The 115,343-nt window shown below is 41.9% G+C and carries 112 protein-coding genes (2 of these 112 running past the window's edge); 51 read left to right on the forward strand and 61 right to left on the reverse strand.

The genetic code is table 11. The annotated features are described in order from the left end of the window. A protein-coding gene (locus MKY93_RS15680; RefSeq protein ID WP_009498446.1) for a nucleotidyltransferase-like protein crosses the window boundary here: on the reverse strand, positions 1-27 show its 5' portion. Its footprint begins 855 nt before the window's first position; the window shows 27 of its 882 coding nt (coding positions 1-27); it begins with the start codon at positions 25-27; its stop codon lies beyond the left edge, outside the window. 149 nt (positions 28-176) lie between these two features. Here MKY93_RS15680 and MKY93_RS15685 point away from each other — a divergent pair, with 149 nt between their 5' ends. Next, positions 177-545 (forward strand): YgzB family protein, encoded by a 369-nt coding sequence (locus MKY93_RS15685; RefSeq protein ID WP_009498447.1) that lies wholly within the window; start codon positions 177-179, stop codon positions 543-545. 32 nt (positions 546-577) lie between these two features. Here the strand turns inward: MKY93_RS15685 and perR are convergent, their stop codons facing one another. The 3 genes from perR to bcp form a co-directional block, all read right to left on the reverse strand. Continuing rightward, on the reverse strand, positions 578-1,021 hold the full coding sequence (gene perR, locus MKY93_RS15690; protein ID WP_009498448.1) for a peroxide-responsive transcriptional repressor PerR: 444 nt from the start codon (positions 1,019-1,021) through the stop codon (positions 578-580). Positions 1,022-1,159: 138 nt separating this feature from the next. Then, complete coding sequence (locus MKY93_RS15695; RefSeq protein ID WP_009498449.1) at positions 1,160-2,104, reverse strand: D-2-hydroxyacid dehydrogenase; 945 nt, start codon at positions 2,102-2,104, stop codon at positions 1,160-1,162. 11 nt (positions 2,105-2,115) lie between these two features. Beyond that, positions 2,116-2,589, reverse strand: a complete 474-nt coding sequence (gene bcp, locus MKY93_RS15700; protein WP_340760074.1) for a thioredoxin-dependent thiol peroxidase — start codon at positions 2,587-2,589, stop codon at positions 2,116-2,118. 175 nt (positions 2,590-2,764) lie between these two features. Here bcp and MKY93_RS15705 point away from each other — a divergent pair, with 175 nt between their 5' ends. Both MKY93_RS15705 and MKY93_RS15710 read left to right on the forward strand, forming a co-directional pair. Then, entirely contained in the window at positions 2,765-4,066 is a 1,302-nt protein-coding gene (locus MKY93_RS15705; RefSeq protein ID WP_009498452.1) for a glutamate-1-semialdehyde 2,1-aminomutase, read from the forward strand. 61 nt (positions 4,067-4,127) lie between these two features. Beyond that, on the forward strand, positions 4,128-5,210 hold the full coding sequence (locus tag MKY93_RS15710) for an FUSC family protein (protein WP_009498453.1): 1,083 nt from the start codon (positions 4,128-4,130) through the stop codon (positions 5,208-5,210). Positions 5,211-5,262: 52 nt separating this feature from the next. Here MKY93_RS15710 and MKY93_RS15715 read toward each other — a convergent pair whose 3' ends face one another. The 4 genes from MKY93_RS15715 to mutY form a co-directional block, all read right to left on the reverse strand. Next, positions 5,263-7,008 (reverse strand): ABC transporter ATP-binding protein, encoded by a 1,746-nt coding sequence (locus MKY93_RS15715; protein ID WP_009498454.1) that lies wholly within the window; start codon positions 7,006-7,008, stop codon positions 5,263-5,265. Between the two features lie 301 nt (positions 7,009-7,309). After that, the gene (ntdP, locus tag MKY93_RS15720) at positions 7,310-7,858 is read right to left on the reverse strand and encodes a nucleoside tri-diphosphate phosphatase (RefSeq protein ID WP_009498455.1); all 549 of its coding nucleotides are present in this window, start codon (positions 7,856-7,858) and stop codon (positions 7,310-7,312) included. A gap of 201 nt (positions 7,859-8,059) precedes the next feature. Next, positions 8,060-8,383: a gamma-type small acid-soluble spore protein gene (locus tag MKY93_RS15725; protein WP_040759802.1), complete on the reverse strand. Its 324-nt coding sequence runs from the start codon at positions 8,381-8,383 to the stop codon at positions 8,060-8,062. Positions 8,384-8,455: 72 nt separating this feature from the next. After that, the gene (gene mutY, locus MKY93_RS15730) at positions 8,456-9,502 is read right to left on the reverse strand and encodes an A/G-specific adenine glycosylase (protein WP_078818385.1); all 1,047 of its coding nucleotides are present in this window, start codon (positions 9,500-9,502) and stop codon (positions 8,456-8,458) included. Between the two features lie 428 nt (positions 9,503-9,930). Between mutY and MKY93_RS15735 the strand changes: the two genes are divergently transcribed. Further along, positions 9,931-10,914 (forward strand): metal-dependent hydrolase, encoded by a 984-nt coding sequence (locus MKY93_RS15735; RefSeq protein WP_340760082.1) that lies wholly within the window; start codon positions 9,931-9,933, stop codon positions 10,912-10,914. A gap of 37 nt (positions 10,915-10,951) precedes the next feature. On the opposite strand, the gene MKY93_RS15740 is transcribed toward MKY93_RS15735, so the two are convergent. Both MKY93_RS15740 and recX read right to left on the reverse strand, forming a co-directional pair. Continuing rightward, positions 10,952-11,284, reverse strand: coding sequence for a YfhH family protein (locus MKY93_RS15740; RefSeq protein WP_040759803.1), 333 nt, complete (start codon positions 11,282-11,284; stop codon positions 10,952-10,954). Next, positions 11,274-12,086, reverse strand: a complete 813-nt coding sequence (recX, locus tag MKY93_RS15745; protein WP_009498461.1) for a recombination regulator RecX — start codon at positions 12,084-12,086, stop codon at positions 11,274-11,276. The genes MKY93_RS15740 and recX overlap by 11 nt, the downstream gene beginning before the upstream one ends. A 93-nt stretch (positions 12,087-12,179) precedes the next feature. On the opposite strand from recX, the gene MKY93_RS15750 reads away from it, so the two are divergent. From MKY93_RS15750 to MKY93_RS15770, 5 genes are all read left to right on the forward strand, one after another. Next, entirely contained in the window at positions 12,180-13,076 is an 897-nt protein-coding gene (locus MKY93_RS15750) for a TIGR01777 family oxidoreductase (RefSeq protein ID WP_340760087.1), read from the forward strand. A 112-nt stretch (positions 13,077-13,188) separates the two neighbouring features. Next, entirely contained in the window at positions 13,189-13,989 is an 801-nt protein-coding gene (pdaA, locus tag MKY93_RS15755) for a delta-lactam-biosynthetic de-N-acetylase (RefSeq protein WP_009498463.1), read from the forward strand. Positions 13,990-14,297: 308 nt separating this feature from the next. After that, positions 14,298-14,537: an SE1561 family protein gene (locus tag MKY93_RS15760; protein ID WP_009498464.1), complete on the forward strand. Its 240-nt coding sequence runs from the start codon at positions 14,298-14,300 to the stop codon at positions 14,535-14,537. 23 nt (positions 14,538-14,560) lie between these two features. Next, complete coding sequence (locus MKY93_RS15765; protein WP_340760090.1) at positions 14,561-16,093, forward strand: fumarate hydratase; 1,533 nt, start codon at positions 14,561-14,563, stop codon at positions 16,091-16,093. Positions 16,094-16,323: 230 nt separating this feature from the next. After that, positions 16,324-18,228, forward strand: coding sequence for a heavy metal translocating P-type ATPase (locus MKY93_RS15770; protein WP_340760092.1), 1,905 nt, complete (start codon positions 16,324-16,326; stop codon positions 18,226-18,228). Between the two features lie 120 nt (positions 18,229-18,348). Here the strand turns inward: MKY93_RS15770 and MKY93_RS15775 are convergent, their stop codons facing one another. Together MKY93_RS15775 and MKY93_RS15780 are read right to left on the reverse strand one after the other, a co-directional pair. After that, on the reverse strand, positions 18,349-19,296 hold the full coding sequence (locus tag MKY93_RS15775) for a YihY/virulence factor BrkB family protein (RefSeq protein ID WP_340760094.1): 948 nt from the start codon (positions 19,294-19,296) through the stop codon (positions 18,349-18,351). A gap of 35 nt (positions 19,297-19,331) precedes the next feature. Then, a complete protein-coding gene (locus MKY93_RS15780; RefSeq protein WP_078818392.1) occupies positions 19,332-19,772 on the reverse strand; it encodes a YtxH domain-containing protein in 441 nt (146 codons plus the stop codon). A 219-nt stretch (positions 19,773-19,991) separates the two neighbouring features. Between MKY93_RS15780 and MKY93_RS15785 the strand changes: the two genes are divergently transcribed. Together MKY93_RS15785 and MKY93_RS15790 are read left to right on the forward strand one after the other, a co-directional pair. Continuing rightward, positions 19,992-21,347, forward strand: coding sequence for an alanine/glycine:cation symporter family protein (locus tag MKY93_RS15785; protein ID WP_340760097.1), 1,356 nt, complete (start codon positions 19,992-19,994; stop codon positions 21,345-21,347). Between the two features lie 83 nt (positions 21,348-21,430). After that, positions 21,431-21,652, forward strand: a complete 222-nt coding sequence (locus MKY93_RS15790) for a DUF1128 domain-containing protein (RefSeq protein ID WP_009498470.1) — start codon at positions 21,431-21,433, stop codon at positions 21,650-21,652. A 28-nt stretch (positions 21,653-21,680) separates the two neighbouring features. On the opposite strand, the gene motB is transcribed toward MKY93_RS15790, so the two are convergent. Both motB and motA read right to left on the reverse strand, forming a co-directional pair. Beyond that, complete coding sequence (gene motB, locus MKY93_RS15795; protein WP_009498471.1) at positions 21,681-22,448, reverse strand: flagellar motor protein MotB; 768 nt, start codon at positions 22,446-22,448, stop codon at positions 21,681-21,683. Then, positions 22,432-23,247 (reverse strand): flagellar motor stator protein MotA, encoded by an 816-nt coding sequence (gene motA, locus MKY93_RS15800; RefSeq protein ID WP_040759806.1) that lies wholly within the window; start codon positions 23,245-23,247, stop codon positions 22,432-22,434. The genes motB and motA overlap by 17 nt, the downstream gene beginning before the upstream one ends. Before the next feature lie 185 nt (positions 23,248-23,432). Between motA and MKY93_RS15805 the strand changes: the two genes are divergently transcribed. The 3 genes from MKY93_RS15805 to MKY93_RS15815 all read left to right on the forward strand — a co-directional run bounded on the left by MKY93_RS15805 (position 23,433) and on the right by MKY93_RS15815 (position 25,596). Next, positions 23,433-24,665 (forward strand): aminopeptidase, encoded by a 1,233-nt coding sequence (locus MKY93_RS15805; RefSeq protein WP_340760104.1) that lies wholly within the window; start codon positions 23,433-23,435, stop codon positions 24,663-24,665. A 116-nt stretch (positions 24,666-24,781) separates the two neighbouring features. Next, positions 24,782-24,913, forward strand: a complete 132-nt coding sequence (locus MKY93_RS15810) for a hypothetical protein (protein ID WP_340760106.1) — start codon at positions 24,782-24,784, stop codon at positions 24,911-24,913. A 107-nt stretch (positions 24,914-25,020) separates the two neighbouring features. Next, complete coding sequence (locus tag MKY93_RS15815) at positions 25,021-25,596, forward strand: beta-class carbonic anhydrase (RefSeq protein WP_009498475.1); 576 nt, start codon at positions 25,021-25,023, stop codon at positions 25,594-25,596. Between the two features lie 648 nt (positions 25,597-26,244). Here the strand turns inward: MKY93_RS15815 and MKY93_RS15820 are convergent. Beyond that, the gene (locus tag MKY93_RS15820; RefSeq protein WP_009498477.1) at positions 26,245-26,790 is read right to left on the reverse strand and encodes a GNAT family N-acetyltransferase; all 546 of its coding nucleotides are present in this window, start codon (positions 26,788-26,790) and stop codon (positions 26,245-26,247) included. Between the two features lie 232 nt (positions 26,791-27,022). Between MKY93_RS15820 and MKY93_RS15825 the strand changes: the two genes are divergently transcribed. The 3 genes from MKY93_RS15825 to map all read left to right on the forward strand — a co-directional run bounded on the left by MKY93_RS15825 (position 27,023) and on the right by map (position 29,061). Continuing rightward, entirely contained in the window at positions 27,023-27,760 is a 738-nt protein-coding gene (locus MKY93_RS15825; RefSeq protein ID WP_340760110.1) for a tryptophan-rich sensory protein, read from the forward strand. A 114-nt stretch (positions 27,761-27,874) separates the two neighbouring features. After that, positions 27,875-28,216, forward strand: a complete 342-nt coding sequence (locus MKY93_RS15830) for a hypothetical protein (RefSeq protein WP_340760112.1) — start codon at positions 27,875-27,877, stop codon at positions 28,214-28,216. Between the two features lie 95 nt (positions 28,217-28,311). Further along, positions 28,312-29,061 carry a type I methionyl aminopeptidase gene (gene map / locus MKY93_RS15835; RefSeq protein ID WP_009498480.1) on the forward strand — a complete coding sequence of 250 codons (750 nt, stop codon included), beginning with the start codon at positions 28,312-28,314 and terminating at the stop codon, positions 29,059-29,061. Positions 29,062-29,141: 80 nt separating this feature from the next. On the opposite strand, the gene MKY93_RS15840 is transcribed toward map, so the two are convergent. Both MKY93_RS15840 and MKY93_RS15845 read right to left on the reverse strand, forming a co-directional pair. After that, complete coding sequence (locus MKY93_RS15840; RefSeq protein ID WP_009498481.1) at positions 29,142-30,326, reverse strand: DEAD/DEAH box helicase; 1,185 nt, start codon at positions 30,324-30,326, stop codon at positions 29,142-29,144. Positions 30,327-30,364: 38 nt separating this feature from the next. Then, entirely contained in the window at positions 30,365-31,408 is a 1,044-nt protein-coding gene (locus MKY93_RS15845; RefSeq protein ID WP_340760115.1) for a lipid II:glycine glycyltransferase FemX, read from the reverse strand. Between the two features lie 296 nt (positions 31,409-31,704). Between MKY93_RS15845 and MKY93_RS15850 the strand changes: the two genes are divergently transcribed. After that, complete coding sequence (locus tag MKY93_RS15850; protein WP_340760117.1) at positions 31,705-33,441, forward strand: methyl-accepting chemotaxis protein; 1,737 nt, start codon at positions 31,705-31,707, stop codon at positions 33,439-33,441. 218 nt (positions 33,442-33,659) lie between these two features. Here the strand turns inward: MKY93_RS15850 and MKY93_RS15855 are convergent, their stop codons facing one another. The 3 genes from MKY93_RS15855 to MKY93_RS15865 all read right to left on the reverse strand — a co-directional run bounded on the left by MKY93_RS15855 (position 33,660) and on the right by MKY93_RS15865 (position 36,115). After that, positions 33,660-34,874, reverse strand: a complete 1,215-nt coding sequence (locus MKY93_RS15855) for a carboxylate--amine ligase (RefSeq protein ID WP_340760119.1) — start codon at positions 34,872-34,874, stop codon at positions 33,660-33,662. Between the two features lie 75 nt (positions 34,875-34,949). Continuing rightward, on the reverse strand, positions 34,950-35,651 hold the full coding sequence (locus tag MKY93_RS15860; RefSeq protein WP_340760121.1) for an RluA family pseudouridine synthase: 702 nt from the start codon (positions 35,649-35,651) through the stop codon (positions 34,950-34,952). After that, a complete protein-coding gene (locus MKY93_RS15865) occupies positions 35,648-36,115 on the reverse strand; it encodes a low molecular weight protein-tyrosine-phosphatase (protein ID WP_340760124.1) in 468 nt (155 codons plus the stop codon). Before MKY93_RS15865 ends, MKY93_RS15860 begins: the two co-directional genes overlap by 4 nt. Before the next feature lie 202 nt (positions 36,116-36,317). Between MKY93_RS15865 and MKY93_RS15870 the strand changes: the two genes are divergently transcribed. After that, the gene (locus MKY93_RS15870; protein ID WP_009498487.1) at positions 36,318-36,692 is read left to right on the forward strand and encodes an SLAP domain-containing protein; all 375 of its coding nucleotides are present in this window, start codon (positions 36,318-36,320) and stop codon (positions 36,690-36,692) included. Positions 36,693-36,749: 57 nt separating this feature from the next. Here the strand turns inward: MKY93_RS15870 and MKY93_RS15875 are convergent, their stop codons facing one another. The 3 genes from MKY93_RS15875 to MKY93_RS15885 all read right to left on the reverse strand — a co-directional run bounded on the left by MKY93_RS15875 (position 36,750) and on the right by MKY93_RS15885 (position 38,852). After that, positions 36,750-37,220: a peptide-methionine (S)-S-oxide reductase gene (locus MKY93_RS15875; protein ID WP_340760127.1), complete on the reverse strand. Its 471-nt coding sequence runs from the start codon at positions 37,218-37,220 to the stop codon at positions 36,750-36,752. Between the two features lie 332 nt (positions 37,221-37,552). Next, on the reverse strand, positions 37,553-37,849 hold the full coding sequence (locus MKY93_RS15880; protein ID WP_340760128.1) for an antibiotic biosynthesis monooxygenase family protein: 297 nt from the start codon (positions 37,847-37,849) through the stop codon (positions 37,553-37,555). 286 nt (positions 37,850-38,135) lie between these two features. Further along, a complete protein-coding gene (locus MKY93_RS15885) occupies positions 38,136-38,852 on the reverse strand; it encodes a YebC/PmpR family DNA-binding transcriptional regulator (protein WP_009498490.1) in 717 nt (238 codons plus the stop codon). A 1,093-nt stretch (positions 38,853-39,945) separates the two neighbouring features. On the opposite strand from MKY93_RS15885, the gene MKY93_RS15890 reads away from it, so the two are divergent. The 6 genes from MKY93_RS15890 (at position 39,946) to MKY93_RS15915 (ending at position 44,671) form a co-directional block, all read left to right on the forward strand. Then, complete coding sequence (locus MKY93_RS15890) at positions 39,946-40,656, forward strand: phosphoadenylyl-sulfate reductase (protein WP_009498491.1); 711 nt, start codon at positions 39,946-39,948, stop codon at positions 40,654-40,656. A gap of 67 nt (positions 40,657-40,723) precedes the next feature. After that, positions 40,724-41,866, forward strand: coding sequence for a sulfate adenylyltransferase (sat, locus tag MKY93_RS15895; RefSeq protein WP_340760131.1), 1,143 nt, complete (start codon positions 40,724-40,726; stop codon positions 41,864-41,866). A 12-nt stretch (positions 41,867-41,878) separates the two neighbouring features. Next, the gene (gene cysC, locus MKY93_RS15900; protein WP_221837077.1) at positions 41,879-42,475 is read left to right on the forward strand and encodes an adenylyl-sulfate kinase; all 597 of its coding nucleotides are present in this window, start codon (positions 41,879-41,881) and stop codon (positions 42,473-42,475) included. A gap of 12 nt (positions 42,476-42,487) precedes the next feature. After that, a complete protein-coding gene (cobA, locus tag MKY93_RS15905; protein ID WP_340760132.1) occupies positions 42,488-43,264 on the forward strand; it encodes a uroporphyrinogen-III C-methyltransferase in 777 nt (258 codons plus the stop codon). Continuing rightward, the gene (locus tag MKY93_RS15910) at positions 43,261-44,022 is read left to right on the forward strand and encodes a sirohydrochlorin chelatase (RefSeq protein ID WP_340760133.1); all 762 of its coding nucleotides are present in this window, start codon (positions 43,261-43,263) and stop codon (positions 44,020-44,022) included. Before cobA ends, MKY93_RS15910 begins: the two co-directional genes overlap by 4 nt. After that, positions 44,015-44,671: a precorrin-2 dehydrogenase/sirohydrochlorin ferrochelatase family protein gene (locus MKY93_RS15915; RefSeq protein ID WP_340760135.1), complete on the forward strand. Its 657-nt coding sequence runs from the start codon at positions 44,015-44,017 to the stop codon at positions 44,669-44,671. Before MKY93_RS15910 ends, MKY93_RS15915 begins: the two co-directional genes overlap by 8 nt. A gap of 260 nt (positions 44,672-44,931) precedes the next feature. Here the strand turns inward: MKY93_RS15915 and cysI are convergent, their stop codons facing one another. Further along, complete coding sequence (gene cysI, locus MKY93_RS15920; RefSeq protein WP_340760138.1) at positions 44,932-46,659, reverse strand: assimilatory sulfite reductase (NADPH) hemoprotein subunit; 1,728 nt, start codon at positions 46,657-46,659, stop codon at positions 44,932-44,934. Between the two features lie 24 nt (positions 46,660-46,683). Next, complete coding sequence (locus MKY93_RS15925; protein WP_040759814.1) at positions 46,684-48,504, reverse strand: assimilatory sulfite reductase (NADPH) flavoprotein subunit; 1,821 nt, start codon at positions 48,502-48,504, stop codon at positions 46,684-46,686. Positions 48,505-48,827: 323 nt separating this feature from the next. On the opposite strand from MKY93_RS15925, the gene MKY93_RS15930 reads away from it, so the two are divergent. From MKY93_RS15930 to MKY93_RS15945, 4 genes are all read left to right on the forward strand, one after another. Then, positions 48,828-49,901 (forward strand): DUF2157 domain-containing protein, encoded by a 1,074-nt coding sequence (locus MKY93_RS15930; RefSeq protein WP_340760141.1) that lies wholly within the window; start codon positions 48,828-48,830, stop codon positions 49,899-49,901. Next, the gene (locus tag MKY93_RS15935; protein ID WP_340760143.1) at positions 49,891-50,430 is read left to right on the forward strand and encodes a GDYXXLXY domain-containing protein; all 540 of its coding nucleotides are present in this window, start codon (positions 49,891-49,893) and stop codon (positions 50,428-50,430) included. The genes MKY93_RS15930 and MKY93_RS15935 overlap by 11 nt, the downstream gene beginning before the upstream one ends. A 305-nt stretch (positions 50,431-50,735) precedes the next feature. After that, positions 50,736-52,469 carry an AAA family ATPase gene (locus tag MKY93_RS15940; protein ID WP_340760145.1) on the forward strand — a complete coding sequence of 578 codons (1,734 nt, stop codon included), beginning with the start codon at positions 50,736-50,738 and terminating at the stop codon, positions 52,467-52,469. Positions 52,470-52,669: 200 nt separating this feature from the next. Beyond that, entirely contained in the window at positions 52,670-52,825 is a 156-nt protein-coding gene (locus tag MKY93_RS15945; protein ID WP_078818406.1) for a DUF1540 domain-containing protein, read from the forward strand. Between the two features lie 68 nt (positions 52,826-52,893). On the opposite strand, the gene MKY93_RS15950 is transcribed toward MKY93_RS15945, so the two are convergent. Beyond that, positions 52,894-53,301 carry a PaaI family thioesterase gene (locus tag MKY93_RS15950; RefSeq protein WP_009498505.1) on the reverse strand — a complete coding sequence of 136 codons (408 nt, stop codon included), beginning with the start codon at positions 53,299-53,301 and terminating at the stop codon, positions 52,894-52,896. 386 nt (positions 53,302-53,687) lie between these two features. On the opposite strand from MKY93_RS15950, the gene speD reads away from it, so the two are divergent. The 6 genes from speD to nspC are packed head-to-tail and all read left to right on the forward strand — an operon-like array spanning position 53,688 to position 60,041. Next, complete coding sequence (gene speD / locus MKY93_RS15955) at positions 53,688-54,512, forward strand: adenosylmethionine decarboxylase (protein WP_078818407.1); 825 nt, start codon at positions 53,688-53,690, stop codon at positions 54,510-54,512. Beyond that, positions 54,493-55,980, forward strand: coding sequence for an aminotransferase class I/II-fold pyridoxal phosphate-dependent enzyme (locus tag MKY93_RS15960; protein WP_340760149.1), 1,488 nt, complete (start codon positions 54,493-54,495; stop codon positions 55,978-55,980). Before speD ends, MKY93_RS15960 begins: the two co-directional genes overlap by 20 nt. After that, positions 55,977-56,828 carry a polyamine aminopropyltransferase gene (gene speE / locus MKY93_RS15965; protein ID WP_340760151.1) on the forward strand — a complete coding sequence of 284 codons (852 nt, stop codon included), beginning with the start codon at positions 55,977-55,979 and terminating at the stop codon, positions 56,826-56,828. The genes MKY93_RS15960 and speE overlap by 4 nt, the downstream gene beginning before the upstream one ends. Beyond that, positions 56,818-57,678 carry an agmatinase gene (gene speB / locus MKY93_RS15970; protein WP_217698595.1) on the forward strand — a complete coding sequence of 287 codons (861 nt, stop codon included), beginning with the start codon at positions 56,818-56,820 and terminating at the stop codon, positions 57,676-57,678. Before speE ends, speB begins: the two co-directional genes overlap by 11 nt. Before the next feature lie 16 nt (positions 57,679-57,694). Then, the gene (locus MKY93_RS15975; protein ID WP_340760154.1) at positions 57,695-58,894 is read left to right on the forward strand and encodes a saccharopine dehydrogenase family protein; all 1,200 of its coding nucleotides are present in this window, start codon (positions 57,695-57,697) and stop codon (positions 58,892-58,894) included. Positions 58,895-58,904: 10 nt separating this feature from the next. After that, on the forward strand, positions 58,905-60,041 hold the full coding sequence (gene nspC / locus MKY93_RS15980; RefSeq protein WP_340760157.1) for a carboxynorspermidine decarboxylase: 1,137 nt from the start codon (positions 58,905-58,907) through the stop codon (positions 60,039-60,041). A gap of 52 nt (positions 60,042-60,093) precedes the next feature. Here the strand turns inward: nspC and cax are convergent, their stop codons facing one another. From cax to MKY93_RS16015, 7 genes are all read right to left on the reverse strand, one after another. Then, complete coding sequence (cax, locus tag MKY93_RS15985; protein WP_340760940.1) at positions 60,094-61,140, reverse strand: calcium/proton exchanger; 1,047 nt, start codon at positions 61,138-61,140, stop codon at positions 60,094-60,096. Between the two features lie 215 nt (positions 61,141-61,355). Continuing rightward, positions 61,356-62,252, reverse strand: coding sequence for a nickel transporter permease (nikC, locus tag MKY93_RS15990; RefSeq protein WP_340760159.1), 897 nt, complete (start codon positions 62,250-62,252; stop codon positions 61,356-61,358). Between the two features lie 17 nt (positions 62,253-62,269). Next, the gene (locus MKY93_RS15995; protein WP_340760161.1) at positions 62,270-63,274 is read right to left on the reverse strand and encodes an ABC transporter permease; all 1,005 of its coding nucleotides are present in this window, start codon (positions 63,272-63,274) and stop codon (positions 62,270-62,272) included. An 88-nt stretch (positions 63,275-63,362) separates the two neighbouring features. Continuing rightward, positions 63,363-64,991: an ABC transporter substrate-binding protein gene (locus MKY93_RS16000; RefSeq protein ID WP_340760163.1), complete on the reverse strand. Its 1,629-nt coding sequence runs from the start codon at positions 64,989-64,991 to the stop codon at positions 63,363-63,365. 14 nt (positions 64,992-65,005) lie between these two features. Continuing rightward, complete coding sequence (locus MKY93_RS16005) at positions 65,006-66,007, reverse strand: ABC transporter ATP-binding protein (RefSeq protein WP_340760166.1); 1,002 nt, start codon at positions 66,005-66,007, stop codon at positions 65,006-65,008. Continuing rightward, positions 65,982-67,007 (reverse strand): ABC transporter ATP-binding protein, encoded by a 1,026-nt coding sequence (locus MKY93_RS16010; protein ID WP_078818416.1) that lies wholly within the window; start codon positions 67,005-67,007, stop codon positions 65,982-65,984. The genes MKY93_RS16005 and MKY93_RS16010 overlap by 26 nt, the downstream gene beginning before the upstream one ends. A 204-nt stretch (positions 67,008-67,211) precedes the next feature. After that, entirely contained in the window at positions 67,212-69,149 is a 1,938-nt protein-coding gene (locus MKY93_RS16015) for an alkaline phosphatase family protein (protein WP_340760169.1), read from the reverse strand. Positions 69,150-69,402: 253 nt separating this feature from the next. Between MKY93_RS16015 and MKY93_RS16020 the strand changes: the two genes are divergently transcribed. Further along, positions 69,403-70,029, forward strand: coding sequence for a superoxide dismutase (locus MKY93_RS16020; RefSeq protein ID WP_340760171.1), 627 nt, complete (start codon positions 69,403-69,405; stop codon positions 70,027-70,029). Between the two features lie 90 nt (positions 70,030-70,119). Here the strand turns inward: MKY93_RS16020 and MKY93_RS16025 are convergent, their stop codons facing one another. The 3 genes from MKY93_RS16025 to MKY93_RS16035 all read right to left on the reverse strand — a co-directional run bounded on the left by MKY93_RS16025 (position 70,120) and on the right by MKY93_RS16035 (position 73,845). Next, complete coding sequence (locus tag MKY93_RS16025; RefSeq protein ID WP_340760173.1) at positions 70,120-70,779, reverse strand: 3D domain-containing protein; 660 nt, start codon at positions 70,777-70,779, stop codon at positions 70,120-70,122. 174 nt (positions 70,780-70,953) lie between these two features. After that, on the reverse strand, positions 70,954-72,312 hold the full coding sequence (locus tag MKY93_RS16030) for a sodium-dependent transporter (protein WP_340760174.1): 1,359 nt from the start codon (positions 72,310-72,312) through the stop codon (positions 70,954-70,956). A gap of 252 nt (positions 72,313-72,564) precedes the next feature. Beyond that, on the reverse strand, positions 72,565-73,845 hold the full coding sequence (locus MKY93_RS16035; protein WP_340760176.1) for a CDP-glycerol glycerophosphotransferase family protein: 1,281 nt from the start codon (positions 73,843-73,845) through the stop codon (positions 72,565-72,567). A gap of 147 nt (positions 73,846-73,992) precedes the next feature. Between MKY93_RS16035 and MKY93_RS16040 the strand changes: the two genes are divergently transcribed. Then, a complete protein-coding gene (locus MKY93_RS16040; RefSeq protein WP_221837045.1) occupies positions 73,993-75,210 on the forward strand; it encodes a glycosyltransferase in 1,218 nt (405 codons plus the stop codon). Next, positions 75,179-75,928: an HAD-IIB family hydrolase gene (locus tag MKY93_RS16045; RefSeq protein WP_340760179.1), complete on the forward strand. Its 750-nt coding sequence runs from the start codon at positions 75,179-75,181 to the stop codon at positions 75,926-75,928. The genes MKY93_RS16040 and MKY93_RS16045 overlap by 32 nt, the downstream gene beginning before the upstream one ends. 27 nt (positions 75,929-75,955) lie before the next feature. On the opposite strand, the gene MKY93_RS16050 is transcribed toward MKY93_RS16045, so the two are convergent. From MKY93_RS16050 to MKY93_RS16060, 3 genes are all read right to left on the reverse strand, one after another. Continuing rightward, the gene (locus tag MKY93_RS16050; RefSeq protein ID WP_340760181.1) at positions 75,956-76,516 is read right to left on the reverse strand and encodes an integrase; all 561 of its coding nucleotides are present in this window, start codon (positions 76,514-76,516) and stop codon (positions 75,956-75,958) included. A gap of 239 nt (positions 76,517-76,755) precedes the next feature. After that, positions 76,756-77,244: a KGG domain-containing protein gene (locus tag MKY93_RS16055; protein WP_340760183.1), complete on the reverse strand. Its 489-nt coding sequence runs from the start codon at positions 77,242-77,244 to the stop codon at positions 76,756-76,758. A 158-nt stretch (positions 77,245-77,402) separates the two neighbouring features. Beyond that, positions 77,403-78,098: a DUF421 domain-containing protein gene (locus MKY93_RS16060; protein WP_340760185.1), complete on the reverse strand. Its 696-nt coding sequence runs from the start codon at positions 78,096-78,098 to the stop codon at positions 77,403-77,405. Between the two features lie 198 nt (positions 78,099-78,296). Between MKY93_RS16060 and MKY93_RS16065 the strand changes: the two genes are divergently transcribed. Beyond that, on the forward strand, positions 78,297-78,476 hold the full coding sequence (locus tag MKY93_RS16065; protein ID WP_340760187.1) for a hypothetical protein: 180 nt from the start codon (positions 78,297-78,299) through the stop codon (positions 78,474-78,476). Between the two features lie 339 nt (positions 78,477-78,815). On the opposite strand, the gene MKY93_RS16070 is transcribed toward MKY93_RS16065, so the two are convergent. Next, on the reverse strand, positions 78,816-79,556 hold the full coding sequence (locus MKY93_RS16070) for a hypothetical protein (RefSeq protein ID WP_340760189.1): 741 nt from the start codon (positions 79,554-79,556) through the stop codon (positions 78,816-78,818). 18 nt (positions 79,557-79,574) lie between these two features. Continuing rightward, positions 79,575-83,411 carry a DEAD/DEAH box helicase gene (locus MKY93_RS16075; protein WP_340760191.1) on the reverse strand — a complete coding sequence of 1,279 codons (3,837 nt, stop codon included), beginning with the start codon at positions 83,409-83,411 and terminating at the stop codon, positions 79,575-79,577. Positions 83,412-84,066: 655 nt separating this feature from the next. Here MKY93_RS16075 and MKY93_RS16080 point away from each other — a divergent pair. Together MKY93_RS16080 and MKY93_RS16085 are read left to right on the forward strand one after the other, a co-directional pair. Continuing rightward, the gene (locus tag MKY93_RS16080) at positions 84,067-84,258 is read left to right on the forward strand and encodes a hypothetical protein (RefSeq protein WP_340760192.1); all 192 of its coding nucleotides are present in this window, start codon (positions 84,067-84,069) and stop codon (positions 84,256-84,258) included. A gap of 34 nt (positions 84,259-84,292) precedes the next feature. Then, entirely contained in the window at positions 84,293-84,529 is a 237-nt protein-coding gene (locus tag MKY93_RS16085) for a hypothetical protein (protein WP_078818431.1), read from the forward strand. A 201-nt stretch (positions 84,530-84,730) separates the two neighbouring features. Here the strand turns inward: MKY93_RS16085 and MKY93_RS16090 are convergent, their stop codons facing one another. Both MKY93_RS16090 and MKY93_RS16095 read right to left on the reverse strand, forming a co-directional pair. After that, positions 84,731-85,426 carry a polysaccharide deacetylase family protein gene (locus tag MKY93_RS16090; RefSeq protein ID WP_340760195.1) on the reverse strand — a complete coding sequence of 232 codons (696 nt, stop codon included), beginning with the start codon at positions 85,424-85,426 and terminating at the stop codon, positions 84,731-84,733. A 281-nt stretch (positions 85,427-85,707) separates the two neighbouring features. Next, positions 85,708-86,010: a YunC family protein gene (locus MKY93_RS16095; RefSeq protein WP_340760197.1), complete on the reverse strand. Its 303-nt coding sequence runs from the start codon at positions 86,008-86,010 to the stop codon at positions 85,708-85,710. A 150-nt stretch (positions 86,011-86,160) separates the two neighbouring features. Here MKY93_RS16095 and MKY93_RS16100 point away from each other — a divergent pair, with 150 nt between their 5' ends. Both MKY93_RS16100 and MKY93_RS16105 read left to right on the forward strand, forming a co-directional pair. Continuing rightward, positions 86,161-87,744: an amidohydrolase gene (locus MKY93_RS16100; RefSeq protein WP_340760199.1), complete on the forward strand. Its 1,584-nt coding sequence runs from the start codon at positions 86,161-86,163 to the stop codon at positions 87,742-87,744. A gap of 51 nt (positions 87,745-87,795) precedes the next feature. Next, positions 87,796-88,293 (forward strand): TspO/MBR family protein, encoded by a 498-nt coding sequence (locus MKY93_RS16105; protein ID WP_340760201.1) that lies wholly within the window; start codon positions 87,796-87,798, stop codon positions 88,291-88,293. 192 nt (positions 88,294-88,485) lie between these two features. Here MKY93_RS16105 and MKY93_RS16110 read toward each other — a convergent pair whose 3' ends face one another. Both MKY93_RS16110 and MKY93_RS16115 read right to left on the reverse strand, forming a co-directional pair. Next, positions 88,486-88,710, reverse strand: coding sequence for a hypothetical protein (locus MKY93_RS16110; protein WP_340760203.1), 225 nt, complete (start codon positions 88,708-88,710; stop codon positions 88,486-88,488). Positions 88,711-88,796: 86 nt separating this feature from the next. After that, on the reverse strand, positions 88,797-89,816 hold the full coding sequence (locus MKY93_RS16115) for a YsnF/AvaK domain-containing protein (protein WP_340760205.1): 1,020 nt from the start codon (positions 89,814-89,816) through the stop codon (positions 88,797-88,799). A 140-nt stretch (positions 89,817-89,956) separates the two neighbouring features. Between MKY93_RS16115 and MKY93_RS16120 the strand changes: the two genes are divergently transcribed. Continuing rightward, positions 89,957-90,364 carry a YugN family protein gene (locus MKY93_RS16120; RefSeq protein ID WP_009498544.1) on the forward strand — a complete coding sequence of 136 codons (408 nt, stop codon included), beginning with the start codon at positions 89,957-89,959 and terminating at the stop codon, positions 90,362-90,364. 75 nt (positions 90,365-90,439) lie between these two features. On the opposite strand, the gene MKY93_RS16125 is transcribed toward MKY93_RS16120, so the two are convergent. Together MKY93_RS16125 and MKY93_RS16130 are read right to left on the reverse strand one after the other, a co-directional pair. Next, on the reverse strand, positions 90,440-90,772 hold the full coding sequence (locus tag MKY93_RS16125) for a hypothetical protein (RefSeq protein ID WP_078818437.1): 333 nt from the start codon (positions 90,770-90,772) through the stop codon (positions 90,440-90,442). Positions 90,773-90,849: 77 nt separating this feature from the next. Beyond that, positions 90,850-93,042 carry a YhgE/Pip domain-containing protein gene (locus MKY93_RS16130; RefSeq protein ID WP_340760208.1) on the reverse strand — a complete coding sequence of 731 codons (2,193 nt, stop codon included), beginning with the start codon at positions 93,040-93,042 and terminating at the stop codon, positions 90,850-90,852. A 126-nt stretch (positions 93,043-93,168) separates the two neighbouring features. Here MKY93_RS16130 and MKY93_RS16135 point away from each other — a divergent pair, with 126 nt between their 5' ends. The 3 genes from MKY93_RS16135 to MKY93_RS16145 all read left to right on the forward strand — a co-directional run bounded on the left by MKY93_RS16135 (position 93,169) and on the right by MKY93_RS16145 (position 95,883). Then, positions 93,169-93,852: a hypothetical protein gene (locus MKY93_RS16135; RefSeq protein WP_340760210.1), complete on the forward strand. Its 684-nt coding sequence runs from the start codon at positions 93,169-93,171 to the stop codon at positions 93,850-93,852. A gap of 117 nt (positions 93,853-93,969) precedes the next feature. Next, positions 93,970-94,995, forward strand: coding sequence for an NAD(P)H-dependent flavin oxidoreductase (locus tag MKY93_RS16140; protein ID WP_340760212.1), 1,026 nt, complete (start codon positions 93,970-93,972; stop codon positions 94,993-94,995). A 69-nt stretch (positions 94,996-95,064) separates the two neighbouring features. Next, the gene (locus tag MKY93_RS16145; RefSeq protein ID WP_078818440.1) at positions 95,065-95,883 is read left to right on the forward strand and encodes an STAS domain-containing protein; all 819 of its coding nucleotides are present in this window, start codon (positions 95,065-95,067) and stop codon (positions 95,881-95,883) included. 34 nt (positions 95,884-95,917) lie between these two features. Here the strand turns inward: MKY93_RS16145 and MKY93_RS16150 are convergent, their stop codons facing one another. The 8 genes from MKY93_RS16150 to MKY93_RS16185 form a co-directional block, all read right to left on the reverse strand. Then, entirely contained in the window at positions 95,918-96,649 is a 732-nt protein-coding gene (locus tag MKY93_RS16150; protein ID WP_340760216.1) for a YqcI/YcgG family protein, read from the reverse strand. A gap of 138 nt (positions 96,650-96,787) precedes the next feature. Continuing rightward, the gene (locus MKY93_RS16155) at positions 96,788-97,594 is read right to left on the reverse strand and encodes a DUF2935 domain-containing protein (protein ID WP_221837020.1); all 807 of its coding nucleotides are present in this window, start codon (positions 97,592-97,594) and stop codon (positions 96,788-96,790) included. A gap of 188 nt (positions 97,595-97,782) precedes the next feature. Then, the gene (locus tag MKY93_RS16160; RefSeq protein WP_221837019.1) at positions 97,783-98,811 is read right to left on the reverse strand and encodes a hypothetical protein; all 1,029 of its coding nucleotides are present in this window, start codon (positions 98,809-98,811) and stop codon (positions 97,783-97,785) included. Positions 98,812-98,826: 15 nt separating this feature from the next. Continuing rightward, on the reverse strand, positions 98,827-99,693 hold the full coding sequence (locus MKY93_RS16165) for a permease prefix domain 1-containing protein (protein ID WP_340760220.1): 867 nt from the start codon (positions 99,691-99,693) through the stop codon (positions 98,827-98,829). Next, positions 99,690-100,013: a PadR family transcriptional regulator gene (locus tag MKY93_RS16170; protein WP_221837016.1), complete on the reverse strand. Its 324-nt coding sequence runs from the start codon at positions 100,011-100,013 to the stop codon at positions 99,690-99,692. Before MKY93_RS16170 ends, MKY93_RS16165 begins: the two co-directional genes overlap by 4 nt. Before the next feature lie 138 nt (positions 100,014-100,151). After that, entirely contained in the window at positions 100,152-101,174 is a 1,023-nt protein-coding gene (namA, locus tag MKY93_RS16175) for an NADPH dehydrogenase NamA (RefSeq protein WP_340760223.1), read from the reverse strand. Between the two features lie 110 nt (positions 101,175-101,284). Next, a complete protein-coding gene (locus MKY93_RS16180) occupies positions 101,285-103,597 on the reverse strand; it encodes a penicillin acylase family protein (protein WP_340760225.1) in 2,313 nt (770 codons plus the stop codon). A 245-nt stretch (positions 103,598-103,842) separates the two neighbouring features. Continuing rightward, a complete protein-coding gene (locus MKY93_RS16185) occupies positions 103,843-104,397 on the reverse strand; it encodes a DJ-1/PfpI family protein (protein WP_078818448.1) in 555 nt (184 codons plus the stop codon). 151 nt (positions 104,398-104,548) lie between these two features. On the opposite strand from MKY93_RS16185, the gene MKY93_RS16190 reads away from it, so the two are divergent. The 3 genes from MKY93_RS16190 (at position 104,549) to tnpB (ending at position 106,249) form a co-directional block, all read left to right on the forward strand. After that, positions 104,549-104,725, forward strand: coding sequence for a hypothetical protein (locus MKY93_RS16190; RefSeq protein ID WP_340760227.1), 177 nt, complete (start codon positions 104,549-104,551; stop codon positions 104,723-104,725). A gap of 1 nt (position 104,726) precedes the next feature. Next, on the forward strand, positions 104,727-104,882 hold the full coding sequence (locus MKY93_RS16195) for a hypothetical protein (protein WP_340760229.1): 156 nt from the start codon (positions 104,727-104,729) through the stop codon (positions 104,880-104,882). 209 nt (positions 104,883-105,091) lie between these two features. Next, positions 105,092-106,249, forward strand: coding sequence for an IS200/IS605 family element RNA-guided endonuclease TnpB (tnpB, locus tag MKY93_RS16200; RefSeq protein WP_340760231.1), 1,158 nt, complete (start codon positions 105,092-105,094; stop codon positions 106,247-106,249). Between the two features lie 71 nt (positions 106,250-106,320). Here the strand turns inward: tnpB and MKY93_RS16205 are convergent, their stop codons facing one another. The 5 genes from MKY93_RS16205 to MKY93_RS16225 all read right to left on the reverse strand — a co-directional run bounded on the left by MKY93_RS16205 (position 106,321) and on the right by MKY93_RS16225 (position 112,008). Next, positions 106,321-106,542, reverse strand: a complete 222-nt coding sequence (locus MKY93_RS16205; protein ID WP_340760234.1) for a hypothetical protein — start codon at positions 106,540-106,542, stop codon at positions 106,321-106,323. Between the two features lie 11 nt (positions 106,543-106,553). After that, on the reverse strand, positions 106,554-107,849 hold the full coding sequence (locus MKY93_RS16210; RefSeq protein WP_340760236.1) for a purine/pyrimidine permease: 1,296 nt from the start codon (positions 107,847-107,849) through the stop codon (positions 106,554-106,556). A 137-nt stretch (positions 107,850-107,986) separates the two neighbouring features. Continuing rightward, positions 107,987-110,344, reverse strand: a complete 2,358-nt coding sequence (locus MKY93_RS16215; protein WP_340760238.1) for a penicillin acylase family protein — start codon at positions 110,342-110,344, stop codon at positions 107,987-107,989. A 135-nt stretch (positions 110,345-110,479) separates the two neighbouring features. Further along, positions 110,480-111,274: a VLRF1 family aeRF1-type release factor gene (locus MKY93_RS16220; RefSeq protein ID WP_078818452.1), complete on the reverse strand. Its 795-nt coding sequence runs from the start codon at positions 111,272-111,274 to the stop codon at positions 110,480-110,482. Between the two features lie 101 nt (positions 111,275-111,375). Then, entirely contained in the window at positions 111,376-112,008 is a 633-nt protein-coding gene (locus tag MKY93_RS16225) for an alpha/beta hydrolase (RefSeq protein ID WP_078818453.1), read from the reverse strand. 116 nt (positions 112,009-112,124) lie between these two features. On the opposite strand from MKY93_RS16225, the gene MKY93_RS16230 reads away from it, so the two are divergent. Next, a complete protein-coding gene (locus MKY93_RS16230) occupies positions 112,125-112,337 on the forward strand; it encodes a hypothetical protein (RefSeq protein WP_009498570.1) in 213 nt (70 codons plus the stop codon). 40 nt (positions 112,338-112,377) lie between these two features. Here MKY93_RS16230 and MKY93_RS16235 read toward each other — a convergent pair whose 3' ends face one another. Then, on the reverse strand, positions 112,378-115,343 hold the 3' portion of the coding sequence (locus tag MKY93_RS16235; protein WP_078818454.1) for a hypothetical protein. 238 nt of this gene lie beyond the right edge of the window; only the last 2,966 of its 3,204 coding nucleotides appear in the window; the start codon falls outside the window, past its right edge; it ends in the stop codon at positions 112,378-112,380.

The following is a 115,343-nucleotide window of genomic DNA, read 5'->3' on the forward strand; positions in this document are numbered from 1 at the left end:
GTAAACTGGCCGTAATATCTGTTCCACTTTTCCGCCTCCCAGTTCTTTCTCGAACGTCTCGAATACTCTTCTTCGACGAATTTCACATAAAATCCTTTAATTTAAAGTGAGATTGTACTGCAATTATTTAAGAGTATGATATATTAGGGAAGGATAGTGTTAGGAGGAAACTAGAGATGAAACCTTATAAAAATAAAATAAATCGCATTCGTTCATTCGCCTTGTCGCTCATTTTTATTGGAGTTGTCATTATGTATATCGGGATCTTTTTCCGTTCCAATGAAATTGTGATGCTAATCTTCATGTTCCTCGGGGTACTCGCTATTATCGCAAGTACTGTTGTATATGCATGGATTGGTACGTTGTCGACACGAGCCGTTAGAATAAAATGTCCAAATTGTGGGAAACACACAAAAATGCTCGGTCGTGTAGATATGTGCGGACATTGCCGTGAACCATTAACACTTGATCCTGAATTAGAAGGTAAAGAGTTTGACGTGGCGTATAATAAATCTAAGATGTCCCACGAAGAGTCATCAAAATAAAAAGAGTGTAGCCCAATTGGGTTACACTCTTTTTATTTTGCTTCATTTTGAGCTTCCGCGCAGTCAGGACAAGTGCCATACACTTCTAAACGATGTGAATTCACTTTGAAACCTGTTACGTGGGCAGCTAGGCGCTCCACTTCTTCAAGCCCTGGATGATGGAAATCCACTATTTTTCCGCACTCGTCGCAAATAATATGATAATGGTCGTGGGTCACAAAATCAAAACGACTCGATGCATCTCCGTATGTCAACTCTTTCACAAGTCCGGCATTTTGGAATACACGTAAGTTATTATAGACTGTTGCTACGCTCATATTTGGAAAGTCTGATTCAAGGGCTTTATAAATCTCATCAGCGGTCGGGTGTGTATGAGAAGTGATTAAATACTCCAGAATTGCATGTCGCTGCGGAGTAATTCTTACACCACTTTCTTTCAACGTCACAAGCGCATCTTTCAAGAAAACTCCCGGCATCGTAATGCACCTCACTTCATAAAGATTACTTCTTTATAATCATTATAATTAGTTTACTCAATGAAGGGGCATACTGTCAACTTTTCTGCTGAAAACCTTGATTTCAGACCATATTTTTTTCACTATTTCTTGAAAGTATCAATACCCTTTTTTCACATCTACCTGATTGATGAGTTCTTTATCACCCGTCAACCATTTATCCAAGTTCGTCTCCATGATGCCGAGTGAACGTATGAGGTATTGATCGGATATGCTGGACATATGCGGTGAAACCGTGCAATTGGGCAGTTTCCATAGCGGACTGTCCACAGATAAAGGCTCTGTTTCAAATACATCTAAAACCGCATGACGGATTTCTTGATTTTCCAATGCATCGACGACAATCTGTTCTTTGACAGCGTCTCCTCTTCCCACGTTCATGAAAATTGCGGAATTTTTCATCGCTTGAAAGTGCTCAGCCTGATAAATCCACCTTGTTGCCGGTGTACTTGGCAAAATTGAAATGACATAGTCCGCTTCCGGCAACTTCATCATGATTTCAGAAAATGAAATGGTTTCATTCATCGACGGGCTGTCGTGTCCTGACCGATTGCAACCGATTGTGTGTACATGAAATGCCTGCAACAACCTGCCGATTTCCCCGCCGATTGCTCCAGTCCCCACGATCAGAGCTGTCGAGCTATTCACTTCACCAGGTATTTTATCCAACTCCCAGCGCATTTCGGTCTGTCTTGCATAAATTCCGGGCAAACCTCTTTCGAGCGACAATAAATGTGCCAGCACTGATTCAGCCAGCGGCATCTTATGGACACCATGCGAATTCGTGACGATAATGCCTTTCTTCTGCAATGCATTCAACGGGAGTTCGTCCACCCCAACTGCCGCCACCATGACCCATTTCAACGCAGAAGCACGCTCGATAATCTCTTCCGTAAGATCGACTCCTTCAGTCGCAATCACTTCGACGCCTTCTAACGAAACATCTTCAATAGAAGCTGTATAGATGAATTCGACATTCGGATAGTCCTTGCTTAGTTGTTCTTTAAATGCCGTTTTCACCTTAAACGTGAATAATACCTTCATAATCGAACCCCCTATTTTGTCAATTGTTGAAGTGTAGCCAGTGCATCTTCCACATGCCCTTTCACTCGCACTTTCCGCCACTCTCTTACTACTGTACCTGTCGGGTCGATTAGGAATGTAGATCGCTCAATCCCCATATACTCTTTACCGAAATTCTTTTTCAGCTTCCATACACCGTACTGCTCGGCAACCGCATGATCCTCGTCTACTAGAAGTGAGAAAGGCAACCCATGCTTTTCAATGAATTTTTGGTGAGAAGCCTCATGATCGGGACTTACACCTAAAATTACTGCATTTAATTCTTCAAATTCATTGACCGCATCGCGAAAATCACAAGCCTCTGTCGTACAGCCAGGTGTTGCATCTTTCGGATAAAAATACAGCACCACATACTTTTCCCCTTTAAATTGTTCCAATGAAACGATATCTCCATTTTCGTTTCGCAACGAGAATACAGGAGCCTGCAGTCCTTCTAACTTGTCCATTCAAAAAAACCTCCTCTGTGTGATGAAAACGTTCATTATTCTGAAATTACCCATACTTATCGTAGCCGAAATGAACGGGCTTTTCAATTTACTGCAACGCGACGCTGAAGGTGGAGACTTACTGGTGATTAATGCTAAAATGGGTAACGTATAATTGATTTGGAGGAATTCACTGATGAACCGAAAAAATTCAGAAGCAATCTACGCAGAAGCATGTGAACATATTGTAGGTGGAGTAAACAGTCCGTCCCGCGGGTATAAAGCGGTTGGCGGCGGGGCTCCCACTGTCATGGAACGTGCGGAAGGCGCTTATTTTTATGACGTGGACGGTAATCGATATATTGATTATCTAGGCGCATACGGACCAATCATTACTGGGCACGCACACCCTCATATTACAAAAGCCATTACGAAAGCAGCGGAAACAGGCGTCTTATATGGAACGCCTACCCGCCATGAAGTGAAATTTGCCAAAATGCTGAAGGATGCCATTCCCGGAATGGATAAAGTCCGCTTCGTCAACTCTGGCACGGAAGCCGTCATGACAACAATCCGCGTCGCACGAGCATATACTGGACGTACGAAGATCATGAAGTTCGCAGGTTGTTATCATGGACATTCTGACCTTGTCCTTGTCGCAGCAGGCTCCGGACCCGCAACACTTGGCACCCCTGATTCCGCAGGTGTTCCATCTTCCATTGCAAAAGAAGTTATTACAATTCCATTTAATGATCCAAAGAGCTACAAAGAAGCGATGGATAAATGGGGAGACGAGTTAGCTTGTATTTTAATTGAACCGATTGTAGGAAACTTCGGTATTGTCGAACCGAATGAAGGTTTCTTGGAACTCGTTCATGAACTTGCTGCCGATAAAGGAGTACTTACGGTGTATGATGAAGTCATCACAGCATTCCGTTTCCATTATGGAGCTGCACAAACACTGCTCGGTCTCCAGCCGGACTTAACGGCTTTTGGCAAGATTATCGGCGGCGGACTTCCGATTGGTGCTTATGGCGGTAAAAAAGAAATCATGGAACAAGTTGCTCCGCTCGGTCCCGCCTATCAAGCAGGTACTATGGCAGGAAACCCAGCATCCATGCTTTCTGGTATCGCTTGCCTCGAAGTCTTGCAAGAACCGGGTGTCTATGACGAAATGGATCGCCTCGGCGGTTTATTAGAAGTCGGGATTTTGGAATTAGCGAACAAGCACGGCATCCAGATGACCATCAACCGATTAGGTGGAGCACTCACATTGTTCTTTACAGATGTCACTGTGGAAAATTATGAGCAAGCCGAAGCGACAGACGGAGAAATTTTCGGGCGTTTCTTCAAAGAAATGCTGAAAAACGGTGTGAATCTTGCGCCTTCTAAGTATGAAGCTTGGTTCTTGACTACTGCCCATACAGAAGATGATGTAAAGGAAACTTTAAAAGCGGTAGATCGTTCATTTAAAACATTAGCCGAATCAATGGATTGACCGTTTCTCGGCTATATTGTAAAGTAGCAAAAAAGAGCTTATTCAGGAAAGGAATTACCCAATGAAACTTGGTGCCCGCGTCTTTAAAACGGGTATTGCGATTGTATTTGCCCTATTTCTCGCTCAATTACTTGAGTTGCCAACTGCGGTGTTTGCAGGGATAGCAGCGATTTTCGCAATCCAGCCATCTATTTACAGATCGTACTTAACGATCATCGAACAATTGCAAGGCAATCTGATCGGCGCTGCTGTAGCAGTGTCATTCACACTTATCTTTGGTCCGCAACTAGTCGTTGTAGGATTAGCTGCAGTGATTGTTATGATCATCATGTTGAAGCTTGGTCTCGAGAAATCTATTTCTCTTGCGCTCGTCACAATGATTGCCGTTATGGAGGTAAAAGACGATAACTTCCTGACCTTCGCCTTACTCCGGGTATCCACTATTCTCGTCGGTGTACTCGCAGCTTTCATCGTGAACATGGTCTTTATGCCACCGAAGTATGAAACGAAACTGTTTCAGGCAATCCATCAAGCTCAGGATGAAATCATTCGTTGGACCCGTCTCGCAGGTCGTCAGGCTTCTGAGCATTCTGCCACAAAAAAGTCTTTGGGCAAACTGAAAGAACGACTCGTTCAAATCGACCAGCTCTACTTGCTATTCAAGGAAGAACGCAGCTACATTAAAAAAACCACTGCTTCCAAAGCCCGAAAACTTGTTGTCTATCGGCAGATGGTTGCAACAACTCGCAGCAGTTACGATGTGCTTAAGAGATTGCATAAATTCGAAAACGAACTTATCAATCTTCCTGATCACTTCCGTATGATGGTGCAAGAACGACTCGAAGCATTGCTCGTCTACCATGAGCAGCTTCACTTGAAATTCATCGGGAGGTTAAAGGCAGAACGCGATGAGGATGGAGTGCATAATGAATTCATTCAGCGACAAGAGGTAATGGATATTTTTGCGAAGGAAATTGCTATCACCAAAGAAGACGAGGAATTCTCTGCCTACCATTTACTCCATATTCTCTCTTCCATGTTGAACTATGAAGAACAGCTGGAGCATTTGGATATGTTGATCACTTCTTATCAATCAAGATTTGAAGATGAAGATAATGCTGCTTTAGAAGATGAATTTTATTAATTAAAGATAAAAGCTGCGATAGACTGTTTCTTAGTCCATCGCAGCTTTTTCATTACCCTCCCAATTCCTGTCGATTGTAGAGCCCGGCATATACGCCTTCGCGTCTCATCAATTCTTGGTGAGTTCCTGATTCTTTTAATTCTCCATGATCAATTACATAGATACAGTCCGCGTGTGTAATAGTCGACAAACGATGCGCTACAATCAGAGTAGTCCGTTCATGCGCCAGTCGTTCGAGCGAGTCTTGGATCAAGGCTTCACTTTCCAAGTCGAGCGCAGATGTTGCTTCATCCAAAATAAGCAGCGCCGGGTTTTTCAAAAATACACGCGCGATCGAGATTCGTTGCTTTTGACCGCCAGATAATTTTACACCACGTTCCCCGACTCGTGTATCATACCCTTCAGGCAACGTCTCAATGAAGTCATGTGCGTTCGCAGCTTTAGCCGCAGCCACAACTTCTTCGTCCGTCGCATCGGGCTTGCCCATCAGAATATTGCTTTTAACCGAATCGCTGAACAAAATGGAGTCTTGGAGCACCATACCAATTTGATCACGCAGGGATTTGACTTTGACATCTCTGATATCATATCCATCGACACGGATCGCTCCCGAATTGACATCATAGAAGCGAGGAATCAAACTGATGACCGTTGACTTCCCGCCTCCACTCATACCAACTAACGCAGCGGTCTCACCCGGACGGATCGTCAAGCTGATGTTTTTCAACACCTCTTCTTCCTCATAAGCAAAACTCACATTCTCGAATTGAATTTCTCCGTTAATTGGCGGCAGTACCTTTGCATCTTCTTTATCCACCACATCATACTTCTCATTCATCAAATCAAGCACCCGATCCATCGAAGCAAATGACTGAGTCAGCGATGTCGAAGAGTTAACCAACCGTCTCAAAGGAGAATACAGACGCTCGATGAACGCAATAAATGCGACCATCGTACCGACTGACAGCGAGCCGTTGATCACTTGATACCCCGCAAAACCGATAACGAGTAACGGTGCGACGTCAGTGATTGTATTGACCACGGCAAATGCCTTCGCATTCCATCTTGTATGTTCGATTGCACGATCTAAAAAGGCATTGTTCACTTCATCAAAACGTTCTTGCTCTTTGTCTTCGATGGCAAAACTTTTAATAATGCTGACTCCAGCTATCCGTTCATGCAGATAACTTTGTACATCCGCCAAAGCTTGTGACCTTTTTCTTGTCAATTCACGCAACTTCCCGAAGAAATGCTTGACGCTAAACGCATAAAAAGGAAAAGCAAGCAATGTGACCAGAGTTAACTGCACGTCCAGCGTCAGCATGATGGCAATCGCAATAATAATTGTCGCCAAATCCAGCCAGACGTTCATTAAGCCGATCATCACAAAATTTTTCGTTTGTTCCACGTCATTGATGACCCTGGAAATCACTTCACCTGCACGTGTATTCGAATAAAAACGCAAACCCAGCTTTTGCAGATGGCTATATAGCGATCGCCGTATATCAAACAAAATTTTATTGCTGACATACTGCGCATAATATTGGCGATAATATTCAACAGGAGGTCGAATCAGAAAGAACAAAATAATCGTGCCGCCTAGCCAATAAAACAAATACTTCGTTTTCTCGGCATCGGACATAGCAGGTGCACCTATGATGTCGTCAATGACAATTTTGATCAGCAACGGTAAAAATAACGGAATGGCAAACTTAATGACCCCGATAAGAACAGTAAAGAGAATCTGCCAATTATACGGTTTTACGAATTGTAGATAACGTTTGATACTTTCACCCATTCTGTTCCTCCTAATCAATTACGCCTCGGCGTAATTGCGTCCAGATTTTGAATTGTGCCTGCACAATTAATTCCTCTCAAAATCTGTGACATCCGCCGGAGGCTTAGGCCTACAGGATGTAGGTCATGCAGGCATTGCCACGTGACGTGGCGCTCTTGGCCTGCGTTCTTCTATTGTTCAGCGAACATTTGAACACCCACAAAACTAGAAATAGAACCGGATTCATGTCACATTACTTACAGTGGGGAAGGCTTCGTCTGAATAAAGATAAAAAAACCGACCCACACAAGTGCAGGCAGGTCTAACGTTTTTCATCCTGAAGTTGCTTATAGAACTCAAACCTGGAGGTCCATACATTAATAAAGTCAGGAGCAAACGGTCCTTTTCTTTGCTTGATCCAACCCAGCAATTGGGTTAAATTATCTTGCAGGATTTGATCGATCACTTCTGGATATTTCATTTGACGTTTATGTTCGGCATATTCATCCTCATCTAAAATCAAATAACTCATATCCGGAAAAACTTTCACGTCTAGGTCGTAATCAATATACTTCAATGACTTTTCGTCAAAGACAAACGGTGAACTCATATTAACGTAATAATAGACGCCGTCTTCACGCAGCATGCAAATGATATTGAACCAATTTTCCGCATGAAAGTAGCAGATGGACGGCTCGCGTGTCAGCCATGTTCGTCCGTCTGATTCAGTCACGAGCGTACGTTCATTTCCTCCAATGACAATATTTCGGGTTCCTTTTAATACGAGCGTTTCTTGCCAGACACGATGGATCTTGCCATTATGTTTGTAACTGTGGATCTGTATCGTTTCTCCTTCTTTTGGAATTGCCAATTTTCTCTACCACCTTTGAGCCTCATGCCACCGCTCTTGCTATCTGTTCATTATACCAACTGACTTCCCAAAATTAAAACGTTTCAACCATCTATTTTGTAATTGCCTGAATTTTGCGGGGTGCTTGCTTCGTTTTGTCCATAAAAAAACCGGTAGAAATGGCATATAATAGCCATTTCTACCGGTAGGTGGTGTCCATACTTACTTGGAACCTTTAAATTGGTTCGCACGTGCACCCGAAGCTTGTTGCTTGTTTGCTTCTGCTTGACGGTTTTGCTCTTTTACCTCGTTCACATCAGTCTCAGATGCAAATTCTTCATTCATAGATGATTGCATGTTGGAAGATGCTGATTGCATGTTCGCAGCAGACTGTGCATTTTGCTGACGGACTTGGTTCACATCAGTTTCTGATGCGTACTCTTCGTTCATCGTTTGCTGATTAGCAGACTGTGCATTCTGCTTACGCACTTGATTCGCATCTGTTTGTGATGCAGATTGAGCATTACGATTTGGTTGCTTAGGCATGGATTTATTCACCTCCGTGCCCCTTATGATGTCCAGCGTCCTCATATTTATTCAGAACCGGCAAAGAAGTTTTTACCAATCAATACTTTCTATAATTTTCATCACAGGCTTTGATTTCGGCAAGGCTTCAATTTGTTCTTTTGTATAAAAGTTCAGCGGCTCTTTAGAAGTAACATCCTCCAATTGAGCACGATACGCATGAATGTCCCATGTGATGTGCGAGAACAGATGGGAGAATCGCGTGAGCTCTGTTACTTTTTTCAACTTGAGCCCGGTGTCTTTTTCAAACGTCTCCACTGCATCCAACTCTTGAAGTTCTACCATCGGAAACTCCCAAAGTCCTGCAAGTAAACCTGTGCCTGGTCTCTTTTGCAATAACCATTTTCCTTCTTCATTTTGAATTGCGAATGCAGCAAGTGAGACATACTTTTTCTTTTGCTTTTTCAATTTTATCGGCAATTGCTGTTGTTTACCTTCCTCAAATGCGATACAAAAATCACGAACCGGACATAATAAGCAACGTGGATTCGGTGTACAGATGACCGCACCCAATTCCATCAAGGCCTGATTGAATGAAGAGGCATCTTCTTCGGAAATCAATTCCATAACCGCCTGTTCGAATATTTTTCGATTTCGGGGTAAAGCAATATCCTCTTCGATCAGCAATATGCGAGATAAGACTCTCATGACATTTCCATCAACTGCATGCTCCGGTACACCATAAGCTATACTAAGGATCGCCCCCGCTGTATATGGGCCGACTCCTTTGAGCGCCGAAATTTTCTCTCTAGTATTCGGCACTTCCCCACCGTAGGTTTCCACAACTTCTCTTACACCTGATTGAAGATTGCGGACACGTGAATAATAACCGAGACCTTCCCACATTTTCAGGATTTCTTCTTCTTTCGCTTCTGACAAATCTTGCATCGTCGGAAATTTTTCGATAAATCGTTCATAATACGGTATGACTGTATCTACTCGCGTCTGTTGCAGCATTACTTCTGAAATCCAAATATAATATGGATTATTCGTTCTTCTCCAAGGTAAATCTCTTTTTTCAGCTTCATACCAGGACAATAAAGCCTGTTGGAACGCCTTTTTTTGTTCAATTATTTGCATAATGCCCTCGCTTCTTTATTCAAATACTTTTAGTTCTCGTGAAATAGGGTATATAATTAATACAGACTTAGACATTTTACGACTCTTTCCTCTATCAATTATGCCTCGGCGTAATTGCGTCCAGATTTTGAATTGTGCTTAGGTCTGCGTGACGCAGATCAGTTAGCCTTTGCCGCAGGACGCGGCGAGTTTTGGCTAACTCCATCTTTTAAAACTCCTCTCAAAATCTGTGACATCCGCCGGAGGCTTAGGTCAACAGGATGTTGATCATGCAGGCGTTGTCACAGGATGTGGCGATCTTAGCCTGCGTACTTCTCTTGTTCAGCTGGCGTTTGAATGCCCGCTGAACAGGAAGTAAATTCGAATTCATCTCAGCACCTATAGAGGTGTGAGCCTTCTGCTGAATAAAGATAAAAAGGAGTGATGATTTGGATACAGGTACACATATAGCCATGGGAGTGGCGATTAGCGGTCTAGCACTGGCCGATTCTGCCGTAGCGAATGACCCTTCTACTATGGGAGCGGTATTTGCCGGTATTATGGTCGGCTCGCTGATTCCGGATGTTGATACCGTGTTAAAGCTGCGAAATAATGCCGTTTATTTGCGCAATCACCGTGGGATTACACATTCCGTTCCAGCCGTCATGTTATGGCCGCTCTTGATCTCGATTCTTTTGACACTCATTGTTCCAGGAGCGGAGTTTCTACATGTATGGGCATGGACTTTTCTAGCTGTGTTTATCCACGTCTTTGTAGATATTTTTAATTCATACGGCACACAAGCACTGCGGCCCTTTTCACAAAAATGGGTAGCGATCGGGGTCATCAATACATTTGATCCAATTTTTTTCGGCCTGCACGTCATTGCGATTCTCGCATGGTTTCTCGGTACAGATCCTTTAGCCACAATGTCCACTTTATATATCGTGATATTTTTCTATTATTTACTGCGGTTCGCCGTCAAAAGCGCAGTAAAAAGATCTGTCAAAAAGACAGTGCCCGGTGCTACTGAGATTTTCATCGCCCCAACTATGAAATTTTTTCAATGGCGTGTGGCAGCGACCACTGAAGTCGATCATTATGTCGGACGCGCATACGGACGGTCGATTACATTATACGACCGTTTTAAACGCGAACCAATGCCAGCTTCTCCACAAGTCTCGGCAGCTCTAGAAGATCCGAATTTAAAGGCCTTTGTGTCCTTTTCTCCTCTGTATCGCTGGTCGGTTTCACATGTTGGCGATCTTTATGAAGTCCGTCTCATCGATTTGCGCTACCGAAGTAAAGGATATTATCCATTTGTCGCAGTAGCTCATGTCAATCAAGATTTGGAGGTAGTGAATTCCTATACCGGATGGATCTTCTCTGAAGACAAACTTCGCAAGAAATTAAAATTTGCTCCTAACAATTAAAGAACGTCCATGCATTATGCATGAGCGTTCTTTTTGTTTACTTCCCGCTTTTCACGTCTTTCAACATGGCGATCGGCAATGCTTCTATTGCTTTCTCTCCACCTAAACGATGGCCCCATGCAAATAACCCTTTCAAGTAATCTACTTGAAAGAACATACCGTCGTCTCCTTCAATACGATACATTTCACCTGGCTTGATACTTTCCGGATCAACCAAATAGGATTGTACCATGACGGCTTTGCGTTGGTGTACAGCATACTCACTGATCATACCCATCTGTTCCGCTTTGCGTGCTTTTTCCATGAGGGAAGCGACTTCACTCCGCAGTTCATTTTCATTCATTTCGCTATAATGTTTTTCAGTCTCCATCTTCTTCATTCCTTTTCTGTTCAATAAAAAGATCAATCTGCGCAAGCGGAATGCCCTTTTGATACATCGATTGCTTCACTCTCTGTCTCAAATCAGCGCCGGAATACTTACTCTGATAGCGTCTCCACGCCTTTTCGCCAAAGTTCTGAGTGATTTCCGTCCATTCATCTTCATCTCGTTCAATGCTCACGCTATTAAGCACTTGTTTAATTTGTTCAAATGAAAATCCTTTTCTTGCTAATGTATTTTGGATTTTCTGTTTTACTTGTGCCGGCGGCTGTTGGCTGTTGGAGCGTATTGTCTTTTCAGCGAGCTTCAGTGCATTGTCCATTTGATCTTCCATCGTGTACTCCTCCAATGCTTGAGTTTGAAGTTCCTTGGGTATACCTTTCTTATAAAGGGATTGCTGAATCGCTCTCGGTCCTTTTAAAGAACTGTTCTTTTCAGTCCGGACCAGCGCTTCAGAGAATGCCTCATCATTTAGGAATCCAAGTCGTTTCAATTTCACGATCGCCTCAAGGACGATCGCTTCTCCATAATCTTTCTCAAGAAGCTTCTTTTTCACTTCCATTTCACTGCGCATACGGAAAGACAAAAAATGTAATGCACGGTTAAATGCTTTTTCAATTTGGTCTGCATAGACAATTTCGTCCGTCTCCCAATCGTCCAGCGTCATACCCTTAGTGAGCTCAAATTTCACCAGTACAGATTCATGGACGCTAAAAGCATATTGTTCATCAATAAAAATATTATAACGTTCGCTATCTCGTTTTTGTTGTGATATTTTGGTAATTAGCGGCATTTCTCCATCACCTACTTAGTATTAGTATACCGCTTCTTTCAGTGATGGTCAGCAATAGTGTATTAATTTTGCAGAGTTTGGAGGGGAATTAGTATGAGAGTCGTTATTACAGGAGGAACTGGATTTATCGGCAGCATATTAACTGCAAAGCTTCGAGAAAGTGGTCATGATGTGATCATATTGACACGCAAACCGTCTTTCGAACAGAATGGTGTCCAGTACGTTCAGTGGCTAACAGACAACGCTTCACCTGAAAATGAGCTTGGTCAAGTCGACGCTGTTGTGAATCTGGCAGGTGTTTCAATTAATGATGGCCGGTGGACAATAGAGCGCAAAAAACAAATCCACGATAGCCGAATCACAGCTACTCAAGAGGTGCTGCGTATTCTGCGGTCACTGCCTGAAAAGCCAAGTGTATTAGTAAATGGAAGCGCAATTGGAATCTATCCTCCATCGCTCACTGAAGAGTACACAGAATCATCCATAGTGGTCGGCGATAATTTTCTCGCTAAAACAGTTTATGATTGGGAGCGCCTTGCCAGCCATGCAAACGATTTAGGTGTTCGAACAGTGTTCACTCGATTTGGTATTGTCCTTGGCAAAGATGGAGGCGCATTGCCTCTCATGAAGCTGCCTTATCTATTATACTCCGGCGGCAAAATCGGCTCAGGCAATCAATGGTTTTCTTGGGTACATGTTGAAGACGTTGCGAACGCCATCATCTATTCATTGGAAAATAATGCGATTGAAGGTCCTGTCAATGTTGTAGCACCGAGCCCGATGCATATGAATGCTTTCGGAAAAACAGTAGCAAAAGTGCTCCATCGACCACATTGGTTTCCCGTCCCAAGTTTCGTTATGGAGTTAACTTTGGGTGAGAAAAGCATGATCATCTTACAAGGCCAGCATGTTTTGCCAGATAAGCTCCTTAAAAATGGATTTACTTTTCAATATCCATCTTTAAAGCCCGCTTTAGAAGATCTGTTGTGAAATGAAATGTTTGTTGGGATGTTGACAACACCCTGACAAACATTTTCCGAATTTTGCATAGTACATATTTAAAGCCAAACCGCACATGCTCTATTAAAAGGAGTGATGTTGTATGGCTCGCCACGTTTCAGGTATTTTATTGGCTTCATGCTTATTGGTTGTCGGTATTTTAGTCAACCCTTTTGCTGTAAAGGCAGAAGAATTCCATTGGGGATTCAAGAAAGCCACAGATGGAGTGCCTCCTTCGGCTGGAGCGGAATTGGATAAATTGCTCGATGATTATGGAGCACTCTATAAAGGGAAAGGCGATAAGAAAGTTGTGTATCTAACATTCGACAATGGGTACGAAAACGGCTACACAGAGAGCATTTTGGACACTTTGAAGAAGGAAAAAGCCCCCGCTACATTTTTCTTGACCGGCCATTATGTAAAAAGCGCAAGTGATTTAGTGAAACGAATGGTTAAGGACGGACATGGAATCGGCAATCATTCCTATGATCACCCGAATATGGCCAACTTATCCGAACAGCAAATGGAAGAAGAATGGAGTAAGCTTGATGAGATCCTATACGAGACTACAGGACAAAAGCGCACCATTTATACACGACCGCCAGAAGGTGTCTTTAATGCGAAATTACTGCAGAAGGGTAATGACCTTGGATACCGGCATATTTTCTGGTCCGTCGCATTCATTGATTGGCATAAGGATCAACCAAAAGGAAAAGATTATGCATATAATGAATTAATGAAGCAGTTACACCCTGGCGCAGTCATCCTCATGCATACTGTCTCTCCAGATAATGCCCAAGCCTTGCCTGATTTCATTCGCGATGCAAAGAAACAAGGCTATAAGTTCCACTCTCTTGACCAACTGGTCGAAGAGTATGAAAAGGAAAATTCTGTGACCCAATAAAAAGAGACCTTGTCTGTTTAACTTCACCAACAGACAAGGTCCCTACCTATTCGGTCCTTCTTCAATTTGCATTTTACATTCGTAGTTATCCAATGTATTTACTTTATTGGACTGTTACGGATCCCCTCCTTCGTTATTACGTACCTAGGATTCGATTCGCTTCTATAACTACGACCTCCTTTTCATTTGATTATTCTGACTATACCACCTATTCAGACACTTGTAAACTATTTTATTCGAATTTAATAAATCTTTCTTAAGAAATACTAAAAATCTGCATGATGGATGTGCGCTATGCATGTAATTGAATGAGAAAAATCAGATTGAAAAAGATGGCGTTTTCATATACGATATCAATGATGGAAAGAGGTGGACATATGGACACATCACAAAACAAAGACCAAGTTGTAGAACTGAAAAATCGGTTCAATCAATTCCTTGAAACATTAGAAGCGATCGAACCAGAAAAGACGGGTCTCCAAGAGATCGATCGGCTGATCATGTTACTTGATGAGCTGGAAGAACAAATGGATAGTTATAAAAAATAACATAAATAACGGGGGATTTTGAGATGTACATAGAATCAATCGAGAAAAGTATGTATGATCTAATTTGCGAAACATCTACGAACTTACCAAAGGATGTTCGCCGTGCGATTCTTTCCGCAAAAGAAAAAGAAAACAAAGGTACGAGCTCCGCTATGAGTCTCGATACTATCGCTAAGAACATTAATATGGCAGATGAAAAACTTTCACCTATTTGCCAAGATACCGGTCTGCCAACATTCAAGATCAAAACTCCCGTCGGTATTAACCAATTGGAGATCAAAGCTGCAATTAACCGCGCTATCGAACTCGCTACTGAACATGGAAAACTTCGTCCGAACGCAGTTGATTCTTTGACTGGCGATAACAGTGGAAACAACTTAGGGATCGGCTTGCCTGTTGTGAAGTTTGAACAATGGGAACAAGACCATATCGAAGTGAAATTGATCCTAAAAGGCGGCGGCTGCGAAAACAAGAATATCCAATACAGCTTGCCAACTGAATTAGAAGGGCTTGGACGCGCTGGACGTGATTTAGATGGTATTCGTAAATGTATCTTACATTCCGTTTATCAAGCACAAGGACAAGGGTGTTCAGCAGGATTCATCGGTGTAGGTATCGGCGGCGACCGTTCATCCGGATACGATTTGGCAAAAGAGCAACTCTTCCGGGATGTAACCGACGTCAATCCAATTCCTGAACTTGCACAGTTGGAAGACTATGTACTGGAAAAAGCAAATCATCTAGGAATTGGTACAATGGGCTTCGGCGGTGAAGCAACGCTGCTTGGCTGTAAAATTGGTGTTATGCACCGGATTCCTGCGAGCTTCTATGTTTCAGTAGCATATAATTGCTGGGCTTATCGCCGCATGGCAGTAGACATCAATGCGGAGACTGGAGAAATTACAGACTGGCATTACAATGAAGGCGAAAAAATTGCATTTGAACAACCTGCTGAAGAAACAAAGTCCACAGCACGTGTAGTGAAATTGCAAGCACCTATTACAGAAGAAGAAATTAGAGACTTGCGTGTTGGTGACGTCGTGAAAATCTCCGGCCGCATGTATACGGGCCGCGATGCTATTCATAAGCATTTAATGGACAATGACGCACCAGTTGATTTGAATGGCCAAGTCATTTACCACTGCGGTCCGGTCGTTCTGAAGAATGAAGAAGGCAAATATGAAATTAAAGCAGCAGGTCCTACGACTTCAATTCGTGAAGAGCCGTATCAAGGAGATATCATGAAAAAGTTTGGTATTCGGGCAGTCATCGGAAAAGGCGGCATGGGGCCTAAAACTTTAGCGGCGCTCCAGGAACACGGCGGCGTGTACTTGAACGGGATTGGCGGAGCAGCCCAATATTACGCTGACTGCATTAAGGAAGTAGAAGGCGTTGATTTGCTTGAGTTCGGGATACCAGAAGCACTCTGGCACCTGCGTGTTGAAGACTTCACCGCAGTCGTAACAATGGACTCCCACGGAAATAGTCTACATGCCGATATTGACAAATCTTCATTAGAAAAGCTCTCACAATTTAAAGAGAAAGTATTTAACTAATCAACCAGCAGCGAATGATTTCATTCGCTGCTTTTTTGTGTTTACAAAAAGATTGATCATTTTAGTAACATTTTTTCAGAGCAGGTGCTATACTATAGTTAATAACTATTATAATTTCAGAATCATTCTAGTTTGTGATTTAAAAGTCGATTCTACTCCGGTAGAGTCGACTTTACTGCTTTAATTAGACATTTGAAATTGAAATTCATTATCAATTAGGAGGTATTCAAATGACAACATCAGCAAAAGAACAATTCGATGAAAAAGTAGATTGGACCGCGAGATTTGAATTGATCGCTGCCATATTATCCGGACTTTTTATCTTGGCAGCATGGCTCTTGAGTAAAAATGGCACAGAGGCTTTCTCTATCACGCTGTATATCCTGGCATTTTTGATTGGAGGATATGCAAAAGCCAAGGAAGGTATTGAAGAAACGATAAAAAATAAAGAGCTGAATGTCGAGATGCTGATGGTTTTCGCAGCAATCGGCTCTGGCATTATCGGCTACTGGGCGGAAGGCGCCATACTGATTTTCATTTTTGCAATCAGTGGTGCACTTGAAACGTATACTTTAAATAAAAGCCATAAGGAAATCTCTTCTCTAATGGAAATGCAACCTGAGGAAGCGTGGCTCATCACAGAGGATGGCAGTGAACAAAAAGTACCTACTGCATCTTTATCCCTCGGCGCAGTCCTGCTCGTCAAGCCAGGCGAACGCATTCCAGTGGATGGTCAAGTACTCAGCGGCATTACTTCCGTAGATATGTCTGCAATCAATGGAGAGTCCATTCCTGTGACGAAGCAAGAAAATGATGAATTGTTTGCGGGAACAGTGAATATTAGCGGGGCAATTCGAATGACCATGACAAAGCCTAGCTCTGAGACTTTATTCCAAAAAATTATTGCTATGGTTCAGAACGCCCAAAGTGAGAAATCCCCTTCTCAACAATTTATTGAACGATTCGAGGGTACTTATGTAAAAATTGTCTTGGCGGCAGTCGTGATTATGATGTTTCTTCCGCATTTTTTACTCAATTGGGATTGGACGACTACCTTTTACCGCGCCATCGTACTATTGGTTGTCGCTTCCCCCTGTGCGTTGATGGCAGCCATTATGCCTGCAACCTTGGCCGCGGTCTCAAATGGTGCTAAAAGAGGCGTTTTATTTAAAGGCGGGGTTCACTTAGAGCACTTAAGCTCTTTGAATGCTTTTGCTTTTGATAAAACCGGTACATTGACCACTGGCAAGCCTGTTGTAATGGATTTTATCGTCCGAAAAGATACCAACCCAAAAGAAGCGCTCGCTTTATTTGCAGGTGTTGAATCATTGTCCAACCACCCGTTAGCCAAGGCAATCATTCAGTATGCCAACGAGCAAGAGGTCATACCTGAACGGAATCTCCATATTGAGGACGTGCCTGGTTACGGAATTAAAGCTGAAACAGATAATGGTATGATCCGAATCGGCAATCCAAGATTTGTCGGTATAGATTTAGTGGAATCATTTGAGGATGGAATTGCCGAAACACTCGCCAATGAAGGAAAAACTGTTATTTTCATGAGAGATGAACACGGTATTGTAGCATTGGCTGCACTGAAGGATACGTTGAGAAAAGAGGCTGTGACTTCCATCAAAGAACTGAAAGCCCTTGGAATCCGTACCGTGATGCTTACGGGAGACAACGAAAAAACGGCACATGCGATCGCTGAAGAAGTCGGAGTGGATTCATACGTTGCTGAATGTTTGCCTGAAGAGAAAGTCGTTCATCTGAAGAAATTGCTGAAGAATTATGAAACGGTTGGAATGGTTGGCGACGGTATCAATGATGCTCCTGCACTCGCTACTGCCACATCCGGTATTGCAATGGGCGAAGGCACAGATGTCGCTTTAGAGACCGCGGACGTAGTGCTAATGCAAAACGATTTGAATCGCCTTTCCTATGCAATCAAACTCTCAAGAAAAATGCAACGGATCGTTAAGCAAAACGTTTTCTTCTCCATCGCTGTCATTGCGATTCTGATCATATCCAACTTCATGCAAGTAGTCGATCTCCCTCTTGGTGTGATCGGGCATGAAGGAAGCACCATCCTCGTCATCCTTAACGGTTTGCGCATGTTGAACAAAATAGAATGACCAATCAAAACAGGCTGTCACTGGGGATGGAATCATCCTTAAGTGACAGCCTGTTCTCATAACTAAAAAAAGCCGACCGAGACGTCAGATGACAATGACTTCTCGGCCAGCCCTGCTTTTTTACGATGCCATTTGACGCTTACGTTCATAGCGCTCTGTCATCACTGCATTTATCAACCCGCCAATCATCAGAATGATAGCTGATAGATAGAGCCACATGATGAGCACGATAATTCCACCAATACTGCCATAAGTATTCGCATAATTTCCAAAGTTACTAATATAGAAAGAGAAACCTAATGATGTAACAATCCAGCCCACGGTCGCAAAAAAAGCACCTGGCACGATACTTTTATAGGACAATTTGATAGCTGGAATGAGCCAATATAACAATGAAAAAACAGCGAAGATAAGGAATGGCGGAATAAGGAAACGGATCTTCGTCCACATGGATAAAAATGAATCTTCCAATCCCATGAATGAGAACAGGAGCTTCCCGATTGGCTGACCGAAAACCGGCAACACTAGAGCGATGATGACGGTACCAATCAACATGATCGTAAACACAATCGACAATCCTCTAGAAATAAAAAAGTTTCGGTCGTCTTCTACATCATATGCCCGATTTAACCCCTTCGTTATAGCCCCCATACCTTTAGAGGCCGACCAAATCGTTGCAAGGATACCAATCGATAATAAGCCGCCATTGCGATTTTCCAGCACTTCTGACAACGTGGACTCAATCAAGCTTGAGACACTTTCTGGAGCATATTCACGTATAAACATGAAGATCTGGCTTTGATCTAAATGCAAGTAAGGCAATAACGTAAAAAGAAAGATTAGTAGAGGGAATAATGACAACAGAAAAAAGAAAGCTAATTGCGAACCGGCAGCTGATATATCCAATTCTTTTATACGAATAATGAGCTGCTTAAAAAACCCGCTCGTCGTAGCTGGATTAAAGTCATCTTCATCCCCGTCTTTTATATCCTTAATAAAATCTTTTACTTTTTCGGTCTTAGACGTACCCTCTGAATTCGAAGAAGGGGCACTTTCATGATTTTTCATTTCATGTGTCCCCCTTTCGTTAAGTGATTCGATATTTAGTGATTCTCTACCGGTACTGCGTTTTTTTTTTGCACCATCGGCGGTAAGCTTGTGTCTTCCTGAGCAGAAGAGGCAGATGCCGCAGTTGATTCATCTTGAATGATTTGCTCATACTCAGATTTGGAATCAGTGAATGCTTCCTTCGTATCTGTGAACATTTCTTTCACTTGAGGTGTCAGTGTTTTAATTTCATCCACTTGTGACTTGATATAATCAACATCACCTTTCACCTGTTCATAAAGAGTTTGCACCTGATCTTTCTTTTCTTGAAGTTGGTTTTTCACTACATCTGGATTTTCTTTGTAGTACAGTGCTTTTTCGTATGATGTCCTTAAGGAAGTGACCGTCATTTGTCTTGTTGAACGATCCAACATGCTTACAACCGCTCCAAGCAATGCGCCACCTAAAATAAACTTACCTAGTTTGTTGGAACCCATGAATTTCGCCTCCTATCACGTTAACCTTTCACTTCATTATACCCATATAGCCGATTACCAAACAATGATTGTGGCACTTTATTGAAAAAAAGCTTGACGAACCGTTCTATTTTTCGGATTATTAACAATAACATAGAACTAATAGAATTCCCTAAAGGAAGTTGGTGTGCAACACTTTGAAAATCATAAAAATCTATAGAAACGGATGGAGGGGATGAAATGGAAAAAGTTACAAACTTTTTGACAAGCGCATCAGATCTAATTTGGGGACCCCCGTTGCTTATATTATTGATCGGTACCGGAATATATTTGACGATACGTTTAACCTTTATACAATTGCGATTATTACCTTATTCATTAAAACAAGTATTTTCAAGAAAGCATGATAAGAAAGCAGACGGGGATATCTCACAGTTCCAAGCGTTAATGACGGCAATGGCGGCCACAGTTGGAGTCGGAAACATCGTCGGAGTTGCTTCTGCGGTCGTTGCAGGAGGCCCGGGAGCTATTTTCTGGATGTGGCTGGCTGGTTTTTTCGGAATGGCGACGAAATATAGTGAAGCTATTCTCGCAGTAAAATATCGTGTGAAGGATTCCAATGGCTTAATGGCCGGCGGACCGATGTATTATTTGGAACATGGCCTGAAGCAGAAGTGGCTCGGTGTCCTGTTCGCACTCTTTGGAGCATTGGCCGCTTTTGGTATCGGAAATGGAACACAGTCAAAAGCAGTGGCAGATGTAATGAAAAATACGTTCGATGTGCCACATTATATTACAGGGGCCGCTTTGGTTGCATTTGGTGCACTCGTCATTCTGGGGGGCATCAAGTCGATTGGTCGGGTAACTGCATTTTTCGTGCCTATTATGGCTTTATTCTATTTCATTGCCGGAACGATCGTTATGGTTTTGAATATTGAAGCAGTACCTGCAGCATTCGGTTTGATATTCTCGGATGCGTTTACCGGGCAAGCAGTCGCAGGTGGTGCAATTGGAGCGGTCATACGTTTTGGTGTCGCGAGAGGTCTTTTCTCTAATGAAGCCGGTCTCGGTTCTGCCCCAATTGCGGCAGCGGCAGCACGTACGGACTATCCTGGACGTCAAGCGCTCGTGTCCATGACACAGGTTTTATTCGATACATTGGTTATTTGTTCGATTACAGGTGTTACGATCGTCATGAGTAATAAATGGCAAGACAGTTCCATCGACGCGGGGGCTTTAACAGCTGAAGCTTTTGGTTCCTTTTTAGGAGGAATCGGACCCATCTTAGTATCGATCGGGCTAGTATTCTTCGCCACTTCAACCATTTTAGGATGGAGTTATTATGGGGAAAAGTGTTTCCAATATCTCGTGCCGAATCGCAAAGCCGTCCTCTTCTATCGAGTAATTTTTGTTGGCTTTATCTATGTTGGCGCAACAGCATCGCTTGATGTAGTATGGGTTTTAGCAGATGTATTGAACGGTTTGATGGCGATTCCGAACTTGATCGGGCTTCTTGGTTTGTCTGGAATTGTTGTGATGGAAACAAGACGGTTTAAAAAGAAAATAGACGAAGAACGAGAAGAACTGCGCAAGTAATTACTCAATGTTCAGTTGACAGTATATCGCTTTCGTGAAATGATGGAAATCATAGATTACAAGGAGAGAAAGGCGGTTTCACTATGGACTTATCTACTCAAACACCAGAGAATATTGCGTATATGATTGAAAAAATTAAAGAAAAACTGCGTATGGTTAATGTCGATGCCATGAAAGCAGATAGTTTCAGTACGGAGCAATATGAAGACTTGCACTATATGTACGAGATGGTCATGAAGCGAGAAAATATTACGCCAAATGAAATGCAGGCAATTGCAGCGGAACTTGGTTCTATGCGCAAATAAAAAAGACTCCAATTGGAGTCTTTTTTATTTATTGAGGCGTAACGTTTGTCCCATCTTCTAGTACAAGTGGTTGAATAAGCACTTCGACTCTTCGGTTTTTACTGCGATTTTCTGCCGTATCGTTCGGCACAATTGGTTTATATTCCCCATACCCTTTTGCACTGAAAAGATTCGGGTCCACTTCATTGCTTTCCACGATAATTTTCAAAAATTTGACTGCACGCATAACACTCAGTTCCCAGTTAGATGAATACTGTGCATTGTTGATCGGAATATCATCAGTATGTCCTGTGATGATCACTTGTCGGGGACGATCCAACGTGAGCAACTGTGAAATATCATTTGCCAATCCCATATACTCAGGATTGATTGTTGCTTCGCCAGAATTGAACAATACACTATCGCGAATTGTCAGAAGCAAGCCTTCATTCGTCAGTTCGGTATCAAATTGACTCTCCAATTCATTCACAGCAATATATTCATCTAAATCATCCTGCATCTCACCAAGCGACTGCTGATCTTCCAGATACGATGAGTTCTCATTCTGTTCTCCGACCGAATCATCTGGAACCGGAACGTTCGTTGGAGCCGATTCACTCATGATGCCGCTGCCACTTTCGAATATTTCACTGAAAACTGCGGACATCTGCTGAAAACGTCCTTCATCCATAGAACTACTGGCGAAAAGTACGATGAATAACGCCAGTAATAAAGTCAATAAGTCTGAGTAGGGTAGCAGCCAGGATTCACTCATATGTTCCATTTCACGCTTTTTTTTCTTACGTTTCTTCGACAACCTGACCAGCCCCCTTGCCATCATTGCTGTCTGAAGCTAGCTTCTTTCGATCTTCTACTGATAAATAAGATGCAAGTTTTTGCTCAATTACTCGCGGCGCTTCCCCTTCTAATACAGAAAGGATTCCTTCAATGACCATCGTTTTCTGCCGGACTTCTTCTTTCGACTTCCGTACTAACTTATTAGAGAATGGATGCCATAGTACATACCCAGTGAATATCCCCAATAAAGTAGCGATAAACGCTGCAGAAATCGCATAGCCCAACGCTTCAATATTGTTCATATCGCCTAATGCGGCAATCAGTCCAACAACCGCTCCTAGAACACCGAGTGTCGGCGCATATGTCCCTGCCTGTGAAAAGATGAGCGCACCAACAGAGTGACGATCTTGCATAGCCTCCACTTCTTCGCTCAAAACATCTCGAATATAATCGGCGTTTTGTCCATCAATGGCCAAGCCAAGTCCATTTTTCAAAAATGGGTCGTCAATTTCATCCGTTTTCGCTTCTAGTGCCAATAGACCCTCACGTCTTGCTACGTCTGCCCAAGAAGAAAATAAACGAATTAACTCCGCATCAGAGGCAAGCTTTTGCTGAGTGAAAATGATCTTGAAAAGTTTAGGTACTCTTTTTAACTCGCTCATAGGAAAGGCGATCACGACCGCTGCAACAGTTCCTCCGATGATAATCAGGATGGCCGCCATGTTGAACAGCGCATCAGGTGTTACCCCTTTGAGCGTCATCCCGACAAGCAGTGCGACTAAACCTATTACTAATCCTAATACCGTGGATAAATCCATATTAAAAGCCTCCAAATACTGCATTCTTCTTATTATTTCGGTCAATTATCGATGTTCTTTAGGGTAAATGAACGACAATTCGTGATGATTTTGTGGCGTTTCTCGAACCGTCTATTGCTTTATAATTGCGAAAGGCGATCTGCCCTTGATACTATTGACATACTATGTGAAAAGGAGATGTCATGATGGATCATTTTCAAAACCAACTTTCCAATTACGCTGAATTAGCAGTTAAAGTAGGTGTAAATATTCAGAAGGATCAATATCTATTTATTAGTGCTTCCACTGAGATTACTCAATTCGTCAGGTTGATTGTTGAAAAAGCTTATGAAGCAGGAGCTAGGCAAGTATTCGTTGACTGGGTGGATGACGTAGTCACTCGTCTGCGTTACGAAAAAGCACCAGCAGATTCGTTTTCTGACTTTCCTTCTTGGAAAAGGGTGGAGCGTGAAGAGCTTGCTGACAAAGGCGCAGCTTTCATGTCCATCGTTTCGCAAGATCCAGATTTATTGAATGGCATTGAGCCGAATCGCATTCGTGACAATCAAAAAGCTTCCAGCACTGCACTCAGTAAATTTCGACAAGCGATGCAAGCAGATAAATTCAGTTGGACAGTGATCGCGGCAGCTGCTCCTGCATGGGCCGCTAAAGTTTTTCCTGATCACTCAGCTGAGGATCAAGTCCCCGCTTTGTGGGATGCTATTTTGCGCGCGGTGCGGGCAGATCAACCGAATCCTGTTGAAGCTTGGCAACGACACGATGAAAACTTACATGAAAAAGTAGATTACTTGAATGGAAAACATTATCACAAACTACATTATACAGGCCCCGATACAGATTTAACAATAGAATTGCCGACCAAACATTTATGGTGCGGGGCAGGAAGTATCAATCAACACGGCCATGAATTCATGGCTAATATGCCTACGGAAGAGGTGTTCACCGCTCCTTTGAAAGAGGGTGTAAATGGCTATGTGTCCAGCACGAAGCCACTTAGCTATGCAGGTACAATAATTGACCGTTTTAAAATCACGTTTAAGGATGGTGCAATTACGGATGTTTCTGCTGAACAAGGAGAAGAAATCCTTAAACAGTTAATCGATACCGATGAAGGAGCAAAGTTTCTAGGTGAAGTGGCATTAGTTCCACATGACTCGCCTATTTCCAATTCAAATATTTTATTTTACAATACATTATTTGATGAAAATGCTTCAAACCATTTGGCCATCGGAAGTGCATATGCTTTCTGTTTAGATGGAGGAAAAGAAATGTCTTCCGAACAATTGCAAGCAAACGGTTTGAATCAAAGTTTGACGCATGTGGACTTTATGATTGGTTCTGAAAACATGGATATTGATGGTATTTTGCCGGACGGGACGGTAGAACCCATATTCCGAAAAGGAAACTGGGCTTTCTAAAATTCGTCACATTTTCTTCAAATTTTCATCCAAGCCCTTAAAATCTTGTCTAAAATCGTGTATAATAGGTAAGAGAACAGATCATATATGGAAAGAGGGGCTTACAGATGGGCTTAATGTATACTACAGTTATCGGTTACATGGTTGTTCTTGGATTAGCGTCATTGTTTACAATGCACTTTTTGGCTGGCGCAATGGATTCATCTGACTCAGTGATTATTGATCCAAAACCTGAAACAAAAAACTAATTCGTTCATATCCCGATTCGTTCGGGTCCAGACTTTACATGTCGACTAGAGTTGCCCTACTCGGCAACTCTTTTCTTTTTTATCAAACAGTCCAGGAGGGTTATTAAATGACATCATTATCCGAAATTATGAGTTACAATCAGGCATTCGTAGAAGAGAAGAAATATGAAGAGTTCGCTACCACGAAGTTTCCAAATAAGCGGATCGTCATCTTAACTTGCATGGACACTAGATTAATTGAGCTGCTACCAAAAGCCATGAATCTAAAAAACGGCGATGCCAAAATTATTAAAAGTGCCGGCGCTATCATCACTCATCCATTCGGCGGTCTTATGCGAAGCATTTTAGTCGCAGTTTATGAATTGCAGGCGGATGAAGTATATGTAATCGGCCATCATGATTGCGGCATGAGTTCAATCGATACTTCACATGTCGTGGATAGTATGATCGAACGTGGAATTGATCCCGCCATCTTCAAAACACTGGAGTACTCTGGTATTGATATGGAAGCTTGGCTCCATGGATTCAGCGATGTGACGGAGAGCGTGAAAAAGAGTGTGGATGCCATCAAAAATCATCCATTGATTCCGGAAGACGTCAATGTACACGGTCTCGTTATCGACCCTGCAAATGGCAAGCTCGATGTTATTGAAAACGGCTACGATGTAGTGGAGAAAGCCTAACCCTCCTCTATTTCACCAACACCTAAAGAACCGGCTTCTTCTTTTATAGAAGAGGCCGGTTCTTTTAGGTTACAAACAGAGCAAAAAGTTAGAGAGAGAAGCGAAGAAAACGAATATAGGCTTGCGATCCGGGGATTTGCACTCCAGACGGGGACGCTTTCCGGAGGGCGTGGCTTGAGCCGCTTCCTTCGCTGCGCTCAGTCCAGGGTCTCAAGACTCACGCTGATCCTCCCGGAGTCGCCCCGTCTTCCACGCAAATCCCTAGATAGTGAGCCGTAGCATATTGTGAAATCACTGTATGGAGTACGTGTAGTTGTATACTTAGCCAAAAAATTCCCCATCCTTCAGAGAAGTTAAATCGAGCATTTATCTCTTTATGATTGGTGGGTCAACTCACTAACGCTAGGAAAATACGCTAGTTGATCGGAGTGGAAGGCGGCGACTCCAGCGGGATTAGCGCGACAGGTGAGACCCCACAGGAGCGTAGCGACGAGGAGGCTCACCGCACGCCCCGCGCCGCCTGGAACGTAGATCAACGGTGCCACTCTCCAATTCTTCCACCCTCATACCGAAAGAACCGGCTCCCTTCTATTCGAAGAGCCGGTTCCTTACTTTTGATATCCATTTCCGCCATGCGGTCTTGCCCTTTCAATAATCACTTTCCAAGATCGTGTACATATAGTGATCTTCCCACACTCCGTTTATAAATAAAAGTTGACGCAGCAAGCCTTCGCGTTGATAACCTGCCTTCTCTAATACTTTTACGGAGCCTGTATTGCGTGGAGATACATAGGCTTCGACCCTATGCAAATTCACTTTTTCAAAAGCAAAGTCATTGATTAGGCGGACTGCTTCCGTACCGATTCCCCGGCCCGTCTCCCTTTGATCGATCGAATAGCCAACAAACCCACTTGAAAACGGCAAGCGCTTGATGCTGTACAAAGAAATCTGCCCGATAATCATGCTTGATTTGGAATCAAAAATTCCGAAATTATATTCTCTTCGGTCCCGCATTTGATAAAGAGATTCACGAATTTTGTCTCGCTGCATGGCTACGGTGTAGTACGTATTGTCGTGCCGCGGTTCGAATTCTGTCCAATACTCTTTATTCGCAATGAGCAGCTGGGTGAACTGATAGGCGTCGTCTTCCGTCAGTATCCGTAAATAACACTGCTCTCCTTCCAGTAATATCATATTCCCCTCATCCTTTTTCTACGAATTCTGTTTCAACCGTATATTCTCTTCAGGTTATGAATGAAATGGAGAATCAATGCTGTATACCTGAATTCATTATTAACTATTATAGTATTTTTCTTCCCTACAAGACAATAGAACGCCATCATTTCGCATTTGTAAAGGAAAATTCATACTTTCTGCTTCAATCATCACAAATTCTCTGTATACTATTCTTCAGGAGGATTTTATCATGCTAAGAATAACTTTGATGGCACTTTCGTTGCTCATCATGATTGGAACTCATATCGCCGCAAACTTGATTCCGCTGAACGGGCTTACAACATGGGAAATCGCCAATCGAGTACCTGTTCTGTTCATGCCGGCAGAGTATGTTTTTTCCATCTGGATTGTACTGGATTTATTAATGGTAAGTTGGTTATATTTATTTACTAAAACATCAGCTGGGCAGACTTCGTCGGTTGCCAATCTACGGACTATCTGCTTTAGTGTCAGCTGCTTTTTAAATATAGCATGGTTGTTGTTGTGGCATTATAGCTATTATTATTGGGCAATTATCAGTGTAATTGGTTTATTGATTTGCTTATTGGTTTTCTATTTCAGTTATCCAAAAACAGATGGTATGAACCGCGAACGGTTACCTATCTCCGCCTATACAGGATGGATTTTCATCGCCGTAATCGCCAATACCTACTATGCTTTCAAATTCCATGATTGGTCCGGCTTTGGCTTGAGTGACCCTTTATGGACTGTGTTCTTTTTAAGTCTTGCTACGGCAATTGCATTGCACTTCATGTATCATTATCGTGATTATATGTTTAATCTCATCGTCATTTGGTCTTTTATCGGGATTGCCATCAAGAATGGCACAGATGAATTATTTGTTTCTACAGCAGCCTTATTTCTCTCGGCTGTAATTGCATTCATCTTGATCATGGAGAAACGATTTTCCAAAGCGCAAAATTTGTGACACAGCTGCAAACTCAAACAGCTGTGTTTTTTTGTGTGATGATTTGGCAAAATTGGGTATAGGTTATAGTATGAACTATCATGCTATAGAGGAAAGTATTGGAGGTTACCGCATATGTCAAATACAAAATTACTCTCTTCCCTATGTTACTTCAGCATCTTTTTTGCGCCTCTTTTGCTGCCTGCTATTATATATTTTGTGACAGATGAAGTTGAGGTTCGCAATCACGCGAAAAAGTCATTCATTTCTCATATCATTCCCATGTCTTTATTGATTGCCGCCTTTGTCTTACTGTCGTTTTCCGTCCTTTCATTCAACACTCAATCTGGTGCAATGCTAGATGGCAATGTTCTATTCTGGGGGTTCGCTCCATTGATGTTCATCGTCTTATATAGCCTATTGTTTCTTGTCGTGCTCATTTGGAATGTTTTCCAAGGAATAAAAGTACTGAAATAGACAAGTGATTTTGTGGGCAAATCACTAAAAATTCATGAGTAGAGTATGATATAGTATGGATTGTATAATTTGTACGGAAGAAAGGACTTGTGAACATGATTGTAAAAAACGAAGAACAATTGAATGGGTTGCGCGCGATTGGACGGATCGTGGCGGAGATTCGTGAAGCAGTGAAAGAAGCAACTGTGCCTGGTATGACGACAAAAGAATTGGATGAAATAGCAGGTAAATTATTTGCGGAAAAAGGAGCAGTCTCTGCACCTATCGATCAATACGACTTTCCCGGATATACTTGCATCAGCGTTAATCATGAAGTTGCCCACGGCATTCCGGGCAGCTATGTCATTAAAGACGGTGACCTGGTCAATGTAGACGTTTCCGGATCGCGTGATGGCTATTTTGCGGATACTGGCATTTCTTTTGTAGTCGGTACACCCGATGACGCTAAACAAAAGCTATGTGATGTAGCAAAGTCTTCTTTAGAACGAGCTTTGTTGAAAGTGAAGGCAGGATCAAGTCTGAACCAGATCGGAAAAGCAGTGGAGCGAGAAGCAAAGGATCATGGCTTACATGTTATTAAAAATCTTACAGGACACGGAATCGGGACTTCTCTTCATGAAGAACCCCAACATATCCTGAATTATTATGATCCGTGGGATAAAGAACTGCTGAAAGATGGTATGGTACTCGCTGTAGAGCCGTTCATTTCGCAGAAGGCGGAGCATGTGATTGAGCTGGATGATGGCTGGACGTTTGCTACGCCGGATAAATCATTGGTCGCCCAAATTGAACATACGATTATTGTCACGAAAGATGAGCCAATTATCCTGACTAAGCTTGATTGATATTCGAGAGCATTGTGAAACTGCAATGCTCTTTTTTCATAAAAAAGAGCATGCGCGAAATACCGCGATGCTCAGTTTGATTAGTTCTTTTTTTGTTTAGGTTTCGATTTCTTAGTCTTCGGCGCAGCTTTTTTCATTTCTTCAACCGTTTTGGCGTTACCTTCGACTAGATTTCCGCTGTACCAAACTTTCTGTACAGTCTTGATTCCTTTTGTAACCTTACGATAATCCCGCTCTTCTGCATAAGAGAGCAATGTCAGTACTTCACCATCTGCCCCTGCGCGTCCTGTACGTCCTGAACGGTGCAAATATTGCTCCACAGTATGAGGCACATCGACATGGATTACATGTGTCAATCCTTCGATATCCAAGCCACGAGCTGCTAAGTCCGTTGCGATGAGTACACGAATCTTGCCTTCCCTGAAGTCCTCAAGCGTTTTCTGTCGGTCGAACTTCTTCATATCGGAATACAAAACAGCGATTGGTGCATCATTATACAACAACTTTAACTCTTTCATCCGTAACTGATCCACATTGTTCATGAAGGTCAAGGCACGGACTCCAGATAACGCAGAAATTCCGCGCAGAACATCTGTCTTCTTGCGATCATCTACTTTGATGTAGGAATGAACAACATGTCCGCTCTCCGGGATTTCATCTGCATTGACTTGTAAGCGGATCGGATCTTTCATCATCCGTTTGGCAACAAGTTCGATCTCCTCAGTGATTGTAGCGGAGACGACTGCAAGCTGATGTTCAGGATTTGCTGCTTCAATCAAGCTCTTCACCATCACTCTGTATTCGCGCGAAAGTAACTGATCGCCTTCATCGATAACTACATAATGAACATCGTACATCTTCAACTTTCTTTCTTTTACGAGTTCATTCAATCTTCCAGGTGTCCCTACTACAATCGTTGGTTTCTTTTTCAGTTTTTCTATTTGACGCTGCATATTTGCGCCGCCAATTAGCTGGGTAACTGTTACAGAAGTTCCCTCTACTAAATCACGGATCACATTAACAATTTGCATCGACAATTCCTGCGAAGGCGTTATAATTAGTGCTTGTGTCTTTGGCAAATCTCCATTAACCATTTGGATCAAAGGTAAGACATATGCCAATGTCTTACCTGTTCCTGTCGGCGACTCTGCCACGATATCTTTACCAGCCAACATTTCGGGAATCATGAGCGTCTGGATCGGCATGGGCTGCTTAAATTTCCATTTCGTGCGCAAAGATTCATTCAGCTTATCTAAAAAAGTCATTCGGTTCACTCTTTTCTTTAGTTGAGGGGTTCAACCGGTTATTTTTTTTGAAGCTTCTTTTTCATCTTTTGGATTTTAGGCACCACTTTTACAAACATGTTGTAGATGAATGGTTTATATACTTTATCAATTTCTCCAATAAATTCGGTTACTCCATCTTTTTGGCAAAAACTGTTTTTAAAATTATATAATCCGTCCTGTTCGCTATCGAGAACAAATACTCCTCCGAGGTCATACTGTTCGGCTCCGATTTCGAGCCCCCACTTCATCATTTCATAATTCATGAGATAACTGGGATTTAGGTTACGTTTTGTATTGGAACTACCTGCATACAGATAGTATAGCTTGCCGTTATAGTTTATGGTCACAGCGCCAGCCAAATAGTCGTCTTCATGCTTAGCCAAGTAAATCCGCAAGTCATCGAAGGCTTCACGCATTTTCAGAAAGTATTCATATGAACGGATTGAAATTTGATTTCGAACAGACATTTCTTCGTAAATCTCAAAAAACTTCTTTAGATAATCATCACTTCGGGAGTAAGTAACCTCCACCCCGTTGCGTGCTGAACTACGTATTTTACTTCTTGTACGCCCCCGGAATTTCAACATCAAAGAATCCGGATCTTCGTCTGTCAATTTTACAATCATATTATATCGGGGCTGAATCAAATCCTCTTTCCCTGCCCCTTCGTTGCGCACTATGTAACCAGCATTGCGATAGATCTGATCCAATTCTTCTGTAAAGAGTTGTTCAGGATCCATTTTCAGTGCAAATGCTTTGTATTTCTTAGCAATCACATCGGCTTCTTTCAATAACTCTTCTACTAATTGCTTGTCATGCAGATCACAAATCGGACCTCTCGGAGCATATAACAATGAATATCCGCCTGGCACTTTTTTGATCAGCAGTGACATCGCTGCTACAATCTCACCATCACGTTCAACATATACTTGCTCATTTCCCCAATCATCTTTGACATTCGCCCAATTGGGATCCTGGGTAATTGATCTAAAAGGTGAATTTCTTACAAACGTTTCATATCTTCTAACATCTTCTGCTTTGTTTTTATCCAAAATCGGCACTTCCGGAACACTCCTTACGTTACTGCAGCTCCGTACAATTCAAGTTTCAAGCCTATCCAAAAAAGTGTAGATTTTTGAAAGAATGGTACAGCCACAGCTCTATTAAGTGTAGCTTACTGCATTTTTCAAGTCAAGAAACGGGGCGACGAATGAATTGCGAATTGAAACTCAAGCCGAATTCGTTGAAAATTCACATGTCAAATGTTATATGCTATTCCGTTGTTATCCAAAATAGCCTATACTATGAATAAGGGAGAAAAGTTTCATGTTTTTTGTAAAAAAGGGGGATATACACAATGAAAGGCTCAGTACGCAACAAATTGATAGCGCTTGCAGCTTTAGTTATTTTGATTCCATTAATTGTAGTCGGAATCGTCAACTACTTTGTTGCAAAGTCGGAATTAGAAAAAGTCGGTGAAATGGGGCTCCAAAACGGTACATATGCTGTACTTGATTTAATTGACGAGTTGAATGTACAGGTAGAAAATGGAGCGCTCACTTTGCAAGAAGCACAGGACCGAGCAAAAATAAAAATTATGGGAGCCCCCTTGGATGAAGGCGGAACGCGCTCTTTAGATAATCCAGCAAAATACGGCGAGAACTTCTACTTTTACGTAGTGGATGAAGAAGGTACTTTGCTTGTCCATCCGCAAAAGGAAGGTGAAAGTCTGTATGAATCTAAAACGAAAGACGGCCGGTACTTCATTCGCGAAGTCATTGCTGAAGCAAAAAGCGGAGGCGGGTATGTACAATACGATTGGCCGTTACCTACCAACTTGAATGTTGAAGCACCGAAAATCACATATAGCCTACAGGATCCTCACTGGGGGTGGATTGTGGCGGCTGGTACTTATATAGTGGACTTTAACGCAGGCGCGAAAAATGTTCTTTGGTACACATTAATCTCTGTCGTTATTTCTGTCATCGTCGGTATTGCTTTGTTCTCTATCTTCTCAGGTCGCCTGACATCATACATTAAGAATATCCGCTTAATCACCGCTGAAATAGCAGAAGGTAAGCTGACAGGTTTGGATATTCCTATCCGTTCTCGTGACGAGTTAGGTCATCTGGCTGAAAATGTGAATGAAATGAAAAACAGTTTAAACGAAATGGTCGGTCACACTAGATTATCCTCAGAGCGCATGAAGGAATCTTCCGAAACGCTCAGTGCTATCACCGAGGAAACGACAGCATCTGCAGATGAGATCCACAGCGCGATTAATGAAGTCTCTTCAGGAGCAGTGATGCAAGCGGAAGAAGCGGAAGTCGCCATTACGAAAGTCGATCATTTATCTGCACTTATTTCCAATGCGACTGAACAATACGAACACGTCGTCAAAGAGATGCACAACATTAACAGTTTGCAAAATTCCGGAATGGAAAAGGCAGTAAACTTAGAAGAAAATTCTCAAACCTTCAATGTAGTTATCCATGATCTGCAAGGTAACTTCTCACAACTGATGTCGAGAATGAACGAAATCCAGACGATTGTCCAGACGATTTCTTCCATCTCTGAGCAAACGAATTTACTCGCACTGAACGCCAGTATTGAGGCTGCACGTGCAGGTGAACACGGTAAAGGGTTCGCTGTTGTCGCAAATGAAGTCCGTCAATTATCGGAAGACACAAATGAAGCGACCACAAGAGTTCGTGATTTGTTAGTGCACATCCGAAAAGACACAACATCTGCTGAAAATCAAATGAAATACACACTCGATCTATCGAGTAATCAAACAGACACGATTCAAGAAACCAAAAGTGCGTTTGAACAATTATCGGATTCCATTAATAATATTACGGATTTGCTCCGAACAATGGAAAATGATATGAACAATATGGATGAAAATCGACAAAGCGTTGTACAGGCCATTAACCAAATCGCTTCCGTTGCCGCCGAATCCGCAGCTGCAACAGAAGAAGTCAACGCATCAATCGACGAACAGAAAGCCGCCATCAACACTATCATGCACGCCTCACTCGATCTACACACCGAAGCCGAGAAAATGCATGATCTTGTTGATAGATTTAGCTAATGAAATAAAACATGGCTGTTCTGAAAGTCCAAACGCTTTCAGTAACAGCTTTTTTTCATGATTGGCAAGAAATGCAGAGGTACGCGCCAAAGCACTCTTGGACCGAACCAAACCAGCCAGATACTGCACTTTTCTCTCCCCGCTGATCAGGCCAGTTTTCTCATACAAAAAGCCCTAGAAGTCAGGTGGAATCGACTTCTAGGGCAGATTTTTCTTATTTAATCTTTTGAATTCTTATATTTCTTATAATAATTAATCTGTCTCATCAACAAATACAACTTCCGCTTCATATGCCGATCTTTTTTATAAAACAACGGGTTCCCATACTTCCCTGCTCTGATCAATGAACTGATTTCCTTTTGTATAGAAGGATCATCAACAAACTTGTTCAAAACCGCTTTTGGCACAACAGTAAACAAGAAATGTTCGTCCAAATAAGTCAGCGGCTTTTCAATATCATAAACTAAATCATCCACCAAATACTTCGCCATGTTCTGTCCGCATTGTGTAATATAATAGCTTGAACGTCCTTGACGAATATTCACTTCAAATACTTTAAACTTGCCATCGCGTTCATCATACTTCAAGTCAAAGTTCCCATATCCTACATAGCCGACCGCTTCCAGGAATTTGGCCAGCTTCGTCATCATTTCTTCATGATAGCGTGTGATCAATGCCGTATAGTTTCCAATCGCTGTCATCGCACGCTCTTGCAATACGACTTGAGCAAATGTGATCAGCTGTGGTTTACCATGTTGATCAGCATAATAGACCGCGTCCCACATATACGTATCATCTCCAGGAATGAAATCTTGGATGATCAAGTCTTCCGTATAGCCACTTGCTTTCACCATCTGGATAATGCGGTTGATTTCCTCATATGTATCGACTTTATAAATTTTCTGAAGTCCTTCAAACGGATGGCGGTAATATTGCACTCCATCACTCGGCTTGATAATGACCGGAAACAACACCGACTCCGTAAACGGTTCATCCGATCGACACGAATGGAAATACGTAGAAGGTGTATCGATGCCATGCTCCGCGCATAACTCGTAGAAGTTTTTCTTAATATACACCGCGTTCATAATCTCTTCATCGATGTAATTAAACAAGAAATCCTCTTGTAATGCTTCTCGCTGTTCAATGATTAAACGTACATATAAATCATCCGTACCGACTAGCACAAGCTTTTGATCAGCTGTACGGTACTTCTTTGCCACTTCACGCAAAAATTGGACAAAAACCTTTGGATCGTGCAAACCGGGATGAAGTTCTTGGACATCGGTGATCGTACTATAACTTGTGAAAGGCAAAGGTTCCCTTCCGACAATGACCGATTTAATCTGATATTCTTCATGAAATGAAATTGCCATATTATAGGCGTTGATATTCGTTCCGACAATAATCGGAATAAAAGGATGCTTGCTCATAAATTCCTCCAGCAGACGTTTTTCCATTTAAGTGTAGATGCCCCGAATTCGTAAGTCAAGAAACTGCTGTAACAACTAGCCATAAGTTTGATAAACTTGGTCTCGGTCATTCCAAAGTTCCCACGGATAAAGATTAGGAGGTTTCGAGACAAAACGCAGAGTTTCTTTCGTTGTTGGATGTGCAAATTCCAGCGTATGTGCCCATAACGCAATTTGCTCCCCAGGTTTGTTAACCCTGCTTCCATACTTTTGATCCCCAAACAACGGAAAACCTTCTGTCGCCATTTGGACTCGGATCTGATGGGAACGGCCGGTATGAAGACGGACATTCAATATACTTTTATTCGACTCTTTTCCAAGCAAATGATAATCTAAGCTCGCGGCTTTCGCTTCAGGATAATTTCGATCAACACTGAAGACTTGATTTTTTTGACGATCTTTATAGAGGAAATGACGGAGTGTTGCCTGTTTTTTCTTCGGCACTCCATGAACGACCGCCAAATACTGCCGATCAATCGTTCCTCTGCGTAATTGATCGGATAAACGAGACGCCGCCTTTGATGTCTTCGCAAATACCATCACCCCACCAACTGGGCGATCCAGTCGATGCACCAATCCTAGATAGACATTTCCAGGTTTCTGATACCGCCTTTTGATGTCTTCCTTAAGGGCAGATAGTACGTCTACATCCCCGCTGCGATCTTCTTGCACAGGGATATTGACCGGCTTTTCAACCACTAATAAATGATTGTCTTCATATAAAATTGGTATATTCATTTCAAAAGTTCCTCTTTCTTGATAAGATCCAATAACGCTTGGCAGCCTTCAAGTACCAGGTCATAGGTTTCTTGGAAATCACCTGTGAAATAAGGATCCGGTACATCTTTTTGATGACTTGTTAAATCCAAAAAACGAATGATGCGCTGATGTTCTGTGTCTCCGAATCGATCACGAATGTTCGTTATATTCTCAGTATCCATTCCGATAATATAATCAAAAGCCTCTGCATCTTCTATGGTTAATTGACGACCTGCCATTCCTTCCGCAGATACCTCGTATTCCTTCAACTTTGATAATGTTCCTTTATGCGGCGGCTTTCCGATATGCCAATCACTTGTGCCTGCGGAATCTACTTCAATTTGATCCGCCAGCTGTTCATCGTGCACCATTTTACGAAAAACTCCTTCAGCCATGGGAGAACGACAAATATTCCCCAAACAGACAAATAAAACTCGAATCATGAACCTCTCTCCTTTAGTATTTATGTTAATCAATATGTATCTAGTATACATCATTCACAAAGAGCATTCAGCGCCACACTGCTAGAAGGAACTTAGTCTCAGTTCACTTCGTCTAAAGTAATAGAATTTAGCTCTATACGGTAAATATAGGAATAAAATCTCGATATTCGAGAATAACTATGAAATAAAGGGGGTCTGCACTATGCAGGTGGTATTTGAGGAAACTTGGGAGGACACATTATCCGATCAACAAAAACAAGCATTTATCCATCAATACAAGACAAAGAAACCGGTACACAAAGGGTTTACCGCGAGCCCTATTCTTATGAAACGAAAACGAGACGGCGGTTTCGTCGCAACGGTCTTTTTACAAAATAATCGTTCGAGCCTGCTTTCCATTCGCGAAGTAACAGCCACTGTACTGAATGAACAAGAAGAGGTAATTGCACAGGATAAGTTTGTTCTTACATTGGACGTTCCTCCATACACCGCGACGCCTTGGTCATTTGTGTTTTCGCCTGAAAACGTCCAGAGCGTAGACGAGCCATCTGATTCTTGGCGATTGTTGGTTAAATAAAAAGGACCTGTTGTTTACGGTCCTTTACTATAGCTTGTCATCTTTTCCTGATCCCACTTACTTATATTTACGTAAGATTTTTTCTGGAATATGACAATAATCATTTGGATATCTAGCCAATCTGTCTTGATGTTCTTCTGCACTTCTCACATAATTTATCAGAGATAATACTTCAACAACTATCAGGTCATAATCGTTTCTCTCACTAAGGAATGCCTGCGCCTCCTTTAAGTGTTCAGGCTTTTCACTATATACACCTGTTCTATACTTCTCGCCAACATCCTGCCCTTGTTTATTCAAACTGTATGGATCAATAATCTCGAATAAATAACCCATTAATTCCCTGATTGTTACGATTGTCGGATCAAATCCTGTTTTTACACATTCGGCGTACCCATCGTAGTCACCCTCAAGTGTATGACTTGTTCCATTAACTCTTCCTGCTTCCGTAAACATAACTCCGGGTAAAGTTTTTACAAAAGCCTGTACTCCCCATAAACATCCACCTGCAATATATACTACTTCCATATTGACTCCCCTTTTATTTTTCTAGAAAATTCATTCAAAGTAAATGGTTTATCATAAACAATCGGTTTTTGTTAGTTTGCCTATTGAACAGTTTAGAAACACTTCGGCACGAGGGGATTACTTTACGTTGCGAGCCAATACATATGCCTTATTTTTTTGTGAATTCTCAAAGTCCCTGCAAATCGAAGTCTTCTTCAAAAAGCATTTGTAAGAGTGAAATTCGGCATAATCTATACTAAAATTACAAATAAACCATGTATCATTTTGTATGTCCCCTATCTAGCCTGTTCCACAAAATGGATCGTTTGCGGTGTTAAAATTAAAAACATCTATTACGAAAGATCAACCTTTTGAAAGTGTTCAACTGTTGGGAAAGGATTATAAAAATGATGTAAAAGACTTTTCCACTCTTGGTATTCCGATGATTGTCGGAAACCAATTGTATGGTCCTCTAAACTCTCCCAGTTTACTAACAGCAAATATTTTCCTTTCGCTTCAATACAGCAATTCAATTCGTGAGATATGTAACCTTTCCTTGAAGATATGATATGTGACGCTTTATGGAAAGACGCTTCAAATTCCAATTCCATTCCTTCTCTTACCTGTAGCATTGCGGCTTCTAGAATCATAGTGAACCTCCTAATTTTATTTTTATTGCAATCTGGCTCTTTTGTCAGAATATTGAATTCCTTTATTCACTTTACAAATTATATCAGTTCTATTGAAAAAAAACTTTAAAATATAAATTTCCCGTCAATCCACTCATTAGCTAAGACTTTAAACAAATAAAAATAGCATCGCTAAGCACGATGCTATTTAATATTTAAATCATGTCATAACTTCTATTTAAAACTGTATTACTTCCTTTATGCACGATACAACTGAATAAATTACAACTTGGGGACAGCTTCTTAATTATGCTAAATCCACATTGTGATGAACTTGCTGAACATCTTCCAAATCGTCCAGTGCATCAATCATTTTCTCAAACTGTGCCTGGGCTTCTTCATCCAATGAAATTTCATTTTGCGCAAGCATGGTCAATTCCGCTACGGTGAAGTCCGTAACGCCTGCTTGTTTAAAGGCTTCCTGTACTTCGTGGAACTGTGAAGGTTCTGCATAAACTAGTACTTGATCGTCATGAACTTCAATATCCCGAACATCGACATCTGCTTCAAGTAATAATTCCAATACATCGTCTGCCGTCTTTCCTTCGACCCCAATTATAGCTGACGGATCGAACATGTACGCAACTGAACCGCTGACACCCATATTGCCGCCATTTTTACCAAAGGCAGCCCGCACTTCTGAAGCTGTCCGGTTAACGTTGTTTGTCAACGCATCGACGATAACCATCGAGCCATTGACCCCAAAGCCTTCGTAGCGAAGTTCGTCAAAGTTTTCATCGCCGCCGCCTTTCGCTTTTTCAATTGCACGGTCTATAATCGCTTTCGGGACACTATATGTTTTGGCGCGTTCCAATACAAACTTTAGCGCTTGGTTAGATTCAGGATTGGGATCCCCAGATTTCGCCGCTACATAAATTTCACGGCCAAACTTTGCATAGATTCTACTTGTGTTCGCATCTTTAGACGCTTTCTTTTCTTTGATATTATTCCATTTACGGCCCATTCGGTGCACACTCTTTCCTATAGTTAAAATGGTTTACTTCTATCTTTTAGTATACCAATTGAGATTTGACATGAAAAGTAAAAAACTTTAAATACTTGGTTTGTTGTTTCATCGCATGACCTTTAAGTGTGTCCCGGACAGGGTACGTTTTGTGCTTTGACAACGCTTCGCTGGTGTGATGAAGCTAATTAAAACTAAGAAAGCTCCGGCACCTGGTTTAGTAGTCAGAAGCCAATGAGCGAAAATATATATCCGGGGCTTTCACTTACTCAACGCAGGCGCCTTACAAGCGGTAGGCGGAGTGAGGAGACAGACAGGTGCACTTCCTGACTGGCTCATCGCGGGAGCCATCCGCTAGCGCCGAAGTGGTTTCAATGACTTTACTTATTTTTGTCCCGACGCTCGAATGACAATAGGTCCAATACAAAGTACGTGTTGTGCTTTGACAACGCTTCGCCGCTGGGGGATTGCCTCCCGCCAAGAGCCAACTAGCAAAGGGCGCTAGCTGTCTCTTGGCTTCGGCCGACCCCGCAGTTGCGGCTTCGCTGGTTTGGTGAAAGCAAGGGGCGTAGTGTTTAAAATATTGATGCTCCGGTATCCTATTCATAGACTGAAGTCGGTTTACAAGAAAAAGTTACCTATTGGTTCTACTTGCTAAACGCAGGCGCCTTACAAGCGGTAGGCGGAGTGAGGAGACAGGTGCATTTCCTGACTGGCTCATCTCGGGAGCCATCCGCAAGCACCGAAGTGGGTTCAATGACGACACTTTATTTATTTTCCTTATGCCTAATCCAATACCTTGTTTAGTTATCAGAATTAGCCTAGACAAAGTAAAATTAACTAACTAGTTCCACTCATCAAACGCAGACGCCTCACAAGCGTTAGTCAGAGCAATGAGACAGACAGGCTGACCTCCTTCCTGACTGGTTCATCGCAGGAGCCCATCTGCAAGCGCCGGAGTGACTTCAATGACAACACCTGCATACACTAAAACTACGAAACAAATTTTATACCCTATTATTCTAATTGGTATTGACTATTTTAAATAATCTGTTAAACTATAGGAAATATAACAGGAGAGCGAGAGGATGGAATGGTCACATTTGAATCATGGAAAGAAGATCTGACATTGCCGGAATTTCCAATGGACTCTGAGTCAAAAGGGGCTTCTGAAGTGTTGCAGTGGGCATATGATCAGTATGGCGAACAACTTGTATATGCTTGTAGTTTTGGCATTGAAGGAATTGTATTGCTCGAATTAATTTCACGTGTGAAAGCAGACGCGAAGATTATCTTTCTGGACACCAACTATCACTTCAAAGAAACGTATGAAACGATTGATAAAGTGAAAAAACGTTATCCTGAGCTCCAGATTCATTTACAGCAACCCGCTCTTACAATCGAAGAACAAACTGAGCAATACGGTGCCGACCTATGGCAAACCAATCCGAATCAATGCTGTGACTTGCGGAAGATCAAACCTTTGGAAAAAGCGATCGCACCTTCCACTGCATGGATTTCAGGGCTGCGCAGAGAACAATCGGAAACACGCAAAGCAACCGAATACCTGAATTTGGATCAGCGCTTCAAAAAAATTAAGGTTTGTCCGCTCATTCATTGGACTTGGAAAGATGTTTGGCGCTTTGCCCATAAACAACAGCTTGACTATAACGTGCTTCATGACCAAGGATACCCGAGTATCGGCTGCGCTAATTGTACGAAGCCTGCATACAGTGAAGAAGACTTGAGGTCAGGACGTTGGACTGGAAGCGGCAAAACGGAATGCGGCTTGCATACAACCTAAATTTTTTTACCCATAAAACCTAGTATTTAGATAAGTTTAATAAAATAAAAGGATAGGTGTTTTTATTATGACAAATATAGAACCGCATGGCGGCAGATTAGTAAATTTATATGAGCCTTCTCTCTCGATTGAAGGACTGCGCAAGAAAATTCCGATCGATGCAACGGCAGTTAGCGATCTGGAATTAATTGCGACAGGGGCTTACAGTCCGTTAACAGGATTTTTGACCTCTAAAGACTATCACTCTGTCGTAAACGATATCAGATTAGCAGATGGCACTGTCTGGAGCTTGCCGATCACATTGCCTGTAGGAGATGGCTCTTTGTATTCAGTAGGTGATACCGTTTTACTTGAATACGAAGGAGACATTTACGGGACGCTTACGATCACAGATATTTTCGAACCTGACCAAGAAGTGGAAGCCGAGAAAGTATATAAAACAACAGACCGTAAACATCCAGGTGTAGCCAAACTGCTGGAACGGGGATCCGTCTATCTTGGGGGACCCATCAAACTGATCAAACGAATTGAACAGCGAAACTTTGTCGAATTTTATTTTGATCCGGCAGAAACGCGGCAAGCATTTGAGGCAAACGGCTGGAAGAAAATTGTCGGTTTCCAGACACGGAATCCGGTTCACCGCGCACATGAGTATATCCAGAAAACAGCGCTTGAAATTGTAGATGCATTGCTGTTGAATCCGCTCGTAGGTGAAACGAAATCAGATGATATTCCCGCAGATGTCCGGATGGAAAGCTATCAAGTGTTACTGCGCGATTATTATCCAGAAGACCGTGTGAAATTAGCAGTTTTCCCTGCTGCGATGCGCTATGCCGGACCTCGTGAAGCAATCTTCCATGCGTTGGTTAGGAAAAATTACGGCTGCACGCATTTCATTGTCGGACGTGATCATGCTGGTGTCGGTGATTATTATGGGACATATGAAGCGCAGGAAATTTTCTCCAATTTCACAACCGAAGAAATCGGCATCACACTGTTATTTTTTGAGCATAGTTTCTATTGCACAGCCTGCGGCAATATGGCGACTGCGAAAACATGCCCGCATTCGAGTGAACACCATGTGATTTTATCTGGAACAAAAGTGCGTGAAATGCTGAAAAATGGTGTGCTTCCTCCCGCAGAATTCAGCCGCAAAGAAGTAGTGGATGTTTTGATCAAAGGCTTGAAACAAAAAGAACTGGCAAAGTGAGGAGATATCGACATGACGGAAAATATCGTATGGCATGAACAATTGGTTACAAAAGATGAACAACGGGCAAAAAATCGCCATCATAGTGCGGTTCTCTACTTTACAGGTTTATCCGGCTCCGGGAAGTCCACGATAGCAAATGCAGCGGCGAGGCGACTGCATGATTTGGGAGCAAATACGTATGTCTTGGACGGAGACAATGTACGTCATGGCTTAAACAAAGACCTCGGATTTTCAGATGAAGCGCGCAAGGAAAACATCCGCAGAATCGGGGAAGTCGCCAAACTATTCATTGATAGCGGTCAACTCGTCTTTACGGCGTTCATCTCCCCTTTTCAGGAAGACCGGGACAGTGTCCGACGTTTAGTAAAAGAAGATGAATTTGTGGAAGTCTATATCAGTTGTCCATTGGATGCGTGTGAACAGCGTGATCCAAAAGGACTTTATGAGAAAGCACGTGCTGGGGTGATTCCGGAATTTACCGGTATTTCTTCTCCCTACGAAGCACCAGTAAACCCTGAACTAATACTTGAAACGGATCGTTTTACCGTCGAAGAATGCGTCGAACAATTAATCAGCTATTTGCGTGAAAAAAAATGGGTTGACTGAGGAGTGAAGAGGATGGGAAAAGTTTGGCTAGTTGGCGCCGGTCCAGGTGATCCAGATCTATTGACCGTCAAAGCAATGAGAGTGATTCAGCAAGCTGATGTCATTCTCTATGACCGGCTGATCAATCAAGAGATTCTTGAGTATGCTCGACCGGATGCTGAACTGATTTTTGTCGGTAAGCTGCCGAAACATCATTTCGTTCAACAGGACATGATTAATCTTTTATTGGTCAAACATGCGAAGCAAGACAAGCAAGTCGTTCGGCTAAAAGGCGGCGATCCTTTTATATTCGGGCGCGGTGGTGAAGAAGCGGCGTTTGTAGTTCAGCATAAGCTTGAATTCGAAGTGGTTCCGGGTATTACTTCCGGAATCGCTGCTCCCGCCTATGCTGGCATTCCTGTTACACACCGTGATTACAGCGCGTCTTTCGCAATCGTAACAGGCCATCGAAAAGAAGGTGCTGAAGAAGAGGAAAAATGGCAAGCGCTTGCGAAAGGAATCGATACACTCGCCATTTATATGGGTGTCAGCAATCTGCCCTACATCCAGCAGCAATTGATTCGACATGGAAAACATCCAGAGACACCGGTTGCGTTCATTCATTGGGGAACAACGGAAACACAGCATACAATCACTGCAACTTTGGAGACGATGACCGAAACAGCGCGTGAAGAAAATGTCCTGAATCCGAGTATGATTGTCATCGGAGAAGTCGTCCGATTGCGTGATGAATTGCAATGGTTTGAAGAGTCTGCCAAAGAGCGCCGTTTAGATGCGGTGATCTTATGAGAGCAATCCTATATATTTGCCACGGCAGCCGCGTAAAGTCAGGACAGCAGGCTGCTTTGACATTCATTGAGAAGACGATGGAAACGAATCCAGCACCGATACAGGAAGCTTGTTTCTTGGAGCTCGCTGATCCATCGATTGCAGAAGGGATTGCACACTGCATAGCACGCGGAGCAACAGAGATTGTGGCTGTTCCTTTCCTATTGTTACGTGCGGGTCACGCCAATGTGGATATTCCTGCAAAGTTACAGGATATCATGGCGCACTATCCTGACGTTCCCCTTTATTATGGTGAACCGATCGGTGTGGATGAGCGCATGATCAATGTATTAATCGAGCGACTGCAGGAAACAACGGAGCAGATTCCTGAAGACGCCGCCATTTTATTGATTGGACGCGGCAGCAGCGATCCTGCAACCAAACAGGACTTTGCGAGAATCCAAAGTCTTTTTCAAGAGAAAACCGGCTTGCGTAATGTCAGCGTCGGCTATTTGGCTGCTTGTGAACCATTTTATGAAGATGAAATTTCAAGATTATTGGAACAAAAACCTGATAATTTATACGTCCTGCCCTATCTATTGTTCACAGGCATTCTGTTGAAATCAATTGAACGCACTCTAAAAAAAATCAACACATCGACCGCCATTCATTTTTGTCCAGCATTAGGCTACGCGCCAGAGATTCATACGATTTTGAATGAACGTGCCGATGAAGCCGCAGAAAGGAAGCGTGAATTATATGTTCCCTGTTATGCTTGAAAACTTGAAGAATACTAACGTCACTTTAATTGGAGGAGGTTCTGTCGCCTATCATAAAGTGCTTAATTTGCAGCGATTCGGGATCAGGCCCACTGTCGTTAGTCCCGCTTTCCACCCTTCTCTGCTAACTTTAGCACGTGAGGGGACTGTCAGACTGGTCCCGAAAGAAGCTGCATGGGAAGACGTTGAGAATGCTTTCTTAACGATACTCGTGACGAATAATGAAACAGTCAATGATCAGCTTGCCCTTCAACTAAAAGATGCAGGCAAGCTAGTAGTCCACGCCTCCAACCCTTCTTTAGGCACTGCACAAATCCCAGCAGTCACAACACGTGGAAAGCTGGTCATCAGTGTATCGACGAGCGGCGCAAGCCCCTCTTTAGCAAAGAAAATCCGTTCAGAAATAGCAGAGCAGTATGATGAACGATATGAAGAGTATTTGGATTTCTTAGCAGACGTCCGCCACTACGTGAAGCAACATATCCCGAAGCACGAAAATCGCAAAACTTGGTTGGCAGAAGCCATTGAACCGATCTATTTACATGATAAAGAAGAACGTCAGAAATTCATGAATGAGCTATATTACGCATTTCCAAAAGAGCATGAACTACAAGACGAGGCTGTACTGAAAGTCCAATGTGGCTTTTAGTAACAGCCTTTTTTGCACAATCAGTAAGATAAACAGAGGAACGCGCCAAAGCACCTCAGGACCGAACCAAACTCTCTCCGCACTGTACCAAAGTCCCGTTACACCGAGCCAAGCCATTTCCAGACCGAACCAATCCTTCCATGCACCGCACCTTCTCTCTTTCCGCTGACCGGCCGAAATAAACATATTTCCCTCCATAAAAAAGCCCGAAAAGTCAGGTGAAAATGACTTCTCGGACAACTTCGTTTTTCTGCAAACTATTAAACTGTATGAAAATTTGTTCCATCCGTAGTCGCTGCCACTATTCCGGCACGAATGACAAAGTCCCCAAAATGTTCACCTGCTTCACGCTCTTTCGCATAGCGATTCAGGATTGGCTGCAATTCACTTAAAATTTCCTTCTCTCCGATGTTTTCCCGATAGATTTTACTCAGTCGTTCACCGGCAAATCCACCGCCTAAGTACATATTATACTTACCTGGCCCTTTTCCAATGAAACCGATCTCCGCTAACGCCGAGCGTGCACAGCCATTCGGACAACCTGTCATCCGTGTCACAATCTCTTCATCGCCAAGACCCGCCTCATCCAGCAAGCCTTCGATCTTTGTAATTAATGTAGGTAAATAACGCTCTGCTTCCGCCATTGCCAAGCCACAAGTCGGCAATGCGACACACGCCATGGAATTACGTCGCAAAGACGATTGCGAAGTGGCAGACTCCAATTCATAGCGAGCAATGATCTTCTCGATTTCTTTCTTATTCGTAGTCGTCACATCGCCAAGAACCAAGTTTTGATTTGGACTTAAACGAAAGTCACCTGTATGGATTTCTGCAATTTCCCGTAAAGCAGTCATCAATTGATAACCTTCTGTATCACGGATTCTGCCGTTTTCCACAAAAAATGTGTAATTCCAACGATCGTTCGTCGCTTCGACCCATCCATAACGATCTCCTGTGTGATCAAAATGATAAGGTCGAGCCTCTTCCAATTCCCATCCGAGACGGCTATGGAGTTCCCCAATGAGCCAATCCAGCCCACGTGCATCAATTGTATATTTGAAACGTGCGTACTTGCGCACAGAACGATTTCCATGATCTCGCTGAATCATCATCAGCTGCTTGGCAACTTCAACGACTTGATCCGCCGGTATATAACCAATCAATCGGGCCAGCTGTGGGTACGTCTGCTCGTCACCATGCGCCATACCCATTCCGCCGCCTACTGCTACATTGAATCCCTTCAGCTTGCCGTTCTCTACAATCGCAATCAAACCGATATCTTGCGAGAAAACATCCACATCATTCATCGGCGGAACCGCAATCCCGATCTTAAATTTCCTCGGCAAATAGGTCGCTCCATAGATTGGCTCCACTTCGGTTTCTTCCGTACTGTCGATTACTTTTTCGCCATCCAACCAGATCTCATGATATGCACTTGTCTTCGGTAATAAGTCTTCACTCAGTCGTTTCGACCATTCAAAGACTTCCGCATGGATCGGTGATTCGTTTGGATTTGGACTACACATCACATTCCGGTTGACGTCTCCACAAGCTGCAATCGAATCCAGTAATGCATCGTTCATTTCCTGAATGTTTTTCTTCATATTCCATTTCAAAATCCCATGCATCTGGAATGCTTGTCGAGTTGTCAATTTCAATGTACCATTACCATATTTATGTGCCAGTTCATCCATTACAAGCCATTGTTTCGGCGTAGCAAAGCCAGCTGGCGTACGGACCCGTATCATGAATTGATAGGCAGGTTCCAATTTTTGACGCTGACGCTCTGTCCGCACGTCCCGATCATCTTGCAAATAACTGCCATGAAACTTCATCAGCCGGTTATCATCGTCCGGTATTCCAGCACTGATTGAATCCTTCATCGTATTGATCAGATTCCCCCGCAGGTAATCACTTTCAATTTTTATTTCTTCCACATCACTTGGCGGTCCGTCTTGTATATGGACTCGTTTTGTTGTTGAAGCCATTTCACCATTCCCCTTTCATTTGATTTAATAGACATCTCGTTGATAACGTTTCTCCTGAATCAGTTGCGTCATGAATTGCTCTGATTCTTCCAACGTTTTTCCGCCCTCCTGCTGAAGGATCTCCAGCAATGTAGCATGAACGTCTTTTGCCATGTTTTGCTCGTCACCGCATACATAGATTACAGCACCGTCTTCAATCCATTGATAGAATTCTTGACTCGCCTCTTTCATTCGATGCTGAACATATACTTTTTCTTCGGTATCACGAGAAAACGCCACATCCAGACGAGACAAGCTCCCATCTTTCACATAGTTTTGCCATTCTGTTTGATAATAAAAATCCGTCACATAATGCTGATCTCCAAAAAACAGCCATGACTTCCCTTCTGCGCCTGTCTCGCTGCGCTCCTCAATAAATGAACGGAAAGGTGCGATACCGGTGCCTGGGCCAATCATGATAATCGGCGTTTCAGGGTTTGTCGGCAAACGGAAGTTGTCATTTTTATGCACATAGACAGGCAGCGTATCGCCCGGTTCAAGATTTTCCGCACATTGAATGGAACAGACCCCTTGCCTGCTGCGTCCATGCGCTTCATAGCGAACTACTCCAACAGTAAGATGTACTTCATCCGGATTGGCTTGTAGGCTACTAGCAATTGAATAAAGTCTTGCAGGCAGTTTACGCAGAATTCCGATCAGTTGTTGCTCGGAGGCTGAAATCGGTCCGAAATCCTTAAGTGCATCCAGTAAATCACGCCCTTCGATATACGTCCGCAATTCGGACGCTTGCTCTGATTCCAGTAGGTGTTTCAATCGTTCTGATTCAGAGTAGTTCGATAATTTTTCAAGCAGTGGTTTTGTCAGCACAGTAATCTCAAAGTAGTTTAATAGAGCAACACGGAGTGCACGACGCTCTCCTTGCGAATTAATTTCTACCGTTTCTTCGGGGTTCCAAGACCCTTCACCTATAACTTTATCAACTAACTCGGAATTATTTTCAGGAAAAATTCCTAAACTATCACCTGGTTCATATACTAAACCAGAACCTTCTAATGACAGTTCCAAATGTCTGGTCTCTTTATTTGATCCTCGCCCGTTTAGGTTTATATTCTCCAGTACTTCAGCGCGAAACGGATTCATTCGAGAATATTGAGTGGAGGTTGTGTTTTCGACTTCTAGACTAGCTGCCGCAGACTGTCCGCCAGTCTGAATTTGTAATGCGACTTCCACTGCTGCCAACCACTGTGCAGCCGGCTCATCATAATCCAAATCACAATCAACACGCGGCGCTAGCGGGGTAGCTCCCAACTCCGAAAGTCTTTTATCAAAGTCTGACCCCGTCTTGCAGAAAAACTCATATGAACTATCTCCGAGTGCCAATACGGAATACTGAAGATGATCCAGTTTTGGAGCTCGACGTCCATGTAAGAATTCGTATAGAGGCAACGCTGTGTCAGGCGGGTCCCCTTCTCCATGTGTACTGACTACCAGAAGTAAATGCTCAAGTTTTTTCAATGTAGTTGGCTTGAAATCGCTCATTGACTGGATCGTTACATCGAAGGATTGTTCTTTTAATTTCGCTGCCGCTTGTTCAGCAACCCCTTGCCCATTGCCTGTCTGGGAACCATAAAGAATAGTTATTTCTTTCACTGCGGTCGGCACCTCTATTGCCGGACGTTCAACAACAGCAATATGACTCCCGCTTGGCGGAGATGTTGCCGCACTGATCGCTGTCAAATAGCCGCTCAGCCAATTTTGCTGAGTTTCCGTAATGCTAGGCAGCAGACGATTCAGCAATTCTACTTGCTCTTCACTAAAAGGACTGTTCGTAACTTGTAACGCCACATTCATCACCCTCGCAAACTAATATAGTATTCTCTTTTGTCATCATCTCATCGACAAGACCCAACCAGCCTGTCAACTTCAGTTAAAAGATGTTTACATTGTATTATGATTATTCCTATTAGTCAAGTAGGTTTTTAGTGAATTGAGTTGGATTTCAGACTTTTTAGACAGGATTTCCATCCGAAGTATACTAAAAAAACATTCAACTTCCCGTGTGTTTTTCCAGTATGATAGTAACCTAAGAAAATCTAAGCGCTAGGCAGATGTAACTTTATACAAAATATTACGTCTACTTAGTACTGACATGATAGGAGGGAAAAGGAGTGAAGAGAAAAGTAAGCAAACCACAGTACGCTTTCTTAAAACAAGAATTCAACTTTCTTGAGCAACAGGGAAAACTAGAATCAGAGGATGCTAAAGACTTACTTGCACTTTACGAACCAAAGGGCGCGACGAATTTCGTACGTTTATTGCTTGTCTTCGGAGCTATATTGGTAGGGGTTGGCATATTAAGTTTCATAGCCGGCAACTGGGATGGACTGATTCCATTTTCTAAATTCGGATTAATTGTCATCGCATTTATTTTATCGTATTCGGCCGGATACAAATTGGAACCAAACTATGAAAGAACAGCTCGCAGCATGTATTACATTGGAGCAGCTATTTATGGTGCAGGCATTTTTCTAGTTGGCCAAAGTTTTCATTTGCAGCATACTGTCTACACGGACTTTCTATTATGGGCTGTCGGAATCCTTCCTCTCGCTTATTATCTGAAGGATCAACTTCTTGCCGTATTCGCAAGTGTTTTTTTAATAATCTATAGTTTTACAGCTTTCGAACCTGGCAGTTTCGGACCCTATTGGTTACTATTACTTCTTCCTATCTTATTTTGGATGAATGAAAAAAGGTTTGGCAGGAAAAGTTCACTCTTTGTCATGTCGACCTTGCTGGCAACAGCATTTATTGTCAATACGCTGGAAGCATTCCATTTTGACGAATGGATCTCCATGTTGATCGTCTTTACCGGTGGTCTGTTGATAGCTTTATTTCCTATCAAACATTTCCGTACGGAGTCATCTTGGATTGGTTCTTTCCTATTTGGTACTGTGGGTATCATGCTGACCTTCCCCTATTCTTGGAGAGAATGGCAGTTGGAAACCATTGCACCTTATATATTCACTGCTTTATTCATTATCCTATTGGTTTATTTCTTGAAGCAAGACAGCCTGCCCGCAATTTTGATCACTTGTGCGTTAATTTATCGGTATTACACAGACATCACATATGACTTCATGCCAAAGTCTTTATTTTTCATAATTGGCGGCTTGCTTTTGATCGCATTCGGATTCTGGTTTGAAAAATCAAGACGAGAGACGGTGAAGCGCCATGAAGAATAAAAGGAATCTATTTCTAATGGCCTTGATTGCTCCACTCGTTGTACTTTTGTCTATGACGTGGAAACCGTTGTGGACACTGAATGTCGGTACGCCAATTTTATTGGAGAGCGTGCCTGTCGATCCTCGTGATATTTTATACGGAGATTATGTCAGCTTACAGTTTGCTGTGGAAGAAGTTCAAGCGAAAGACATGGACCCAGCTTTATTGAAAGAACTTTCAACTGAATCATACGGAAAGATGGTTGTCTATGCCGTGTTGCAGCAGGAAGACAAAAACAAATACGGACTAAAAATGGTGACTGCAGAAAAACCCGATAGCGGGGTATTTTTGAAGGGACGTATGTATTATTACGGTCAATCTCCATATGATCCGCAAACGACTTATTACGCCAACTTTCTGCCCGATCGTTTCTATGTCCCTGAAAATACAGGCAAGCGTCTAGAGGATCTTTCGCGTGAAGGACAGCTCATCGCAAAAATAAAAGTACACAACGGGTATGCCGTGTTACAGGATATTGTTCAGAAATAAGGGTTGTCTGAGAAGTCATTTCCAACTGACTTTTCAGGCGACTCTTTTTTATATGGGAGGCTTTGGTTCGCCCCTTTCCCGTTCATGAAAAAAGACGATCACTAAGAGACTTTCCTGATTTTCATTGTATACTCTAGGTGTTTACCTCCTTTTCAATTCTACCGTCTAGTAATAAATCGCTAACTTGCTAGGTATTTACTCATAACGTAAAGAATTTGTAACTATTTCGCAGGCTTTTGTACTGTTCAAAACTACTATTTTTCATTATACTTTGAAGTAACTTAGAAAAGGAGCTGTAGCTGACCTTGAAGCCTATTTCGAAATTAGCATCAAAGATCCTAATTTTAGTCCTCTTTGTCACGGCGATCGCTGCAGGAGTCACATGGAACTATCTACAAGGAACTGGTGGTCAGGAAATCTCTTTTGCAGAGATGGAAAAATTGATTGCTGAGCAATCAGGTGCTGCGCTGACGCTGAATGAATCAGCTGATGGAGAACTATCCCTTACACTAGATAATCAGACATACTTCACCATGGTCCGTCCACAAAGTACGTTAGTGGACGATCTAGTACAAAAATATAATATATCTTATCAATATAAAACAGCCGGTTCAGCTGGAGGATGGATCATTGGGGGATTAGTATTGGCAGCTCTCGTCACATTGTTCCTACTCCACAAAAAAGGCAAGTTAAATATCGGAGCGTCCGGCATGAAACATCAGGCATCTAAAGCAACACCACTGCCCGATATTACACTTGAGGACATCGGCGGTCTTCCACAAGAAATGAAAGAAGAGATCCAGCAAATGTTGGAAATTTTTAAAAATCCAGGAACTGCCAAAGACATGGGCATTGAATTACCAAAAGGGATTTTGCTGTACGGTCCTCCTGGAACAGGCAAAACACTGTTGGCTCAAGCAATGGCGAAGGAGATCGGTGCCACTTTCTATTCTTCAAGCGGTGCTTCTTTCACTGAATTATTTGTAGGGGTCGGTGCTTCGCGTGTCCGGACATTATTCCAAAACGCTCGCAAACAAAGCCCTGCTGTTATTTTTATTGATGAAGTGGATGCGCTGGCCGGAAAACGGAAAGAGCATGGCGGTGAGGAATCTGAAAAAACATTAACCGAATTACTTGTTCAATTGGATGGCGGTAATGACAATGATGGTGTACTGTTCATCGCGGCAACCAACCGAAAAGATATGCTAGATGATGCGTTCTTGCGTCCCGGCCGTATCGATTTCACATTCAACGTGCAGTTACCCGATACAAAAGGACGTCGGGAAATCATCGATATCCATACAAACGGTAAAACATTGGCGCCAAACGTCACCGCTTCTTTAGATACTCTTGCTGAGAGCACATCTGGTTTTTCAGGAGCTGAAATCAGCGGATTATTTGAAACGGCCAGCCGTCGCGCAATCAGAGAAGGGCGCAAGCTGATCGAAAAGCATGATTTGGATTTTGCGATAGACCGGACGATTCTTGGGAATACAGCGCGCACTCTGAATGATCAGGAAACGAAGCGCCGAGTTGCCATTCACGAATCAGGTCATGCGCTTATCGCCGCATTGACCAAACCAGGTTCCGTAAGAAAAGCGACCATTATTCCTCGCGGACAAGCGCTCGGCTATGTGGCGCCTATTCAAAAAGAACTGCATTTATCAACAGCCAGTGAATTACTAGATCAAGTGAGTATGATTTTAGCTGGCGGTATTGCAGAACGTATATACTTAGGTGAGCATAGTATCGGTGTTGGCGGTGATGTCGAACAAGCGAAAGACATTCTTGACCGTATGGTGAATACAGGCTTATTTCAAGATGGATTTTCTTTGATCTTCAATAAAGCCGAAAAAGAAGAAAAGATGCAAATGCTCTTTAATCAGGCGGCGCAAAAGACCGAATCCTTGATCAAGGAACACGCCTATCAATTTGAGGAATTAGTCAATGCTCTCTATAAAGAAGAAACACTCGAAGGCGAGGAAGTTCAGCGTATTGTAGAGTTATCCTCCCCTAAAGAGACGGTTGTATTAGTTTGACCCTCTTACAAATTTAATGACCAGAATTTACAACAGCTGGGATCATTTGAAATGATCCCAGCTGTTTTTTCATTTCAGACGGAGTTGCATGTGCCAATAAACGCACGCATATTATTCAACCTAGTTTTGCTCTTTTATTCTAATTGTTCAGCATGAATTCAATCTTTCTGGGCATCAATATGAAAAGGGAGGTGTGTCGAATGGCAAAAGATGTATTATGCGAAGTGACTAATTGTCATTTCTGGGAATCCGGCAACCAATGTGGTGCAGAAGAAATCAAAGTAGTGACCAGAAAAGGAAAAAAAGCAAAAGACTCCGCAGAAACAGATTGTCAGACCTTTATTCCAAAAGGATGACCACCTACTGACAGCCAAGCATTCAAGCTTGGCTGTTTTTTATTCATGCCGTCAACTTCAAAGCACCGTCATTTCAATTTAAAAGTGGCAGTACAATGTGCGACCAACTCGTCGTTTTCATTAAACAATTTACCTTCCACTAACGCCGTACTGCGGCTCCGATTGATCACAGATGCTTTGGAATAGACGGACTCCTGAACAACCGGCTTCAGGAACTGTGTTGCCATTTGAATGGTCATAACATCATCCGAGCCTAGTGAGCGACAAAGCATACCCATCGTTGTGTCTAAGATAGACATATACATGCCGCCATGAATTGTACCACGCACATTATCATATTCTGGACGGTACGGCAGATATAATTCCACATCGCCCTCTTCCAGTTTTTTCGTTTGCAAACTTGCAAATTTCCAAAATGGACTCGTTTCAAAATCTTGCCGTACTTTTTCCAAATATTCGACTGTCGTATGATTCATTTAAACCCCTCCATAAGAATAAGATGTTTACCCTATACCATATCGCAATCTTCTTAGTACGACAATTCATAACTTTTTTTATTGACGAAATATCGACATGTTTTTTTCAAAAAAAAGGGTTTGTTTTTTTGTGATTTTCCTTTATAATGAAATCAATTTCATAAGTTTTTTAAATTTAGGAAGAGTAATTCTGTGAATATTTCACCAAGCTGATCACCTGTTATGTAATAGACTAGAGGATACCCTCTAAACGTATATCGTCTTTTATATACAAGCCAACAGAGTAAAGGTCTCTCTCCAATCTGTCATGTTTGTGCACGCGCATGTAGATTGGGGAGGGATTTTTTTATGCACATAGATTTGAACAATATGAATAGAAAGGACGGATGTTAAGGTTGGAAAATAAGCTGAAGCTCTACGGCTTTAACAACCTCACCAAAACTCTTAGCTTCAACATATATGATGTAAGCTATGCGAAAAGTAGACGAGAGCAAAGTGAGTATATCGCCTATATCGATGAGCAATATAATTCAGAACGATTGACTAAGATTCTATATGATGTGACCGAAATGATCGGTGCTCATGTATTAAATGTCAGCAAACAAGACTACGATCCTCAAGGCGCAAGTGTCACGTTAATGATTTCGGAAGAAAAGTTTCCTGCTTCACAGATCGATCCTTCTTGCAATCAAGGAGCTATACCTTTCCCTCCTGAAAAGGATTCTGTCGTTAGCCATTTAGATAAAAGTCATGTGACGGTCCACACGTATCCCGAGTATCATCCTGATAACTCAATTGCGACATTCCGGGTGGATATTGATGTGTCGACATGTGGAGAGATTTCGCCATTGAATGCATTGGATTATCTGATTGGCAGCTTTGATTCGGATATCATCACAGCAGATTACCGGGTACGAGGCTTCACGCGATCCGTCGACGGTAGAAAGTTATTTATGGATCATGCCATGACTTCCATCCAAGATTTTATTGATCGAAAAACTTTAGAGAAGTATGACGCTATTGATGTTAATGTGTACCAATCGAATATTTTCCATACAAAAATGCTAATTAAAGAAATTGATTTGCAGGATTACCTATTCAATAAAGACGTTTCAGAACTTCCGCCGAAGGAACGGCTTCAAATCTCTCATAATTTACGAAAAGAGATGATTGAAATTTTCAGCGGTTCCAATGTTTATGAAAATGAGTGAGGAGAAAATCGTGATACATTCACAACAAAGAGCCCCTATCATGGAAGCATTGCAGCGCTATCAAGCTGCTCGAGTTGTCCCATTCGACGTACCAGGACATAAACATGGACGCGGCAACAGTGAGTTGGCTGCGTTCCTAGGTGAAACCTGTCTGCAACACGACGTAAATTCGATGAAACCACTCGATAATTTATGCCACCCGGTTTCAGTCATCAAGGAAGCTGAACTATTGGCAGCTGAAGCATTTGGCGCAAAACATGCTTTCCTGCTCGTTAACGGCACGACATCTGCAGTTCAAGCGATGGTCATGACAGCCTGTAAAGCAGGAGAGAAAATTATCATGCCGCGCAATGTTCATCGTAGCGCAATCAATGCATTAATCTTAAGCGGTGCTGTGCCTGTTTACGTCAATCCCGGTGTCGATGATAATCTTGGAATTCCGCTCGGTATGGCGGTCGAAGAAGTGAAACTTGCCATCTTGGAACACCCTGACGCAAAAGCGATACTGATCAACAACCCAACGTATTACGGGATTTGCTCTAATTTAAAAGAAATTACTGAACTAGCACATGAATACGAGATGCTCGTACTGGTGGATGAAGCTCACGGCACGCATTTTTATTTCAATGACCGACTTCCTGCATCGGCTATGTCTGTCGGAGCTGATATGGCTTCCGTCAGCATGCATAAATCGGGCGGATCGCTAACACAAAGCTCGTTCTTATTGATCAACAATGGAGTAAGTGAGGGCTATACACGTCAAATCATCAATTTGACTCAAACAACGAGTGGCTCCTACCTATTGATGTCGTCGCTCGATATTTCACGAAAAAACCTGGCACTGCATGGTCAGGAAATCTTCAATAAAGTAATTGAGATGGCCCAATATACACGAGATGAAATCAATAAAATCGATGGCTTCTATGCGTACTCAAAGGAATTGATCAATGGGGATACCATCTTTGATTTTGATGAATCAAAGCTGTCAATCCATACGCGCGGAATAGGTTTGGCCGGCATTGAGGTGTACGATATTTTGCGGGATGAATACGATATCCAAATCGAATTCGGCGATGTGGCGAACATCTTGGCTTACATTTCCGTCGGTGATCGAAAGCTTGATTTGGAACGTCTCGTAGCTGCGTTGACTGAAATCAGACGACGTTATAAAAGGGACTCAAGCTCTTTATTCGACCATGAATATATCAATCCTGAGATCATTCAAACACCTCAACAGGCATTTTACGCGCCCAAAGAAATATTATCATTACCAAATGCAGTCGGCCGTGTTGCCAGTGAATTTGTTATGTGCTATCCCCCGGGTATTCCGATCGTCGCACCGGGTGAACGTGTGACAAAAGAGATTGTTGACTATATCGAATACTGCCAGGAAAAAGGTTGTTTCTTAACGGGGACCGAAGATCCAAATGTAGAAATCATCAATGTAGTAAAGGAGGCTGACCGATGAACCTATGGTATACCGAAGATCATTCACCGCATGTGCGTTTTTCTTTTCGTGTAGAAGAGCATTTATATACGGCAACAAGTGAGTTTCAAAAAATTGATGTATTCCAATCTACAGAATTTGGAAGGATCCTGACACTGGACGGCTATGTTATGGTGACGGAGAAAGATGAATTTATCTATCATGACATGATTGTCCACGTTCCGCTGGCAACGAACCCGGCCATTGAAAAAGTGCTGGTGATCGGTGCTGGTGACGGCGGTACGGTTCGCGAACTGACAAGATATCCAAACATCAAACAAATTGACATGGTAGAAATCGATCGACAAGTAGTGGAAGTATGTCAGAAGTTTCTCCCGAAAACTACTGCCCAGCTGACAGACCCACGAGTGAATCTATATTTCGAAGATGGACTGAAATTCGTCCGTCAACAAGAAAATGCGTACGACTTGATCATCGTCGATTCTACAGATCCATTCGGTCCAGGAGAAGGTCTCTTCACGAAAGAATTTTATGGCAATTGTTATAAAGCGCTGAACGATGAAGGCATTTTAGTGAATCAGCATGAAAGTCCTTTCTACGCAGAAGATGCACGGGGAATGCAGCGGGCTCATAAAAGCATCATGGGCTTCTTTCCAATCTCTAAAGTATATCAAGCCCATATACCGACTTATCCGTCAGGTCACTGGCTGTTTGGCTTTGCATCCAAAAAATATCATCCTATTGAAGACTTGCAGGCGGATATCTGGAATGAGCTTGGATTGAAGACAAACTATTATAATACTAAATTGCATGCTGGTTCTTTTGCATTGCCTAATTATGTAAAGGAGCTGTTAATCCATGCTGAATAAAAATATTGAAACATTTCTTGGTTTCGATGCTGAGTACCAAGAGTCTTCTTTCGTCGTTTTTGGGGCTCCATTTGATTCCACGACGTCCTTTCGACCCGGTACACGTTTTGCCAGCAAAGTGATGCGCAGCGAATCATTCGGCCTTGAGACGTATAGTCCCTATCAAGACGCAGATTTGACGGACTATCGCCTCTTCGATGGCGGTGATTTAGAATTAAGTTTCGGCAATACGGAACGTGCATTGGAACAAATCGAGCAATTCACCGCGAAGATTTTGGATGATCAAAAAATCCCTTGCATGATTGGTGGCGAGCATCTTGTCACATTGGGTGCTGTTCGCGCGGCGGCAAAGAGCTACCCGGATCTGCATGTCATTCAATTCGATGCTCATACAGATTTACGCGAAGACTATTTAGACCAACGTCTATCGCATGCTACCGTCATTCGAAGAGTTTGGGATCTTCTTGGAGACAATCGGATTTATCAATACGGAATCCGCTCAGGAGATCGCCCTGAATTCGAGTGGGCTGCTAAACAGCATGTTTTTATGAATAAATTTAATTTTGATGGACTTGAAGATACAGTGCAAGAGTTACAAGGTAAACCCGTCTATTTGACGATAGACTTGGATGTGCTCGATCCTTCCGTCTTCCCTGGAACGGGGACGCCTGAGGCTGGAGGTGTCAGCTTTATGGACCTTCTGACAGCTATACTGACGGTCAGCAATTTAAATATCGTGGCATGTGACGTCAATGAACTATCCCCTGTTTACGACCAAAGCGGTGTATCGACGGCTGTCGCTTGTAAAGTTGTACGGGAATTAACAATTGCACTTAATAAAAAATTATAAATTGGTGGTGTTTTTAATGGGAAAAGCATTAATTATCGGAGCTGGCGGAGTAGCCAGTGTAGTGGTTCACAAATGTTGTCAAGTACCGGATGTTTTTGAGGAAATTTGTATCGCCAGTCGGACGAAATCAAAATGTGATGCCTTGAAAGAAAAATTAGATGGCGGCCGTACAAACATACAAACTGCTCAAGTAGATGCCGACAATGTCGCGGAATTAGTCGAATTGATTAACGAATTCAAACCAGATATCGTGATCAATGTCGCGTTGCCTTATCAGGATTTGACGATTATGGATGCATGTCTAGAGACAAAAGTGGACTATTTGGACACAGCAAACTATGAGCCTCTCGACACAGCAAAATTTGAGTATAAATGGCAATGGGCATATAAAGAAAAGTTTGAAGAAGCGGGGATCACTGCATTGCTTGGCAGCGGCTTTGACCCTGGCGTAACCGGTGTTTTTTCTGCTTATGCCTTAAAACATTACTTTGACGAAATCCATACAATTGATATTGTAGATGCCAATGCAGGCGATCACGGCTACCCGTTCGCAACAAATTTCAATCCTGAAATCAATATTCGCGAAATTACTGCAAATGGCCGCTATTATGAAAAAGGCGAGTTTGTGGAGACAGCGCCACTCGAAGTGAAGCGTGTCTATGACCTACCCGAAATCGGTCCGAAAGATGTCTATTTGCTCTATCACGAAGAACTGGAGTCATTGGCAAAAAATATTACCGGTATAGAAAAGATCCGTTTCTGGATGACCTTCTCTGAAAAATATCTAACTCATTTACGCGTACTTGAAAATGTAGGCATGACATCTATTGAGCCCATCGTATTTGAAGGTCAACAAATTGTACCGCTACAATTTTTAAAAGCTGTTCTGCCAGACCCAGCTTCACTTGGACCGCGTACTAAAGGTAAAACGAATATTGGCTGTATTTACCAAGGTACGAAAGATGGAGAACCTAAAACCTATTACGTCTATAATGTTTGCGATCACCAAGAATGCTACCGAGAAGTCGGCTCACAGGCAATTTCCTATACTACAGGCGTGCCTGCGATGATCGGTGCCATGATGATGCTGACTGGCAAATGGAAAAAACCTGGCGTCTTCAATATTGAGGAATTCGACCCTGATCCGTTTATGGAAGCATTGAATGAATACGGTTTGCCTTGGCATGAAGATTTCAATCCGACATTGATCGACTGAGGAGAATGACATGAACTTCGATGTGAAAGCAGTCCCTTCACCTAGTTACGTGGTGGAGGAGCAGCTGCTCATAAACAACTTACAAAAAATGAAGACCATCATCGATCAAACCGGCTGTAAAATCTTGCTCGCCCAAAAAGGATTCTCCATGTTTGAAGTATATCCTTTAATTGGCAAATACTTAAACGGCGTAACGTCAAGCGGCTTGCTGGAAGCCCGGCTCGGCTATGAAGAAATGGGTAAGGAAGTCCACACCTATTCACCTGCTTTTCAGGAAGATGAATTTGATGAGATCCTCCGTTATTCCGATCATTTGGTCTTCAATTCATTCGCACAGTGGCGGAGATTCAAAGGGCGAATCCAGAAGAGCGAAAAACATGTTGAATGCGGCATCCGGATCAATCCCGAATACTCGGAGATTGAAGTCGATATGTATAACCCCTGTTTTTCGCATTCCAGGTTTGGCGTGACGTCAGCTGATTTCGCGCCTGATCTACTTGAAGGCATTAGCGGTCTACACTTCCATACGATGTGTGAACAAAACTCCGATACATTATGGCGTACCATTCAAGTGGTCGATGAAAAGTTCGGACCTTATCTGAAGCAAATGAAATGGATCAACTTTGGCGGTGGACACCACATTACACGTGCTGATTACGACAACGCAACATTAATTCATTCGATTAATTTCATGAAGCATAAATACGGATTGGACGTCTATTTGGAGCCGGGCGAAGCTGTTGCGCTCAATACCGGCTTCCTAGTTGCTACAGTGCTCGATACATTGCATAACGGCATGCCGATTGCGATTCTTGATACCTCGGCTTCGTGTCATATGCCTGATGTGTTGGAAATGCCGTACCGTCCTGAAATTATCGGAGCCAGCTTGCCGAACGAAAAACCTTATACGTATCGTTTGGGCGGTCCTACTTGCCTGGCAGGTGACGTCATTGGAGACTATTCTTTTGATGCTCCTTTACAGACCGGTGATCGTCTCGTTTTTTGCGATATGGCTCACTACTCGATGGTGAAAAACAATACGTTCAACGGTATGAATTTGCCGTCCATTGCGCTGCATACAGTTAAAGGCGAAACTAAAATTGTTAAACAGTTTGGCTATGAAGATTTCAAAGGACGGCTATCCTAATTAAACCCCGGTTCGCATAGCGAACCGGGGTTTTCACATGTGCTTCATTTTTTCACAATAAAAAGAACCCGATACCCATAATCACATACGCGGCGAATAACGTCAGCCCTTCAAACCAGTTGGACTCGCCATCATGACAAATATTCACAACTAGCAATGTGGCGGTGATCATGGCGATCAGTTCCGGCCAAGTGAATACGAGGGGCATGGCTTGTGGCATCATCAACGAGATCAGCACCAATACTGGTGCGACAAACATTGCCACTTGTAAAGTTGAGCCAATTGCAATTTCAACGGAAACATCCATTTTATTCTTCATGGCCATCGTGATTGCAGATGAGTGCTCTGCAGCGTTACCAACGATCGCAACGATAATAACCCCAATGAATAGTTCAGACCAGCCAAACTTCTCACCTAGGGTACCAAATGTATGCACTAGCTTCTCTGATACAAATGCCACTGCAACAGTTGAAAGTAATAAAACAAGGATAGACTTCTTTTTCGTCCATTCCGGCACTTCGTCTGTCTCATGCGTATCCGAACCAAATACTCCTCGGTGAGTAAATAATTTAAAGACCAATCCTGCTAGATAAAGTGCAATGAGAATTACCGAAATACCAATACTGAGATTCAGTGTTGTACTCTCATCCATCGTCATTGTGAAAACTTCCGGTATTACAAATGCAACAATTACCGCAAAGATTAGCAGAGCCGAGTTATAACGAGCATCATAAATGCTGAAATTTTGGCGCTTATGTTTCAAACCTCCGGCGAAAAAGGATAGTCCCAGAACTAGTAGCAAGTTCCCTAAAACAGAACCTGTCAAAGAGGCCAACACAATACCAATCAAGCCCGCTTTCAGTGTAAATATAGAAATTATTAATTCAACGGCATTACCAAATGTAGCATTCAGCAAACCACCAATCCGTGGACCGCTGACAATTGCCAAGCTTTCTGTCGCCCTGCCAATAAAAGCTGCCAATGCAATGATGCTTATACAGCAAAGCGCAAACATCCACAAATCCGACCAATGAAAATAAGAGCCGATTAAGACTAACGGTACACCGATGAAAGCTAAAGCAGTGAATACTTTATTCAGTTTCTCCACCTCATCTCTAATACAATTTCTATTATCTTTCCCCTATTTCTCTTCAGACAAACGGAGAGCAGCGAAATTTCATGTGTAAAAGTAGTGTATGGAACAAAAAAACTGCACCCATTATAGGTACAGTCCAGCTAATGAATCATCGGCCATTCAATTCTGAAACGCAAAAAATCTTTCCAAGTATACATACTTGAAAAGATTTTTTATCGTTAACTTTTCATTTTCGGATCCAATGCATCACGTAAACCATCGCCCATCAGATTAAATCCTAGAACAGTTAACATGATCGCCAGTCCTGGAAAAATCATCGTCCAAGGGGCATTTTGCAAATAGTCCTTAGAGTCCGCTAACATTTTTCCCCACTCGGGATACGGTGCTTCCGCGCCAAGACCAAGGAAACCTAATGCGGCCGCCTCTAGAATTGCCGTGGCAATTGCTAATGTGCCTTGTACGATAACCGGTGCCATCGAGTTAGGCAAAATGTGCGAGAACAATATCCGTAAATCCTTCATTCCAATCGCCTTTGCCGCGGTAATATACTCGTCTTCCTTAATACTTAACACTTTAGATCGAATCAATCGTCCGAAGTTTGGAATATTGATAATCGCAATAGCTATGAGTGCATTACGCAAACTTGGCCCTAATACAGAGACAATTGCAATAGCCAATAAAATCGAAGGAAATGCGAGCATAATATCGAAGATCCGCGAAATGATCGTATCTATCCAGCGGCCATAGTAACCTGCCACGATTCCTAAAATACTGCCCACAACAATCGACCCGACTACCGAGAAAAATCCAACAGATAATGAAATCCGAGCGCCATGGATAATACGCGAAAAAATATCCCGGCCGAAATCATCCGTTCCAAACCAATATTCTGAAGAAGGAGGCTGCAGCCGATCTGCCATTAGCTGTTCGTTGATTCCTTCTTTCGTCACTAATGGACCAAATAGAGCGAGGAGTATAAAGAAGAGCACTATGGCAGCTCCAACGACCGCCACCTTACTCTTACGAAAACCTATCCAAGCTTCCCGCCAAGGTCCTGTTGTCTTTTCTAATTGCGCTTCTGCAACTCCATCTACCTTAGGCGTTAATTCTGACATGAACTGTTCCCCCTTCCTCAATCATACTTAATCCTCGGATCGATCAATCCATATAGCAAGTCGACGATTAAATTAATCATGACAAAGATAAATGCAACGATCAGGATACCAGACTGTATGACTGGATAATCTCTAAAATTGATCGCGTCATAAATATAACGTCCAATGCCCGGCCATGCGAAAATGGTTTCTGTTAAAATAGCACCGCCTAGAAGCAGGCCCATTTGCAGACCTATGACTGTCAAAACAGGGATAATCGCATTTTTCAAAGCATGCTTGTAAACGACCCAGAACATTTTTTGCCCTTTCGCTCGCGCAGTACGTATATAATCGGAACGCATGACTTCCAACATACTCGAACGGGTCATTCTCGCAATGATCGCCATCGGGATTGTCGCAAGCGCTAACCCAGGCAAGATCAAATGCCGCAGAACTTCCCATAGCTGATCGAACCTGCCTTGTATGAGCGTGTCAATTATGTATAAATGCGTTATGGCTGTAACCGGATCCCGGACGTTTTCACGGCCTGTAGTCGGTAACCATTGAAACTCGATAGCAAAAGCCCACTGTCCCATTAAGCCTAACCAGAAAATAGGCATGGAGACTCCTACTAAAGCTAATATCATCGCTGAGTAGTCAAACCAGGAATTCTGGAACCACGCAGAGATGATTCCCGCGTTGACACCTACAATGACGGCAATAATAATAGCGAATAGTGCCAATTCCAAAGTAGCCGCTAAATAGGGCCAGATTTCATCTGCAACCGGTAGACGCGTACGCATCGATTCTCCCAAGTCACCTTTTAATATACCGCCTAGATAACTAAAGTATTGAGTATACCAAGGCTGATCGAGTCCTAGTTTGACAGTCAATGCTTCTACAGCTTCTATTGTCGCTTGCTGTCCCAAAATAACTTGTGCTGGATTACCAGGAATTGCACGAATCAACATAAAGACTATAAATGTCATACCAAGCAGGACAGGAATTAGCTGTAAAAGCCTTTTAATCGTGTAATTGAACAACTCTTTCACTCCTCCGGCTTATCATATCCATGAATCAAAGAAAGGGAGAATATGAGCTTCTCCCTCTTCTTTATTCATACTTTCTTACTTATTTAAATTCCACGTTAGATAATAAATCAGAGCCAGTAGGATGCGGAACAAAACCAGTTAACTCTTGCACTCCGCCTAACAATGGAATGGAATGCGCAAGCGGTACCCAAGGAGCTTCTTCATGAAGAATTTCCTGTGCTTGCTTATAGAGTTCGTTCCGTTTGTCTTCATCTACTTCTGTTTGCGCTTCTAAGAATAGTTTGTGTGTTTCATCATTTTTGAAATACGTATAGTTGTTACTGCCGATATTATCCTCGTCTAAAAGAACATATAAGAAGTTGTCTGCGTCTCCATTATCTCCTGTCCAACCGAGCATGAAGGCATCTGCGTCCCCTTTTTCAGCCTTCTCCAGGTATGTTGCCCATTCATAGGAAACAATTTTCGCTTTGATACCAACATCAGCCAAGTTGCTCTGGATAACTTCTGCTACTTTCGTTCCATCTGGCATGTAAGGACGCGGAACTGGCATTGCCCATAGTTCCATTTCAAATCCATCTTCAAGACCTGCTTGTTTCAATAGTTCCTTTGCTTTTTCAGGGTCGTATGGATATGCTTTGATGTCTTCGTTATAACCTGAAATGGATGGCGGCATTGGGTTATTCGCAATTTCAGCACGCCCCTCGAAGAATGAATCGATAATCGTTTGTTTATCAATTGCATAGTTTAATGCCTGGCGTACTTCCTTCTTGTCAAACGGCTCACGAGTTACTGTTAATCCTAAGTATCCGACGTTCATGGAAGGACGCTCAAATAATTGCAGCTTGTCATTGTCTTCAATTTTCGCGCCATCTGCCGGGTTAATACCGTCTGCCAAGTCAATTTCACCAGATAATAATGAATTCAAACGAGCAGAGTTATCCGGAATGGATTTAAAAATTACTTTATCCAATTTTGGAAGTCCGTCTTGCCAATAGTCTTCATTCTTCTCAATAGTAATCGTTTCATTTGGTTTCCACTCTACAAATTTAAACGGACCTGTCCCAACAGGATTACGCTCGTACTCATCATCACCCTTTTCAAATGCAGTAGGGCTCGAGATTGCGAACATGCTCATTGCAATATTTTTTAAGAATGGTGCTTGTGGACGTTTCAATTTAATAACAACCGTATGATCTCCATCCGCTGTTACCGATTCGATTATATGATTTTCATCATCTTTGAATCCACCGAACATAGAGTTATAGTATGGGAATGTATCCGCATCACCGTTTGCCCAACGTTCGAAGTTTTTGACGACTGCCTCTGCATTTAAATCTGTTCCATCATGGAATTTAACCCCTTCTTCCAATTGGAACGTGTACATCAGACCATCCTCGCTTGGTTCCCATTCTTTTGCAAGACCTGGTTGAACCGTTGTATCTTGTTCACCGAAATTCAATAATGTTTCAAATAGATTCACTGTAACTTTAAATGTTTCCCCTTCTGTTACACGTGACGGGTCTAGAGAAGTTGAATCTCCACCACGTCCGAACACTAATGTCTTGTTTTCATTTCCACCTGTATCCGCAGCGTCTTTATCTTTATCGCTGCTGCCCTCTTTGTCATCTCCGCCTGAACAAGCTGCTAATGCAGTTGACAGAACGAGAAGCATGATCAAAGCGAACGACCACAGTTTCCCTTTCCTCATACAGATCCCTCCAGTTATTTTTTTCTATCTATATCATCGTTGCCTTCCTGCGTATAAAGATGGCAGGCAACAGAATGACCGGTACTTTCCTCAGCTAAAACTGGTGTTATTTTCGTGCATACATCCATTTTGAACGGACAGCGCGTATGAAACGCACAGCCGCTTGGAGGATTCGCCGGGCTTGGCATATCCCCTTCTATAATGATCTGTTCTTTTTTATAATTTGGGTCCGGTACCGGTACAGCAGACAACAATGCCTGTGTATATGGATGAAGAGGATTTGCATACAACTCTTCGCTTTCCGTGATCTCCACAATTTTCCCTAAATACATTACTGCAACGCGATTGCTTATATGACGTACTACCCCCAGGTCATGCGCAATAAAAATATACGTCAAATTAAATTCCTTTTGCAGATCTTGCATTAAATTTAAGACTTGCGCCTGTATCGATACATCAAGTGCAGAAACAGGTTCGTCTGCGATAATTAATTTGGGATTGGTCATCAACGCTCTGGCAATCCCGATCCGCTGCCGTTGTCCACCACTGAACTGATGGGGATAACGCTTAGCATGATACTCGCTGAGTCCGACAATCTTCAAAAACTCAACTACTTTTTCACGTCGTTCTTTTGCATTGCTGACTCCATGAACAATGAGAGGTTCTTCTAAAATTTTTCCGATTGTATGGCGAGGATTCAAGGAAGCATAGGGATCTTGGAAAACCATTTGGATATCGCGCCGGACTTTCCTTACTTCATTCGCTGACATCGAGTTCAAGTCTCTTCCTTCAAACTCTACAACGCCTTCCGTAGGTTCCAATAAACGCATAATCGTTCGGCCTGTTGTCGACTTTCCACAACCGCTCTCTCCAACAATCCCGAGCGTTTCGCCTTCATTGACGTAAAATGAAATATCATCAATTGCTTTGACGTGACCGACCGTCTTGCCGATCAGGCCTTTACGTATTGGGAAGTACTTTTTCAACCCCTCAACTTTTAGCAGTGGCTTGCTCATCTCGATTAGTCACTCCTTCTTGTTCATCGTATAAAAAGCATCTAGTCTGGTGAACATCGGAGTTTCTATATAGTTCCGGTGTTTCTTCCCAACATCTCGAGAAAGCGCTTTCACATCTAGCTGCAAACCTGCAGCCTTTCTTGATGGAGCCCGGCTTCGGAACATTGCCAGGTATCGAATATAGACGTTCCTTTTTATCCCGCATATCCGGTACAGATTGTATTAAACCGCGCGTATATGGATGACAAGGATTTTCGAAAATCTCCTGTGTCGGAGCTTCCTCTATGACTTGTCCTGCATACATGACAACTACCCGTTCGCATGTTTCCGCCACTACTCCTAAATCATGCGTGATTAATAGGATAGCTGTATTCATCCGCTCATTCAGTTCACGCATCAATTTCAAAATCTGCGCCTGAATGGTTACGTCTAATGCAGTTGTCGGCTCATCCGCAATCAAAACTTTCGGATCGCATACGAGCGCCATCGCAATCATCACACGTTGCCGCATACCGCCCGATAACTGGTGTGGATACTCTTTCATTAATTCTTCCGCACGCGGTAATCCAACTAGCCGCAGCATCTCAATCGCTCGATCTTTAATTTGCTTTTTCGACCAGTTCTTTTTGTGCAGGGAAATAGCCTCAGCCATCTGATTACCAATCGTAAAGAGCGGATTCAAGGAAGTCATCGGTTCTTGGAAAATCATTGCGACATCATTTCCACGAATTTCTCTCATTTCTTTCTCCGTCTTTTTCAAAAGATCCTGATTTTCGAACAGTATTTCTCCCCCGGTAATCTTCCCCGGCGGATTCGGTACTAACTGCATGATTGATAGAGATGTTACACTCTTTCCACAACCTGACTCCCCGACGATTCCTAAGACTTCACCTTCTCTTACATAAAAGTCCACATGATCTACAGCTGGAATTTCCCCAGAATCTGTGAAAAAGGTCGTCTGCAAATCTTTTACTTCTAGTAGTTTCTGCCTTTCTCTCATTTGCTCACCTTTTTTCTTTTTTCTGAAATGATTCATTAATCACTATTATACTTTTTTTCTAATTAAACACAAGATGCTTTTTTGAAAAATATTATTTCTTAAAAAGTTATGTAAATATAGGAAACGCACAGGTAAACGTTCTACCTGTGCGTTTCATAAAAGTATTGATTTCTAATACTTATATATATTCTATTAATTGAATAATTATTCTAAACTCAAAATTGGTTTACCTTCTACAAATTCAGGTGTTTGCAAACCTAATAATTCATATAGACTTGGTGCAATATCTGTCATGGAAATCCTTTCTGTCATTTCGCCAGATTCAATCATGGGACCAAATGCGTAAAGTATAGGACGTAAGCTTTTTCTTTCGGGATTTCCACCATGACTTCCCAATTCCTTTGTCGGTTCAATTGCAGTTTTTGCATCTTTCCCCATTAAAAATCCAGGGGCAGCAGATAGCAGGATATCTCCGCTATTTTCGTTGTTCACTTCATCATAGTCCGGCATCCCTTTTACCCACACTTTTTCATACGGATTCAAATTGGACGAGTCTTGCTTAGATAATATGGACGAAGTTGGATAAGTGTAGTTAAATGTAGTTCGACCAGTTAACCATTGGAAAACTGGTGCGCCTTCTGGTGAAGGTTTAGCGATGGAGGAAGAGAACATTTCCCTATTTTGAAATACTTTCATTGCCTCTCGCTTTACATTTTCAAATTCCTCAGGCTCCACGATTCCCTTTTTCTCTCGTCCTTTCAAATTCACATAGACATGGGCAATTGTACCGCTTGCTTCCGCATAGGCTTTTGTTTTGGAAGTAATGATTTTTCCATTCTTATCTGTTGCTAGCAACCCGGCTTTTTCAAGTTCTTTGTTTGGTGAAAGTCTAGTGTGAATCGGTTCCAAACCATGGTCGGAAACAAGCAATAAATGATCATTGTCATTGAGGTCATCCGTGATACGTCCAATAGTTAGATCTGCCTGTTGAAACGCCCAACTGACATATGCTTCTTTTTCCTGAACATTCTCTATTGTATAGCCCGGCTGCGCAGGGTCTCTCAGCAAAAAGTTATGCAATTCGTTATCTACATGGGGATAATAATAAAATAACAAGTCAGGTTCATATCGTTCTTTTATATACAAGCTGACATCTGTCACCCAGTCTATAAATCGTTCCCCCGCCTGTTCATATTCTTCCCTTGAAATATCTCCTCTTTCAAATGCGTCAATTTCATCCGCCGCTGGATAGAAACCGAATTCGGAAGCTAGTTCATTCCCAAATTGTTCTGGACCTCTATAAATACCTCCCATGACGGTTCCTTGGAAGAGTTGCAGTTCATCTATTTTTTGGGAATTCCCTTTAAATTTCACATAGAATCCGGCACTATCCACCGAAGGGAGATTCAATGGAACAGCTATCCAGTCCTTTAAAGAAACTTGTTTTCCTATCTTTTTTTGATCCGTCGATAAATATATCAATGGTTCTTTCCCTTTATTTTCAGACACCGCTAACACAAACAACTGCTGTGCCGGAAAATCCTTAATATCCAGTGAAATTACTGCTTCCTGAACGGCGGAATCGTCAGTAGGTAATTGATCTATCCGGCCATCATCAATCGGAGCAAATTCCAAATCATGCAATTTGGATTTCGCCAACGTACCATCCGAATAAACAGCATATGTAGCCGCTGATGCGTTATCAGGATTTGAATCCGGAAAAGCTACTGTCGCTGTAACGTCCCCTTGTTTTCTAGCTTCTTTCCAAACAGGTGTCACACCTAAAGTTTGGGAGAATCCACTCTGGTCATCTTTCACTTGTTCACCTGTAGAATGAAATTGATTACTAACTATACCTGTATTTGACGGACTAGCTCCTGTAGCCAGAGTTGCGTGAGAGGGTGCCGTTAATGAAGGCATGACTGTGACGCAATCTGTTGCAAAGGCTGCTTCCTGTTCGAACTTCTCAAGATTCGGCATGAGTCCTTTCTTCTTATAACGCTGTGTATCCATATAACCCATTCCATCAAATGAGACCACACTTATTGTTCCACTCGTTTTATCCGCGGCAGCAGACTGGTTAGCAAGAGGGCTCAAACTAATTAATATTACTGTGAAATAGAAGATCATTCGTTTGTTCATTAAGATATCCCTCGCTTTATAAAACTATTCCCTGCGAGAAAAAAGGTAAACTTGCTAACAAGGATATTCAACTAATGTAACTTAATTCATCTAAATTCACATTAAACAATTACCAGTTCTTTCGATTCATTTATGAGACAGCCTATGAAAAGTCTTGCTATCTTTTAGATTTTATATTAAAGTTGCCCTAAGGAAACTTTATTTCCTTAGGGCAACTTTTAACTTTCTAAATCGTTTCTTTGGAGGTGAAAATTTGAAGCCATTTATTCTTCCTGATTTGCCGTACGCAGTTGACGGTCTTGAACCCTACATCGATGCCCGCACATTGGAAATCCATCATGGCAAACACCACCAAACGTATGTCAACAACCTGAATGCTACATTGGAAAACCATACAGAGCTTCAGTCTAAATCTCTTGAATCCTTATTGACTGATCTTGATCAGGCTCCAGTTGACATTCGGACAGCTGTTCAAAATAACGGCGGCGGACATTATTGCCATAGCTTATTCTGGGAATCCATGACCCCGAAAAGTAAAGGTAAACCGACAGCGGACATTAAGCGAGAAATTGAAAAGTACTTTCAGACGTTCGATAACTTTCAAGACTTACTGTCCAAAGCGGCCATCCAGCAATTCGGCAGTGGATATGGATGGCTCGTATTGGATCAAGGCGAGTTATCCATTATGAGCACACCAAACCAAGATACGCCTTTGAAAGATGGAAAAACACCGCTACTCGTGATCGATGTATGGGAACATGCCTATTATCTTGCATATCAGAATCGTCGTCCCGAATTTATTCAAAATTGGTGGCACACGGTTGACTGGGACGTTGTAAATGAACGTTTCCTGCAAGCAAGCAAAACAGCGGCAAATTAAATTCCTTTTCTTTATTTCTAGTTTTACCCTACACTCCAGTTTAGGGCTGCTTGATCTGCAGAAATACAGATCGGGCAGCCCCTTTTTTCGTCAATCCAAAATCCGTATCTTAACTTGTTTCACGCCCCATTCCATTGCACGATCATAAGATGGAATGAATACGTCTATTTTATTGCCTTTAATTGCTCCTCCTATATCTCCCGCAATCGCTTCACCGTAATTCTCCACCCAAACTTTTGAACCGATAGGAACCACTTCTGGATCCACTGCGATCACTTTTTGGTCGGGATTGGTCCGCAAATTTTGCCCAGTATACGTCGTGCCCGAACAGCCTTCGCAATAAGCTGTATAAGCTGTAGCGGTCATCGTCAGTTCTTTGGGCGTCGATTGTTCTGCTGCGACAGACTGTACAGGCTCAGTTTCCTTCTGTTTTACTTGATCTATCACTGAAAGTTTATTAGGATTCGAGACTACTATCAGTTCATCGCCCGGATGAATACTATCCGTTGTCATCCCATTCCATAACTTCAATGTTTCTACCGAAAGACCTTGATTAAAGGCGATCCGATATAAAGTGTCGCCACTCTTTACTGTATACCTTTCTGTCTTTTCAGGACTATTCTGTTTTTCCAAAAGACTTACTTTCAATAGCTCTCCATCCGGCGCAATCCCAAGCTCCACAGCCTGAACATTTACAGGGCTTAAAAATAAAATCATAACTGCCAATACACTTATAGTTAACCTCAACATGCTACTCCCTCTTTCGTTCTAAGATTTCCCCACAGTCTTACCAAACTATTTACTTCTCATACGAAAAGACGGATTATACTACACTTGTAAAGATTTTATTATTCTCGAATCAAAAAACAAGTGATGAAAACCAATTGGTTTTCATCACTTGTTTACATTTCAGAACTTATTCTTCTATCTCACTATTCCCAAGGTATTCAAGAATACAACGACAATCGTTAAAGGGACAATCCATTTCATCAGAAAATTCCATAAAGGATAATAGCCTTGAGATTTCTGGCTCATCAGCGTAAATTCCTCGCGCACTAACACTTGATCCATTCGTCGTATTATGAAGATCGCAATTAACAGACTGCCTGAAGGCAACAAAATATTACTGACCAAGAAATCCGTCGCATCGAATATACTTTTATCGAACAGAAGGACACCTGACAAAGTACTCGACGAAAGTGCAGATGGAATTGCAGCCACAAACACCACAATACCTATCAGCCATGTAACCATCTTTCGCGAACGTTTTCCGCTCGCTGTCATTGCTGCCACAATGATTTCATATAAACTAAACGATGAAGTCAATGTTGCAAATAAAAACAGAATCAAGAATAATGCCAAGAACACTTGCCCTAGCGGCAATTGAGAAAAGACTGCCGGCAGTACTATGAATAATAATTCAGGACCAGCTGCAGGCTCTTGTCCAAATGCAAATACTGCCGGGAAAATAGCCAAACCAGCCAACAGAGAAACGAATATATTCATCCCTACAACAGAGGTTGCCGAAGACGTCAAACTGACATCTTTTTTCAAGTATGAACTATACGTGACCATACATGAAAAACCGACGGCTAGAGAGAAAAATGATTGTCCGAGAGCGTATAGCACCGACTCCCTAGTAATACTCGAAAAGTCAGGCTTCAGGAAAAATGAAACACCTTCCATTGCTCCGTTCAACGTCAGTGAACGCACAACTAGAATAATAAAGAAGATAAAAAGCAACGGCATCATATATTTATTCGCCTTTTCGATACCGTTCTGGATGCCAGAAGAAACCACCCATACATTGACAATCGTAAACAGCAACAGTCCGATTAATGTAGTGATTGGCGAACCGACAATTGAACCGAACTGCTCTGAGTAGGAGGCCCCTTCGCTGATGATCTTGCCTGTAACCGATAACCCGCTGTAGACGAATACCCATCCACCTACAACACTATAAAAAGAAAGCAAGAGAAAACAACCTGCGACTCCCAACCGGCCAATCCATGGCCAAGCACTCGCAGGAGCCAGCTTTTTGTAGGCACTGATCGCTTCTTTCCCGGAACCTCGTCCAATAATGAATTCTGAAATCAGCATCGGCAATCCAATCAAGATAGTGAACACCACAAACAACAAGAAGAATGCTCCTCCGCCGCTCATCCCTGTTACATACGGGAACTTCCAAATAGCCCCCAGGCCAATCGCCGCACCGGCCGACGACATGATAAATCCAAGTTTTGATGACCATTGTTCTTTACGCTGATCCACTGCCTCACCCATTTCCCTTTATCTTTATTCAGCAGAAGACTCCCACCTTTAGAGGTGGTGTGTGATATCTTGTTCAGTGGGTATTCAAGCGCCTGCTGAACAGAGAAGTACGCAGGCTAAGATCGCCACATCCTGTGACAACGCCTGCATGATCAACATCCTGTTGACCTAAGCCTCCGGTGGGTGTCACAGATTTTGTATGGAGTTAATTGTGCCAGCACAATTCAAAATCCGGACTCAATTACGCCGAGGCGTAATTGATTTCTACTTATTACAGTTATACTGTACTGCTTCATTGGAAACAAGGGGAAAATCGTCTGGTAAGGCATGTTTGTCTTTAAAACCCGTCCGTTTAGTTACATAGTGCTTGCTGAATAACTCAGTCGCCAAGCGTTCACAGTTTTGCTGATCGAAGAAATCAATATAGTTCGCAGCCTTGTCGAAATATGGATTATCATATTTTTTATCATTTAGAACATGTGATAAGTACGATAAAACTTCATTCTGCGTGTTCGCCTTATAGCCATATAAATCCTTATCTAAATCCAAATACGAACCACGATTAGACAAAAATTCCTTTTGATCAAAGGTATAGAAAATAATCGGTTTATTCATATACAGGAAATCCCATGAAATGCTGGAATAGTCCGTTATAAGCATATCCGCTTCATTTAACTCTTCCATGACCAAAATTTCTCCGAAACTAAAAAAAGACATACGCTCATTCATATATCCATCCATCCGAAATTGGTCTTCATATTTTTTCATGAATGGATGCAGAATAACACGCAATTCCAATTGATGATCAGTAAGCAAGGACTGCAATTTTTCACTTTTCAGAAGTCCGACCGTAGCTTGAAAATACTCACTCTCTTGAAATTCTTTTTCCGATAAATCAAACAGCCATTCTCTCCAGGTGAGCATCAACATCAATCGTTTCATATGCACAGGAGGTTCATTCGGAGGCAAACGATCAAAACGAGCCATCCCTGTAATAATCAGCTTTTCCTCAGGCATCTTCCATTCATTCCGTTTAATTTCATACTCATAATTAGATGCACAGTTAAAATAATTGCATCTCTTCAGTAAAGGAACATCTTCTTTCTGGATTAAAATCTTTTTAAAACATTCAATTCCGTGGCTAATATGAAGCATCTCTGCCTTCTTGTTAAGGAAAATATAACGGTCCATAAATGGCGCGAGGTCATAAATAATTGAATGACCATGGACGGTATAGCTTGCTCTGAAAAACAATAAATAATTCCGAAAGCTGCCAAGCGGAACTGCGTGTGGAATCGCATGCTGATTTATGTAGTCGAATTTCGGATCATACATCCAGTATATTTTCATTTGTTCTGTATAATTATTCACTAAATATTGATGGAAGACAGCGGCGTTATCTTCATACTTTTCTCCTAAATTCCCTCCAACCAACACAATGGTTTCCCTGTCATTTCTATAAAATATTTTTACTAGTAAATAGGCGATCCATATCTTAATAGTACACCAACATGCAAGAATTATATTGTGGTCTTTCAGCCTCATTCTATCGCCTCCTTTATTCCTTCTTCTTTACCCTTTTTCGATAAATTTAAACAGTTCATGTTTCACTTACCATGTTCAGGGAATAACAAGATAGGCACAGCTACTTAAAAATTTAAAGAATACAAGATAAGAGAGGAGAAAAAAGACTTGAAAAGAAAAATATTATTCATCTCAGATCACGGCGATCCCCTTGAGCCATTGGGTAGTGAACAAGCAGGCGGGCAAAATAATTACGTCAAACAGCTCGCACTTGCACTAGAAAAAGAAGGATACTCCGTTGATGTTGCTACACATTGGAATAGTCTTTCAACTCCCCAAATAGAACATTTCGGTGAAGCGTGTCGTGTTATACGAATTGCAGCGGGAGAGCAGAAATATGTTCCAAAGAGCAAGCTATTTCAACTAATGCCTGATTTTTATAGGGAGCTCGCTGCTTCAGTTCCTTTATACTCCTACGATTTAATCCATACACATTATTGGCTTTCCGGTTTAGTCGGTTCCTTTATTAAAGAGGATTATCAACTACCCTGGGTTCATACGAATCATTCACTCGGCATTGCAAAGAAGAAAGCTACGGGCAATTCGGAAGCACTTCGGTTACTAACAGAAAAAATGATACTTAGTACCGCTGACCATATAGTTGCCACATCGAAAACAGAGAAGGAATTGATTCAGCAATTTGTGGACAAGCCTGCAACTACACATGTGATTTCAATCGGAGTTGACAAAGCATTCAAGCCTTCCCAACGGATTCCGAAAGTCCAGCCATACTTTGCTTTTGCAGGCAGACTGCAAACAACGAAAGGTATCTATACATTACTAAACGCTTTTAAACTGCTAATTCGCAAAGAACGTTTGTCTTCACACCCTAATCTGCTTATCGCTGGAGGGAGTCAAGATAGCGTGGACCCTCTAAATCAACTGCCTCGAAGCGAGAAATTGCGGACGGCCCTCAAAGGTATTGAACATCGAGTAAAATTTATTGGTCCTCAAAGTCAACAACAGTTGGCTAAATTATTCAACAATGCGGTTGCAACGATTGTTCCCTCTTATTACGAATCGTTTGGAATGGTAGCAGCCGAGGCTCAGGCATGCGGCAGTCCGGTAATTGCCTCAAAAGTGGGCGGATTACAAGATGTAGTGAAGCATGAGTTAACCGGCTTGCATGTCAAACATAAGAACCCCGCACAATTGGCAGAAGCAATGACTATTCTTCTGCACAACCCTTCATATGCCAAAGCTCTTGGACAACGTGCAGCCGTATATGCACAGCAAGAGTTTAACTGGTCAGTACTGGCTTATAAAATGGCCAATTTATACAAAGGAGCGTATTATGAAGAAAAAATCGTACTTGCTGGCGACTGATTTGGATAACACGTTGGCAGGTGATCCGGCAGCACTCACAGCTTTATTTGAATTTCATGAGGAGTCTAAGGTAGAACCAGCACTCATCTATGTAACAGGAAGACATTTGGATTCTGCTTTACAATTGATGGAGGAGGAACCGCTTCCTCTACCTGATTTGTGGATCACCGATGTAGGCACGTCCATCTATGAGGCAACTACTCTGGAAGAAGATTCGAAGTGGCATGACTGGGTAAATGAAAACTGGCAACCTTCAAGTATTCTTCGTGTAGCCAGCAGATTTCCTTTTCTGCATCGGCAAGACTTGCCCCATACGAAACGAATTTCGTTTACAGTAGAGCCGGGACATGCCGAGTCTGTCCATCTCTTTGAAACGGGACTAAAGAGCGAAGGTATTCCACACCATTTCGTCTTCAGTTCCGACCGGGACGTGGATCTGTTACCTGAACGAAGCGGCAAAGGAGCTGCAGTGGATTATGCGCTGCGTCAATATGCGGCTCAAGATGTTAACGTCTTGTTAGCCGGGGACTCAGGAAACGATGCACAAATGCTTTCATTACCTTATCCAGCTGTAATTGTAGGAAATGCACAGCAGGAATTGGATGAACTCCCTACACACCCATTAATTTACCGGGCAACCACAAATTTTGCAGGTGGTATCCAAGAAGCTTGGGATTATTTTTATGATTTTTCAGGCATAAAAAAACCAATTGGTTAACTAAACTGACCAATTGGTTTTTTATATTTAACACGCCAGCTCGATGTTCGCCTGCCGTTTAAGTTCTTCATAATAATATAAGTCCTCTTCGTAAACCATTTCATACGTAGCGAGACTATTTTTACGTATTTGTTCAAAACATTCAGTTTCGATCAAGCCATACTGCTCATTCAAACGAGCTGCATTTTCCCAAGCCGTTTCTTCGAACACCTTATTCATTAGATCTTCTTCTATGAGCATTCCAAGGAGGTCAAGATCTTTAAATATTTGATTTATCGTAAAACTTTTCCTCATCGTAAAAAATTCTAATGTTTTTGTTAACGATGCCTCTAATGCCTCTTGATCCATCACATGACCAAGCTCATGCAAAGTGATTGTCTGCACATATGTTTCAATCGTGCAAAACGGTGCCATCTCTTGATGTGCTGTTGCCAATCGCTTCGTATCATACCCTATATATTTGCCAATAAAGTTATAACTCATATTTACACCATCATGAACTTCACGAATTGGAACATCCATTTGAACTTTCTTCATAACAGCAAAAACCAACTGATACAATTGATCAGACACTAGTTGATTGTTCATTCTCGTTCTTCCCTTTTTTATCTGTCTTTTTACTTTATCAATATAACAACAACGCTATAATACTAGTAGTATATACCCCCAAAAGATATTAATCAATATTTTTTTACTTATAGTAGTAAAATTGACACAAGTAGAAGTTGCTCTACATTATCCGACAACAAAAAAGGGTATTCTAGAATCGTTTCAATCGATTCTAGAATACCCTATTTGTTAGATTATTAGGTTGAGAAAAATTTAACTTATTTCTCGTCGCTGTTATTATTTTTACGCTGTCTGGCACGAGCTTCTCCGCCTTTACGGCCAGCTTCTTCACGGCTCATCTTGCCATTGTTGTCATTATCGTTGTCATCGTTGTTGTTGTTACTTCGATTCTTTGAACGCGCTTCTCCGCCTTTGCGGCCAGCTTCTTCTTGGCTCATTTTGCCGTTGTTATTACTGTTGTTACTCTGTTCGGCACGTGCCTCTCCGCCTTTACGGCCGATCTCTTCATAGAATTCACGATCGTGGTTTTCGGCTGTGGCTTCTCCACCTTTACGACCAATTTCTTCATAAAATTCGCGGTCATGATTCTCGGCTGTTGCCTCTCCGCCTTTACGGCCGATTTCCTCGTAGAATTCGCGGTCATGATTTTTAGAGGTAGCTTCTCCACCTTTACGTCTCGCTTCTTCAAGAGTCATTTTGTTGTTGCTGTCTTTGTTGTTATTGTCGCGATTGTTTCGGTTAGCCATTAGTACTTCCTCCTAGCGATTTTTTAAAATTTTTAGCTCGTCGACAAGCTTAGTAGTTATATTCCCAGTTCGCCAGTTTCTAAACAAAAAAATACGTATTTACTTCGAATCGGTATAAAGAATTATCAAAGAAAATGTACAGTCTAACTATCTAACTACTATTTCTTATCGATTATCTCTTGGCGTGTCCTAATAAAAAAACCTTCTGTTTTCGACCATTCACAATACAGGATTTGTTTTAAATCAGTATACTTTTTTTCTTTTAGCTGTTCACGCAACCATTCTTCAGTCTTATCGATAAATTGCAGTGTTTCATGTTTCACTTTACCTTGATCAATTAACAATACGGATGGATCTTCTTCAGGGATATTCAATTTCATATCTCCTGCGGTAACCGACTTATATTGTGCATATTGATTGATTGAAAATTCACCGCTCGGCTCCACGTATAAATCCTTCACTTCCCGCAGTGAAAAAATCCCTTGCCTTCTCAACATCTCACGGAGCTGTTCCATATCCAGCTGATTTTTACTGATCAAATGCATATTGAGCTTGCCATCCCCTATAATTTGATCAGGCGAACCTTTCAACAGCTTGCGAAATACATTGAATTTCATCGCCAACCTTTCTATTAAGTAGATCATGACTGCCCATACGCTAATAGAGAAGATAAAGTGAAGTAGAGTAATCTTTTTATCATATAAACTTTCTTCTAGAATCCCTCCAAATACAAGCAAATACACTACATCATATGGAGTGATTTGCGCTAATTCCTTCTTCCCCAGTAACCGAAGAATGAAAATGAGCATTAAAATACCAACAGCGAGCTTTGCTGCGTTTAATCCATATTCCATTTGAAGTCCTCCTCACTATATTCGTAAAGCAGCTAACATAGTAACCAGCTAGTAAGCTACTAAGCCTATTCCCCTTTTTCAGTTTGCTTAGTCTTTTGTGTTCCATTAATCTGCTTTCTACTTTTTAAAGCAACTCGTATAATTTTCTGAAGAACAGCCAACTTATATTGATTTCAACTTTAGAAAGGAGCGATCAACATGGGACGAGACGAACATACAAAGGGCAGTAATGCTTCAAGTTCTCTTCCGCAGACGCCGAAGAAACAAAAAATCATGCCTGGCGATATGAAAGAAGAAATTGCAAAAGAATTAGCGGAACTTCGGAGAGATCCCAAATCTTCGGGAGCAACTCGAGGGAAATCTTCTCGTTGGCCCTGATCCATCTTGGTATTACACGTTTCTATTTTGGGATAAATGAAATTCATCTATTCAAAAAGGAACACCCGACTTTTCAGGGTGCTCCTTTTTGTGTTGAGAAAGCATTTTATCTTTTTCTTTGAATTGCTGGAAAGGCTAAATGTGCGGTGTGAAGCCTGTTTAGTACGTTCAGAGTGTAGTTTGGTTCGGTTTGGCTTAATAAATGTGCGGGCTTGAAGTAGTTTCGTTCGGTTCTGAATGGTTTTGGTGTAGCGCCATGCAGTATTGGTGTGATTCTTGCTTGGTCACAGAAAAGAAGGACGTCACTAAAAGAGTTTTCTAACTTTCAGGACAGTCTTTTCAACTTTGTGATGTAAGAGGATCCATTTCTTCTATATACTTTTCAAGAACTTCATCCCATTGTTCCGTGAGCGTATTCCAAACTCTCGTAAAATAGACTTTTTCGACACGATTGTATACTAAAAACTCCATGCAAGGGATGAGTTTATCCGCTAGTTGAATAGGTGTTTCTATTTTATCCACTACCATTTGCAAGGAACCTTCCGACGTTTCCGTCTCAACAGAAAGCAGCGCTATGCGTAACAGTTCTCTATCGAGGTTTTCAACGTCGTGAACTTGTTTTTTTGCAAGACGAAATAGCGGGACTTTTGCAGTAAGAATATTTTCTTTTTCTTCACATACTATCTCCCTGTGAGACAAACTATAATAAAAGTTCTTTTCATTTTTTTCAGGGGGATGCTCATAGACCCCTGATTGTAGCTGTTCCACCCCAATCTTCGTCAGTTCAAAGATTCCCTTTCGCTGCTGTATCATTTTTGTCCGTTGCATCTTCTCGAATAAATCCTTTACAAACAACGGCTCCACCGCAAGAAAATCCGCAATGGTTTTTGGCTCCGTAACATCTAACTTTTGTATTGTCAGTAAAATCATTTTCATCAAGATATCCATCGTCGTACGTTTGATTGTCGAATATGGTACTTTTACAAGCTGTACAGGTAATCCCCAACTGGCAGACTGCTTTATTTGCAAGTCGGGTTGCTGCTGTAACTCTTTCTGTAATTTCTTCCGCAGCGAGTCCACGTGCTCACCTTTCTTTCTTTAGCCTTCCATTTTTACAAGACGACCATGTTGCTCAACAATTTCTTGTAGCTGGCTGTACATTTCACGTGTAGACTTATTTTTCGTTTTGATTGTGAACATTTCAGAACTTCCTACTATAATTAGCAATTCTCTAGCTCTGGACAATGCCACATTCAACCGGCGATAGTCCTTAGCAAAACCGATCTCTCCACTTGGGTCTCCATGATTTCGGACGAAGCTCAAAATGACGACGTCCATTTCCATTCCTTGAAATTTATCAACAGAGCCTGTTCGGCAATGCAGCTGTTTCGGCCGCAGTTCCTGTTGGATCAATCGATCAATTTGCTTCACTTGTTCGCCGTAAAAGCTGATGACGCCGACACTCTTTCTGTCTTCTGTTTTTATCCGTCCTTCCAGCTTCGCCTGTTCTGTCGCTTGCTCCAGCTCAAGCATTGTATTTCGGATAATTTGGAGTTCCGATTCATTAAACCGACTTGTTCCGCCTTTTAATTTGTCTTCGTAAAATGAAGGTTTATTCGGTGTGTCCAACCATAGTAAATGATCGTCTCGTGTGAACATGGAGCTCTCCAGTAGATGGTCGCGCATTTGATCTGAATCGGGCAATCCGCATTGCAATTGGTAATTCCCTTCCTTATAAAAAGGTGCTATCGTCTCCATGATTCGTTCATGCATACGATATTGGATGCTGAGCATCGTTTTATTCTGCTTAGGCAGCGTTCTGAATAACCTTTCGAATAAAGATTCATTCAATAGTTTTTTCATCTCACGCTGGACTTCCGCGTCTTTTTGCTGATCCACCAGCTCATCCATTGTCTCTTGTCCGACTAACGGCGGCAATTGATGGTGGTCGCCAACGAGAATGACTTTTTTCCCTTTCAGCATAGGCAGCAACAATTCAGGCGGTGTCGCTTTCGAAACTTCATCAATAATGACCACATCGAACATTGGATATTCTTCCATGAATTTTTTCGAGGCGGAAGCGACACACGTAGTGCCAATCACATTCGCGTGTTCGACATAGAGCTTGCGTATTTCATCAAGGTCATAGTCATTGGCGTCTTTCAAAAGGAGTTCCCACTGTGCTTGTAATTCCTGCAGGACCGGCAATTGTTGGCGCTCTTTGCTTAATTCCTGAAGTTGGTGTTCCGTCTCACGGAGATCATTCACAGTTCGCGATAATTGGTGTTCGACATCTGAATTCATTTGTTCAGCCAGCGCGGCAATACGTTCTTGCAACTTCTCGCTTTCTTGCTGCTGTTGTTGCTCAGTGGCCTCTAGCATCTCAAGTTGGTGTTGGTGCTCTTCTAACTGTTTTTCAGTTTCCAGTTGCTGTTGTTGCATGATTTGCAAAGATGCAGTCGATTGGTTAATTTCTTGTAATTGTTGCTGACAACCGAAAACCTCTTTCTCATTTACACTGATTTCGTAAGACAGCTGCTGCTCTTCCCACTGGACTTCAGGCGGGTCATTCTCGTTCAGCCAATCCTCCAGCTGTTGTTGAATGTCTTCCTGTTGCTTCAGCAATTCAGCTTCTTGTTGCTGCAAGTGCAGCTGTTTTTGGGCGATGTCACGCTGTTGTGTTTTTAAAAATTGTAGTACTTCATTTTTCACTTCATTAAACAGCTGTTTTACCGTTCGTATTTGTTGTTGCTGGATTTCGGCTCCCTTAGTCCGTACGATTTCTTCTTTTCCATAAAACAATGACATTCCTTGCGCTATCTTTTTTAAAATCTCTGTTTTTGCTGAAGATGCGCCTGGCGTTTGCAATATTCTTTTTGTAGTCGGGTCAACTAAGAATCTGCCAAGTCGATCGATCATCTCGTGCATTTCCGGAAGTGTAGTGAAGTGATCTGTAGAGCGCTTTTCAAGCGTGGCAATTGGATAACGATGTGTCAGCAAAAGCTGTTCTGTTTTTTCGATTGCCGTCTGAAATCGTTCGTAGAGCTCTTTCCACTCTTGAAATTCGTATGAAAACCCGCCTGATGAAATTGTTTTAATTAGGCGTTGCAATTCATTAATCTGTAAGACGATGTGGATGGGTAGTTCTATCTGCTGTGCGGAAAGTGTTTTTTGCAGGATGTCCATTTTAGTGATAGGAATAACTTGTTCGTGCGCTGCTTTCAATGAACTTTCCTTAGCCGGTAATTTTTTTAGTTGCACTCTTAATTGCCGATATAAATCTGTTGCATTTTGCAACTTACCTCGCAACTCAACATAAAGTAGAGCTTGCCTTAATCTCCTCAGCCCATTTTGTAAAACCGCCAGCCGCTCCGTTACTTTGGCGGTATCAGACAATCTGTTCAGCTTAGATTGCAACTCAACAATTTCTCTCGTCTTCTGTGACAGTTGCTGTTCTAATTGTTGGACTGTTCTCCGATGTTCCGAAAGTTGCTGAGACAGCTGTCCAAAAGATTGTTGCTGAGCTGTGCGCTTGCTTCTTAGTTCACTTACTTGTTCTCGAAGAAGCTTTTGCCGGACAAGCTCTTCCTTTAAATCTTTTTCCGCTTCCGATTGCTTCTGTATTATCCGTTCCAGCTGATCGGATTGGTGCTGCATTTCAAGATCCTTCGTTTTATAAATGGCCCGAGTCGCTTGCACAGCTTCTATTGTTTCATTTCGCCAATTCAACGCTACATTCTCTTCTATGAATCGTTTGCCTTCTTCTTCAATGCTTTCCGAGCGCCCATATCGCAATATACGAGTCGCCGGATCCGTCAACAAACGGCCAAGTGCGTTGTCTACAGCTAGATTGGATTGGGAGGCGACAAGTGTACGTAACCCTGCTTTAACGTTCTGATAGCAGATTTCAGAAATCACTGTCGTTTTACCTGTGCCGGGTGGTCCTTGTATAACGAAGAGATCATGCGCCTTCATGGCACCTGTTACTGCTTCCCTCTGAAATTCATTCAAATTATTATGGAACTCGAGGTCAGGATTTTTATTATTGATCTTTACTACAGGTCGTTCTTCAAATAAAACTTTCTCTAAATTGGCATTCGCCGCCAGACCGTCTTGTAAATCTTTAAACCCTTTTCGCAGCCTTCTGATTTGACTCAGTTCAGCAAAATTTGTCAGTACTAATTTTTTATTGTTTTTCGGCAGCCATTGCTCTTGCCGTGATCTTTTTTGAAATCGCTGATTCAGTTCAACTACAATGATTTTTTGGGATTTTTGGACATCGACGATTTGGCCGATTTCAGTCGATAGCTCCAGTAATTTCACACTGAAGCCTCTGAGCTGCTTCCAATTTTTCGTTTGTAAATCTCTGCAATGAAGACGCAACTTCGTGAAATCACTAGTAAAACTAGCTTGCGTGAATGTGCAGGAAATATCTTCTACGTCCGCGTTTTTCTCGGCAATCTGCAGATAACCTTCCCAACTTTCAATTCGCTTCTTCACGTATTCCGAACGCTCTTCCGCTATTGGCAATTCACGCATTTTTGTGTAGAACTGAATCGGCAAGGCAACACCCGCTCGATTCAAACGGAATTTCACCGCCGTATGAAGCCGCCGGTTTGTCTGGACAGGTTCTTTCGCTCCCCTGACATGAAAGCCCGTGGCGACAAAGCCATCAGGTTTCAGTACACATTCCATCACCGCTACACGCTGCTGGACTTCTTTTGCGAACTTTTTATTCGTATCCGGATCAAAAAACAGGGAATAGGATTGATTCCCTTGTCGATTGGCTGGTTTTTTTTCAATATGTATATCGAAAGCAGACTCAGACGAGACCAATGCCTGCTCATTCAAAAACCACTGTTCTATACCTTGACGAGCATTTTTTGTAATTTCAAGACTGCAAGAAATAGTTTCCGTCGTATTTATAGAATTCATCGAATGAAATTCTTTCTATTATAGGGCTCTTGTACAGCAAGATGGATGTTCATGCTTTTCCCTGTTAATTCCTTGTTCAAAGCTCTCACCTCAGTCCTATATTATAGATCAAAAACCAAGTTACCGCGAGCAAGAAAGAACTTTAAAAAGAATTCCAAATAAAATTTAAAAAGATGTTTACCTTTATTTTTGCCAGGGTATACAAATACCAACAAGGCAAACTGACAGAAGAAAAGGTGTGAAGTAGTAAGTAGATCCTTTGACTCTGGAAGAGCTGCACAGCCTTGGCGGAAAATTTTCTTTACTGGCAAAAGGTACTCTCGTTTGGGAATCTGTTTTTGAAGGTTCCGTAGAAAGACAGGTTTACCAAGTAGTGCGAAAAGAAGTTTTTTGTGTAAGTGCAAGTAAAAGACCTGCTTTTAGTTTGTTTGAGCAGCGTAAGACGCATACGGCGAGTGTACACAATTTCGTCAGTATGGATAGTCGCAACAATCAAATTTTCCGCATAAAGCTTGAATGGAAGAGGACAGTCGGAAGTCGGTAAGCTCGACAGACGATTGCCCTCTTTCTTTTGTTTGTCATCAAACTGTATTGTTTATTCCGATTGAATTCGGGAAAACAGAGAATAAGCAACTACTATGAGGAGGAATTTACTATGAAAAAAAGAATGGCTATAACAGCGCTCGGTTTGGGTGCAGCTTACTTGATGCGAAACAAAGATTCACGTGATAAACTCTCACGTCAGTTTAATGAGTTCAATGACACACCGTTGCGTGGTGATCGCTCACATACAAACAGCCAACCGCGCGAACGAAAAAAAGGTCTACTCGGCAATTTGCTTAGCTGATGATCGAAGAAGACTATAAAGGAGTTGATGGCTAATGAATGAAAAGAAAAAAGTATTTACGGAAAAAGATCGCCCCGATGCGAAAGGGCCTTATATGGACAACCCTGAAAATCTGAAGACTGACAAAGAAAGTATTTACGATATGCATGAGGATATGCAAACCGTGGATTCCATTCCATTAGAAGATGTGCGAATGGAAGCAGAAGAAGAGCGTCATCAACGAAGAACAAAAGACCGCTCTTCCAGCGAAGAAAAATATGAAAAAGAATGAACACGAGATGATATCCTAACAGTTTTGTTGGGGTGAAAAATGCTGAAACAGTGTAAATAACAACCTACGCTAGGAAGTATTTTAAGAGAGAATTAGGAAGATAAACGGCAAGTAAAAACGCTCAGATCTTTTTCTGAGCGTTTTTTATACTATTTTACCAACCCAATTGAACTAAATCTCTACGTTAGTTAACTATATATATTATTTATCTTTTAATTTCTGAAGTTCATTCACTGTAACAAACTCATATTCTTCATCTATCAATAACTTAATTATATCTTCGACTAATTTGAGCTGTTCCCCAGACTCATCGTACATAGGATGCAGTAGAATAATCGAACCATTCTTTATATTTTGCTTCACGTAATCCATTTTATCAACAGCACTATCTGGTTCAATATTCCAAGTTATAGTGTCTCTCTTTTGCTTATTTAAATAATAAGGTAAGAATAATAATTTCTTGCCATTTGGAGGCCGGAAGTCTATCTCATCTTCATAACCGATCCTTCTAATCAAAATATCAGTTTCTTCAATTTCTTCTTTGATAAAGAAAGGAGATTTGAAAATCATCCGTCGGTGAGAATAGGTATGATTTCCAACCTGATGTCCTGCTTTTACAATTTTTTCAGCTTCTGTTAGGTTCATTTCAATTTCATTCCCAATAAGAAAAAATGTTGCTTTAATATTGTACTGATTTAACACTGCTAGAATACTATCAACATTTTTAGTTGGGCCATCATCAAAAGTTAAAGCAACTACCTTCTGATTTGTTTCTACATTACTTGTTAATCCGCCAAATAATTGAAATGTTCTAGAATTCATCAATTTATATGTACAAAATAGTAAAAGAAAAACTAATAATATGGCTATGCTAATGAATAGTATTTTCTTTTTCATAACTTTATTATACTCCCCTTTAAACTTTACGTAATCTTGTTCTTCTTTTATAGTAATTTATCCAATCCATTTTGAATACATTTTTTGTTTAACATATCTGTACCGTTCTTTGTACAATCATTTGTATGCACCCCTCTATACGCACGGATTTTAACAACATCGCATAAATTTACGCGGTGTTATTATAACTTATGAGAATTCGTGAATTGCATTCATTAAAACGTTAATTTAACAATAAAAAAGGGCACACCAATTCATGATGGAATTAGTGTGCCCTTTCCTTATGTCATTTTTAAAAGAGCTTCCGTTCCTTTCATCCCTGCTGTAATGCCTAATGTTTCAGCTTCTAATGTTACTGATTCCAGTGGTGCCGCTAACAGCTGTTCAATCGTTTTCACTCCGACCGCACGTCCTGCAATAATCTTTCGATCGGCCAGCACACTATTCAGCAGACCGACGTCTAACGCACCGCACATAATATATCCTTTGTCATTCGAAACTGTCAGCAACGTCGTCTTCGGCAGTCTGACCGTCACGGCTTGAAATGACTTCCCATCAATCAGGATCGATTTAGTGTCAATCAACTCATCCACCCCTTTCCAATTCAATATATGAAAGACATGCAGAAAAGTTGCTTACACAATAAGTTAGTTAATCCACCTCAAGCTCTTGAACAGTTCTATTGTTCATTCGCGGCCATCGGTTTACTATAGAGGCTACGAGGAGGGAACGGAATGAAGACGATTTGGCATAACGCGCTTTTTTATACGATGCAAACTGAAGGACAAACAATAGAGGCTTTACTAACGGAAAACGGAAAAATTACGGCGATCGGCTCTTATGATGAGTTAGAGGATCAAGCGGAGAAATCCGTTGATTTACAAGGTGCGGTCGTGTATCCAGGCTTTATTGATAATCATATGCACATAATCGGTCAGGGAGAGAAATTGCTTAGATTGGACCTTTCCCGTGCGGATTCATCGGATGAAATGATGGACATGCTGCTGCGTGCATACCCTGATCTTCCTGAAGATGAGTGGTTCATAGGAGAAGGATGGAATGAAAATAACTTTCCTGACAAAAAAATCTTCACACGCTACGAACTAGATCATGTGACGAATTCACCTATGCTCTTAAAACGCACATGCTGGCATGCTGCGGTCGTCAACACGAAAGCCTTGGAACTTGCAGGCATCACAAAAGACACACCTGACCCGGTAGACGGCGTCATCGTGCGTGATGACAACGGGGAGCCTACTGGACTATTGAAAGAGGGCGCCATGCAATATGTTTTACAACTACTGCCTGAACCTTCTGAAGCTTATGTAACAAAAGCTTTGCAAACATCCGTAGACCACCTGCTTTCTGTCGGATTAACAGGTGTGGTGACGGATGACTTAGGATACTACGGCGACTATAAAACTCCTTTGCAAGCCTTCCATAATGTACTAGGTAATGAACGGAAATTTCGAACATATTTATTGCGCCACTTCAGCGTCTTTCGGCAATTGATGGACAATCAAGCTGCATACAAAGAACCATGGGTCGAACCAGGTGAGATGAAATTTTTTATTGATGGCACCTTTGGAGGCAGTACCGCTTTACTTAGCACCCCTTATAAAGATGAACCGGATAACGTCGGAACTGCTGTCTTGACAGATGAGGAATTAGAAGAACGTGTTAAACTCGCACGCAAGTATGATGAAGCTGTTGCAATCCATATGATCGGTGATCTAGCAGTTGAAAAAGCATTGGATGTCATCGAAAAATATCCTGCACCGATAGAGAAACGAGATCGCTTTATACACGTCCTAATGCTTCGTGAGGATTTAGTGGAACGTATGGCTAAACTGCCAATCGTTTTAGATATCCAGCCTGCTTTTGTTCCCTCTGACTTTCCTTGGGTGCTGAATCGTCTCGGCCCCAATCGATTGGATTGGTCCTACGCTTGGAAACGACTTCTTGACAAAGGTTTCATTTGCGGAGGAGGGTCCGATGCTCCGATCGAAGATCCCAGTCCATTGCTCGGTATTCACGCAGCAGTTGCACGGCGCCAGCCTTTCGAACAGCATGAAGGCTATCTGCCAAATCAAAAACTTAGCCGCTATGAAGCCGTACAGCTCTTCACTTCAGGAGCTGCCGCGACGATTGGAAAAGCGAATTCACGCGGCCTGTTAGCGGTAGGTTTCGATGCAGATTTCACAATTTTGGAGGAGGATATATTTTCAGTTGAAACAGATCACATACCTGAAATTTCTGTCCGTATGACGGTCGTGGCAGGTGAAATGATGTACAAAAACAAGAAAAGTAAGCCGTGATAGTTTATTCCGGGACGGAAAGGGAAAACTTTTATAAAAGGAGGTTTTACCTTGGAACTGCTTAGTGTCAATGGAAAGTCGAATTGGAAAAGGTTGACCAAGAGTATCCTTATTCCTGTCGTAGGTGGGTCGGTCATCGGCTGGCTGGCCAATCGAAACACACAAGAACAATATGCTCAATTGGATAAACCAACTTTTTCTCCACCGGGTCCTGTATTTCCAATCGCATGGACCGCGCTTTATACAGTGATGGGAGTGGCTAATTACCGGGTAGAGCAGAAACAAGAAATGCTGCAGAAGAAAGACTCTGCCACCCCGCTCTATGATGTACAACTGGGACTCAATTTTCTTTGGTCGTTTCTTTATTTCAAATGGAATTTGCGGGGTACTGCGTTAGTTGAAATGACTATTTTATTAGGAGCAATCGCTATGACAGCCTATGAATTCAATAAAACCGATCGAACGGCTGGCGCGCTGATGATTCCTTACATCGGTTGGGTGATGTTCGCTTTAACTTTAAATTATTCTACTTGGAAATTGAATAGATGAGAGTTGTAATTAGAGCTGTTTGAAAGGTCGTTTTTCACGTGACTTTTCAAGCGGCTTTTGTTTATGCAAGAAGGATGGCGGTTTTAGTGCGGTGATGGAGAATTTTGTGCACCTCGTTGCTTCGCTTGGCTAAATACCTAAAAAAGGCTATCACTGAAAGATCTTTCACTTTCAGGACAGCCTTTTTTAAATTCAGTATGATCTGTTCATGCGCTCTGCGGTCTTATAAGCATCATACATGCCCCATATCCACACAATTGGATACGTGATAAATCCAATGAGCACAAACATTAGCAATGCATTTAAACTTTGCAAGATAATGAGCAATATACCTTTTACTATCTGCCCATTATAAATCTGTCCGACGCCAGTCCAGAAGAAACTTAGCACAGCGGCAATACCTGGATGCTTCAGCATACACTCTCTCCTTCTCGACTATTTATCTTTATTTTACCCTACTCGGAGAGAGAATAACAAGATGTTTGCAATATCGCGCGAGCTAATTAGAAACGATCTTTATCCAGAGGGTCTCCTTGGACTTCTACATCGCCTTCTTTATCAAGGCGCACTTCTTCGCGTTTCACAGATTCATGGATGGTTTCAGGTTCCTCAACCTGATGTTTTTTCAAGATGATTTCTTCCGTGACAACTGGTTTCTTGGTAACTTCCACATGTTCTTCTGTAACAGGAATCCGAATTGTCTCTTCATCTTCTTTAAATAAAGTTCCATCGTCGCTGAATTGACTGTCTGCGTTCAATTCAGTATCTACTACCGGTCTTCGCTCAATCGTAATTTCATCATGAGCCACATTCACATCTACAGATCTTTGTTCTTCCACTACTTCCTTCTCGAGGTGAACTTCTCCGCGCTTCATCCGTTGCTTGTCCACCTGCAAACGTTCTTCATGCAGACGCATCCGTTCTTCTTCTGTAGCGTTATCCGATAATGTGTTTATTCCTTTTGTGTAGGCAGTTTGATCGGTAGGTCTGTCCAAGACTGCTTCCGCGCCAACGCGTCCCAGCTCATCATCGTGATTCAGGTTTTGATTCGGCAAGGTTTTATTCAGACGATAAGCCGGATCTCCACCGTTCAATTCTTGATCTGTTACGCTCAGTCCATTTGCACCTAAGTTAATATCAGTACTCTTTCGATTTAGTCCATAGATGTGCGTGTTATCCAAGTATTGACGGTTTGCTTCTCCTTTGTCGACATAGAGCAACATGCCGCCTTGGTCAATTTCTTGATAATAGCGTTCCGTTTCTCCTGGGCCGAAGTCCAAATTATCGACCATTCGGTGTACATGGTCTTCTCCAGAAATGAAGCCCATAAAACGGTCCCACCAAGAGCCATCCGCCGACTTGACTTCTGCGTCTGTACGACTTCTCAACATAGTCAGCTGATCATCATTTTTCACTACGACATAAATATTCTCCTCAGGCCATCCTTCATTTTTCAGTTCCTGAACACGATTCATCAATTCTGTTTCGTTAAAATACATTCCTATATATCGTTTGTTATTCATGTAAATCTCCTCCTAAGTTTTAATAACCTGTCGTAATCTTGTTTTACCCCCTTGACAAATTAAGAAACATTTGAATGCATATTTTTCAAAATGTATAAAAACCACGGTACATAGGAATTCTAATAAAAAGGAGTGATTAAATGCTGGAATTGGAAACAATGATTGAAGGTAAACTCGCCAATTTCGGAGTCCTTCGCGATCAAGTGTGCAAGCACGGCTATCATTTCGGCGGTGGTTGGGATTATCATAAAGGATGTTTTGATTCAATCCTTCATAAAGAGGGCGGGGAGACCATTTACTTGCGCGTTCCATTCGAGGTGGATGAAGGCGAATTGGATGATTATCACACATCAATCAAATTCAAAAAACCGTATGTCATCAAGCATGTCGTCAATACTGGGCTTGATCGAGACAGCAGTTCATTAGTGAGCGGTTCATTCAATCAGTTCCAAGAGCCACTTGACCGCGATGCACAAATTCGCGATAAAAGTCGATGGGAAACTGCAGGTGAACTGGCAATCGAAGAAATACTTCAGTATTTAGAATAAAAACAAGAAAGAGGAAGCCCCTTCACTGACCATTCAGTGGCGGGGCTTCCTCATGCTGTTTTATTAGCCTGCTTCCTACTCGTTCAATGCCTGCACTTTTTCATTCATCCTTTTAGCATCAAGGACTTCCTTCGAAAACTGTTCAAAAACAGGTTGTAATTCACTTGTCAATTCCTCTAGTTCGGCAGCGGAATAAAAAAGAGATTCAAAATATATTGGTTGTTCCCCTGCTTCCAATAAAACACGCAACCGTTGCAATGGCTCTCTTCCAGCTACATCCTCATCCGACATGATCGGTTCTTCTGCCGCATAATTCGCCTGCTGCACCCATACATTACCAGTCTCCCCTTGTTGTTCAGCAGCGTTTGCAAATGTCAAGAATTCATCTAAACTTTCGGTTCGCTTCATACTGATCCCTCACTTTACTCTTTTACTTATCTTTCCCTGTTGATTTCCATTGAAACTCCTTCAGTTACATCTGAATTTCAATGAAATAGATCGGTTTCCCGCGATTTTGCCAGCAGCCGATTCGTCGCTTTATTTACTTTTTTCTTGAATAAAACACCGAACGTAATCATGAAAATTCCTATACTCACTAAAATGATAAGATCTTTCGTCGCACGAGCCCAGACAATTCCTCCTACTGCCTCCCTCATCAAATCGATCGCATGAGTAAACGGCAAGATTGGATTGATCCACTGGAAGAATTCCGGTAAAAGCATGACAGGATACGTACCGCCTGATCCTGCAATTTGCAATACTAACATTACGATAGCGAGCGCTTTCCCTACATCGCCAAACACCGACACCAGCGTATAGACAATAGACATGAACACCATGCTGATCAACATGCCGAACAAGATGAACAGTAACGGTTCTTTAACCGTCACTCCGAGCAGAAGGATATCGCCAATGGTTACGATCAGCGTCTGCAATAGTCCGATGAGCCCGAATGTAAACAAACGCCCTACATAAATTTGTCTCGATGTAAATTGTCCTTCCCGGTGAATATCCGTAGATAGTAATGAAATAAGTAAAAGACAACCTACCCATATTGAAAGCACCGTATAAAATGGAGTCATTCCTGTCCCATAGTTTTTAATGGGGAATAACTTATTTTCATTCAGTATTATCGGCTCTTCAAAAAAACTTCTCTCTGCCTGCGGATCATTTTGCAGCAACTCAATGATTTCATTAATATCCGTTTCCGCCTGTATGCTTTCAATACGATTAGCCAATTGGTTCACTTTGTCGTAGACATATGGATATTCATTCAACGCTTTTTGTACTTGCTGTTTTCCTTCATTCAAATCCCCGTCTGTACTAACTAATATCCTTTCAACTTCTGGTATCGTTTTTTGCACTTCTAGAAGCAGGCCCTTCGCATTCCTTAATGTTTTCAATGCTTGGGTAATTTCCTCACGTACAAACGGCTCAATCGTATTTACATATTCTTTCAGGAAGGAATCTGCTTGGATCGATGTATTTTCGGCAATTTGCTGTAAGTCATTTATGCTGTTTTTCATTCGCTCTTCTTCGCCTTGTACTAACACATCAATCATGCGGGCGTTATTTTGAATTTCTTGAATTTGATCTTTTAGATTGCCTGCCTTCTCAAGCGCGGCGTCAATCGGTTGAGATGAAGATGAGGATTCCAGCTCTCCGCTGTCTGCTTGGTTTAACTGTTCAACCAATTCTTTCACATTTGTGAGATCCTGCTCTAGTCCTTCCAGCTTCCCTATACTGCCTGTAACACGTTCATCCAGTTCCTTCTTCACTCGGTTCCACTCCGTAAAGTCAAGCTCGGTCTGCTGGACCTTTTTCAGAAACGCATTTGTCTCTTTTGTTATGGTAGATACTTTTTCAAGATCGGCTTTGATACGAGGCGAAGCCGACTCCAAACGTTTTTGGGCTACCGTCAGCTGACTGATCGTGTCATTGATAGTCTGCAAGCCTTCAGAAGTTGTTTGCTGTACTTCAGGCATCATCTTTTGTGCTTTTTTAATAATCTTTTGTGCTGAATTTGCGTCCCCAACAATTCCTTCCAATGTTTGATGAATACTCGGTAATTGCTTTTGGATATCGAAAACATAGGCTTCGAATTTCTTGATATCCGGTAAGTCTTTTTCGATTTCGATACCGAGGTCATTGAACATCTCAAGCACAACGCCGTTTACAGTGGAGATAAACCGACTGCTCACCTTTTCAACAATGACGGAAGCACCTTTTTCCGTGATCTTCGGTGCAATGGAATTCAATTTTTCATTAACATAATATTCGATTTCTGCTTTTTGTGGTTTTCCGGAAATGACTGTTCCCAGTTTGCTTGAAAAATCTTCCGGAATAAAAATAGCGGCAAAATAGTCACCATATTCTACTCCGTCCATCGCTTCCTTTTTAGTCGTAAATGTCCAATCCATGTCTTTGTTGTCTTGCAAGGTCTTGATCAATTCATCCCCAACATCAATTTGCTCATCACGCACTAAAGCGCCTTTGTCTTCATTTACAACTGCAACCGGCAATTGATCGGTGCGCGCATATGGATCCCATGCCGCGTAGATATTCAACCAGGCATATAATGATGGCAAAAATACCAAGCCGCCGATTAGAATGGCTGCTACCCAGTTCTTACTTATATTTTTCAGATCCATTTTAAAAATATTCCAACTTACTTTCATGAAGGATCTCCTCTTTTCTGCTGCATACTGTTATTAGCTACTATACCCATAACTCGGCAATTCAATGGAAGATCTGTGTAACTTTATATAAAATTCTCCGTCTACGTTTCAAAGGAGTGTTGCGAAATGAAGAAAGCGTTATTCCTTATAGGAGTTTTATTACTGGCAAGCTGTTCTGGCAAGCCCGCTCAAATATTGCCTTCTACTCAATCATCTGTAATTGACTGGGTAGATTTTGTAAATTGGGACGACACGACTTATACCGCGAATTATGAAACGAACGAGCTGGATAAGGTATGGAAAACGGAAAGAGCACTAGGAGAAGTCACGTATACGTTGGATGGTCATGCGGGCGCGAACCATACGGCAAAAAATGGAGATGCTGCGTACTTACCGAAAGGAACCAAACTGTATGAAATAAAAGGCTATGATCCCGCTTTTCGTATTCTGGCGAACGATAAAATATATGAAGTTTCGGAAGCTGGAAAAGCTGAAAAAGTTGAAGATTTCTTAGATATAGAAGGAAAAGTAAATCGAGTAATTCTGCAAAGTGAAGAAGATTTATCATTCATTGGAGAGTTTTCAGAGGTGCATGCGAAGGAATTCATTGATGATTTGCTGTCACTTCCATACGAGGAAGCTGGTCGAACAACCGAAGGTAAACGCGTTTTCTTCGGCATTGAATTGACAGATGGTTCTATGACCCGCTCCCTCTATTGGCCAGAAACCGGGTATATCAATTATGGGACAACAGCATCGGAGCGCTTGAAGGAAATTTTCGAAGCTGGAATGAAAGCATCAAATTACTAACTGGAGACTTCTTTAATCTACCAACAAATTTATATTTCCCAATTGTCTTCTTCCCTTCATATTTGGTAAACTTATTAGTAGCATGAAGATTACGAATATTTCAGGAGGAGATATCCTTTGCAACATCTATTCACACGTTTTATGGAGCATCCCATCATTCAAGCACCCATGGCAGGAGTAACGACGCCAGAATTTGTCGCTGCTTGTTCAGAGGCGGGGGCATTAGGATCAATCGGGGCGGGATATCTTACTGCGGAGGACACACGCCAGTTTATTCGAGAAGTTAAGCAACTAACAGATCGGCCCTTTCAAGTGAATTTATTTGTGCCCGAAATGAACATCGTGAATGAGGAACAAATCGAAAAAGCTTACCACTCGTTAAAACCTATCAGACAACAACTCGGCCTTTCAGAATGGCAGCCGTCATTTTCATCCAGTGAGTTTGATGGGCAAATTCAAGTGCTTGTAGACGAACAAGTTCCTGTTTGCTCCTTTACATTCGGTCTGCCTGAAAAAAACATCGTTACAAAACTGAAAGAGCATGACATATTTTTAATTGGCACAGCGACAACTGTGCAAGAAGCTCGACTGGCTGAGCATGCGGGAATGGACGCTGTAGTGCTTCAAGGTAGTGAAGCAGGTGGCCACCGGGGAGCATTTAACGGTGAAGGAGACATGCTGCCATTAGCTAAACTTCTCACAGATACTGTGAGTACTGTTCAAATTCCACTAATCGCGGCAGGTGGTATTTCTATGCAAGCTCACATCCACCATTTACTTTCGAATGGAGCAGAAGCTGTGCAAGTTGGCACTGCTCTACTTGCGACGGAAGAAAGCGGTGCGAATTCTCATTATAAGAAAGCGGTTCTTAACACCACTGAGAATTGTACCGTTTTCACCAAAGCCTTCTCCGGAAAGACGGCTCGCGGAATTCGCAATACATTTATTGAACAGATGGAAGGAAAACCGATCGCCCCCTATCCATATCAAAATGATTTAACAAAACCTATTAGAAGTGCTGCATTAAAAGAAAAGAAGCCAGAATACATGTCGCTTTGGGCTGGGATAAATGTTCATCGTTGCAGTGCCGGGAGTGTTAAAGAAGTAATCCAAGCATTGACTCTTTCTACTTCTCTTCTTTAACTCTATAAAAAACAGGTTTTAACAGGATAACGCATTCACGTACCTAAAGTTTCTTTTGAGGTGAACTTAATGACCAATAGTCCATTTGACAAAAAATTAGCAGAACTATTTTTAGATGAACATAAAGAAGAGTTTCAACAGGAATTATTGAAACAGGCTGTCAATGTGAAGGATCGAGTAAAAGAGATCTTGCAAATCGGCAATATTGACCTAATTAATAATGCATTTAAACTTGTACATTTTGTGATTTGGCAAGAAGAAGAGAAATTAAGCTTATTTGCAAAAAAAGAAGGGATTGCATGGGCTACCCACTCATTGACTGTTGACCTAAAACTGGAATGGGTTCAGGCAATTCGCCGAACATTGTGGATCAACATTCAGAGAATGATTGAACAATATAATATTACGAACTATGATCTATTCGAATTGGAGAAAAATGTAAATAATCAAGTCGATCGATTTCTCAATGAATTTTTCATTAATTACTCAACTTACAAAGACATGCTTTTGCGTGAGCAGCGTAAGCTCGTAGAAAATTTATCCGTACCCATTATTCCAATCAACTCAACTGTCAGTATTTTACCGCTAATCGGTACTATTGATTATTTTCGTGCGAAAGTGATGGAAGAACAAGTATTGACTAAGATATCGAAGCAACATATCCATACCTTAATCATTGATCTGTCAGGGATTGGAGACATGAAAACAGAAGTGGTGGATCAATTCTTGAAAATGATTGAAGGGGCTAAAATGATGGGATGCAATGTCGTCATTACGGGTCTCAAGCCTGACGTAGTCCGTAACATTGTAGCGTTAGGAGTTGTTTTCGATTCGCAAACCAAGACATGGGGTACCTTACAACAAGCATTAGATATGTATTTCCAATGATTTTAAGCGATACCTTTTGAGGTATCGCTTCTTCTTACATTTCTCTATGGCTAAAAGGACATTTCCCTCTTATCGGTTCGCAGTCATCCCCGATGAAGAATTGTTTCCATTCATTATGTGTCGGATCACCGAAATGGCTGATATCTGGATGTTTCGGCAACTTGTCCCATAGTTTTACACGCTCTCTTACTTTTTCGCGTGAGTTGATGCCGCCTTTTTCAGTTCCTTCAAGCCCCTTAAAAATCTTTCGTGGTTGAAAGCCGATTACCATAGAATTGCCTAAGTCTCGCGTTTTTCTTTGCTTATAGGCAGGTGCATTGCCGAAGGCAAAAATCGGCTCGCCATGAAAATGAAAATCCCATAAATGATGATCTGGATCACGTGGTGCATCTTGCGGCCATTCTTTTTCATCGGCTGTATGTAAATATTGAAGAATATCCCAAAATTGCTGACGGTATTCTTCTAGCGTACCTTCATTCGGAAATGGCTCCACGAAAACAAAGAGTCCATGACGCTTATGCTTCGGATTCTCGAATAACTCCAAAAATAATTCCATAGTTTTCGGCAAGTTCGACCAGTCATCTTGTGTAATATAACCGTATCGCAATTCGCCCTTCTTCTCACCATTCATTCCAAAATAACAAGGAAACGTCCGATCCGTAACCGTTTGGTGAAATGTCTGATACTCTCTCAGCAACCAATCCGGCAAATCACTCCGTTCCGTAAAGTCCTCTTTTGTCAATAAAGCATCTGATGTCTGGATCAATGGTTTAACCTCCTTCAAGCAAACTATACTGTTAACTTCTTTACCCTTACTCTCGAAAATCAAAACCTAGCTCTTGGTCGCCAAAAAATAGACAACATAGGATCTCTCCCATGCTGTCTATTTTGTTTGAAGAATAGTTTAGTTGGTTCTTGGCTTACTCGGATCACATGAAGGTTTCGCAATATCCGTGGTTTCAGAGAGTTTTATCAAGTAATAACACTCTTCTCTTGCCATATGATCCGCCATCAGAGCCGTAAACGATCCAAGGATTTCCTTGTTCATTTCCCATTCTTCCAGCTCACGTAAAAATGACTTAAAAATCGTCATCTCTAAATTGATATCCTGATGAAATTTGGCCAATGCAGGAAATTGAGTGACATTTGTTCTCAGAAAGCCAGCCATCTCCACTGCCTTTAAATAGAAAGCTTCCCATTCCTGCGTGAATTTCTGTCCTTTCTCTTTCAACGACTTCTCGACTCGATCCAAATTTGCATCAATAGCTCCTGCATGACCAGCGGCATCCAGCAGCCACAATAAGTCATGGTGAAGCGGATGAACAGGCGGCGGTACCTCCCCTTGAGCCAAGTATTCAAAGAGACGGATGGCTTCCTCTACTTCATTGACCATATGATTGATGAATGAAGGAGTTAAGGTGATTTTGATTTCACCCACTAATTGCGCTGCCACAAGCTGCAATTTGAAAAGGCGTATTTGTTCGCTGGCGGTTTTTGAAGTTTGCAGTAATGATTGCAGAGCCGGATTGTCCATTGGCCGTTTCGATTCGGTAAGCAATTGGTCAAATAACTGGATGAATGTATTCGCTTGTTGAATACGTTCAGCTTCGCCTGGTGCGAGAGAGTCATGAATGAACCGTGCATGGTCCCCTAGTATTTGCAACCAAAAATGCAATTCAAACAATGCTTCTTCTTGGTAATCCTTCGACAACAAAACACCCCCATCAATTACGCCTCGGCGTGATTGGGTCTAGATTTTGAATTGTTTTGGCACAATTGACTCCTTTCAAAATCTGTGACATCCGCCGGAGGCTTTATTTTTATTCATCAGGAGTCTTTTGCTGAATAAAAATAAATAGTCTTTACAGTTTATGAAAGGACAGAGGGTGTTTATGAAAATCATTTACCAACAGATTCTAATGGTACTTTTTCTACGTTCCTGCCATCCATATTCATCCTATATAGATGATAATCTGGTGACCGTCCAGCAAAATTTCGGTCTACCATAAAATAGATTTTTGCATCGGGACCCAGTACCGGCTTTGAAGCATGTTCTTTCAACGCAGTCAGCTGCTCTGTTTGATATGTTTTCCAATTGAAAACAAATAATTCATATTCAAAAATGCCGTTCTTTCCAGTCCCTGCCACTGCCTGATAAATAATTTCTTGACGTTCGGGCAGTAAGGTGAAATCATAAATATCTTCCTCTTGGACCGGACTGCTAATTATCGACTTTCCATCCGGATCGTCTAGTGGAATCTCGAAGATACGCTGACTGGATGAAAATACTTCATCTGCCGACTCAACATTTTCATCATCGTCCATTTGCACAAATACTGATTTATCCTTAGAAGAAACTTGCAAGGATGCCATACTATATTTTTTCATATCAGTATATTGTGTATGTGTTTGTTCTTTCAAATGATAACTATGCACGTCAAAGTCATGTGGATGCTTCGAAGCGACCGGCGAATAATTCGTAAATGTTGCAGCTTGCAAATAAAACAGTAACTCTGGATTTTTCGGATCAAACGCTACTTCTGTAATAAGTGAATCTACCGAGAGTATCTGCTCATCTTCCAATGAATCCAACTGTACGACATGGATATCTGTCTCCGCATCTTGTTCCCGATCTTTATTAGTAACCGCGAAAGCCAGCCGCTTCCCATCCTCGGAAAACGTCAAATCTACAATCTCTTTTTCAACTGGTAACTGGATAAGTGGCTGTTCCTGAAGAGTCATATATAAATTCGCTTGCCCTTTTTCATAGACGACATAGGCGATTTTACCATCCGATGACACACTGTAAACTTCAGTCAGACCATTTTGTTTTTGATTTTCATCCTTGTCGAATACAAATCCGAGTACAACGAATAGAGCAGTCAGGAACGCAATGGAACCTAGTAAGAAAACTAGCGACTTTTTCATAGTGTATCCCTCCTTCTATATTCCATACACCCAGATTACTAGAGTAACGCCAATCAATAAAAGCTGCGTAATTGCAATAGTATAAGCTATTCTTTTACGTTGAGCAGCCAGTAAGCGCATTTGAACCGCATACAATAGCATCCAAAGACCGATCGGCAGCAAGAGCAATAATAATGAAGCTTGCAGCCCCTCTGAAAACCACAAAAATGCCCACAGCAAAAATAACGTGATAAAAATCAGCACAATACCCATCGTAATATTAATAAAATGAATCCATTTCGCATCTTTCTGCAAAAGCTGTTTAGAAGATGGAAAGTCATAGATCGTCGTGCGATACACTAGTATAATCGCCAGCAATACAAGGGCATAGGAAAAGAAGCCTGAAATGGTGGAATAGGGACGATCCAAGTAAGCTGACATTAAGCTGCCATAAGAGAAAATAAAGATATGACTAATCAGCAGACCGTTCATCCACAAACGGCGGTTTAACGATTGGACAGGATGCAATATGACCGTTAAAATCGATGTAGCAACGAGCACTGCCAGCACGAGCCAGATCATATGGGCATCACCGTTCATGAACAAATCCAGCAAGTAAACACTATAGGCAAAAATTAATGAAGCACTTGCAAGAATCAGCATCATCCCCCTGCGATACGGATACATTGCTTGCTGAAGCTGTTTTCCGATCTCTTTTTCATCGCCGAAATTCATCATCGCCATCTTCATCGCCTCCTCTTTGGAATAACCTTCGTTAAGTAAATCTTCATAGGAACAGTGCAGATGACTAAGCAATTCCTCGCTCAAATCCATAGATTCTTCGTGATTACTATCGGTCTGTTTCACGATACCGTTCACGAAACGCTCGAATACTTCAGTCATGTCAAACCTTCTGAACTTTTGCGGACAAGAGCGTTCATCCACTCCCAATTTTCTTGCTTATTCTCTAACGCAACTCCGCCTTCATCCGTCAGTCGATAATATTTCCTTCTGCTTCCTTCTGTTCCTTGCCAATAAGACTCCACCCAACCCTTTTTCTCCAAACGCTTTAAAGCAGCATATAAAGTTCCTTCACTCATTTCGTACGTATCATTACTTAATTCTTTTAAAACCTTGACGATTTCATAGCCGTATAAATCCCGCTGCGCAATCAACGACAGCAAAATTAAATCGATACTGCCTTTCATCATTTCCTGATCCATAATGCTTCACCTCTTTCGCATCATAACACGATGTACATCGCATTACAATGCAGATGACAAAAAAACACCTTACCGATATCTTATTCATTTCGGTAAGGCAGTGAATGAGTTATTAAATAACAGTTGAGTTTCCCATACTCAAGAAAATGTCCAACCCCGTTCATAAGGCGCAGGAGGTTCAATTTTGACGCCCAGTTCATTTGCAGCACTGTACGGCCAATAAGGATTCCGCAGTAATTCACGGGCGAGCAGGACCAGATCAGCTCGTCCATTTTGTAAAATTTCTTCTGCTTGAATCGCGGAAGTAATCAAACCGACTGCCCCTGTTGGAATATCTGCTTCTTTTCGAATTTGATCTGCGTACGGCACTTGGTAGCCTGGGAAGGCATTGATGGCTGCAGGCACTACACCACCCGAGCTGACGTCTATTAAATCGACGCCTTGAGTTTTCATCCAACGTACCATCTCTATATATTGTGTGGTATCCATGCCGTTTTCCGCATATTCTTCAGCAGAAATTCTGACGAATAAAGGTCCCTCCCACACAGATCGAACTGCGTCAATAACTTGTCTCAAGAGTCGGTATCGATTTTCAGACGAACCTCCATACTCATCTGCACGGGTATTACATAATGGCGATAGAAATTCATTGATCAAATAACCATGGGCACCATGTATTTCTATGACGTCGAATCCTGCTTGCTTGGCACGGATGGCTGCTGCTTTAAAGGACTCAATCGTTTCTTTAATATCCTCTCTAGTCATTTCAACCGGGGTTTTGTACTGCTCACTGAATCGAATGGGGCTTGGCGCATAGATATCCCCTTCTACTGTCGATTTTCTACCGGCATGAGCTAATTGAATACCTGTACGGGCATCATACCCTTTTATTAATCGAACCAGTTCGGATAATCCCTCGATATGATCATCTGACCAAATCCCTAGATCCTCATTGGAAATTCTGCCTTCCGGTTGAACAGCGGTAGCTTCTACTATGATTAGACCAGCTTGTCCCGCTGCACGGGTTGGATAGTGAACCTTATGCCAATCCCCTACTTTTCCGTCTTGATTGTGAGAAGAGTACATACACATCGGTGACATGACGATACGATTCTTGAACTCCACGCCACGAATTGTATAAGGTGTAAATAAAGTTGCCATGAAATGATCCTCCTTATTTAGCTAATATACAAAGTATATCAAAGTTCCATTAACTTTATATGATGGGAGAACTCTATCCTTCTGGATAGAATGTCTCCCTTACTGACCATTTATCCCTTTGGTACTAAACGTAAATAATAAGTGGACTCCGCCATCTTCAATTCTGTTATATGATAATTTCCATACATCCAATCAGACAGCTGGTTTGCATACCATTGACTTTTCACATGTCCCGATTGCCCAGGCCCCACAATATGATGCGCGTTAAACCGGTTAGACCAATCCTTTACGAACCGCCAGCATGCGCCATGATGAACAGTCCCTGCTTCATTAAATCCAGCCGATTGGACTGTCACTTGGCTTCCTCCAACAGGCAAAGGCTTCGTTCGATTAAAAAGTTCCTTAGCAAAAGTACTTGTTTTACTGAAAGGATGTTCAAAATACAACCGGTGATAATCGCCCCATTTCCATTCCTTCATGTTTTTCCCGTACTGAACTTCCGCACGCTTTAAGCATTTGTTGAGTGCCTGATAGAGCACCTCAGAAATTCCGCCTGCTTGTGTAACCCACACTGATTCAGACTTTTTCTGCAGTGCTTGAAACAGCATACATTCTACTATTTGTTCCTTGCCGTCAAATAAGCGCAGTGCCTCTTCAGGAATCTCTTTCTCCAATAAAACCTTCTGGATTTCACTCATCCACAAATGAAACAAAAGAGGAGCCGCCTCATTGACGCGGTCTTCAAATTTCCACTTCTCCAATATTCCCAATGCCCGCCGAATTGGCATCGTCTTTTTCATCGGCCGCAAGCAGTCCAGAAAAAGAGGGATGAACTCAGCTGCGTACAAATTCATTTTATCCATTTGCAGTCGTTTCATGTCTTGCACTGTAAAGTGGCTTCCAGCTTGCAACACTTCTTGAATGCGCAGCTGTCGATAAGGTCGCGATAATGCATGACTTATGTGATAGGGGTAGTCTTCTTCTACTTCCAATTCCGCTGTAGAAATGAAGTCTTCTACAGGATTCACCGTACGTGGAAGTTTGTCGTACGGTATAAAACCATCCCACTCAAATTCATCGTTCCAACCCGGCACCGGGAGTAAGCCATTACCTTTCTTCCGGACTGGTATACGCCCATTTGCCTTGTAAGCAATCGTCCCATCAATTGAAGCATAGACAAAGTTCTGGGCAGGTGCATGAAAGTCTTCAAGCCCCTTTTCAAATTCTCCCCAATTCGTCGCTGAATTTATTGCGATTATCGCTTCGATTTCTTTTGTTGGTTCCATTGCAGTGCACCGCAATGACAAAGCTGTATGGGACAGGTCCTGCAGAAACTCAAAGAACACGGGTCCGTGTCTCGTCTCTTGAATTTGAAATAGTACAGGAGGACTTCCTTTTATCTGAATGACTTCACTGATTAAGTGCGCTTCGTACCATTCATCATTATATAAATAGGTATACGGTTTTTCAGGATGTCTTTTTTCAATATAGAGATCTTGCACGTCGGGTCTTGTATTCACAGCTCCCCATGCAATATGCTCGTTATGCCCGAACAGAATACCTGGCATTCCCGGAAAAATAACCCCACATACATTCACATCACACGACTTTAAATGCATTTGATACAAAATAGCAGGCGTTCCAAGTGAAAAATTCGGATCAGCGGCCAACATAGGCTTGCCATTCTTACTTTTCTTTCCGCTCAGCACCCAACTGTTACCTCCATTTATGTCAGTTACGATTGGTGCGTGTTTAAAGATAGCCCCCACATTTAAAGGGTGACCCATACAATACGCAGCCGCTTCTTCATAATCACCTGCTGTCTCGGGAAGTAAGTCTTTCCATTTTTCTTCAGACAAATTATGCAATGCCCAGTATTTGAACGCTTGCCCTTGCCAGTTCCCTCCTAAATTAAATGCCATCAGTTTTCCTATTGCAATACAATCAGTCGGTGTCCACTCTTCTGGCTGATAGGAACGCAAAATAAACTCAATGGGCAATTTGCGTCTGCAAATCGCATCCTTTATATATGCATTCACCCCTTGTGTAAAAGAGTGCAAGATTTTTTTAGTCTTGACAGAATACTGCGGAAGTGACTTTTCTGCAGCACGGTATAATCCGATTGTTCGAAAGAATTGATCCCTATGAAGAGTTGATTTCCCAAATATCTCACTTAATCTGCCTGAACACTGTCTTTTTAATAAGTCCATTTGAAATAACCGATCTTGCGCTTGCACATACCCTTGTGCAAAATATAAATCATGTTCATTTCTAGCTTCAATATGTGGGACTCCCTGCTCATCCCGTACTACCAGCACCGAATTCACTAAGCCATGAATTTTTATGGTGCCTTTAGTTGTAGGAAGAGCCCGCAACATAGAATAAGCTGTCTGCCATTCACGAAACTTCTTCCATCTATACATTTTACGCCCTCCTTCAGTAAGAACCGATCGCCCGAAAGAACGTTAGCAGTATCCTTATTTACCTTATGCAAGTTTTGGCGTTCGGGAACGGCTAAAATTAGAAATTTATTAAAAATCGGCCAGTTGAAGTTAGCGAGACGTACAAGAAGCATAGAAGACGTGGAAGTTTTTCAGTTTAACTAGTTATCCTTAGAATCATTTAAAAGACGTAAAACCCAGTAGAAAGGGTTTTACGTCTTTTAGACTTACTTATTTACCATTTTCATAAACTCTCTCATTAAACCTGGCAAGTCCGGCCAAGCATGCCCAGAAACCAAGTTCCCTTCTGTATGAAGATCTTTCTCAATGTAAGTAGCTCCTGTGGCAGTCACGTCTGGTTTGCAAGCGATATAAGCCGTATACTCTCTGCCCTGCATAAGATCTGGGATCACAGATAATACTTGTGCAGCATGACAGACAGCCGCAACCGGTTTATTTTCTTCAAAGAAATGTCGCACAATACTTGGCAGTGATTCATCCAGCCGGATATACTCTGGTGCCCGTCCGCCAGGTATGATTAATGCATCATAATCAGCTGGGTTGACATCCGCAAACGCTATGTTTGAATCTAAACCGTACGCAGGCTTTTCCACATACGTCTCCATTCCATCAATGAAATCATGAGTAACTGTGTATAATTTTTTTACAGATGGGGAAGCAATCGTAGTCTCAAATCCTTCTTCTAAGCAACGATAATACGGATAGAAAATCTCCAATGCTTCAACCGCATCTCCGCCTAGAATCAATACTTTTTTGCTCATCTACAATCCCTCTCTCTCTCAATTCTGAATTATGTTCCTATTTCATTTGATTCGACATTTCAACAATGAATCCTCTTTCTTTTGATGAAAATCCTATAGTCATACATTTTTTCTAACGAAAATAGCCATATTAGAAAAAGGAGGGATCAATATGGATAAAAATATACGCCATCTTTTTCATAAAGAAACGATTAATACAGAAATCGGTTTGGATTTCGAAGCAAGTGAAGCAGAGGCCGCGCGGGTGCGTGAAAATGCGACAGGAAAAGAGTACCGGGAAGCGTTGAAAGAAACATATCGTAAAACTGAAAATAAAAGGAGTCGATGAAATGGAAAAGAAAAAGTATACAGTGGCGGGTACAGACATCGAGGAAGTAAAGAGGCTAAATGCAGAATCTGGTCCAAGCTACAATGAAATCAATGAGATGCTTACACAATGTATAGAAGAAAGAAAAAAGAACAGCAATTTAAATCAAAAGAAGTAATTTAGATCTAAGAAAGCCTGTCACCCGAATAAACGGTGTGACAGGCTTTTGATTTTTTATTATTTTCCGACAGAAGACGCCCACTTCAAGGAATGTGTAGGGCGTAGCCCAATGTGTAAGTGGGTGATGAATGTCGGTTGGCGCTAGCCAAAGAGTATGTCAGTCGGTTATAATGGGAACATATATTCTTTTTGGTGGAGGTGAATTTCATGCTGATCAACAAAGCTTATAGGTTTCAAATCTATCCCAACAAAGAACAACGTATTTTAATCGCAAAAACAATAGGCTGTAGCCGCTTTGTTTTTAACCACTTTTTGGCTAAATGGGACAGCGTGTATAAAGAGACAGGGAAAGGACTCTCGTACACTACCTGTTCCGCTGAACTAACTCAGCTAAAAAAGCAAGAAAGCACCAGTTGGTTAAAAGAAGTGGATAGCATTTCCCTTCAATCTTCCTTAAAAAACTTGGCGGACGCTTATACAAGACTTTTCAAAAAACAAAACAAAGCACCTCGCTTTAAATCAAAAAATAATGACGTTCAATCGTATACAACAAAACAAACAAATGGCAACATTGCAATCGTTGGCAACAAAATTAAATTCCCTAAGTTGGGCATGATAAAATTTTCGCGAAGTCGTGAAGTAAATGGTCGAATCATGAATGCAACGATCAGACATACTTCTTCGGACAAATACTTCGTTTCGATTCTTGTTGAAAAAGAAGTACAAGAAGTACCTAAAACGAATTCCTCCGTGGGTGTTGATGTGGGTTTGAAAGAGTTCGCAGTCTTATCAGATGGCACAGTGTATAGCAATCCCAAGTACTTTCGTTCATTAGAGAAGAAGTTGGCGAAAGCGCAACGGATTCTCTCAAGACGGAGAGAACTAGCTATCAAAAGAAAATGTAAGCTAAGTGAAGCGAGAAATTATCAAAAACAACGTATCAAAGTTGCGCGTATCCAAGAAAGCATTGCGAATAAGCGAAAGGATTACTTGCATAAAATCTCAACCGACATCATCAAAAACCACGATGTAATCGGCATAGAAGACTTACAAGTATCCAATATGCTTAAAAACAACAAGTTGGCCAAGGCGATTAGTGAAGTAAGTTGGTCAGAATTCAGAACAATGCTTGAATATAAAGCGAAATGGTACGGCAAACAGGTTGTTTCTGTAGGTAAAACATTCCCTTCAAGCCAACTTTGCTCATCTTGTGGCTATAGAAACAAAGATGTTAAGAATCTTGCCTTGCGTGAATGGAACTGTCCAGGATGCGGAGTCCATCACGACCGAGATCTTAACGCAAGTATAAATCTTGAAAAGGAAGCGAATAGACTTCTAACCGCAGGGGCTGCGGGGATAGCCTAATCACTAACTGGCGGTTACGCCGGTGATCTTAGGAATCTCCCACTTCTAAACGTAGTAAAAGTGGGAGTAGTTCAATCTTCTTGATTCAGTGTCAATCGGATATGCTTTTCACCGAGCAGAATAACATTACAGTTCCAACGCGGGTGAAAAACTAAACGATCTTGCTCATCCAACTCCATCGTCATATGAATTTCATCATCTTCTTTCGTTAAAATCGCAACCCGGCGATTCTCCATATCCATATAAGGTTTCATCTTTGGATTCATTTCGATCTCCCACTCAAAAAACTTCACGGCATTCCCTCCTAATGGTTCGCTTTTTTCTTACTACGACGTATCATAAACTGCTCAATTAAAATAGCTAAGATCGTACCTGTAATCAACCCGTTAGAAAGAGTAGAGGCGATTATGGCCGGAAGTTCTGATAAGCTTTCAGCCGGCACGAACATGGTCCCGACACCGACCATCAGACCGAACGCCACGGCCTGCCGTGCACGCTCTTTTTCTGGATCTGCATCCAGTTCATTGAATGCCATCGAGACCATTTTGGTAAAGATTGCAAACGTCACGGCATAGGCAACAGGAGCAGGCAAAGCGGCGAAAAAGGCCATGACACTAGGAAATAACGTCATGAGGACAAGAAGCCCGCTCCCAATAATGAACGGCTTGATTGAATGCATACGTGTCGTACCTACAAACCCTGCTGATCCAGATATCGGCACGGAACCAATAGCGGAAAACAAACCAGCGATCAGATGGATGAACCCTGAAGCGAAAGCTCCTTGGCGCAGCCGATTAGGCGGTGTGATATTGAACGAATGCGTCAATAAATGCTCCATAACGCGGATCGACGCCAGCATATTTGCAACTAGCAGGAATGTGATAAAAATGGCTGTAACGAGTACACCGCCATCCCATACAGGCTTCCCATAAACAAATAGTTGCGGTAATTGAATAAATTGATCCGAAACTTTCGCAACAGTAGGTGTCTTCCCAAGCAACAGAAAAAGTCCCCACCCGAATAGAATGGAAATCAACACTGCATACTTCGAAACAGTTGGTCGTTTATTGGCCATCGCAATGAACGTAATCAATAAAACGACGAAACTTCCGCCTAAAATTATGGGATCTAAATGATCTCCCGCTTCCTCCACGCCCATCATGCCTTTAATAAATGTTCCACTTAACTGTAAAATCAGCAACAATAAATAAGTAAATGTAATCGCAGGAGTAAAGAGTGCCTTCATTTTCGTGATGACTCCGGTAGCTGCCAAAATTATAAATAAAACACCACTATAGAGCATGCCGCTTTGCAATGCTTGCAGTGCATCTGTTGAAGTGGAATAAAAGATGCCAACCATACCGGCATACACTACATAAATTCCCCACCATAATCCGGCAGGTCCTTCGTTAATTGGCATACGGTGACCGAAAAATGCCTGAATGAGACAGGCGATGCCGAGTACGAAAATGGTTCGCTGCATGAATAGTGAGGTTGCTACCGCATCCATGCCGAATACGTGTGCAATTGCTATAGGCGCTGCAATAGAGGATGCGATAAGAAAGACTGTCCATTGGATGCCGCCTGCTAGATGTTTCATTTGATAATTCCCCCGATGTAACCGTGCAAATTTTGATGTATTTCAGTATACCACGCAAGCAGCCATTATGTTTTAGTTTTACAACAGTCAGACACAGACGGACAGCCATTTTCGGCTGTCCGTCTGTGTCTGCTGTTTTATTCAGCCTTCAATGTCAACACGCTTCCATTTGACACTTCTCCTGTCAAAATCGTCTCATGGAAATCACCTAACGCCCAATCCTCTGCCTGATCATGAAACCACTTGGACTTCATGTGCCCGCTTTGTCCCGGTCCGACAATATGATACGTCTTCGACAGATCATTCAAGTCCGCTACAAATCGCCAAGACGCCCCATGGTTCACTGATCCATCATCTTTAAAAGCAGCCGCCTGCACCGTTATATTCGATCCGCCAATCGGTTGCTTTTTGGGATTTAACAGCTTCTCGAATATCGGCGATGCACTAGCCAACGAATGAGGAAAAGTTAATTGATGAAAATCACCCCACTGCCATTTTTCCGGCTTATTACCGAAATCTGCTTCAATTTCTTTGATCGCATTCATGAAGGAGGAATACACCCATTGATCAACGCCTTTTTGCTCATTCAGCCAGACGCTTGCTTCGCCATTGTAACCCTTGCGTAAAAGTTCATCTGTAATCTGCCCTTTACCTGGCATCAATGCGAAGACATCTTCCGGCATGTCATCCTGGAACATCTCAAACTGCAACTGTCTCATCCATTTATGGAAAATAAGAGGTGCACTGCTTTCTTTCGAATCGACTTGATCCCAATCTTTCAGTAATTTTATACTCTCTTGATAGTTTCCGTCTTGGTCTTTCTTTTCAACTGATCCAATCATCGAGTCCAAAAACTCTGCTGCGTAAAGATTCTTTTGGTCCATCTGCAGCTTCATCATATCTTCTGCCGTGAATTCATCACCTTCTCTCAGCACTTCTGCAATCCGTTCATATCTGTAAGGCTGCGCCCAAAATTTCGTTATATGATAAGGATACGAATCATCAACTACTTCATTATTTGCCGTTGCGATGAATCCCTCATCTGGATTCACTACGCGCGGAAGTTCGTCATATGGAATATACCCTTCCCAACCATATTCGGAAGAAGCGCCAGGCACAGCTAATTGCGCATCACCTTGTTTACGTATAGGGATTCGACCGTTCGCTTTGTATGCAATTGTTCCATCTTTTGCGGCGAAAACAAAGTTCTGTGCAGGTGCATGAAAGTTCTCTAAGGCTTTCTCAAAGCTCTCCCAATCGGCCGCTTTATTCATCTTCATAATGGCTTCCAATTCCGTTGTCGGCTCAAGTGCCGTCCATTGCATCGAAAACAAAGCTTCCGGATCTTCCTCTTTGTAAATTACATCTGAAATGATCGGACCATGTCTGGTCACCACGACTTCAAATGGAATGTCATTGCCGTCTTTGACCCGAATTGTTTCGTCACGGACTTCAGCTTGCTCCCATTTGTCGTCGTAGCGAAACTTTCCTTTTTCACTTGGATGCGGGATCTCAATATAAAGATCTTGTACATCAGGACCGACATTTGTGACGCCCCATGCAATCTCTTCATTGTGGCCTAGTATAATTCCCGGTATTCCCGCAAAAATTACACCGCCTACATTTTGATCGGGTGATTGCAAATGCATCTGATACCAGATGGAAGGCGTACTCAACCCGAGATGCGGGTCATCCGCCAGGAGTGGCATGCCAGAAGCAGTCTTTTCTCCTGAGACAACCCAGTTATTGCTGCCATTGAATTCAGGAGGTGATAATTCCGGGAGAAATCTTCCCGCTACTTCCACTTGGTTCTCTTTATTTGCTGTCATGATTGACTCTGCGTTTTCAGGATACGTAATGAATAACTCTTTTGCTTTCTCCTCAGAAAAGGCATTCAGAGCCCAATGTCGAAATGCTTGCGGCTGCCATTTACCGCCCAAGTCATAGGCCATATATTTGCCAATCGTTAATGAATCTTCCGGAGTCCAGGTTTCTGGTTCGTACCCAAGAAGTTTAAATTCATAGGATAGCTTGTGCGTGTCTTTCGCTTCGTTAATAAATGCATTGACACCTTCTGCATACCAGTTCAACACCGCTTTTGCTTGATCACTATAGCCATCATATGAAGCTTCTGCGGCTGCCCGCAAACTAAACGTGCGGAAGAGCTTATCATTAGCAACAGCTGCCTCCCCTATCACTTCTGCTAATCGGCCACTCGCTTGTCGACGGGCTAAATCCATTTGAAATAAGCGGTCTTGCGCTTGCACGTATCCTTGAGCACGGTAAAGATCCTCATCAGACTGTGCTTTAATATGTGGTACACCATCCTTATCTCGTGTGATCACTACATCTTGATCCACAAATGTCACCTGATGCTCACCGGCGATTAAAGGTTTCGACTTCGATATGTAAGCGTTTGCAAATATAGCAAAAATAACAGCTATTAACGCCAACAAACTGATACTCCATAATGCGATCTTTCTTCCGCGCCCCATTTTCCATCCCCCTTTTAACTATCATACTATGATAGTATTCTAGAATTATTTGTATATTCCTTTAATAATGGGAACAGCGCTAAAATAAAAAAGACATACTGCTTATGTCATGAATAAGCAGTATGTCGTAAATAATTAGCGGGATTCAAAGATTTTTTGGATGATTTGATCGTTTTTCGTTCTGCCGAAGTTCTTGTGTATACAACTTTCTGGTTTCTCTCGCAAGGTGGAAGCAAAACTTTTGGCGAGTTCTGCCTCACCTGCAACATGAACTTCCTTCCAGCCCCTTTTGGATTTCATTTTCCCGACGATTGATCCCATCTCTTTATAGAAACGTCCAAGGTTCGCTCTTAGACGCTGGTCAAATTCGTCTGTATGTCCTCCTACGCCACGCTGGATTGAAGACTTAACCCCTTTCTGCTCTTTCCAGACGTCAAGACCGGAGTCAAATTCATAAACCGTCTCATCTCGGATCCTTCCCATCGCAGTGTCCAAAATTCGGACCTCTCCGTAACTTGGGAGTACAATTCCTGACTCAGGGTATGCTTTTAACATATACTCCAGTTCGTCCGTCATCGCATGATTTTCCCAATGAAAACTTGTTTTGACTGCTACTTGGACAAAATGAACAGACCAAATCTCCGGCTCGGCCGCCGCAAAAATTACGGCTCCTTTCGCCAATTCTCCCTGGTTATGCTCAATTTCTTTCATGACTTTGTCTTTCACCAAGCGAAAAGCAGTCAACTCTTTTTCATCACCAGAAGCGACAAGATATTCATCCAGCCGCTTCAATCCAGACTTCAGATGAATTCTCCAAGCAGCTTGTTGCTGGTCAGGATCTGCAGGATTCGTATTCAAGTACACCGATAGTACACACCGATCATCACAGCGAAACGCCTTCAGCTTTTTTAATTCTTCGCTTACATTCATCCGATCATCCTCCTCATCATTCCCTCAGTTATAGCATGCCCACTGAGCGTGGAATTACAAGAGTACTTTTTTTCAAACTCTATATGTGCACATTTGAAAGGTCAGAATTGTCCCAGCTTTAAAAAGCGCACAGTCAGATCTGCAACTTCCCTTTGGTGGTGGATTTCTTTATGTCCATAAGGCACTGAAATAAAATCCGTTAATCCAGGATACTGAACGGAAGCTAATTCGATGCGTCCGTCATTATCACCTTCCAGTAATTTTCCGAGCCATAAATGATTTCGTGTCCCGGCAATTGCTCCAATAGGACAAGGAGGATCATTTGATAAATTCAATTGTTCTATATAGGTGGTATGCAGGGAGCGCAACGTTCTGAAATATTGTGTGTAACCGACTATTTTGCTTGCAACATACGCAAGTTGGCTGCCATGGTTCGGTGTAGCAATTTGGACACATCGACCGATCGCTGCCAGGTTATCAGTTTCTTTTAGAACTTTTCGTATTAACAACCCGCCTGTACTATGCCCAACCAAGTGAATTCTTGCATCCTTATGCAACGCCATTTCACTCAACACTTGTTCCACTAAAAGGACAGACTTATCAAATTCAAGACGTGTTAACGGAAGATTGAGGGAGCGACAATGATAGCTTTGTTCTTCTAAATAAGTAGAAAGTGTCTTCATATCACGAGAATTTTTATTGAAACCATGAAGCAAAAGAACTTGATCATTCACGCGATCACCTCTTTAATATTTATCCACTATAATTTTTCCGAATACCTATGGAAGCGACATCCTCTAGAATAAAACGCCTGATTCTGTCCATAGTACTCTTTAGGAGGTGTGCCGTCATGGGGAATAAAAACAACAAGAAAACAATGAATGAACGAACTCACAATCCATTAGATACGTATCAAAACAAAAGTAAAGACGCCAGCAATAGTAACAACAATAATCCGAACGACAATTTAAATGAAGAATTATCCGCCGAATTCGATGCAAAGGCCAAAAACAAAAATAACAAAACAAATCATGATAAGAATCAATCTTCCAACAAAAGATGATCGGCAACTTGCCGCTCTACTGATTTTCAGTTAGCGGCAGTTATTTTTTACGGATTTGAACTCCCCTGACCTTACTTTTCATTTCCTTTGGGTCATGAGAAATAATAAACGCTTTAGAGAATTGATTATAGTAGTCATTATCATGTGCTTTTGGAGAAAGGATAATCAGTTTTCTTTGCAATTTATTGGCGTACATTTTAAAAACCGTAGCTTTTCGTGTTTCATCCAAGGCACTGTCAAATTCATCCAGAACTATAAAACCTGCCTGGTTCTCTAAATTTTGGAGAAGTGAGAGCGCAAATAATAAAGAACTTAATGATTCTTCTCCCCCTGAAACGCCTTTACCCACTCGCCCGCCTCTGGCTTTTAAGCTCACATCCTCAAACTTTCCCAGATGCCCTTCTTTACGGACATAAATAAATAATTTGAAGACCGGCCTGTCTTTTTTATCCGTAAATTTCTCAAATTTTATTTGACTTTCGAATTGAAATTCTCCCATATATTGCTGGAAGAGTAAGTTGATCTTCGTTACTTGCATCTCAATCGCTGTTTCCAATCGATGTTCATTTTGAATAGCACGTTCTTCGTTTTCTTCCAGAAGATTTTTCGCTGAATGCAACTCCTCTTCCTTGCGTAGCACCTCTTGTTCCAACGTCAGAAAATTTTCTATCGCGTTCTGATCGATTCCCTGTTCATTACGTGCATTTTCAAAACCAACCATCGCCTGGTTTTGTTTGACTGTGAGAGTATATTTGGATTCTTGCAGCTGTTCTTCCATTAAAGCTTGATCCACTAATTCCGGCACGAGTAATCTGAGATCATTCAATTGTTCTTTTTGCTTCGTCTCGTCTTTGGACAATGCGATTCGTTCATCTTCTTTTTCAGACAGTTGATTGGCAATCTGCTTTTTTGTTCGTTGATTTGCTTCTGCTTGATCTTTCAAGTCGATAATCTCTCTTTGCAGTTGTCTTAAACTATCTTGAAGACGATCCAATTCATCTTCATATGCTTCAACTTTATTTCGTAATACAATTAGCTCTTGTTTTAAATGCTTTAACAACTGTTGTTGTTTCTGTAAACGTTCAATTTTTTCAGAGTGCTGGCCGAATTGTTCATAGACTGCCAAGTATTCTAGCAATACACTGACCACGCCCTCTTGTTTAATCTTCTCCTTCCAAATCTCTTTCGTTTCTGTTTCATATTCTTTTTTCTGTACAACTAAATGAATTTGCTCTGTTTTCAACTGCACAAGCTGTTCGATACGGTATTGCTGGTCTGCCTTTAACGAAAGAAAGGCTTCTGCTTCCCTTACTTTTTGAACATCCGCATTCCATACACGAAAAGTTTCATTGTCTTCATTTGACTGCAGAGAGAGTGTATCAATTTCCTTTTGCATTTCTTCAATTTTCCGTATAAGAAACTTTTTTCTTTCTTCCAAAGCTCGTTTACTTAAGATATACGTATTCCGTTCTTGCGGACCCCTTGTTCCACGCGTATCGACCAACCAATTTTTTTGAATCGTTGGCTGTTCCGAAGTAAAAAACTGTTCAATCCACCAAAGAACACGTGTTGCATGATTTTGTTCTTTTTGAGAAAGCCCTTCTTGCATTTGCAAACCAAGATTAGGTAAATCTATAATAACCCGATTCGGAATGAGTTTTTTCAATGAGACATGATAAAGATCATTGATCGGCTGACAGCTTGCCGCATCGTAAAAAATGGTGTATTTAATTGTATCGAAAAGACGCTCATTTTCAATTGGTGTTCGGTCCATCAACTTAATGAAATGACGTAAAGTGAACGCTTTGATATTTTGTTCTTTCATATGGCGAATGGCTTCTTGCTGCCGCTCAGATTCAATTTGATTCTTTTCCAACATTGCCAATTCGTCTTTGAATATGCGATGTTCAGCCTGTTTCTGTTCTAGCAGCTGTTTTCTTTCTTGTAAGGAATGGTTTAAGTCAGCAAGATCTTTTTCTAATTGATAGCTCGACAAATAGCGATTCATTATTTCTGTGTGAATCTGACTATTTTCTTCCCACTGTTCAATAGTTGCTTGTAATTTTGATTCTCTTTGCCGGTACTCTTCTATTGAATGCCCTGCTTTGTCAGTCAGCGTCTTGAGCTGTTCCTCTTTTCTCGTTAACGTCTCAACTTGGTCGTTCGCCGCAGCGAGTCGATTCCTTGTTTCTACTTCTGGATAAGGTAATTTCGAATACGCTTCTTGCAGAGTACTTAATTCACTTTGTAAGGTGTCGACTTCCTCCCTCACTTCTTCTATTTTTTCTTCTTGCTCATTGGCTTGTACTTTGGATTCTTCCAGCAGCTCCCCCACTTCTTGTTGTTTCTCCTGTAACTGTTGAGTATTTGAATTCTTTTCTTCTAGTTTTCCAACGAATTCCTGTGCCTGATCATCTACTTCCTCTAACTCCAGTTTGCGCTCTTCGATATATTTTTCGACCTCTTTGCGTTCATTCTCAGCACCTAATTGAAGTGCATAAGTGGTGGATGCAAACAGCACCCCATTCTCAACAATTCGTTTTTGATTGTTCTTGAAGCGATCTTTATTGTTTCTGGCGACTGATAAAGTAAACTCATGTTGCTTTTGTTGATTCGTTGCGATGACATAAGCTTCCCGTGCCTCTTTTACAATTTCCAGACTCGTCTCCCAATCTTTTTGAATCCGATCAATACCGTGCATTTCACTAAAGATACGGAACCGCTCTTCAGGAGCCATGACCGAAAATTGGTTAACTTCTTGCTGGTACCAAATTAAGTAGTACAGATCGGGATGAATTTTATATTTGAATTGTAGCTCTCTTTTATATGCACTGAGATTATTTTTATTGGCGTCACCTGAGCGATAGGTTTGCCGCAATTCCAGCTGTTCCATTTCATCGCCGTCATGAACTTCGTAACGCAGTTTGATTGGCTGCTTCGGCGGTTGCTCGCATATTAGACGGAATTCAATGAAAAGAGGGCCATCAATACGAGATAACCCTTCGT

This window comes from Sporosarcina sp. FSL W7-1283 (assembly GCF_038003105.1).
Classification (GTDB): Bacteria; Bacillota; Bacilli; order Bacillales_A; family Planococcaceae; genus Sporosarcina; species Sporosarcina newyorkensis.

Excerpts from the sequence above, each read along its gene's own strand:
- MKY93_RS15685 (WP_009498447.1), top strand. The coding sequence starts at position 177 with ATGAAACCTTATAAAAATAAAATAAATCGCATTCGTTCATTCGCCTTG.
- perR (WP_009498448.1), bottom strand. The coding sequence starts at position 1,021 with ATGCCGGGAGTTTTCTTGAAAGATGCGCTTGTGACGTTGAAAGAAAGT.
- MKY93_RS15695 (WP_009498449.1), bottom strand. The coding sequence starts at position 2,104 with ATGAAGGTATTATTCACGTTTAAGGTGAAAACGGCATTTAAAGAACAA.
- bcp (WP_340760074.1), bottom strand. The coding sequence starts at position 2,589 with ATGGACAAGTTAGAAGGACTGCAGGCTCCTGTATTCTCGTTGCGAAAC.
- MKY93_RS15705 (WP_009498452.1), top strand. The coding sequence starts at position 2,765 with ATGAACCGAAAAAATTCAGAAGCAATCTACGCAGAAGCATGTGAACAT.
- MKY93_RS15710 (WP_009498453.1), top strand. The coding sequence starts at position 4,128 with ATGAAACTTGGTGCCCGCGTCTTTAAAACGGGTATTGCGATTGTATTT.
- MKY93_RS15715 (WP_009498454.1), bottom strand. The coding sequence starts at position 7,008 with ATGGGTGAAAGTATCAAACGTTATCTACAATTCGTAAAACCGTATAAT.
- MKY93_RS15725 (WP_040759802.1), bottom strand. The coding sequence starts at position 8,383 with ATGCCTAAGCAACCAAATCGTAATGCTCAATCTGCATCACAAACAGAT.
- mutY (WP_078818385.1), bottom strand. The coding sequence starts at position 9,502 with ATGCAAATAATTGAACAAAAAAAGGCGTTCCAACAGGCTTTATTGTCC.
- MKY93_RS15740 (WP_040759803.1), bottom strand. The coding sequence starts at position 11,284 with ATGGAGACTGAAAAACATTATAGCGAAATGAATGAAAATGAACTGCGG.
- recX (WP_009498461.1), bottom strand. The coding sequence starts at position 12,086 with ATGCCGCTAATTACCAAAATATCACAACAAAAACGAGATAGCGAACGT.
- MKY93_RS15750 (WP_340760087.1), top strand. The coding sequence starts at position 12,180 with ATGAGAGTCGTTATTACAGGAGGAACTGGATTTATCGGCAGCATATTA.
- pdaA (WP_009498463.1), top strand. The coding sequence starts at position 13,189 with ATGGCTCGCCACGTTTCAGGTATTTTATTGGCTTCATGCTTATTGGTT.
- MKY93_RS15760 (WP_009498464.1), top strand. The coding sequence starts at position 14,298 with ATGAGAAAAATCAGATTGAAAAAGATGGCGTTTTCATATACGATATCA.
- MKY93_RS15765 (WP_340760090.1), top strand. The coding sequence starts at position 14,561 with ATGTACATAGAATCAATCGAGAAAAGTATGTATGATCTAATTTGCGAA.
- MKY93_RS15770 (WP_340760092.1), top strand. The coding sequence starts at position 16,324 with ATGACAACATCAGCAAAAGAACAATTCGATGAAAAAGTAGATTGGACC.
- MKY93_RS15775 (WP_340760094.1), bottom strand. The coding sequence starts at position 19,296 with ATGAAAAATCATGAAAGTGCCCCTTCTTCGAATTCAGAGGGTACGTCT.
- MKY93_RS15780 (WP_078818392.1), bottom strand. The coding sequence starts at position 19,772 with ATGGGTTCCAACAAACTAGGTAAGTTTATTTTAGGTGGCGCATTGCTT.
- MKY93_RS15785 (WP_340760097.1), top strand. The coding sequence starts at position 19,992 with ATGGAAAAAGTTACAAACTTTTTGACAAGCGCATCAGATCTAATTTGG.
- MKY93_RS15790 (WP_009498470.1), top strand. The coding sequence starts at position 21,431 with ATGGACTTATCTACTCAAACACCAGAGAATATTGCGTATATGATTGAA.
- motA (WP_040759806.1), bottom strand. The coding sequence starts at position 23,247 with ATGGATTTATCCACGGTATTAGGATTAGTAATAGGTTTAGTCGCACTG.
- MKY93_RS15805 (WP_340760104.1), top strand. The coding sequence starts at position 23,433 with ATGGATCATTTTCAAAACCAACTTTCCAATTACGCTGAATTAGCAGTT.
- MKY93_RS15810 (WP_340760106.1), top strand. The coding sequence starts at position 24,782 with ATGTATACTACAGTTATCGGTTACATGGTTGTTCTTGGATTAGCGTCA.
- MKY93_RS15815 (WP_009498475.1), top strand. The coding sequence starts at position 25,021 with ATGACATCATTATCCGAAATTATGAGTTACAATCAGGCATTCGTAGAA.
- MKY93_RS15820 (WP_009498477.1), bottom strand. The coding sequence starts at position 26,790 with ATGATATTACTGGAAGGAGAGCAGTGTTATTTACGGATACTGACGGAA.
- MKY93_RS15825 (WP_340760110.1), top strand. The coding sequence starts at position 27,023 with ATGCTAAGAATAACTTTGATGGCACTTTCGTTGCTCATCATGATTGGA.
- MKY93_RS15830 (WP_340760112.1), top strand. The coding sequence starts at position 27,875 with ATGTCAAATACAAAATTACTCTCTTCCCTATGTTACTTCAGCATCTTT.
- map (WP_009498480.1), top strand. The coding sequence starts at position 28,312 with ATGATTGTAAAAAACGAAGAACAATTGAATGGGTTGCGCGCGATTGGA.
- MKY93_RS15840 (WP_009498481.1), bottom strand. The coding sequence starts at position 30,326 with ATGACTTTTTTAGATAAGCTGAATGAATCTTTGCGCACGAAATGGAAA.
- MKY93_RS15850 (WP_340760117.1), top strand. The coding sequence starts at position 31,705 with ATGAAAGGCTCAGTACGCAACAAATTGATAGCGCTTGCAGCTTTAGTT.
- MKY93_RS15855 (WP_340760119.1), bottom strand. The coding sequence starts at position 34,874 with ATGAGCAAGCATCCTTTTATTCCGATTATTGTCGGAACGAATATCAAC.
- MKY93_RS15860 (WP_340760121.1), bottom strand. The coding sequence starts at position 35,651 with ATGAATATACCAATTTTATATGAAGACAATCATTTATTAGTGGTTGAA.
- MKY93_RS15865 (WP_340760124.1), bottom strand. The coding sequence starts at position 36,115 with ATGATTCGAGTTTTATTTGTCTGTTTGGGGAATATTTGTCGTTCTCCC.
- MKY93_RS15870 (WP_009498487.1), top strand. The coding sequence starts at position 36,318 with ATGCAGGTGGTATTTGAGGAAACTTGGGAGGACACATTATCCGATCAA.
- MKY93_RS15875 (WP_340760127.1), bottom strand. The coding sequence starts at position 37,220 with ATGGAAGTAGTATATATTGCAGGTGGATGTTTATGGGGAGTACAGGCT.
- MKY93_RS15880 (WP_340760128.1), bottom strand. The coding sequence starts at position 37,849 with ATGATTCTAGAAGCCGCAATGCTACAGGTAAGAGAAGGAATGGAATTG.
- MKY93_RS15885 (WP_009498490.1), bottom strand. The coding sequence starts at position 38,852 with ATGGGCCGTAAATGGAATAATATCAAAGAAAAGAAAGCGTCTAAAGAT.
- MKY93_RS15890 (WP_009498491.1), top strand. The coding sequence starts at position 39,946 with ATGGTCACATTTGAATCATGGAAAGAAGATCTGACATTGCCGGAATTT.
- sat (WP_340760131.1), top strand. The coding sequence starts at position 40,724 with ATGACAAATATAGAACCGCATGGCGGCAGATTAGTAAATTTATATGAG.
- cysC (WP_221837077.1), top strand. The coding sequence starts at position 41,879 with ATGACGGAAAATATCGTATGGCATGAACAATTGGTTACAAAAGATGAA.
- cobA (WP_340760132.1), top strand. The coding sequence starts at position 42,488 with ATGGGAAAAGTTTGGCTAGTTGGCGCCGGTCCAGGTGATCCAGATCTA.
- MKY93_RS15910 (WP_340760133.1), top strand. The coding sequence starts at position 43,261 with ATGAGAGCAATCCTATATATTTGCCACGGCAGCCGCGTAAAGTCAGGA.
- MKY93_RS15915 (WP_340760135.1), top strand. The coding sequence starts at position 44,015 with ATGCTTGAAAACTTGAAGAATACTAACGTCACTTTAATTGGAGGAGGT.
- cysI (WP_340760138.1), bottom strand. The coding sequence starts at position 46,659 with ATGGCTTCAACAACAAAACGAGTCCATATACAAGACGGACCGCCAAGT.
- MKY93_RS15935 (WP_340760143.1), top strand. The coding sequence starts at position 49,891 with ATGAAGAATAAAAGGAATCTATTTCTAATGGCCTTGATTGCTCCACTC.
- MKY93_RS15945 (WP_078818406.1), top strand. The coding sequence starts at position 52,670 with ATGGCAAAAGATGTATTATGCGAAGTGACTAATTGTCATTTCTGGGAA.
- MKY93_RS15950 (WP_009498505.1), bottom strand. The coding sequence starts at position 53,301 with ATGAATCATACGACAGTCGAATATTTGGAAAAAGTACGGCAAGATTTT.
- speD (WP_078818407.1), top strand. The coding sequence starts at position 53,688 with ATGTTAAGGTTGGAAAATAAGCTGAAGCTCTACGGCTTTAACAACCTC.
- MKY93_RS15960 (WP_340760149.1), top strand. The coding sequence starts at position 54,493 with ATGTTTATGAAAATGAGTGAGGAGAAAATCGTGATACATTCACAACAA.
- speE (WP_340760151.1), top strand. The coding sequence starts at position 55,977 with ATGAACCTATGGTATACCGAAGATCATTCACCGCATGTGCGTTTTTCT.
- speB (WP_217698595.1), top strand. The coding sequence starts at position 56,818 with ATGCTGAATAAAAATATTGAAACATTTCTTGGTTTCGATGCTGAGTAC.
- MKY93_RS15975 (WP_340760154.1), top strand. The coding sequence starts at position 57,695 with ATGGGAAAAGCATTAATTATCGGAGCTGGCGGAGTAGCCAGTGTAGTG.
- nspC (WP_340760157.1), top strand. The coding sequence starts at position 58,905 with ATGAACTTCGATGTGAAAGCAGTCCCTTCACCTAGTTACGTGGTGGAG.
- nikC (WP_340760159.1), bottom strand. The coding sequence starts at position 62,252 with ATGTCAGAATTAACGCCTAAGGTAGATGGAGTTGCAGAAGCGCAATTA.
- MKY93_RS16000 (WP_340760163.1), bottom strand. The coding sequence starts at position 64,991 with ATGAGGAAAGGGAAACTGTGGTCGTTCGCTTTGATCATGCTTCTCGTT.
- MKY93_RS16005 (WP_340760166.1), bottom strand. The coding sequence starts at position 66,007 with ATGAGCAAGCCACTGCTAAAAGTTGAGGGGTTGAAAAAGTACTTCCCA.
- MKY93_RS16010 (WP_078818416.1), bottom strand. The coding sequence starts at position 67,007 with ATGAGAGAAAGGCAGAAACTACTAGAAGTAAAAGATTTGCAGACGACC.
- MKY93_RS16015 (WP_340760169.1), bottom strand. The coding sequence starts at position 69,149 with ATGAACAAACGAATGATCTTCTATTTCACAGTAATATTAATTAGTTTG.
- MKY93_RS16025 (WP_340760173.1), bottom strand. The coding sequence starts at position 70,779 with ATGTTGAGGTTAACTATAAGTGTATTGGCAGTTATGATTTTATTTTTA.
- MKY93_RS16030 (WP_340760174.1), bottom strand. The coding sequence starts at position 72,312 with ATGGGTGAGGCAGTGGATCAGCGTAAAGAACAATGGTCATCAAAACTT.
- MKY93_RS16035 (WP_340760176.1), bottom strand. The coding sequence starts at position 73,845 with ATGAGGCTGAAAGACCACAATATAATTCTTGCATGTTGGTGTACTATT.
- MKY93_RS16045 (WP_340760179.1), top strand. The coding sequence starts at position 75,179 with ATGAAGAAAAAATCGTACTTGCTGGCGACTGATTTGGATAACACGTTG.
- MKY93_RS16050 (WP_340760181.1), bottom strand. The coding sequence starts at position 76,516 with ATGAACAATCAACTAGTGTCTGATCAATTGTATCAGTTGGTTTTTGCT.
- MKY93_RS16055 (WP_340760183.1), bottom strand. The coding sequence starts at position 77,244 with ATGGCTAACCGAAACAATCGCGACAATAACAACAAAGACAGCAACAAC.
- MKY93_RS16060 (WP_340760185.1), bottom strand. The coding sequence starts at position 78,098 with ATGGAATATGGATTAAACGCAGCAAAGCTCGCTGTTGGTATTTTAATG.
- MKY93_RS16065 (WP_340760187.1), top strand. The coding sequence starts at position 78,297 with ATGGGACGAGACGAACATACAAAGGGCAGTAATGCTTCAAGTTCTCTT.
- MKY93_RS16075 (WP_340760191.1), bottom strand. The coding sequence starts at position 83,411 with ATGAATTCTATAAATACGACGGAAACTATTTCTTGCAGTCTTGAAATT.
- MKY93_RS16080 (WP_340760192.1), top strand. The coding sequence starts at position 84,067 with ATGAAAAAAAGAATGGCTATAACAGCGCTCGGTTTGGGTGCAGCTTAC.
- MKY93_RS16085 (WP_078818431.1), top strand. The coding sequence starts at position 84,293 with ATGAATGAAAAGAAAAAAGTATTTACGGAAAAAGATCGCCCCGATGCG.
- MKY93_RS16090 (WP_340760195.1), bottom strand. The coding sequence starts at position 85,426 with ATGAAAAAGAAAATACTATTCATTAGCATAGCCATATTATTAGTTTTT.
- MKY93_RS16100 (WP_340760199.1), top strand. The coding sequence starts at position 86,161 with ATGAAGACGATTTGGCATAACGCGCTTTTTTATACGATGCAAACTGAA.
- MKY93_RS16110 (WP_340760203.1), bottom strand. The coding sequence starts at position 88,710 with ATGCTGAAGCATCCAGGTATTGCCGCTGTGCTAAGTTTCTTCTGGACT.
- MKY93_RS16115 (WP_340760205.1), bottom strand. The coding sequence starts at position 89,816 with ATGAATAACAAACGATATATAGGAATGTATTTTAACGAAACAGAATTG.
- MKY93_RS16120 (WP_009498544.1), top strand. The coding sequence starts at position 89,957 with ATGCTGGAATTGGAAACAATGATTGAAGGTAAACTCGCCAATTTCGGA.
- MKY93_RS16125 (WP_078818437.1), bottom strand. The coding sequence starts at position 90,772 with ATGAAGCGAACCGAAAGTTTAGATGAATTCTTGACATTTGCAAACGCT.
- MKY93_RS16130 (WP_340760208.1), bottom strand. The coding sequence starts at position 93,042 with ATGAAAGTAAGTTGGAATATTTTTAAAATGGATCTGAAAAATATAAGT.
- MKY93_RS16135 (WP_340760210.1), top strand. The coding sequence starts at position 93,169 with ATGAAGAAAGCGTTATTCCTTATAGGAGTTTTATTACTGGCAAGCTGT.
- MKY93_RS16145 (WP_078818440.1), top strand. The coding sequence starts at position 95,065 with ATGACCAATAGTCCATTTGACAAAAAATTAGCAGAACTATTTTTAGAT.
- MKY93_RS16160 (WP_221837019.1), bottom strand. The coding sequence starts at position 98,811 with ATGAAAAAGTCGCTAGTTTTCTTACTAGGTTCCATTGCGTTCCTGACT.
- MKY93_RS16165 (WP_340760220.1), bottom strand. The coding sequence starts at position 99,693 with ATGACTGAAGTATTCGAGCGTTTCGTGAACGGTATCGTGAAACAGACC.
- MKY93_RS16170 (WP_221837016.1), bottom strand. The coding sequence starts at position 100,013 with ATGGATCAGGAAATGATGAAAGGCAGTATCGATTTAATTTTGCTGTCG.
- namA (WP_340760223.1), bottom strand. The coding sequence starts at position 101,174 with ATGGCAACTTTATTTACACCTTATACAATTCGTGGCGTGGAGTTCAAG.
- MKY93_RS16180 (WP_340760225.1), bottom strand. The coding sequence starts at position 103,597 with ATGTATAGATGGAAGAAGTTTCGTGAATGGCAGACAGCTTATTCTATG.
- MKY93_RS16185 (WP_078818448.1), bottom strand. The coding sequence starts at position 104,397 with ATGAGCAAAAAAGTATTGATTCTAGGCGGAGATGCGGTTGAAGCATTG.
- MKY93_RS16190 (WP_340760227.1), top strand. The coding sequence starts at position 104,549 with ATGGATAAAAATATACGCCATCTTTTTCATAAAGAAACGATTAATACA.
- MKY93_RS16195 (WP_340760229.1), top strand. The coding sequence starts at position 104,727 with ATGGAAAAGAAAAAGTATACAGTGGCGGGTACAGACATCGAGGAAGTA.
- tnpB (WP_340760231.1), top strand. The coding sequence starts at position 105,092 with ATGCTGATCAACAAAGCTTATAGGTTTCAAATCTATCCCAACAAAGAA.
- MKY93_RS16210 (WP_340760236.1), bottom strand. The coding sequence starts at position 107,849 with ATGAAACATCTAGCAGGCGGCATCCAATGGACAGTCTTTCTTATCGCA.
- MKY93_RS16215 (WP_340760238.1), bottom strand. The coding sequence starts at position 110,344 with ATGGGGCGCGGAAGAAAGATCGCATTATGGAGTATCAGTTTGTTGGCG.
- MKY93_RS16220 (WP_078818452.1), bottom strand. The coding sequence starts at position 111,274 with ATGAATGTAAGCGAAGAATTAAAAAAGCTGAAGGCGTTTCGCTGTGAT.
- MKY93_RS16230 (WP_009498570.1), top strand. The coding sequence starts at position 112,125 with ATGGGGAATAAAAACAACAAGAAAACAATGAATGAACGAACTCACAAT.